Source organism: Actinosynnema sp. NPDC050801 (genome assembly GCF_040673975.1).
Lineage (GTDB): Bacteria > Actinomycetota > Actinomycetes > Mycobacteriales > Pseudonocardiaceae > Actinosynnema.
Genome location: NZ_JBFAQZ010000014.1, coordinates 102705 through 214433, shown reverse-complemented (window position 1 = coordinate 214433; position 111729 = coordinate 102705). Strand labels below are relative to the sequence as shown.

Annotated in this window: 110 protein-coding genes, 5 pseudogenes and 1 riboswitch (2 of these 116 running past the window's edge); of the genes and pseudogenes, 60 read left to right on the top strand and 55 right to left on the bottom strand. The window is 72.1% G+C overall.

All coding sequences use genetic code 11. The annotated features are described in order from the left end of the window. Positions 1–449, bottom strand: partial view of a SigB/SigF/SigG family RNA polymerase sigma factor gene (locus AB0K14_RS28275; protein WP_360449175.1) — the 5' portion only. The gene continues 343 nt to the left of window position 1, outside the view; 449 of the gene's 792 nt are visible here — the first part of the coding sequence; the start codon lies at positions 447–449; its stop codon lies off the left edge, out of view. Then, on the bottom strand, positions 446–877 hold the full coding sequence (locus tag AB0K14_RS28270) for an ATP-binding protein (RefSeq protein ID WP_360449179.1): 432 nt from the start codon (positions 875–877) through the stop codon (positions 446–448). The genes AB0K14_RS28275 and AB0K14_RS28270 overlap by 4 nt, the downstream gene beginning before the upstream one ends. A gap of 125 nt (positions 878–1002) precedes the next feature. Here AB0K14_RS28270 and AB0K14_RS28265 point away from each other — a divergent pair, with 125 nt between their 5' ends. Continuing rightward, the gene (locus tag AB0K14_RS28265) at positions 1003–1758 is read left to right on the top strand and encodes an ATP-binding protein (protein WP_360449180.1); all 756 of its coding nucleotides are present in this window, start codon (positions 1003–1005) and stop codon (positions 1756–1758) included. Positions 1759–1783: 25 nt separating this feature from the next. Here the strand turns inward: AB0K14_RS28265 and AB0K14_RS28260 are convergent, their stop codons facing one another. Next, positions 1784–2203, bottom strand: coding sequence for an STAS domain-containing protein (locus tag AB0K14_RS28260; protein ID WP_360449183.1), 420 nt, complete (start codon positions 2201–2203; stop codon positions 1784–1786). A 439-nt stretch (positions 2204–2642) separates the two neighbouring features. Between AB0K14_RS28260 and AB0K14_RS28255 the strand changes: the two genes are divergently transcribed. The 8 genes from AB0K14_RS28255 to gcvP all read left to right on the top strand — a co-directional run bounded on the left by AB0K14_RS28255 (position 2643) and on the right by gcvP (position 10474). Continuing rightward, the gene (locus AB0K14_RS28255) at positions 2643–2885 is read left to right on the top strand and encodes a hypothetical protein (RefSeq protein WP_360449186.1); all 243 of its coding nucleotides are present in this window, start codon (positions 2643–2645) and stop codon (positions 2883–2885) included. A 124-nt stretch (positions 2886–3009) separates the two neighbouring features. Further along, on the top strand, positions 3010–3597 hold the full coding sequence (locus tag AB0K14_RS28250) for a CDP-alcohol phosphatidyltransferase family protein (protein WP_360449188.1): 588 nt from the start codon (positions 3010–3012) through the stop codon (positions 3595–3597). 59 nt (positions 3598–3656) lie between these two features. Continuing rightward, the gene (gcvH, locus tag AB0K14_RS28245; protein WP_360449191.1) at positions 3657–4040 is read left to right on the top strand and encodes a glycine cleavage system protein GcvH; all 384 of its coding nucleotides are present in this window, start codon (positions 3657–3659) and stop codon (positions 4038–4040) included. Positions 4041–4153: 113 nt separating this feature from the next. Then, positions 4154–4615: a glycogen accumulation regulator GarA gene (gene garA, locus AB0K14_RS28240; protein WP_360449193.1), complete on the top strand. Its 462-nt coding sequence runs from the start codon at positions 4154–4156 to the stop codon at positions 4613–4615. A 14-nt stretch (positions 4616–4629) separates the two neighbouring features. After that, positions 4630–5313, top strand: coding sequence for a MerR family transcriptional regulator (locus AB0K14_RS28235; RefSeq protein ID WP_360449195.1), 684 nt, complete (start codon positions 4630–4632; stop codon positions 5311–5313). A gap of 144 nt (positions 5314–5457) precedes the next feature. Next, on the top strand, positions 5458–5931 hold the full coding sequence (locus AB0K14_RS28230; protein WP_053720858.1) for a bifunctional nuclease family protein: 474 nt from the start codon (positions 5458–5460) through the stop codon (positions 5929–5931). Positions 5932–6670: 739 nt separating this feature from the next. After that, positions 6671–7237: a MerR family transcriptional regulator gene (locus AB0K14_RS28225; protein ID WP_360449198.1), complete on the top strand. Its 567-nt coding sequence runs from the start codon at positions 6671–6673 to the stop codon at positions 7235–7237. Between the two features lie 104 nt (positions 7238–7341). Then, positions 7342–7432, top strand: a riboswitch (glycine riboswitch). 153 nt (positions 7433–7585) lie between these two features. Next, the gene (gene gcvP / locus AB0K14_RS28220; RefSeq protein ID WP_360449201.1) at positions 7586–10474 is read left to right on the top strand and encodes an aminomethyl-transferring glycine dehydrogenase; all 2889 of its coding nucleotides are present in this window, start codon (positions 7586–7588) and stop codon (positions 10472–10474) included. Between the two features lie 109 nt (positions 10475–10583). On the opposite strand, the gene AB0K14_RS28215 is transcribed toward gcvP, so the two are convergent. Then, positions 10584–11042, bottom strand: a complete 459-nt coding sequence (locus AB0K14_RS28215) for a DUF3224 domain-containing protein (protein WP_360449204.1) — start codon at positions 11040–11042, stop codon at positions 10584–10586. Positions 11043–11070: 28 nt separating this feature from the next. Between AB0K14_RS28215 and AB0K14_RS28210 the strand changes: the two genes are divergently transcribed. The 4 genes from AB0K14_RS28210 to AB0K14_RS28195 are packed head-to-tail and all read left to right on the top strand — an operon-like array spanning position 11071 to position 13676. Beyond that, positions 11071–12030, top strand: coding sequence for a YafY family protein (locus AB0K14_RS28210; RefSeq protein WP_360449206.1), 960 nt, complete (start codon positions 11071–11073; stop codon positions 12028–12030). A 49-nt stretch (positions 12031–12079) separates the two neighbouring features. Continuing rightward, on the top strand, positions 12080–12433 hold the full coding sequence (locus AB0K14_RS28205) for a winged helix-turn-helix domain-containing protein (RefSeq protein ID WP_360449209.1): 354 nt from the start codon (positions 12080–12082) through the stop codon (positions 12431–12433). Next, entirely contained in the window at positions 12430–12705 is a 276-nt protein-coding gene (locus tag AB0K14_RS28200; protein WP_360449211.1) for a hypothetical protein, read from the top strand. The genes AB0K14_RS28205 and AB0K14_RS28200 overlap by 4 nt, the downstream gene beginning before the upstream one ends. Before the next feature lie 2 nt (positions 12706–12707). Continuing rightward, entirely contained in the window at positions 12708–13676 is a 969-nt protein-coding gene (locus AB0K14_RS28195; RefSeq protein ID WP_360449213.1) for an NAD(P)-dependent alcohol dehydrogenase, read from the top strand. Here the strand turns inward: AB0K14_RS28195 and AB0K14_RS28190 are convergent. Together AB0K14_RS28190 and AB0K14_RS28185 are read right to left on the bottom strand one after the other, a co-directional pair. Continuing rightward, complete coding sequence (locus AB0K14_RS28190; protein WP_360449216.1) at positions 13673–15454, bottom strand: substrate-binding domain-containing protein; 1782 nt, start codon at positions 15452–15454, stop codon at positions 13673–13675. The two genes, AB0K14_RS28195 and AB0K14_RS28190, sit on opposite strands and share 4 nt — an antisense overlap. A gap of 96 nt (positions 15455–15550) precedes the next feature. Continuing rightward, entirely contained in the window at positions 15551–16435 is an 885-nt protein-coding gene (locus AB0K14_RS28185; protein ID WP_360449218.1) for a 3-methyladenine DNA glycosylase, read from the bottom strand. Positions 16436–16565: 130 nt separating this feature from the next. Between AB0K14_RS28185 and AB0K14_RS28180 the strand changes: the two genes are divergently transcribed. After that, positions 16566–17771, top strand: coding sequence for an MFS transporter (locus AB0K14_RS28180; RefSeq protein ID WP_360449221.1), 1206 nt, complete (start codon positions 16566–16568; stop codon positions 17769–17771). Positions 17772–17947: 176 nt separating this feature from the next. Here the strand turns inward: AB0K14_RS28180 and AB0K14_RS28175 are convergent, their stop codons facing one another. The 3 genes from AB0K14_RS28175 to AB0K14_RS28165 all read right to left on the bottom strand — a co-directional run bounded on the left by AB0K14_RS28175 (position 17948) and on the right by AB0K14_RS28165 (position 19791). Continuing rightward, complete coding sequence (locus tag AB0K14_RS28175; protein WP_360449224.1) at positions 17948–18232, bottom strand: hypothetical protein; 285 nt, start codon at positions 18230–18232, stop codon at positions 17948–17950. 61 nt (positions 18233–18293) lie between these two features. After that, positions 18294–19229: a CU044_5270 family protein gene (locus tag AB0K14_RS28170; RefSeq protein WP_360449227.1), complete on the bottom strand. Its 936-nt coding sequence runs from the start codon at positions 19227–19229 to the stop codon at positions 18294–18296. Then, entirely contained in the window at positions 19222–19791 is a 570-nt protein-coding gene (locus tag AB0K14_RS28165; protein ID WP_360449230.1) for an RNA polymerase sigma factor, read from the bottom strand. The genes AB0K14_RS28170 and AB0K14_RS28165 overlap by 8 nt, the downstream gene beginning before the upstream one ends. 155 nt (positions 19792–19946) lie before the next feature. On the opposite strand from AB0K14_RS28165, the gene AB0K14_RS28160 reads away from it, so the two are divergent. Beyond that, positions 19947–20723: an LmbU family transcriptional regulator gene (locus AB0K14_RS28160; RefSeq protein WP_360449233.1), complete on the top strand. Its 777-nt coding sequence runs from the start codon at positions 19947–19949 to the stop codon at positions 20721–20723. Positions 20724–20797: 74 nt separating this feature from the next. Here AB0K14_RS28160 and AB0K14_RS28155 read toward each other — a convergent pair whose 3' ends face one another. The 3 genes from AB0K14_RS28155 to AB0K14_RS28145 form a co-directional block, all read right to left on the bottom strand. Beyond that, positions 20798–21832, bottom strand: a complete 1035-nt coding sequence (locus AB0K14_RS28155; RefSeq protein WP_360449236.1) for a hemolysin family protein — start codon at positions 21830–21832, stop codon at positions 20798–20800. Further along, positions 21829–23241: a hemolysin family protein gene (locus AB0K14_RS28150; RefSeq protein WP_360449239.1), complete on the bottom strand. Its 1413-nt coding sequence runs from the start codon at positions 23239–23241 to the stop codon at positions 21829–21831. Before AB0K14_RS28150 ends, AB0K14_RS28155 begins: the two co-directional genes overlap by 4 nt. Positions 23242–23423: 182 nt before the next feature. Beyond that, complete coding sequence (locus AB0K14_RS28145) at positions 23424–24464, bottom strand: LacI family DNA-binding transcriptional regulator (protein WP_360449241.1); 1041 nt, start codon at positions 24462–24464, stop codon at positions 23424–23426. 120 nt (positions 24465–24584) lie between these two features. On the opposite strand from AB0K14_RS28145, the gene AB0K14_RS28140 reads away from it, so the two are divergent. The 3 genes from AB0K14_RS28140 to AB0K14_RS28130 are packed head-to-tail and all read left to right on the top strand — an operon-like array spanning position 24585 to position 27685. Then, on the top strand, positions 24585–25724 hold the full coding sequence (locus AB0K14_RS28140) for a Gfo/Idh/MocA family oxidoreductase (RefSeq protein WP_360449244.1): 1140 nt from the start codon (positions 24585–24587) through the stop codon (positions 25722–25724). Continuing rightward, positions 25721–26839, top strand: coding sequence for a dihydrodipicolinate synthase family protein (locus AB0K14_RS28135; protein ID WP_360449247.1), 1119 nt, complete (start codon positions 25721–25723; stop codon positions 26837–26839). The genes AB0K14_RS28140 and AB0K14_RS28135 overlap by 4 nt, the downstream gene beginning before the upstream one ends. 12 nt (positions 26840–26851) lie before the next feature. Beyond that, positions 26852–27685 carry a sugar phosphate isomerase/epimerase family protein gene (locus AB0K14_RS28130; protein ID WP_360449250.1) on the top strand — a complete coding sequence of 278 codons (834 nt, stop codon included), beginning with the start codon at positions 26852–26854 and terminating at the stop codon, positions 27683–27685. A gap of 34 nt (positions 27686–27719) precedes the next feature. Here the strand turns inward: AB0K14_RS28130 and AB0K14_RS28125 are convergent, their stop codons facing one another. Beyond that, positions 27720–29033: a Dyp-type peroxidase gene (locus AB0K14_RS28125; RefSeq protein ID WP_360449253.1), complete on the bottom strand. Its 1314-nt coding sequence runs from the start codon at positions 29031–29033 to the stop codon at positions 27720–27722. Between the two features lie 290 nt (positions 29034–29323). Then, entirely contained in the window at positions 29324–29590 is a 267-nt protein-coding gene (locus tag AB0K14_RS28120) for a hypothetical protein (RefSeq protein ID WP_360449255.1), read from the bottom strand. A gap of 179 nt (positions 29591–29769) precedes the next feature. Here AB0K14_RS28120 and AB0K14_RS28115 point away from each other — a divergent pair, with 179 nt between their 5' ends. Together AB0K14_RS28115 and AB0K14_RS28110 are read left to right on the top strand one after the other, a co-directional pair. Then, positions 29770–30624, top strand: a complete 855-nt coding sequence (locus tag AB0K14_RS28115; protein ID WP_360449258.1) for a helix-turn-helix transcriptional regulator — start codon at positions 29770–29772, stop codon at positions 30622–30624. A 24-nt stretch (positions 30625–30648) separates the two neighbouring features. Next, a complete protein-coding gene (locus AB0K14_RS28110; RefSeq protein WP_360449261.1) occupies positions 30649–30843 on the top strand; it encodes a DUF397 domain-containing protein in 195 nt (64 codons plus the stop codon). A 20-nt stretch (positions 30844–30863) separates the two neighbouring features. On the opposite strand, the gene AB0K14_RS28105 is transcribed toward AB0K14_RS28110, so the two are convergent. Continuing rightward, the gene (locus tag AB0K14_RS28105; protein WP_360449264.1) at positions 30864–31439 is read right to left on the bottom strand and encodes a DUF664 domain-containing protein; all 576 of its coding nucleotides are present in this window, start codon (positions 31437–31439) and stop codon (positions 30864–30866) included. A gap of 76 nt (positions 31440–31515) precedes the next feature. After that, a complete protein-coding gene (locus AB0K14_RS28100) occupies positions 31516–32556 on the bottom strand; it encodes a serine hydrolase (RefSeq protein WP_360449266.1) in 1041 nt (346 codons plus the stop codon). A 98-nt stretch (positions 32557–32654) separates the two neighbouring features. Between AB0K14_RS28100 and AB0K14_RS28095 the strand changes: the two are divergent. Next, positions 32655–33361 (top strand): annotated as a pseudogene (locus tag AB0K14_RS28095) (SDR family oxidoreductase). On the opposite strand, the gene AB0K14_RS28090 reads toward AB0K14_RS28095, so the two are convergent. Next, a complete protein-coding gene (locus AB0K14_RS28090; RefSeq protein ID WP_360449915.1) occupies positions 33315–34265 on the bottom strand; it encodes a YafY family protein in 951 nt (316 codons plus the stop codon). The pseudogene AB0K14_RS28095 and the gene AB0K14_RS28090 overlap by 47 nt on opposite strands. Positions 34266–34313: 48 nt before the next feature. Here AB0K14_RS28090 and AB0K14_RS28085 point away from each other — a divergent pair, with 48 nt between their 5' ends. Beyond that, positions 34314–34949: an alpha/beta fold hydrolase gene (locus tag AB0K14_RS28085; protein WP_360449269.1), complete on the top strand. Its 636-nt coding sequence runs from the start codon at positions 34314–34316 to the stop codon at positions 34947–34949. Between the two features lie 54 nt (positions 34950–35003). Beyond that, a complete protein-coding gene (locus tag AB0K14_RS28080; RefSeq protein WP_360449272.1) occupies positions 35004–35735 on the top strand; it encodes a maleylpyruvate isomerase family mycothiol-dependent enzyme in 732 nt (243 codons plus the stop codon). Here AB0K14_RS28080 and AB0K14_RS28075 read toward each other — a convergent pair. Together AB0K14_RS28075 and AB0K14_RS28070 are read right to left on the bottom strand one after the other, a co-directional pair. Next, a complete protein-coding gene (locus tag AB0K14_RS28075; RefSeq protein WP_360449274.1) occupies positions 35710–36264 on the bottom strand; it encodes a GNAT family protein in 555 nt (184 codons plus the stop codon). The two genes, AB0K14_RS28080 and AB0K14_RS28075, sit on opposite strands and share 26 nt — an antisense overlap. Before the next feature lie 113 nt (positions 36265–36377). After that, positions 36378–39269 (bottom strand): glycoside hydrolase family 9 protein, encoded by a 2892-nt coding sequence (locus tag AB0K14_RS28070; protein WP_360449276.1) that lies wholly within the window; start codon positions 39267–39269, stop codon positions 36378–36380. Between the two features lie 542 nt (positions 39270–39811). On the opposite strand from AB0K14_RS28070, the gene AB0K14_RS28065 reads away from it, so the two are divergent. Further along, positions 39812–40048, top strand: coding sequence for a hypothetical protein (locus AB0K14_RS28065; protein WP_360449279.1), 237 nt, complete (start codon positions 39812–39814; stop codon positions 40046–40048). Here the strand turns inward: AB0K14_RS28065 and AB0K14_RS28060 are convergent, their stop codons facing one another. The 3 genes from AB0K14_RS28060 to AB0K14_RS28050 form a co-directional block, all read right to left on the bottom strand. Further along, on the bottom strand, positions 40049–40558 hold the full coding sequence (locus tag AB0K14_RS28060; protein ID WP_360449282.1) for a carboxymuconolactone decarboxylase family protein: 510 nt from the start codon (positions 40556–40558) through the stop codon (positions 40049–40051). Positions 40559–40677: 119 nt separating this feature from the next. Further along, positions 40678–41304, bottom strand: a complete 627-nt coding sequence (locus AB0K14_RS28055; RefSeq protein ID WP_360449285.1) for a hypothetical protein — start codon at positions 41302–41304, stop codon at positions 40678–40680. A 117-nt stretch (positions 41305–41421) separates the two neighbouring features. After that, positions 41422–42207, bottom strand: coding sequence for an AraC family transcriptional regulator (locus AB0K14_RS28050; protein ID WP_360449287.1), 786 nt, complete (start codon positions 42205–42207; stop codon positions 41422–41424). A gap of 398 nt (positions 42208–42605) precedes the next feature. Here AB0K14_RS28050 and AB0K14_RS28045 point away from each other — a divergent pair, with 398 nt between their 5' ends. Then, positions 42606–42830: a hypothetical protein gene (locus tag AB0K14_RS28045; protein ID WP_360449289.1), complete on the top strand. Its 225-nt coding sequence runs from the start codon at positions 42606–42608 to the stop codon at positions 42828–42830. On the opposite strand, the gene AB0K14_RS28040 is transcribed toward AB0K14_RS28045, so the two are convergent. Continuing rightward, a complete protein-coding gene (locus tag AB0K14_RS28040; protein WP_360449292.1) occupies positions 42827–43012 on the bottom strand; it encodes a hypothetical protein in 186 nt (61 codons plus the stop codon). The two genes, AB0K14_RS28045 and AB0K14_RS28040, sit on opposite strands and share 4 nt — an antisense overlap. Between AB0K14_RS28040 and AB0K14_RS28035 the strand changes: the two are divergent. Beyond that, positions 43013–43297, top strand: a pseudogene (locus tag AB0K14_RS28035) (chitinase); the annotation flags it as partial. Positions 43298–43340: 43 nt separating this feature from the next. On the opposite strand, the gene AB0K14_RS28030 reads toward AB0K14_RS28035, so the two are convergent. Together AB0K14_RS28030 and AB0K14_RS28025 are read right to left on the bottom strand one after the other, a co-directional pair. After that, positions 43341–44141 (bottom strand): alpha/beta hydrolase, encoded by an 801-nt coding sequence (locus tag AB0K14_RS28030; RefSeq protein ID WP_360449295.1) that lies wholly within the window; start codon positions 44139–44141, stop codon positions 43341–43343. 11 nt (positions 44142–44152) lie between these two features. Further along, positions 44153–45169, bottom strand: coding sequence for an NlpC/P60 family protein (locus AB0K14_RS28025; RefSeq protein WP_360449298.1), 1017 nt, complete (start codon positions 45167–45169; stop codon positions 44153–44155). A 194-nt stretch (positions 45170–45363) separates the two neighbouring features. Between AB0K14_RS28025 and AB0K14_RS28020 the strand changes: the two genes are divergently transcribed. Together AB0K14_RS28020 and AB0K14_RS28015 are read left to right on the top strand one after the other, a co-directional pair. Further along, complete coding sequence (locus AB0K14_RS28020; RefSeq protein WP_360449300.1) at positions 45364–46104, top strand: lytic polysaccharide monooxygenase; 741 nt, start codon at positions 45364–45366, stop codon at positions 46102–46104. An 89-nt stretch (positions 46105–46193) separates the two neighbouring features. Beyond that, a complete protein-coding gene (locus AB0K14_RS28015; protein ID WP_360449303.1) occupies positions 46194–46763 on the top strand; it encodes a DUF305 domain-containing protein in 570 nt (189 codons plus the stop codon). On the opposite strand, the gene AB0K14_RS28010 is transcribed toward AB0K14_RS28015, so the two are convergent. Further along, positions 46760–47662, bottom strand: coding sequence for a pseudouridine synthase (locus AB0K14_RS28010; RefSeq protein WP_360449306.1), 903 nt, complete (start codon positions 47660–47662; stop codon positions 46760–46762). The genes AB0K14_RS28015 and AB0K14_RS28010 overlap by 4 nt on opposite strands. 96 nt (positions 47663–47758) lie before the next feature. On the opposite strand from AB0K14_RS28010, the gene AB0K14_RS28005 reads away from it, so the two are divergent. After that, positions 47759–48709: a hypothetical protein gene (locus AB0K14_RS28005; RefSeq protein ID WP_360449308.1), complete on the top strand. Its 951-nt coding sequence runs from the start codon at positions 47759–47761 to the stop codon at positions 48707–48709. Here AB0K14_RS28005 and AB0K14_RS28000 read toward each other — a convergent pair. Next, positions 48653–49252 carry a DUF4386 domain-containing protein gene (locus AB0K14_RS28000; protein WP_360449310.1) on the bottom strand — a complete coding sequence of 200 codons (600 nt, stop codon included), beginning with the start codon at positions 49250–49252 and terminating at the stop codon, positions 48653–48655. The genes AB0K14_RS28005 and AB0K14_RS28000 overlap by 57 nt on opposite strands. A gap of 91 nt (positions 49253–49343) precedes the next feature. On the opposite strand from AB0K14_RS28000, the gene AB0K14_RS27995 reads away from it, so the two are divergent. Next, positions 49344–50000, top strand: coding sequence for a TetR/AcrR family transcriptional regulator (locus AB0K14_RS27995; protein ID WP_360449313.1), 657 nt, complete (start codon positions 49344–49346; stop codon positions 49998–50000). Here the strand turns inward: AB0K14_RS27995 and AB0K14_RS27990 are convergent. Next, positions 49984–50607 (bottom strand): DUF4230 domain-containing protein, encoded by a 624-nt coding sequence (locus tag AB0K14_RS27990; RefSeq protein WP_360449316.1) that lies wholly within the window; start codon positions 50605–50607, stop codon positions 49984–49986. The two genes, AB0K14_RS27995 and AB0K14_RS27990, sit on opposite strands and share 17 nt — an antisense overlap. 201 nt (positions 50608–50808) lie before the next feature. Between AB0K14_RS27990 and AB0K14_RS27985 the strand changes: the two genes are divergently transcribed. From AB0K14_RS27985 to AB0K14_RS27950, 8 genes are all read left to right on the top strand, one after another. Next, entirely contained in the window at positions 50809–51042 is a 234-nt protein-coding gene (locus tag AB0K14_RS27985) for an acyl carrier protein (RefSeq protein WP_360449319.1), read from the top strand. Next, a complete protein-coding gene (locus tag AB0K14_RS27980) occupies positions 51039–52250 on the top strand; it encodes a beta-ketoacyl-[acyl-carrier-protein] synthase family protein (protein WP_360449321.1) in 1212 nt (403 codons plus the stop codon). The genes AB0K14_RS27985 and AB0K14_RS27980 overlap by 4 nt, the downstream gene beginning before the upstream one ends. A 13-nt stretch (positions 52251–52263) precedes the next feature. Further along, entirely contained in the window at positions 52264–53244 is a 981-nt protein-coding gene (locus AB0K14_RS27975) for a beta-ketoacyl-ACP synthase III (RefSeq protein WP_360449324.1), read from the top strand. Then, positions 53234–53572, top strand: a complete 339-nt coding sequence (locus AB0K14_RS27970; protein WP_360449326.1) for a hypothetical protein — start codon at positions 53234–53236, stop codon at positions 53570–53572. Before AB0K14_RS27975 ends, AB0K14_RS27970 begins: the two co-directional genes overlap by 11 nt. Beyond that, entirely contained in the window at positions 53566–54009 is a 444-nt protein-coding gene (locus AB0K14_RS27965) for a 3-hydroxyacyl-ACP dehydratase (RefSeq protein WP_360449329.1), read from the top strand. Before AB0K14_RS27970 ends, AB0K14_RS27965 begins: the two co-directional genes overlap by 7 nt. Beyond that, positions 54006–54701 (top strand): lipoyl(octanoyl) transferase LipB, encoded by a 696-nt coding sequence (gene lipB / locus AB0K14_RS27960; RefSeq protein ID WP_360449331.1) that lies wholly within the window; start codon positions 54006–54008, stop codon positions 54699–54701. Before AB0K14_RS27965 ends, lipB begins: the two co-directional genes overlap by 4 nt. A 101-nt stretch (positions 54702–54802) precedes the next feature. Next, positions 54803–55921: a polyprenyl synthetase family protein gene (locus AB0K14_RS27955; RefSeq protein ID WP_360449333.1), complete on the top strand. Its 1119-nt coding sequence runs from the start codon at positions 54803–54805 to the stop codon at positions 55919–55921. A 63-nt stretch (positions 55922–55984) separates the two neighbouring features. After that, positions 55985–56575 carry an HAD domain-containing protein gene (locus AB0K14_RS27950; protein ID WP_360449335.1) on the top strand — a complete coding sequence of 197 codons (591 nt, stop codon included), beginning with the start codon at positions 55985–55987 and terminating at the stop codon, positions 56573–56575. Here the strand turns inward: AB0K14_RS27950 and AB0K14_RS27945 are convergent. After that, positions 56483–57652: an alpha/beta hydrolase gene (locus AB0K14_RS27945; protein WP_360449337.1), complete on the bottom strand. Its 1170-nt coding sequence runs from the start codon at positions 57650–57652 to the stop codon at positions 56483–56485. The two genes, AB0K14_RS27950 and AB0K14_RS27945, sit on opposite strands and share 93 nt — an antisense overlap. A gap of 15 nt (positions 57653–57667) precedes the next feature. Further along, positions 57668–58450 carry a MerR family transcriptional regulator gene (locus AB0K14_RS27940; RefSeq protein WP_360449339.1) on the bottom strand — a complete coding sequence of 261 codons (783 nt, stop codon included), beginning with the start codon at positions 58448–58450 and terminating at the stop codon, positions 57668–57670. 149 nt (positions 58451–58599) lie between these two features. On the opposite strand from AB0K14_RS27940, the gene AB0K14_RS27935 reads away from it, so the two are divergent. Together AB0K14_RS27935 and AB0K14_RS27930 are read left to right on the top strand one after the other, a co-directional pair. Next, on the top strand, positions 58600–59334 hold the full coding sequence (locus tag AB0K14_RS27935; RefSeq protein ID WP_360449342.1) for a TIM barrel protein: 735 nt from the start codon (positions 58600–58602) through the stop codon (positions 59332–59334). Further along, positions 59331–60416 (top strand): Gfo/Idh/MocA family oxidoreductase, encoded by a 1086-nt coding sequence (locus AB0K14_RS27930; RefSeq protein ID WP_360449345.1) that lies wholly within the window; start codon positions 59331–59333, stop codon positions 60414–60416. The genes AB0K14_RS27935 and AB0K14_RS27930 overlap by 4 nt, the downstream gene beginning before the upstream one ends. Positions 60417–60422: 6 nt before the next feature. Here the strand turns inward: AB0K14_RS27930 and AB0K14_RS27925 are convergent, their stop codons facing one another. Further along, a complete protein-coding gene (locus AB0K14_RS27925; protein ID WP_360449348.1) occupies positions 60423–61013 on the bottom strand; it encodes a TetR/AcrR family transcriptional regulator in 591 nt (196 codons plus the stop codon). Between the two features lie 263 nt (positions 61014–61276). Between AB0K14_RS27925 and AB0K14_RS27920 the strand changes: the two genes are divergently transcribed. Next, positions 61277–62095, top strand: a complete 819-nt coding sequence (locus tag AB0K14_RS27920) for a sugar phosphate isomerase/epimerase (RefSeq protein ID WP_360449350.1) — start codon at positions 61277–61279, stop codon at positions 62093–62095. A 3-nt stretch (positions 62096–62098) separates the two neighbouring features. Here AB0K14_RS27920 and AB0K14_RS27915 read toward each other — a convergent pair whose 3' ends face one another. Together AB0K14_RS27915 and AB0K14_RS27910 are read right to left on the bottom strand one after the other, a co-directional pair. Beyond that, positions 62099–63373: an RNA polymerase sigma factor gene (locus AB0K14_RS27915; RefSeq protein WP_360449352.1), complete on the bottom strand. Its 1275-nt coding sequence runs from the start codon at positions 63371–63373 to the stop codon at positions 62099–62101. Beyond that, entirely contained in the window at positions 63370–63690 is a 321-nt protein-coding gene (locus AB0K14_RS27910) for a YciI family protein (RefSeq protein ID WP_360449355.1), read from the bottom strand. Before AB0K14_RS27910 ends, AB0K14_RS27915 begins: the two co-directional genes overlap by 4 nt. An 87-nt stretch (positions 63691–63777) precedes the next feature. Here AB0K14_RS27910 and AB0K14_RS27905 point away from each other — a divergent pair, with 87 nt between their 5' ends. After that, complete coding sequence (locus AB0K14_RS27905) at positions 63778–64302, top strand: hypothetical protein (RefSeq protein ID WP_360449358.1); 525 nt, start codon at positions 63778–63780, stop codon at positions 64300–64302. Between the two features lie 81 nt (positions 64303–64383). Here AB0K14_RS27905 and AB0K14_RS27900 read toward each other — a convergent pair whose 3' ends face one another. After that, positions 64384–65676, bottom strand: coding sequence for a helix-turn-helix domain-containing protein (locus AB0K14_RS27900; RefSeq protein ID WP_360449361.1), 1293 nt, complete (start codon positions 65674–65676; stop codon positions 64384–64386). Positions 65677–65967: 291 nt separating this feature from the next. On the opposite strand from AB0K14_RS27900, the pseudogene AB0K14_RS27895 reads away from it, so the two are divergent. Further along, positions 65968–66451: pseudogene (locus AB0K14_RS27895) on the top strand (lipase family protein); the annotation flags it as partial. Between the two features lie 190 nt (positions 66452–66641). On the opposite strand, the pseudogene AB0K14_RS27890 reads toward AB0K14_RS27895, so the two are convergent. After that, positions 66642–67565: pseudogene (locus AB0K14_RS27890) on the bottom strand (DUF6801 domain-containing protein); the annotation flags it as partial. A gap of 73 nt (positions 67566–67638) precedes the next feature. Next, positions 67639–67719, bottom strand: a pseudogene (locus AB0K14_RS27885) (hypothetical protein); the annotation flags it as partial. A gap of 652 nt (positions 67720–68371) precedes the next feature. On the opposite strand from AB0K14_RS27885, the gene AB0K14_RS27880 reads away from it, so the two are divergent. After that, a complete protein-coding gene (locus AB0K14_RS27880; RefSeq protein WP_360449365.1) occupies positions 68372–69115 on the top strand; it encodes an SDR family oxidoreductase in 744 nt (247 codons plus the stop codon). On the opposite strand, the gene AB0K14_RS27875 is transcribed toward AB0K14_RS27880, so the two are convergent. Continuing rightward, a complete protein-coding gene (locus AB0K14_RS27875; RefSeq protein WP_360449368.1) occupies positions 69112–69654 on the bottom strand; it encodes a hypothetical protein in 543 nt (180 codons plus the stop codon). The two genes, AB0K14_RS27880 and AB0K14_RS27875, sit on opposite strands and share 4 nt — an antisense overlap. A 180-nt stretch (positions 69655–69834) precedes the next feature. Beyond that, the gene (locus tag AB0K14_RS27870) at positions 69835–70518 is read right to left on the bottom strand and encodes an aspartate/glutamate racemase family protein (RefSeq protein ID WP_360449371.1); all 684 of its coding nucleotides are present in this window, start codon (positions 70516–70518) and stop codon (positions 69835–69837) included. Between the two features lie 121 nt (positions 70519–70639). On the opposite strand from AB0K14_RS27870, the gene AB0K14_RS27865 reads away from it, so the two are divergent. Continuing rightward, positions 70640–72259 carry an AMP-binding protein gene (locus tag AB0K14_RS27865; protein WP_360449374.1) on the top strand — a complete coding sequence of 540 codons (1620 nt, stop codon included), beginning with the start codon at positions 70640–70642 and terminating at the stop codon, positions 72257–72259. Between the two features lie 34 nt (positions 72260–72293). On the opposite strand, the gene AB0K14_RS27860 is transcribed toward AB0K14_RS27865, so the two are convergent. Beyond that, entirely contained in the window at positions 72294–74144 is a 1851-nt protein-coding gene (locus AB0K14_RS27860; RefSeq protein WP_360449918.1) for an ABC transporter ATP-binding protein, read from the bottom strand. Between the two features lie 273 nt (positions 74145–74417). Here AB0K14_RS27860 and AB0K14_RS27855 point away from each other — a divergent pair, with 273 nt between their 5' ends. The 3 genes from AB0K14_RS27855 (at position 74418) to AB0K14_RS27845 (ending at position 76776) form a co-directional block, all read left to right on the top strand. Beyond that, entirely contained in the window at positions 74418–75368 is a 951-nt protein-coding gene (locus tag AB0K14_RS27855; protein WP_360449376.1) for a TetR/AcrR family transcriptional regulator C-terminal domain-containing protein, read from the top strand. Positions 75369–75387: 19 nt separating this feature from the next. Next, a complete protein-coding gene (locus tag AB0K14_RS27850; protein ID WP_360449379.1) occupies positions 75388–76287 on the top strand; it encodes a PAC2 family protein in 900 nt (299 codons plus the stop codon). Positions 76288–76416: 129 nt separating this feature from the next. Then, entirely contained in the window at positions 76417–76776 is a 360-nt protein-coding gene (locus tag AB0K14_RS27845) for a chorismate mutase (RefSeq protein ID WP_360449381.1), read from the top strand. A 5-nt stretch (positions 76777–76781) separates the two neighbouring features. Here the strand turns inward: AB0K14_RS27845 and AB0K14_RS27840 are convergent, their stop codons facing one another. Both AB0K14_RS27840 and AB0K14_RS27835 read right to left on the bottom strand, forming a co-directional pair. Further along, positions 76782–77750, bottom strand: a complete 969-nt coding sequence (locus tag AB0K14_RS27840; protein WP_360449384.1) for an MsnO8 family LLM class oxidoreductase — start codon at positions 77748–77750, stop codon at positions 76782–76784. Positions 77751–78085: 335 nt separating this feature from the next. After that, the gene (locus tag AB0K14_RS27835) at positions 78086–79324 is read right to left on the bottom strand and encodes a family 16 glycosylhydrolase (protein ID WP_360449386.1); all 1239 of its coding nucleotides are present in this window, start codon (positions 79322–79324) and stop codon (positions 78086–78088) included. A gap of 137 nt (positions 79325–79461) precedes the next feature. Between AB0K14_RS27835 and paaZ the strand changes: the two genes are divergently transcribed. Next, positions 79462–81486: a phenylacetic acid degradation bifunctional protein PaaZ gene (gene paaZ, locus AB0K14_RS27830; protein WP_360449388.1), complete on the top strand. Its 2025-nt coding sequence runs from the start codon at positions 79462–79464 to the stop codon at positions 81484–81486. 120 nt (positions 81487–81606) lie between these two features. Continuing rightward, the gene (locus AB0K14_RS27825; protein WP_360449390.1) at positions 81607–82446 is read left to right on the top strand and encodes an aldo/keto reductase; all 840 of its coding nucleotides are present in this window, start codon (positions 81607–81609) and stop codon (positions 82444–82446) included. A 13-nt stretch (positions 82447–82459) separates the two neighbouring features. Here the strand turns inward: AB0K14_RS27825 and AB0K14_RS27820 are convergent, their stop codons facing one another. Beyond that, positions 82460–83119 carry an MOSC domain-containing protein gene (locus AB0K14_RS27820; RefSeq protein ID WP_360449393.1) on the bottom strand — a complete coding sequence of 220 codons (660 nt, stop codon included), beginning with the start codon at positions 83117–83119 and terminating at the stop codon, positions 82460–82462. Positions 83120–83214: 95 nt separating this feature from the next. Here AB0K14_RS27820 and AB0K14_RS27815 point away from each other — a divergent pair, with 95 nt between their 5' ends. After that, positions 83215–83940 (top strand): hypothetical protein, encoded by a 726-nt coding sequence (locus AB0K14_RS27815; RefSeq protein WP_360449395.1) that lies wholly within the window; start codon positions 83215–83217, stop codon positions 83938–83940. Positions 83941–83972: 32 nt separating this feature from the next. Here AB0K14_RS27815 and AB0K14_RS27810 read toward each other — a convergent pair whose 3' ends face one another. From AB0K14_RS27810 to AB0K14_RS27790, 5 genes are all read right to left on the bottom strand, one after another. After that, positions 83973–84734 (bottom strand): peptidylprolyl isomerase, encoded by a 762-nt coding sequence (locus tag AB0K14_RS27810; RefSeq protein WP_360449397.1) that lies wholly within the window; start codon positions 84732–84734, stop codon positions 83973–83975. Between the two features lie 33 nt (positions 84735–84767). Continuing rightward, on the bottom strand, positions 84768–87707 hold the full coding sequence (locus AB0K14_RS27805) for an AAA family ATPase (RefSeq protein WP_360449400.1): 2940 nt from the start codon (positions 87705–87707) through the stop codon (positions 84768–84770). Positions 87708–87791: 84 nt separating this feature from the next. Continuing rightward, positions 87792–88004, bottom strand: a complete 213-nt coding sequence (locus tag AB0K14_RS27800; protein ID WP_360449403.1) for a hypothetical protein — start codon at positions 88002–88004, stop codon at positions 87792–87794. Next, positions 88001–90853 (bottom strand): type 2 lanthipeptide synthetase LanM family protein, encoded by a 2853-nt coding sequence (locus AB0K14_RS27795; RefSeq protein ID WP_364339149.1) that lies wholly within the window; start codon positions 90851–90853, stop codon positions 88001–88003. Before AB0K14_RS27795 ends, AB0K14_RS27800 begins: the two co-directional genes overlap by 4 nt. A gap of 356 nt (positions 90854–91209) precedes the next feature. Next, entirely contained in the window at positions 91210–91755 is a 546-nt protein-coding gene (locus AB0K14_RS27790) for a hypothetical protein (RefSeq protein WP_360449409.1), read from the bottom strand. An 81-nt stretch (positions 91756–91836) separates the two neighbouring features. Between AB0K14_RS27790 and AB0K14_RS27785 the strand changes: the two genes are divergently transcribed. The 4 genes from AB0K14_RS27785 (at position 91837) to AB0K14_RS27770 (ending at position 95788) form a co-directional block, all read left to right on the top strand. Then, complete coding sequence (locus AB0K14_RS27785; RefSeq protein WP_360449412.1) at positions 91837–92379, top strand: enoyl-CoA hydratase/isomerase family protein; 543 nt, start codon at positions 91837–91839, stop codon at positions 92377–92379. Next, positions 92376–93377: a LacI family DNA-binding transcriptional regulator gene (locus tag AB0K14_RS27780; RefSeq protein ID WP_360449415.1), complete on the top strand. Its 1002-nt coding sequence runs from the start codon at positions 92376–92378 to the stop codon at positions 93375–93377. Before AB0K14_RS27785 ends, AB0K14_RS27780 begins: the two co-directional genes overlap by 4 nt. Before the next feature lie 186 nt (positions 93378–93563). Beyond that, entirely contained in the window at positions 93564–94919 is a 1356-nt protein-coding gene (locus AB0K14_RS27775) for a sugar ABC transporter substrate-binding protein (protein ID WP_360449417.1), read from the top strand. Continuing rightward, complete coding sequence (locus AB0K14_RS27770) at positions 94919–95788, top strand: sugar ABC transporter permease (RefSeq protein ID WP_360449420.1); 870 nt, start codon at positions 94919–94921, stop codon at positions 95786–95788. Before AB0K14_RS27775 ends, AB0K14_RS27770 begins: the two co-directional genes overlap by 1 nt. Before the next feature lie 34 nt (positions 95789–95822). On the opposite strand, the gene AB0K14_RS27765 is transcribed toward AB0K14_RS27770, so the two are convergent. Next, positions 95823–96116: a hypothetical protein gene (locus AB0K14_RS27765; protein WP_360449423.1), complete on the bottom strand. Its 294-nt coding sequence runs from the start codon at positions 96114–96116 to the stop codon at positions 95823–95825. A gap of 14 nt (positions 96117–96130) precedes the next feature. Between AB0K14_RS27765 and AB0K14_RS27760 the strand changes: the two genes are divergently transcribed. Together AB0K14_RS27760 and AB0K14_RS27755 are read left to right on the top strand one after the other, a co-directional pair. Next, positions 96131–96625 (top strand): carbohydrate ABC transporter permease, encoded by a 495-nt coding sequence (locus tag AB0K14_RS27760; RefSeq protein ID WP_360449425.1) that lies wholly within the window; start codon positions 96131–96133, stop codon positions 96623–96625. Positions 96626–96649: 24 nt separating this feature from the next. Then, complete coding sequence (locus AB0K14_RS27755; protein WP_360449427.1) at positions 96650–98170, top strand: alpha-amylase family glycosyl hydrolase; 1521 nt, start codon at positions 96650–96652, stop codon at positions 98168–98170. On the opposite strand, the gene AB0K14_RS27750 is transcribed toward AB0K14_RS27755, so the two are convergent. After that, positions 98154–98666 (bottom strand): MarR family winged helix-turn-helix transcriptional regulator, encoded by a 513-nt coding sequence (locus AB0K14_RS27750; RefSeq protein ID WP_360449430.1) that lies wholly within the window; start codon positions 98664–98666, stop codon positions 98154–98156. The two genes, AB0K14_RS27755 and AB0K14_RS27750, sit on opposite strands and share 17 nt — an antisense overlap. Before the next feature lie 108 nt (positions 98667–98774). On the opposite strand from AB0K14_RS27750, the gene AB0K14_RS27745 reads away from it, so the two are divergent. Next, the gene (locus tag AB0K14_RS27745) at positions 98775–99845 is read left to right on the top strand and encodes an alkene reductase (protein ID WP_360449432.1); all 1071 of its coding nucleotides are present in this window, start codon (positions 98775–98777) and stop codon (positions 99843–99845) included. A 216-nt stretch (positions 99846–100061) separates the two neighbouring features. Here AB0K14_RS27745 and AB0K14_RS27740 read toward each other — a convergent pair whose 3' ends face one another. The 6 genes from AB0K14_RS27740 to AB0K14_RS27715 all read right to left on the bottom strand — a co-directional run bounded on the left by AB0K14_RS27740 (position 100062) and on the right by AB0K14_RS27715 (position 108093). Then, a complete protein-coding gene (locus AB0K14_RS27740; protein WP_360449434.1) occupies positions 100062–100694 on the bottom strand; it encodes an LPXTG cell wall anchor domain-containing protein in 633 nt (210 codons plus the stop codon). 106 nt (positions 100695–100800) lie between these two features. Then, positions 100801–101475, bottom strand: a complete 675-nt coding sequence (locus tag AB0K14_RS27735; RefSeq protein WP_360449436.1) for an LPXTG cell wall anchor domain-containing protein — start codon at positions 101473–101475, stop codon at positions 100801–100803. A 155-nt stretch (positions 101476–101630) separates the two neighbouring features. Further along, complete coding sequence (locus AB0K14_RS27730; RefSeq protein WP_360449439.1) at positions 101631–102179, bottom strand: snapalysin family zinc-dependent metalloprotease; 549 nt, start codon at positions 102177–102179, stop codon at positions 101631–101633. Between the two features lie 71 nt (positions 102180–102250). Beyond that, positions 102251–105703 (bottom strand): TM0106 family RecB-like putative nuclease, encoded by a 3453-nt coding sequence (locus tag AB0K14_RS27725; RefSeq protein WP_360449441.1) that lies wholly within the window; start codon positions 105701–105703, stop codon positions 102251–102253. Between the two features lie 144 nt (positions 105704–105847). Continuing rightward, positions 105848–106984: an HEXXH motif-containing putative peptide modification protein gene (locus AB0K14_RS27720; RefSeq protein WP_360449445.1), complete on the bottom strand. Its 1137-nt coding sequence runs from the start codon at positions 106982–106984 to the stop codon at positions 105848–105850. Further along, a complete protein-coding gene (locus AB0K14_RS27715) occupies positions 106981–108093 on the bottom strand; it encodes an FxsB family cyclophane-forming radical SAM/SPASM peptide maturase (RefSeq protein WP_360449448.1) in 1113 nt (370 codons plus the stop codon). The genes AB0K14_RS27720 and AB0K14_RS27715 overlap by 4 nt, the downstream gene beginning before the upstream one ends. Before the next feature lie 250 nt (positions 108094–108343). Between AB0K14_RS27715 and fxsA the strand changes: the two genes are divergently transcribed. Together fxsA and fxsT are read left to right on the top strand one after the other, a co-directional pair. After that, positions 108344–108511 (top strand): FxSxx-COOH cyclophane-containing RiPP peptide, encoded by a 168-nt coding sequence (gene fxsA / locus AB0K14_RS27710; RefSeq protein ID WP_158851598.1) that lies wholly within the window; start codon positions 108344–108346, stop codon positions 108509–108511. 91 nt (positions 108512–108602) lie between these two features. Continuing rightward, positions 108603–111729, top strand: partial view of an FxSxx-COOH system tetratricopeptide repeat protein gene (gene fxsT / locus AB0K14_RS27705; RefSeq protein WP_360449451.1) — the 5' portion only. It continues 608 nt past the right edge of the window; the window shows 3127 of its 3735 coding nt (coding positions 1–3127); its start codon is at positions 108603–108605; the stop codon falls past the right edge of the window.

Here is a 111729-nt window from a genome sequence, read left to right as displayed (position 1 = left end):
TGCGCCAGCTCGCTCGGCGTCGGCGCCCGGCCCAGGTCCTGCGACAGCCGCGCCGAGCCCGCGTTGATCGCCAGGTGCAGCTCCTTGAGCCGCCGCGGCATCCGCACCGACCAGCTGGAGTCCCGGAAGTACTTCCGGACCTCGCCCATGATCGTGGGCACCGCGAACGACAGGAAGTCGCTGCCCCGCTCCGGGTCGAACCTGTCCACCGCGTTGATCAGGCCGACCGTGGCGACCTGCACCAGGTCGTCGTGCGGCTCACCGCGGTGGCCGAACCGCCTGGCGATGTGCTTGGCCACCGGCAGGTGCTCGGTCACCAGCTCGTCGCGCAGCCGCTCCCGCGCCGGGTCGTCCTTCGCGGTCGCGGCGAGCCGGACGAACAGCGGCGCCAGGTGGTCGTAGTCCCCCTGGCTGCCGGACCGCGTCGTGCCCCCGTCCGACCCCGTCACGCATCCACCGTCCCCAACGACCGCTTGACCAGGTCGATGTGCACCTCGAACGCGTCCGCCTGCGGCGCGACCCACGTCGTGACCGAGTCGACCAGCGCGCTCAGCACGCGCCACCCGAAGCTGTCCCGGTCAGGAGGCGCCGACCGTTGCGAACCCACCTGGGTGAAGACCTGCACGGATCCGTCCACCACGACGAACCGGGCGCTGAGCACAGCACCCGCCGCGGCCAGCGAGATGAGCGTCGAGCACGCCTCGTCCACCGCCAGCTTCAAGTCCTCGATGGAATCAAGGTCGAAGTCCTGCCTCATGGCGATGTCCGCCGCCACGGCACGGACGATCGACAGCTGGGTGGGGTCGGCCGCCATCCGCAACTCGACCCCGGCCAGGGCGTTCTCCGACTCACCGCTTCGCGGCTCAGTGTGCGACACGCTCACCTCGTCGTCCGTTCTGTCTCGTTGTGCTGCTGAAGCTATCGGTACCCGGATTGATCGTCGCTCACACGTGTAGGCGACGCGCGGGGTGGGAAGACTGACTGGTGCGACGGGGAGGCCTTTTGACCGATCAACTCGCGGACCACCACTGGGGAGTGGAGTTCCCGGCCCAGGCCGGGCAGCTCGCGGGGGTCCGTGCCCGGCTCGACGCCTGGCTGACTGCCGAGGGACTGTCCGAGGACGACCGCTACGACCTGCTGCTGGCGGTGAACGAGGCGGCCAGCAACGCCGTGGAGCACGCGTACGGGCCCGATGAGCACGGCGTCGTGCACATCGACGCCGCGACCAGACCCGACGGCGGCGTCCGCGTCGTGGTGACCGACCACGGCGGCTGGCGCGTGCCTCCGCCCACCCTCTCCGCCCGTGGCCGCGGATTGCTGCTGATGCGCGAGAACGTCGACGAGGTGCTGGTCGACCGCGGTGCGGGCGGCACGACGGTCACCCTGGTCCTCGCGCCGAGGCACGCGTCGCGCGGCACCTACTTCGCCCCCGCGCCGGCGGGCGACCCCGTGCTGGTCACCGCACGCGAGGGCTGGGTCGAGGTCGTCGTGCGCGGTGACGTCCCGGCGACCGCCGCGCCCGCCGTCCGCCGGCGCATCCTCACCGCGGCGCGCGGCGGGTCCGTGCCGGTGGTGGTGGACCTGCGCGCCCTGGGTGAGCGCAACGAAGGCATGGTCCGCAGCCTGAGCGCGGTCGCCGAGGCGGCCACCGCGGCGGGCAACCGGCTGGTCGTGCGCGTGCCCGAAGACGGCCACGCCCGCCGCGCACTCGTCGCGGCGGGCGTGGACCAAGTCGTGGACCTGGTGCCGCACGTCTAGACCCGTTCCGTCTCCCGGCCGGGCCTCAGCGGGCCTCGTCGGCCTCCAGCGCCTGCCGCACCGACTCGAACACGCTGAACACCTCGCCCAGGCCGGTCGCGGCCAACGGGCGGGTCACGGCGCGTTCGACCGCCACGACGCGGAACGCCGCGCCCCGGCGCTTGGCGTGCTGCGACGCCTCGACCAGCACCGCCAGACCGGCCGAGCCGAGGAAGGTCACCCCGGACAGGTCCAGCACCAACGTGCTGCCGGCGTCTAGGTGCCTGAGCCCCTCGGCCCGCAGCTGGGGTGCGGTGAGCATGTCGACCTCACCGCTCACCGCGACCACGACGACACCCTCGGCCGCGGTGCGGACGTCGAGCCCGAGCTGCCCGGCCCGCGGGCTGTCGACCGCGGCGGACTCGGCTCCGCTCGTCGCCACGACGTTCGGATCCTGAACCGTCACGAGGCACTCCTCTTCAGCTGGTACCGCTGGGTGGGAAGCCCGGACGCACTCGAAGTGCGCGCAGCAGTTAAAGCAGCGTGGCGGAACGTGCCCGCTAGCCGGACTTCCCGGCGCGGCTGTTGGCTCAACCGCTGCGCCACCCACCGTACGTAGCCCGTGGCGGCACCACAAGCGCGCAGGTGACACGTGATCAGCCCCAGTGTAGTGCGCCATTCGGTGTGCGGCGGATGACGGACGGTGAACGGTTTGGTCCCGCCGGTGCCGGCTACACCCCGGTAGAAGCGTTCTCCCGGTTTCCGCGCAACTCGGCGACCCAACCGCCCGTCGACCGCGATTGGGCACGCACGAGGAGGTGGCGTCCGCCACAGTCGCGCAGAATCGGGTGACAGGGATAACGCCACGAGAGCCGTGAGCGACAACCCTGGTGGAGGGATTTCAGATGAGCACCAGAACGGAAACCGAGTCCGAGCCCGCGAAGCACAGGGCAGCGCGTGCCGGCACCACCGGAGCGGCAGCGCTGCCCACAGCCCCGTGCAGCGTGGTCTGGAGCAAGGGCCACGCCTACGTGCTCGAAGGTTTCCGAGCCCGCTGGGTCGGCGTCGACGACCGGGGTCGTCCGCAAGCGCTCAGCGGTGACGAACTGCAACGCCGCGGCTGGAGCCGCACCCGCTCGAACAACTGACTCGAACAACTGACTCGAACAACCGGCTCGGACAACTGCCGAGCCACGCGCCACGGGCAGTTCCCGGCGAGGTCCGCGCGAGTCGGCCACCGGGGCACGCCGGGCGGCCCTCTACAGTGCGGACGTGCCGCACGATCCAGCCGACCGGCTGCTGACCATCCCGAACGCGCTGAGCGTGTTGCGGCTGCTCGGCGTGCCCCTGTTCCTGTACCTGCTGCTCGGCCCGCACGCGGACGGCTGGGCGCTGGTGGTGCTGGTCGCGGCGGGCCTGTCCGACTGGCTCGACGGCAAGATCGCCCGCTGGCTCGACCAGGCGAGCAAGCTCGGCGCGCTGCTCGACCCGGCCGCCGACCGGCTCTACATCCTCGCCACGCTGGTCGCGTTCGTGGTGCGGGGCATCGTGCCCTGGTGGGTGGCGGTGGTGCTGGTCGCCCGCGAACTCGTCGTCGGCGTCTGCCTGCCCGTGCTGCGGGCCCGCGGCTACGGCCCGTTCGAGGTCAACTACCTGGGCAAGGCCGCCACGTTCAACCTGCTCTACGCGTTCCCGATGCTCCTGCTCGCCCAGGGCACCTCCACCGCCGCCCAGGTCGCCCGGCCGGTGGCCTACGCGTTCATGGTCTGGGGCGGGGCCTTGTACCTGTGGTCGGGAGTGCTGTACGTCTACCAGTTCACCCTCGCGATGCGGCGAACGCCGGGTGTCGCGCCGGCCTGAACGCCGACGTGGGAAGATCCGGCAGCGAAGATCCACCGTCATTGAAGGAGCACACCGCGGTGATTCCCGAGGAGCTCAAGTACACCGAGGAACATGAGTGGGTGCTGCGCACAGGTGAGGACACCGTGCGCGTGGGCATCACCGACTACGCCCAGGAACAGCTCGGCGACGTCGTGTTCGTCCAGCTGCCCGAGCTCGGCGAGCAGGTCGCGGCCGGTCAGACGCTCGGCGAGGTGGAATCCACCAAGAGCGTCTCGGACATCTACGCGCCGCTCGCCGGTGAGGTCGTCGCGCGCAACGACTCGCTCGACCAGCAGCCCGACCTGGTGAACTCGGACCCGTACGGCGAGGGGTGGATGGTGGAGTTGCGGCTGGAGGACCCGACCGCGGTCGACGACCTGCTCGACGCCGCCGCGTACCAGGAGCTGGCGGCGCAGGAGTGACGTCGATCTTCCGGCGGCTCTTCGGTCGGTGGGGGAGCCGCTCCTCAGACCAGGGTTCGGGCACGATAGGTTCTAGTGGTCTCGAGAGTTCCAGCAGCAGGAGGAGAGCTCAGGTGAGCACGAACGACGGGCCAGGCGTTCCGCCCGAGCAGTCCCCGGAGCGGACCTCCGTTTTCCGGGCCGACTTCCTCGCCGAGGTCGAGGGCGCCGAGGCACCCGCCCAGGAGCCGGCCGTCGCGGGTGTCGACGCGCTGCCCTCCGGGTCGGCTCTGCTCGTGGTCAAGCGCGGCCCCAACGCGGGGTCGAGGTTCCTGCTGGACCGTGACACGACCAGCGCGGGGCGGCACCCCGACAGCGACATCTTCCTCGACGACGTGACGGTCTCCCGCCGCCATGCCGAGTTCCGCCGCGAGGGCGGTGAGTTCGTGGTCATCGACGTGGGCAGCCTCAACGGCACCTACGTCAACCGCGAGCCCGTCGACCAGGCGGTCCTGGCCAACGGCGACGAGGTGCAGATCGGCAAGTTCCGCCTCGTGTTCCTGACCGGTCCGGGCGCCGGGGGCCAGGGGGCCTGAGCGATGGGGCTCCGGTGACGGCGGCCGGGCGGCCACGCGGGGGGTTGAGCATCGGGGTGGTGCTGGCGCAGCTGCGACCCGACTTCCCCGACGTCACCATCTCCAAGATCCGGTTCCTGGAGTCGGAGGGGTTGGTCCGCCCGGCGCGCACGGCCTCGGGGTACCGGCAGTTCACGTCCGCCGACGTGGACCGCCTGCGGTACGTGCTGTCCGCACAGCGGGACAGGTACCTGCCGCTGAAGGTCATCAAGGAGCAGCTGGACGCGGCCGACCAGGGCGCGCCCAGGGCGTTGCGCGCGGTCGACCTCGCCCCGGCCGCCGGGAACCGGGTCACCCGCGAGGACCTGCTGGCGCGGGCGGGCATCGAGCCCGGTGTGCTGGCGGACCTGGAGCAGCACGGTCTGATCAGGGCCGGCTCGGGCGGGTTCTACGACCACGAGGCCGTGCAGATCGCGTCGACCGTGCGGGCCATGGTGGAGCACGGGTTGGAAGCGCGTCACCTGCGGCCGTTCCGCGCCGCCGCCGACCGCGAGGTCGGGCTCGTCGAGCAGGTCGTCGGCACGCGGCACCGGCAGCGCGACCGGGCCGGAGTGGACGAAGCCGTGCGCGAACTGGCGGCGCTCTCGGTAACCCTGCACACACTGCTGGTGAAGGTGGGCCTGCGTGACGTCGCAGGTCGTCCCGTTTCGCCGAGGTGAACGCGTGTCCGCATCGTGATCGGAAGCGGGTGGGCGGTTGCGCACTGAGCCCGCTTGGCGGGTAGCGTCGAAACTGTACGTGGGGGATCCTCGTTAGGTAGCGGGGACGCCAGAATTTCAGCGCGCTGAGGGAGGCGAGACCCGATGAGCGAAATGCGCGTCGTCGGCGTGCGGGTGGAACTGCCCGCCAACCAGCCGATCCTGCTGCTGCGCGAAACCGAGGGCGAACGGTACCTGCCGATCTGGATCGGATCGGTCGAGGCCACGGCGATCGCGTTGGAGCAGCAAGGTGTCCGTCCTGCCCGGCCGTTGACGCACGACCTGCTCAAGGACGTCATCGGGGCGCTCGGCCGACAACTGGAGCAGGTGCGGATCACCGACCTGCAAGAGGGCACGTACTTCGCGGAACTCGTGTTCGACGGTGACATCCGGGTGTCGGCGCGGCCGAGCGACTCGGTGGCGCTGGCGTTGCGGATCGGTGTGCCGATCCACGCCGAGGAGTCGGTGCTGGCGGAGGCCGGTCTCATCATCCCGGACGAGCAGGAGGACGAGGTCGAGAAGTTCCGCGAGTTCCTCGACTCCGTGTCGCCGGAGGACTTCCGCGGCGCGGACACGTAGCCCGAGCCGTCTCGTCGTTCCACCGCGTTCGCCGGTGCCCGCCCGAGTCAGCGGTCCGGCGACGTTCGTTACCCGGTGCGGTTGCGGGCCGTGTCCGCGTCCTGGCCGCCGGCTGTCGTCCGATCCTTGGCGCCGTCGGCTGCCGTCCGCGTCCTGGACCCGGCTGTCGTCCGCCTCCTGCGCCGCCGGTTGTCGTCCGCGTCCTGGCGCCGCCGGTTCCCGGCTCGTCCTGGTTCGTCCGTTCCGTCCGGCTGTTCGTTCGGCCCGTCCGCGCTTCCGCAGGGGTCCCCGCCCGGGGGATCCCTGTTCTTCATCTTGCCGGCACGCACCGACGATTTCGGCCGGCCGAGGGTGGACAAGCGGGTCGGGTGCTTGACAAGACCCGACACCCGCGAAGGGGCGCGACGTCGGCCGCGGGCCGTGAACGGCTTCCCGTAGGCGTGTGCGGTGCGTGACTGATCAACCACGCGTCCCACTTTCGGGTGTCGCGTGGTCGGGTTACACAACGTCAACGTTGCTGAACTAAACGATCACTAAACGTCACCCGAATGGCTTACAACGGGCGACTCTCTCAACCTCAACCTGACCTTGAGGTCAGACACGCCCAGCGCGTCGCGTTGACCTGCCCCCTAGGCGGTCTTACCGTCGAACTCAGGTGAATTGCCACGGTGTGATTCGGACACCGCGGCGGCTTCACGTTGGTCGCCGGTCGTCGTGACCGGACCGAGGGGAGGCAGGCGTGGTCGAGGAAGCGCCCATCCGGGCCGGATCCGGAGAACAGGGTGAACTGTTCCCGGACTCCTCGCTGCCGGACGAACTGGTCGGGTACCGCGGCCCCGCCGCGTGCCAGATCGCGGGCATCACCTACCGCCAGCTGGACTACTGGGCGCGCACCGGATTGGTCAACCCGACCATAAGGAGTGCCCACGGCTCAGGCAGCCAGCGGCTCTACTCGTTCAAGGACATCCTGGTCCTCAAGGTCGTCAAGAGACTCCTGGACACCGGCGTCTCGCTGCAGAACATCCGGGCCGCGGTCGACCACCTGCGCCGCCGCGGCGTGCAGGACCTGGCCCGGATCACGCTGTTCAGCGACGGCACCACGGTCTACGAGTGCACCTCGCCGGAGGAGGTCGTCGACCTGCTGCAGGGCGGCCAGGGGGTGTTCGGCATCGCGGTCAGCGGCGCGATGCGGGAGATCAGCGGCACGATCCACGACTTCCCCGCCGAACGCGCCGACGGCGGCGAGATCGTGGAACCGGCCGACGACGAGCTGTCCCGCCGCCGTCGCACCCGGGCCATCGGCTGATCCGGGCGCGACGGCCGGCGGACCTGCTGCGGCGCACTGAGATCCACGTCGCGCCGGTGGTACCCCGGGCACGTCCGCCGGGTACGATTTCGCGCGTAGTCGCTTTATCCCGTGCGGGAGAGTCCGAGCCCGTCTCGGCGCCGAAGGAGCAAATCCTCCCCGGAACCTCTCAGGCGCAAGGACCGTGCGGGTGAGACGCCTCTGGAAAGCGGGTCGGGCACACCGGCCGACCCCGCCGACGGTGCAAGCCCGACAGCCGGGTGAAGCTCTCAGGCGCCCGCCGACGGGCAGAAGACAGAGGGGGAGGGCAACGGCAGAAGTCTGTCCGGAGCCCTGGAGGCAGCCCCGATGACGCAGGACCGCATCCCCCTCGCCGCACTCGAGCACGGCACCCCGTTCGCCGACCGGCACGTGGGCCCGCGGCCCGCGGAGCTGGCCCGCATCCTCGACGTCATCGGTGTCGGCTCCCTGGAGGAACTGGCGCAGCACGCCGTCCCCGAGTCGATCCGCGAGCGCGACCTGGTGCTGGACCTGCCCGCGCCCGCCACCGAGACCGAGTCGCTGGCCGAGCTGCGCGCCCTGGCCGCGCGCAACCGCCCGATGACGCAGATGATCGGGCTCGGCTACTACGGCACCACCACGCCGCCGGTGATCCGCCGCAACGTGCTGGAGAGCCCCGCCTGGTACACCGCCTACACGCCGTACCAGCCGGAGATCTCCCAGGGCCGCCTCGAAGCCCTGCTCAACTTCCAGACCATGGTCGGCGACCTGACCGGCCTGCCGCTGGCCAACGCCTCGATGCTGGACGAGTCCACCGCCGCCGCGGAGGCCATGACGCTGGTCCGCCGCGCGGGCCGGTCCAAGTCGGGCAAGTTCGTGGTGGACGCGGACACGCTGCCGCAGACGCTGGCCGTCATCGAGACCCGCGCCGAGCCGCTGGGCATCGAGATCGTCACCGCCGACCTGTCGCAGGGCATCGAAGGGCTCGGCCTCGGCGGCGACTTCTTCGGCGTGCTGCTGTCCTACCCGGGCGCGTCCGGCGTGGTCCGCGACCACCAGGCCGTGATCGAGGAGATCCACAAGGCCGGCGCGATGGCCGTGGTCGCCGCCGACCTGCTGTCGCTGACGCTGCTGCGCCCGCCCGGCGAGATCGGCGCGGACGTCGTCGTGGGCACGACCCAGCGGTTCGGCGTGCCGATCGGGTTCGGTGGGCCGCACGCCGGTTACATGGCGGTGCGCCAGGGCCTGGAGCGGCAGCTGCCCGGACGGCTCGTCGGCGTGTCCGTCGACGCGGACGGCTCCCTGGCCTACCGCCTCGCGTTGCAGACGCGCGAGCAGCACATCCGCCGGGAGAAGGCGACCAGCAACATCTGCACCGCGCAGGTGCTCCTCGCGGTGATCGCCTCGATGTACGCGGTGTACCACGGTCCGGACGGGCTGAAGGCGATCGCGACCCGCGCCCACCGGATGGCGACCGTGCTGGCCGGGGGCCTGTTGGAGGGCGGCGTCGAGATCGTGCACGGCGAGTTCTTCGACACCGTGCGCGCGCGGGTCGAGGGCCGTGCCGCCGACGTCGTGTCCGCCGCGCGCGACCTCGGCGTGAACCTGTGGCAGGTCGACGCCGACGTGGTGTCGATCGCGTGCGACGAGACCACCACGCGCGACCACCTGGAACTGGTGTGGAAGGCGTTCGGCGTGACCGTCTCCGACGTGGACGGCCTGGACGCCGACACCGCCGACGGCATCCCCGCCGACCTGCGACGCACCAGCGACTACCTGACCCACCCGGTGTTCCACGCGCACCGCTCCGAGACCGCGTTGCTGCGCTACCTGCGGGCGTTGTCGGACAAGGACGTGGCGCTGGACCGCAGCATGATCCCGCTGGGCTCGTGCACGATGAAGCTCAACGCCACGGCCGAGATGGAGCCGATCACGTGGCCGGAGTTCGCCGACCTGCACCCGTTCGCGCCCGCGTCCGACGCCGAGGGGCTGCTGGCCATCGTCGGTGACCTGGAGCGGTGGATGGCCGAGATCACCGGGTACGACGCGGTGTCGTTGCAGCCCAACGCGGGCAGCCAGGGCGAGTTCGCGGGCCTGCTCGCGATCCGCGCCTACCACCGCGCCAACGGCGACGCGCACCGCGACGTGTGCCTGATCCCGTCCAGCGCGCACGGCACCAACGCCGCGTCCGCCGTGATGGCCGGGATGCGGGTGGTGGTCGTCAAGTGCGACGACCACGGCAACGTGGACGTCGAGCACCTGCGGTCGACGATCGACGCGCACCGCGACGCGCTGGCCGCGATCATGATCACCTACCCGTCCACGCACGGGGTGTACGAGGACACCGTGCGCGAGGTGTGCGGGTTGGTGCACGACGCGGGCGGCCAGGTGTACGTCGACGGCGCGAACCTCAACGCGTTGATCGGGCTCGCGCAGTACGGCAAGTTCGGGTCGGACGTGTCGCACCTGAACCTGCACAAGACGTTCTGCATCCCGCACGGCGGCGGTGGTCCCGGTGTCGGGCCGATCGGCGTGCGCTCGCACCTGGCGCCGTTCCTGCCCAACCACCCGTTGCAGCCGACGGCCGGCCCGGCGACCGGTGTCGGGCCGATCAGCGCCGCGCCGTGGGGTTCGGCGTCGATCCTGCCGATCTCGTGGGCGTACGTGCGGATGATGGGCGCGGACGGCCTGCGGCGGGCGACGTTGACGGCGGTGGCGGCGGCGAACTACGTGGCGCGGCGGTTGGACGAGCACTTCCCGGTGCTCTACACCGGCGAGGGCGGTTTCGTGGCCCACGAGTGCATCCTCGACCTGCGGCCGATCACCAAGGCGACCGGTGTGACGGTGGACGACGTGGCGAAGCGGTTGGCCGACTACGGGCTGCACGCGCCGACCATGTCGTTCCCGGTGGCGGGCACGCTCATGGTGGAGCCGACGGAGAGCGAGGACCTGGCGGAGATCGACCGGTTCATCGACGCGATGATCGCGATCCGGCACGAGATCGACCGCGTCGGTTCGGGCGAGTGGCCGGCGGACGACAACCCGCTGCGCAACGCGCCGCACACGGCGGCGTCGATCGCGACCGAGTGGAACCACCCGTACAGCCGTGAGGTGGCGGTGTTCCCGGTGGGCACGGCGGCGCCGAAGATCTGGCCTCCGGTGCGCCGCATCGACGGTGCCAAGGGCGACCGCAACCTGGTCTGCTCCTGCCCGCCGGTCTCCGCTTACGGCGGCTGATCGCACCGCGCCACACCGGGCGCCGGTCGCGCGTGTCGCGGCCGGCGCCCGGCGTCGTGGTGGGCGCGCGGTGTCGTGGTGGGTCGGCCCGGCATGGACCGCGGAGGGATCACCCTTCGTCATCCGGTCGTGGGGCGGTGCCGGGTCGAGGCAGCTCGTAGGTCAGCTCGAACCGGCCCGGTCCGCCCTGCGCCCACGTGATGCGGCCGGTGCCGGTCAGGCCCGAGAGGCCGCCCGTCGCCGAGACGACGGTGAACGTCCCGTCCGCGACACCGTCGCGGAAACCGCCGGTGTGGTGCAGCACGAAGCTGCCCTCGCGGCCGTCCAGGGTGCCGGTCACGACCTCGTAGCCCGTGGAGGCGCAGGAGTCGTCGTCCGGGTAGGACATGACGAAACGCATGTCGCCCAACGCCTCCAGGTCGCCGGTGTAGGAGACGGTCATGCCGCCCACCGTCTGCTTCGGACCGGTGACCTCGTCGTAGCGCCGGCCGTCCCACGTGTGCTCGTCCCAGCTCTTCATCTCGGCGTTGGCCTGTGCGGTGGTCATGGCCAGGAGCTTGCCGTGCATACCTGACAGCTCCTGTCAGGATGGCGCCATGCGTGCCAGCCGGTTGTTGTCCCTGCTCCTCCTGCTCCAGTCGCGCGGCCGGATGACGGCGCAGGAGTTGGCCGACGAGCTGGAGGTCTCCGTCCGCACCGTCTACCGCGACGTCGAGGCGCTCGGCGCGTCGGGCGTCCCGGTGTACGCCGACCGCGGCCCGGCGGGCGGCTACCGGCTGGTCGACGGGTACCGCACCCGGCTCACCGGGTTGACCACCGAGGAGGCCGACTCGCTGTTCCTGGCCGGGATGCCGGGTCCGGCGGCCGAGCTGGGGCTGGGCGCGGTGGTGGCGGCGGCCCAGCTCAAGGTGCTCGCCGCCCTCCCGCCGGAGCTGCGGTCGCGGGCCGCGCGGGTGCGGGAGAGGTTCCACCTGGACGCGCCGGGCTGGTTCCGCGGCAACGAGGGGACGCCGCACGTGGCCGCGATCGCGGAGGCCGTGTGGCAGCAACGACGGCTGCGCGTCCGGTACGTGCGGTGGGCGCAGGTCGAGGTGGAGCGGACGGTCGAGCCGCTCGGGCTCGTGCTCAAGGCGGGCACCTGGTACCTCGTCGCCCGCACGGACGGCCTGCGCACCTACCGGGTCTCCCGGGTGGTGGAGCTGACCGCGCTGGACGAGTCGTTCGACCGGCCCGACGGGTTCGACCTGGCCGAGTACTGGGCGGGCTGGTCGGAGCGGTTCGAGCGGCGCATGTACCCGATGCGGGTGACGGTCCGGATGACGCCGAACGGGCTGCGCGGTGCGCAGGTCCTGCTCGGCCTCGTCGCCGCCCGCGAGCTCCGGGACGTCGAGCCCGAGGGCGAGTGGACGACGGTCCGGATCCCGGTCGAGTCGCTGGAGCACGCGGTGGTCGACCTGCTCCGCCTCGGTCCCGAGGTCGACGTGCTGGAGCCACCGGAGCTGCGCGAGCGGGTCATCGCCCGGATCACCGCCATGGCCGCCCTCTACCAGCGCTGACGTGCTACGGTTACACGTGTAAGAAAGTTCTTACACGTGAAGGAGTGCCATGACAGGCACCTCGCCGACCGGTGACGAGCTGGTCGAGGTGCTGGCCGCGCTGTCCAACCCGCTGCGGCTGCGCATCGTCGCGACGCTGGCGGGCGGTCGCGACTACGTGAGCCACCTCGCCCGCGTCATCGGGGTGAGCAGGCCGCTGCTGCACATGCACCTGCAACGGCTGGAGGCGGCCGGGCTGGTCGTCGGCAGCCTGGAGCTGTCGGAGGACGGCAAGGCCATGAAGTACTTCGAGGTCGCGGACTTCGACCTGCGGTTGACCCCGGCGCTGCTCGCCGCGGCCGCCGCCACCCTGACCACAACGGACTCGTCACGCGGTCCGGCCCGAGAGGAGCGTTCGCGATGAACCTCGACCAGATGACCTGGCCGTCCGCGGTGTTCGCGGTCGGCGTGCTGTTCCTGACCCTCGTGTTCGTGATGTTCCTGATCAACGGCTACCTAGAGACCCGCAAGTCCAAGCTCGACGCGGAGCGGGCCGAGGGGTTGCGCCAACTCGTGCGCCGCTACGAGCAGCTGGCCGAGAACACCCTGGACGTGCAGCAGCGCACCGCCGCGGACCTGGCCGACCTGCGCACCCGCACCGCGTCCGTCGAACACATCCTCAGAACGGTGGAGTGACCATGAAGGCGATCGTGCAGGACAGGTACGGCGACCCGGGCGTCCTGGAGTTCCGGGAGATCGACCGCCCGGAGCCGGGGGAGCGGCAGGTGCTGGTGCGGGTGCACGCGGCGGGGGTGAACATCGCCGACTGGTTCATCTCGACCGGCACGCCGTACGTGGTCCGGCTGGCGGGCTTCGGGCTGCGCACGCCGAAGCGCACCACCCCCGGCACGGACGTGGCCGGTGTCGTGGAGGCCGTCGGCGGCGCGGTCACCCGGTTCAAGCCCGGTGACGAGGTGTTCGGCGAGGGCCGGGCCACGTTCGCCGAGTACGCGTGCGCCGATGAGGACCAGTTGGCCGCCAAGCCGGCCGGCATGACGTTCGAGGAGGCCGCGGGCCTGCCGCTGGCCGGGATCACCGCCGTGCAGATGCTGCGCGACGCCGCACGGCTCAGCGCCGGGCAGCGGCTGCTGATCAACGGCTCGTCCGGCGGGATCGGCACGTACGCGGTGCAGATCGCGAAGGCGACCGGCGCCGAGGTGACCGCGGTGTGCGGCCCGACCAACGTCGACCTGGTGCGGGAACTGGGCGCGGACCACGTCGTGGACTACTCCCGCGAGGACTTCACCCGCACCACCGAGCGGTACGACGCGATCCTCGACCACGTCATGAACCACCCGTTCGCCGCGCTGCTGCGCCTGCTCACGCCCACCGGTGTGCTCATGCCGAACAGCGGCAACGGCGGCAGGTGGCTGGGCGGCGGCAGGCACCGGCTCAAGGCCGAGGTGATCCGGCCGTTCACCCGCCGCCGGATGGCGCCGCTGCTCGCCCGGACCACGCGCGCCGACCTGGAGGAGCTGGCCCGCCTGGCGGAGTCCGGGCAGCTCCGGACCGTGGTCGGCCACACGTACCCGCTGAGCGACGCGGCGCGCGCGGTCGAGCACGTGGCGGCCGGCCACGCGCGCGGCAAGGTCGTGGTGACGGTCTAGTCGGCCGACAGCAGCTGGCCGAGGGCGGCGTCCACGCCGCGACCGTCCTCGACCACCGACAGCGTGCCGCCGGTGGAGCGGGCCAGCTCGGACAGCGGCGCGCGTTCCGGGTCGGGGCCGATCGCGATGACGCTGATCGCGATGTCCTTGCCGGCCTGCTTGACCGACGCCAGCCGCGAGGTGAGCTCCTGGAACGTGAGCCCGCCGTCGTTCACGCCGTCGGTGAGCACCACGATCCGGTTGCGCTTGCCGTCCTGGTAGTCCGCCAGCATCCGCTCGTACAGCGCGAGCACGCTGGTGTAGAGCTGGGTCGCGCTCTGCGGCTCCAGCTCGGCCACGCCGTCCAGCAGCGCCTGCCGCTGCGCGGCGACCGGGCCGGTGGCCACGAGCTGCCGGTACGGCTTGTCGCCGTCGAGCTGGCGGGAGAACTCCCACAGCCCGAGCGACCCCGACACCGACCGGTTGACCTGCCCGGCCAGCGCCTGCCGCACCCAGTCCATCCGGCTGCGGCCGTCGCCGCCGGGTTCCTCCATCGACTTCGACGTGTCCACCAGCACGGTGACGACCTGGCCGTCGTCGGCGGTCGCCCAGGCGGCGGAGATCTGCTGGGTGGTGTTGGCGTCGGCGGGCGTGAGCGTGTCGGTCACGGCGGGCCAGCGCAGGCCGGGCGACGGCTTGGGCCGCTCGCTGGTGGCGTCGACCCGCAGGCCCGCGCCAGCCAGGATCCTCTGCTGGTCGGGCTCACGCAGGAACTCCCGGAACGCCTGCGACGCGCGCACCTGAGCCTCGCCGACCCAGTCGCCCGCCAGCGGCACGAACGGGAAGTCCGCGATCGGCGTCGGCCCGCCCGCCGCCACCCCGTACAGGGGCTGCGCGAGCGGCGCGCCGCTGTCCTTGCCGGTGTTGTGCCGGTACAGGTCCACCTCGAACACCGGCACCGCGCTGAACCCGGCCGCGTTCACCGCGCTGTCGTCGGCGAGCACGTTCAGCGCCTCCCACGTGCTCGCGGGGGTCTGCTCCGGCTTGGACGACGCCAGCCTGCTCATCGTGCTCTTCACCGGTTCCAGCGCGAGCATCTCGGTGGTGACCGGGCCCTTGCCCTCGGGGCTCGCGCCGGCCAGGGCCGACTGCACGGCCATCGCGGTGGCCGCGTTCGTCGCCGGGTCGGGCATGGCGACCTTGAACCCGCCCCACTCGGGGTGCCCGAACCGGCTCCAGCCGTCCGCCGCGCCCGTCAGGTCGGGCAGGTCGGTCCAGCGGAACCCGGCACCGGACTGCACCGCCTGCGCCGCATCCTGGTGCAGGGCGAGCAGCACGGGGCTGGCCGCGATCGACTCGGGCGCCGCGCCGAGCAGGGTCGCGTTCTGCGCGCCGAGCCGGTTGGCCCACAGCATCGAGTCGGTGATCCACGCGTGCGGCCGTTCACCGATGTCGGCGGTGTTCCAGCCCTGGGTGAGGCCCTGGAGCACGACCTCGGAGTCGATGGACCCGACCTCGACCCGGATGCAGTGGTCGTAGACGACGGGCCGCTGCCTGCTCCACGCCTCGGCGACCTGCTTGACCGCCTCGGCGACGCTGGGCGTCGCGGCGACCCGGAGCAGCGCCTCGCCCTCGTTGCAGTCACCCGCCTGGGCCGCGGCACGGCGTTCCACGATGCCACCGACCCAGCTCCAGCCAAGCCACCCGAGCACCAGCAGGACGACCAGGCCGACGATGGCCACGGGCCACGTCGCGATGCCGCGCCGCACCTTCGTCCGCAGCGCGCGGTGTCGAGACATCGTCTTCCTCTCAGCGTCCACCGGATACGGCTGGCGAATCCCGACCGGCGTCACGCTAACAGGTGATGACTTGGCGGGAAGTGAAGTGACGGAGGGTTATCGGGCTGTGACGAGAGCCGCGGCCAGCGCCTCCGTGAGCCCGATCAGCCGGGCTCTCAGCGGCGCTGCGGCCTCGGCGAACGCGGCCTGCTGCCGCGCGTACTCCGCGCGTCCCTCGGCCGTCTCGATCCGCACCGGCCCGTAGCCGAGCCCGGTGAGGTCGTACGGGCTGGCCCGCATGTCCAGCTCGCGGATGCGCAGCGCCAGCTCGAAGCAGTCCGCCACCAGCTCCGACGGCGTGGCCGGGTCGAGCTTGTAGGCCCACTTGAACAGGTCCATGTTCGCGTGCAGGCAGCCGGGCTGCTCCAGCTCGACCTGGGTCTCCCTGGTCGGCTGCACCGCGTTGCGCGGCCGTGCCTCGGGGGTGAAGAAGCGGAACGCGTCGAAGTGCCCGCACTGCACCCGCTGCGACTCGACCACCCGGTCGGTGCCCTCGCTGCCCAGCCGCAACGGCCACGCGTCGTGCCGCACCTGCTCCGGCCGCTGCCGGTAGACCATCGCCCACTCGTGCAACCCGAAGCAGCCGAGCCGGGGCGCGCGGCCCGCCGTCGCGGCGAGCAACCGGCCGGCGAACCCGATCGTGTTGGCCCGTTCCCGGGCGAACGCCCCGACGTCCAGCGCCACACCGTCGGTGGTGCGCCGGTAGACCGGCCACTTGAGGTAGACGCGCGCCGCGTCGCCTTCGAGGACCACGCCGGGACCGGGGTGCCAGCGCTCCAGCCGCGACGGGCGGTGCGAGTAGTAGGAGAACAGGAAGTCCAGCACCGGGTGCTTGCGGCCGGCGGCCTTGCGCTCGTGGTGCGGACCGGTCCAGCGGCGCACGCGGTCCGCGTGCGCGTCCCGGCGCGCGGTCCACTCCGCTTCGGACAGGACGACCCCCACGTCACCAGGGTACTTCGCCCCTCACGTCGGTCGGCCCACGGTCGGTCCGCGGCGACGCTCCGGGCCGCCGCGGGTTCACCCCACGCTAAAACGTTCGTCGCTTCGGGACTTGGTTGGCAGGGTGTGGACCATGTCCAGGGGGTGGGTGCGGCTTCAGGCCGTCGCGGTGTCCGGTTCGGTGGCCGAAGGTCTGATGTTGGCGGTGCTGCCGTGGATCGCGGCCACGATCACCTCCGACCCGCGGCAGCTGTCGCTGGTCAACGTGGTGGGCCAGTCGCCGTGGCTGCTGTTCTCGCTGTTCGCGGGCGTGCTGATCGACCGGGTGCGGCGCAGCACGGTGCTCGCGTCGGCGTACGCGGTGCAGGGGTGCGCGACGCTGGCGCTCGCCGTGGCCGGGGTGACGGACGCGTTGAGCCTGCCGCTGCTGGTGGTCGTGGCGTTCGTGGTGACCTCGGCGCAGGTGCTCGGTGACGGCGCGACCGGCGCGCTGGTGCCCGAGGTCGTCGAGCCGGACCGGTTGGCGACGGCGAACGCGCGGCTGATCGTGATCGACCGGGGTGTGGTCCAGTTCGTCGTGCCGCCGGTCGCCGGTTTCCTGGTCGCGTTCGGCCTCGGCACGCCCGCGTGGGTCGCCTGCGCGGCCGCTCTGGTGGCGTTGGTGCTGGTGTGGGGCTTGCGGTCGGCTGCGGCGACGCCGTCGACCAAGCACCCGATGCGCGACATCGCCGAAGGGCTGCGGTACCTGGTCGGGTCGCGGTTGCTGCTGTCGATCACGGTGGCGGTGGCGCTCGGGTCGTTCGCGGCGAGCGCGACGATGGCGATGTTCGTGCTGTACGCCAAGGAGGTGCTGGGGCTCGGCGCGGTCGGCTACGGCGTGATGCTGGCGTCCGCGGCCGCCGGGTGGGTGGTGTCGTCGTTCGGGGTCAGCCGGGTGGTCGGCCGGCTCGGGTACGCGTGGTCGATGCGGCTCGGCCAGGTCGGGATGGTGATCACCATCGCGCTGATCGCCGTGCTGCCGCCCTGGGCGTGGGCGATCGGGGTCGTGCTGTTCGTCCAGGCCGCGATCGTGATGGTGTGGAACGTCTGCTCGCAGTCCAGCCGCCAGCGCTTCACCCCGCCCGCGCTGCTGGGCCGGGTCCTCACCAGCCACCGGGCGCTGGCATGGGGCCTGACCCCGTTGGGTGCGCTGGCCGGCGGTTTCGTGGCCGCCGGGTTCGGCCTGCGCGCGGTGTGGCTGGGGGCGGCGGCGATCCAGGTCGGCGCCCTGGCCGCGGCGTGGATCGGGCTGTCACCGCGGGCGTTCCGCGAGGCGGAACTGGTCGCGGCGAGCCGCTGACGCCGCCGGGCCACCGGGTCTGCCGCTGACGCCGCCGGGTCTGCCGCTGACGCCGTACGGTCGTCGGGTCTGCCGCTGACACCGTTGGGTCGTCGAGCCCGCCGGGTGTCGGTGCGTGCCGGCAACGCCGACCTGGCGGCTACCGGCCGTGGCCGGTGATGACCTGGTCCCGAGGGTCAGAGCGGTGGGATGAGGCCCGGGAACTTGCGGGCGCCGGTGCAGTGCGGGCACTCGCGGCCGTTGTCGACGGTGCGCGGGGCGCCGCCGATCACCGCGGACGTGGGGTTGGCGATGAACCCCGCCCCTCCGCACAGGTGGCAGATGGTGCGGGGCTCCGAGGTCACGCCGAACAGGTCGTCCTCGTCCTCGTCCTCGTCCTCGGCGTCATCGTCGTCGAACCCGTCCTCGTCCTCTTCCGGGTCGAAGTCGTCCTCTTCGTCGTCATCCTCACGCGGATCCACGTGACCAACCGTAGTCGGGTGGGACCGACCGCGCCCCGGCGGACCGGTCCCACCCGGGCCCTCAGGGCCGTTGCCCGGCCAGGTCCACCACGGCCTGTGCGGTGATGGCGTGGAAGTTCGTGCCGAGCAGCTCGTAGGTCTGCGCGTCGAACACGATGACCACCGGCTCGGCGTCCGGCGACGACCCCTCCGGCACCGGCCAGGTGATGCCCAGGCCCGGCCTGCCCGCCGCGTCACGCGCGTCCGGCACCACGGACAGACCCGGCACCCGTGCCGCCGCCTCGTACAGGGCCGCCCTGGTCAGCGGCGGCAGCATCGACTCGTTGATCAGGCTCAACACGTCCTTGCCGCGCGCGTTGACGCTGCCCGGTGCGCCGCTGGCGTTGGCGTCCAGGTAGGCCAGCATCCCGTCCACATCGGTCGGCAGGTCGGACCGGTAGGCGCGGCTCGGTTCGCACGGTTCGGTGCCGAGGACCTGGCCGGGCACCTTGAACACGTCCCGCTGCCCGTTCTCGCACCCCGGCAGGGGGACCTCCTCGCCTTGATCGTGCAGCACGCCGTCCCGGGTGCCGTCGACCGACAGCCAGATCTCCCGCGTGGCACCGCCGGTGCCACTACTGCGGGTGTAGACGAACTGGTCCGGGCGGGGTGCCGCGGCGGGGTCGGCCCGGGCCGCCCTGGCGGCGAAGTTCAGCAGCTGCACGGCGTCGGTCACCGGTTCGGCCGAGGCCGAGGTGGCGGAGGTGGAGGTGGCCGCCGCCTGGCCCCCGGGGTCCGGCTGACCGGCCGGTAGCAGGGTGATCGTGGCGGCCACGGCCGCCGCCAACCCGATCGCGGACGCGCCGACCAGCGTGAACCGGGACCGCTTCTTGCGCAGCCGCACCGGCCCCCGTTCGGCGACACCGGCGAGGAACGCCGCCCGCGCGGGCGCCAGCGACGCCTCGTCCGGCAACGGCGTCTCGTCGCCCAGCTCGCGCACCAACCGCAACTCATCCATTGTTCAGCAACTCCTCGACCTCGGTGGGGTTCTGCCCGCCCAGCGCCTGCCTGACCTTGCGACGGGCCCGGTGCAACCGGGACCGCACCGTGCCGACGGGGATCGCCAACGCCGTCGCGACCTCCTCGTAGCTCAGCTGTTCCCACGCCACGAGCAGCAGCACGTCCCGGTCCTCGGCGGACAGCCCGGCCAGCGCGCCGGCCAGCAGCGACCGCATGGCGTGCGCGGTCACCTCGGCGGCGACGCGGTCCGCGTGGTCCTGCTCGGCGTGCTCGGCCGGACCGTGCCGGTAGCGGCGCGCCTCCTGCCTGCGGTGCTGCCCGACGAGGTTGGTCGCGATGCCGTACAGCCACGGTCGGGCGTCCGGTCGGGCCGGGTCGTAGCGCCGCCGCTTGTCGAACGCGGTGAGGAACGTCTCGGCCACGAGGTCGTCCGCGACCTGGGGGCCGAGCCTGCGCGCGAGGTACCGCTGGATGTGCGGCGCGTGCCGGTCGAAGATCGCCGCGAAGGCGTCCGGCTCGTGCCGCGACCGTTCGATGATCTCGGCGTCGGTGGGTGTCATGGTGGCCTTTCCGGCTGTTCCCGGGTGAAGGGCGGTCACCTGTTGTCCGCCGATGGGCCGGATCGGGTTCACGGTGTGAGCGGAAGTTGACCGGTGTGTGAGGCCCCTTGGGTGCAATGAGACTCAAAGCGGATCAGGGGGAGCAAGTGGACAAGGTGAACGCAGTGCCGCGCCGTCGTCCCGTCGGCGCGGTCGAAGGCCGGATCCTCACCACGCCGGTGGGGCTGGCGTTCCCGCGGGACGTCACGTTCGAGTCCTGGGAGCAGGCGGGGCAGCGGATCTCCCGCATCGCCAGCTCGTCGGCGTGGTACCTGGGCGACTGGCTCGTCTTCGGCCAGGACAAGTACACCGATCGGTACCGCCGGGCGGTCGAGGCCGTGGGTCTCGACTACCAGACCCTGCGCAACTACGCGTGGATCGTGCGCAAGTTCGAGCCGTCGCGCCGCCGCCAGGGACTGCCGTTCCAGCACCACGCCGAGGTCGCCGCGCTGCCGCCGGCCGAGCAGGACGCGTGGCTCGACCGCGCCGAGCGCGAGGGCTGGTCGCGCACGGCGCTGCGGCGGGCGTTGCGGGAGAGCCGGGACCCCGGCTCGAAGTCGCAGCGCGCGGTGATCCCGCGGGTCAGCGCGGGCAGCGACGCGGTGGACCGGTGGCGGCGGGCCGCGACGGCCGCCAACGCCGACTTCGAGGCGTGGATCGTGACGGCCCTCGACCGGGCCGCCGACCAGGACCTGGAGCTGGTCAGCGTGCCGCCGCTGGAGGAGTTGCCCGCGGCACGGGAGCCGGACCGGGAGCTGGATCGGGACCGGGAGCTGGACCGGGACCGGGAGCTGGACCGGGACCGGGAGCTGGACCGGGACCGGGAGCTGGATCGGGACCGGGAGCTGGATCGGGAACTGATCAGCCTGCCCGCGGTGCGGCCCGCGTCATGACGGGCTGAGCAAGGCGCCGAGGGCGGCCGGACGTGAGGCGGGACCGGGATCCACCGGTCCCGCCTCATCGGCGTTCAGAGCTCGCGCCGCACGTGCGTGCCGTCGCGGACGGTGCCGACGTACTCCTCGACCAGGTCCTCCAACGCCACCAGGCCCCGCACGACGCCCTCGACCGACACGGCCTGGGCCAGGTGGCTCTGCGAGCGCCGCAGCGCCGCCACCGCGTCGTCCAGGCTCGCGTCCACCGGCACCCGCGGCAGGCCGCGCACCCGGCTCGGCGGCACCCGCGTCGACGGGTCGGCGTCCGCCAGGTCCAGCACGTCCTTGACGTGCAGGTAGCCGATCAGCCGGTCGTCCTCGCGCACCGGGAACCGGGAGAAGCCGGTGGCCGACACGGCGGCCTCGACCTCCTCCATGGTCGGCCCCGCGGGTACCGACGTGATGCGGTCCAGCGGCACCAGGACGTCGGCCACGGTGCGTTCCGCCGACGACAGGGTCTGCGCCAGCCGCCGGTGCTCGGAGTCCTCCAGCAGGCCCTCCTGCCGCGACTGCCCGATCAGCAGGGCCAGCTCGTCCCGGGTGTAGGCGGACTCCATCTCGTCCCTCGGCGTCACGCCCACCAGCTTGAGCACCGCCGTCGACACCACGGTGAACCCGCGCAGCAGCGGCGCCACCAACCGGCAGAACCACAGGTGCGCCGGCACCAGCAGCAGCGCGGTGCGCTCGGGACCGGCGATGGCCAGGTTCTTCGGCACCATCTCGCCCAGCACGGTGTGCAGCGCCACCACGATGATCAGCGCCAACGCGAACGCCACACCGTGCCGCACCGCGTCCGGGACGCCGACGCCGTGGAACGGCGCCTCCAGCACGGCCGCCACCGCGGGCTCGCCCAGCGCGCCCAGGCCCAGCGAGCACAGCGTGATGCCGAGCTGCGCGCCGGCGATCAGCAGCGGCAGCTCGCGGCCCGCCTTGATCACCGTGCGGGCCCGGCTGCTGCCCTGCTCGGCCAACGCCTCCAGCCGGTCGCGGCGGGCGGTGATGATGGCGAACTCGGCGCCGACGAAGAAGGCGTTGCCCGCCAACAGCAACAGGATCACCAGCACGCTCATCGCGACAACCCCGATCGGTCGGGCACGGACGGATCGGGCACGGACGGATCGGGCACGGACGGATCGGTCGCCGTCGGGTCGGTCGCCGTCGGTTCGGTGGCCGGGTCGACCCGGGCCACGCGCAGCTCGGCCACCCGGTGCCGATCCATCTGCACCACGGTGATCCGCCAGTCGTCCACCCGGATCTCGTCACCGGCGTCCGGGATGCGGCCCAACCGCGCCAGCACCAGGCCCGCCACGGTCTCGTAGTCGCCCTCGGGCATCCGGAACCCGGTCGCCTCGACGACCTCGTCGTCGCGCAGCAGGCCCGACACCAGCCACGCGTCGCCGCCCAACCGCCGCACCGGCGAGGTCTCCCGCCGGTCGTGCTCGTCGCGCACGTCGCCGACGATCTCCTCGACCAGGTCCTCCAGCGTGACCAGGCCCGCCGTGCCGCCGTACTCGTCCACGACCAGCGCCGTCTGCAGACCGGAGGCGCGCAGCCGGTCCAGCAGCGCGTCGCCCTCCAACGTCGCGGGCACCGTCTGCACCGGCCTGGTCAGCGCCGACACCGGCGTCGTCGCCCGCTGCGACCGGGGCACCCCGAACGCCTGCTTGACGTGCACCATCCCGCGCACCTCGTCCAGGTCGCCGTGGTAGACCGGGAACCGGGAGAAACCCGTCTCCCGCGCCTTCGCCACCAGGTCCAGCACGGTCGCGTCCGAGGGCAGCGACTCGACCCGCACGCGCGGCGTCATCAGCTCGTCCGCCGTGCGGTCGCCGAACCGCAGGGACCGGTCCAGCAGGGTCGCCGTGCCCGGGTCGAGGGTGCCCTGCTCGGCGCTGGAGCGGATCAACGCGCCCAGCTCCTGCGGCGAGCGGGCCGACGCCAGCTCCTCCGCGGGCTCCACGCCGAGCCGGCGCACCAGCCAGTTCGCGGTGCCGTTCAGGGCGGTGATCAGCCAGCGGAACACCGCGGAGAACCTGGCCTGCACACCCGCGACGGCACGTGCGGTCTCCAGCGGCCTGGCGATGGCCAGGTTCTTCGGCACCAGCTCGCCGAACACCATCGACAACGCCGTGGCCAGCGCCAACGCGAACGTCAACGCGATCGGGCCGGCCGCCGTGGCGGGCACGCCGACGCCGGTCAGCACGGGGGAGACCAGCCGGGCGATGGTGGGTTCGGCGATGTAGCCGGTGATCAGGGTGGTGATGGTGATCGCCAGTTGGGAACCGGAGAGCTGGAACGACAGGGACCGGTGGGCCTTCTCCACCGTCCGCGCCTTGGCGTCACCCACCTGGGCGACGTGCGCCTCGACGGTGCTGCGTTCCAGGGCGGTCAGGGAGAACTCGGCGGCGACCGCGATGAACGTGCCGATGGTGAGGAGCACCACGGCGGCGATGCCGAGCACGCTGAGCAGGACGGTCATCGGACCCGCCCGCCGTGGGAGCGGTGGGGCCGGGACCGGCAGGGCTGGGACTGGTGGGGCTGGCAGCCGGGTATCGGACCCGGCTCGGTACTGCAGCCCGGGGACTGCGCGTCGCGCACGGTAAGGGATCACTCCTCGTGAGGGGTGGTCGAACGGTGTCCAGAATAGAGCGTAACCGCCGGTCAGCGCAGGCCGACACCGCCGGGCGCGGACGTGCTCGCCCGCAGCACGACCTCGCCGGCCACCCGGACCGTCCGCGGTCCGGCCACCACGTCGTCCAGCACCAGCCGGGCCGCCCGCTCGCCCATCTCCTCCAGCGGCAGCCGCACCGTGCTCAGCGCCGGCACCAGGTCGCGCAGGGTGGGGATGTCGTCGAACCCGGCCACCGACACGTCCTGCGGCACCCGCAGCCCGTGGTCCCGCAACGCCGCCATCGCGCCGAGCGCCATCACGTCGTTCACGGCGAACACGCAGGTCGCGCCGGTGTGGGCGGCGATCAGGTCGGCCACCGCCGCGTGCCCGCCGTCGCGGGTGAAGCCGCTGGCGATCACGTTCGCGTCGGGCAGGTCGAGGCCCTCGTCGGCCAGGCCGGCCTTGAACCCGGCCAGCCGGTCGCGCGCCACGAGCAGGTCCGGCGGACCGGCCAGGACGGCGAACCGGCGGTGCCCGAGCCCGGCGAGCCGGCGGGCCAGCGCCCGGGCGCCGGACCGGTTCGCGGGCACCACGGTGTCCGTGCCGAGCTTGGCCTGGGAGACGCACGCCACCCGGCCGCCCTGCGCGGTGAACGCGGTGATCTCCTCGGCCAGCTGCCGCGACGCCGACCGGTCGGTGGTGCGGCTGCCCGCGATCACCACGGCCCGGGCCCGGTGCGCGCGCAGCGTGTTGACCAGCTCCACCTCGCGGCGCGCGTCGCGGCCGGTGGTCCCGAGCACGACGACCAGGCCCGCGTCCTCGGCGATCCTGGTCACGCCGGCGGCGATGCTGGAGAAGTACGGGTCGGCGATGTCGTGCACCACCAGGCCGACCAGCACGCTGGAGTTGCGCGCCAGCGCCTGCGCCGAGGCGTTGGGCAGGTAGCCGAGGCGGCGCGCGGTGCCGAGCACCCGTTCGCGCAGCTCCTCGCTCACCTGCCGGGTGCTGCCGTTGAGCACGCGCGACGCGGTGGCGAGCGACACGCCCGCGTGCTTCGCCACTTCCGCCAGCGTGACCTGCCGCGACGCCAACGCCGCCTCCTTCACGGTTCTGATCGGCCGAGACTAGCCCGCGGAGAGGTTGACGTCCGCGAGGAGCCGACCGTAGCGTGTTGGAAAGCGCTTTCCATATACTGTGAGCGGGGTGTACGCATGGCGGTGCGCACGATCGGCGTCGCGTTGAACGGGGTCACGGGGCGGATGGGGTACCGACAACACCTCGTCCGGTCGATCCTGGCCATCCGCGAGCGCGGCGGGGTCCGGGTCGGCGACGACGTGCTGGTCCCCGAGCCGCTGCTGGTCGGCCGGAACGCCGCCAAGCTGAAGGAGATCGCCGAGCGGCACGACCTGCCGCGCTGGACCACCGACCTCGACGCTGCGCTCGGCGACCCGGACGTGTCGGTCTACTTCGACGCGCAGGTGACGTCGGCGCACGTGTCGGCGTTGACCGCGGCGATCGACGCGGGCAAGCACGTCTACAGCGAGAAGCCGGTCGCGGCCACGCCGGAGGAGGTGCTGGGGCTGGCCCGGCACGCCGACGCGGCGGGCGTGCGGCACGGCGTGGTGGCCGACAAGCTGTACCTGCCGGGCATCCGGAAGCTGAAGCGGCTGCTGGACGGCGGGTTCTTCGGCCGCGTGCTGTCGGTGCGCGGCGAGTTCGGCTACTGGGTGTTCGAGGGCGACTGGCAGAGCGCGCAGCGGCCGTCGTGGAACTACCGCGCCGAGGACGGCGGCGGGATCGTCGTGGACATGTTCTGCCACTGGAGCTACCTGCTGGAAGGGCTGCTCGGCCCGGTGGAGGCGGTGACCGCGCGTGCCGTCACGCACATCCCGACGAGGTGGGACGAGCAGGGCGAGCCCTACGCGGCGACGGCGGACGACGCGGCGTACGCGATCTTCGAGATGACCGGTGGCGTGGTGGCGCAGGTGAACTCGTCGTGGACGACGCGGGTGAACCGCGACGAGCTGGTCGAGTTCCACGTGGACGGCACGCTGGGCAGCGCGGTGGCCGGGCTGCGCAACTGCAAGGTGCAGTCGCGGGAGATCACGCCCAAGCCGGTGTGGGACCCCGACGTGCCGCAGTCGATCGACTTCCGGTCGCTGTGGCAGGAGGTGCCGGACAACGAGGTGTTCGACAACGGGTTCCTGGTGCAGTGGGAGGAGTTCCTCAAGCACGTCGCCGTCGGGGCGCCGTACGCGCACGACTTCCACTCCGGCGTGCGCACGGTGCGGCTGGCCGCGCTGGGCCTGGAGTCCTCCCGCACCGGCCGGCGGATCGAGGTGCCCGCGTGACCTCCGTGCTGCTGCCCGGCCGGGACGGCACGTTCCGGCGGCACCGGCTGGGCGCGCCGAAGGCGTGGGAGGCGGGGCCGTTCGAGTCGCGGGTCGCGTTCGCGGCGGCGCACGTCGTGGCGGACCCGTTCGGCGGCAACGTCCCCGGCGCGCCCGCGGTGCTGGACTGGGACGCCACGCTGGCCTACCGGGTGCGGTTGTGGGAGCACGGTTTCGGCGTGGCCGAGGCGATGGACACCGCGCAGCGCGGCATGGGCCTGGACTGGGACACGGCGCTGGAGCTGATCCGGCGCAGCGCGTCGATCGCCTCCGGGCGGCTGGCGGCGGGCGTCGGCACGGACCACGACACGGCGGACCCGTTGACCGCGTACCGGGAGCAGCTGGCGGCCGTGGTGGAGGCGGGCGCGCAGCCGATCCTGATGTGCAGCCGGAAGCTGGCCGCCGCGGCGCGCGGACCCGAGGACTACCAGGAGGTGTACGGGGCGCTGCTGGAGGAGGTCGACCAGCCGGTGGTCCTGCACTGGTTGGGCACCGCGTTCGACCCGGCGTTGGCGGGCTACTGGGGTTCCGCGGACGTGACCGAGGCGACCGGGCACTTCCTGGACCTGATCAAGTCCTACCCGGACAAGGTGGACGGGGTGAAGGTGTCGCTGCTGGACGCCTCGCACGAGGTGGGGTTGCGGCGGGCGCTGCCCGAGGGCGTGCGGTGCTACACCGGCGACGACTTCAACTACCCGGAGCTGATCGCGGGCGACTCCGCCGGGCACAGCGACGCGCTGCTGGGGATCTTCGACGCCATCGCGCCTGCCGCGTCCACCGCGTTGCGGGCGTTGGACGCGGGCGACCGGGCCCGGTACGACGAGGTGCTGGAGCCGACGGTGGCGTTGTCGCGACACCTGTTCGGCGCGCCCACGTACTACTACAAGACCGGTGTGGTGTTCCTGGCCTGGCTGGGCGGCTTCCAGGACGCGTTCGGCATGGTCGGCGGGTTGCAGTCGGCCCGGGACGTGGTGCACCTCGGCGAGGCGTTGCGGTTGGCGGACCTGGCCGGGCTGCTGCCCGACCCGGACCTCGCGGCGGCGCGGTGGGGACGACTGCTGGACGTGCTGACGTGAGGACGTGCTGACGTGAGGCTATCGCTGAACCAGGCCACGGTGAAGCGGGCGTCCGTGCCCGAGGTGGTCGACGTGTGCGTGCGCAACGGGATCGGCGCGGTCGGGCTGTGGCGCGACCCGGTGGCCGAGCACGGGCTGGAGCGGACGGCGGCGCTGGTGGCGTCGGCCGGGTTGACGGTGTCGTCGCTGTGCCGGGGCGGCTTCTTCACCGGCTTCGACCAGCGGCTGGACGACAACCGGCGGGCGATCGACGAGACCGCGGCGCTGGGTGCGCAGTGCCTGGTGCTGGTGCCGGGCGGGGTGCCGGACCGGGACCTCGTGGCGGCACGGGGGCGCGTCGCGTCGGCGTTGGAGGTGCTGGCGCCGTACGCGGAGGCGGCGGGGGTGAGGTTGGCGTTGGAGCCGATGCACCCGGTGTTCTGCGCCGACCGGGGTGTGGTGTCGACGTTGGCGCAGGCGTTGGAGCTGGCCGCGCCGTACCCGTCGTCGGTGGTCGGGGTGGTCGTGGACGCCCTGCACGTGTGGTGGGACCCGGCGTTGGCGGCCGACGTGCGGCGGGCCGGTCCGCGCATCCACTCCTACCAGGTGTGCGACTGGGTGACGCCGTTGCCCGCCGACGTGCTGCTGGGGCGCGGGCTGCCCGGTGACGGGCACATCGACCTGGTCGGGTTGACCGCGCTCGTCGCCGACGCCGGGTACGCCGGGTTCGTGGAGGTCGAGGTGTTCAACGAGGAGGTGTGGGCGCGGCCGTTCGACGCCGTCGCGGCGGAGTTGGTGCGCCGGCACGCGACGGGGTGGGAGCCGGTCGTGGACGGCGGCCACGACCGACTCCCGATCACCCCTTGACGGGGCAGTTCTGGGCTAACAGGGCAGTTCTGGGCTAGCGGGGCAGTTCGCGGCCGGCGGCGAGCAGCCGCAGCGTGCTCACCGACGGCACCAGCGCGTACAGCGCCCCGGTGGTCCGCACGAACCGGCCACCCAGGACCGCGTCGACGCCCGTGGGCGCGCCGCGCTCGCCCGGTGCGAAGTCCGGGTTGCGCGCCCACGTCTGCTGGATCCGCTCGAACTGCTCCTCCAGCGACGTGCAGTGGGCCACGAACACCAGGCCGCGCTCGTCGTCGTCGGCGGACCCGGTGTGGGCGGGGCCGAACGGGATGCCCCGGCGCAGGATGCGGTGCTGCCGGGGCGTCCGGTGGGTGAACGACCGCGGGTTGGCCTTGCGGATGTGCGCCGGGCACGGCGTGGTCGCGCCCGCCGGGTCGTCGGAGTAGTCGAAGTCGTTGCCCCGGGCGGCGGCCAGCGGGCGGCCGTCGGGGTGCCTGCCGATCAGCGCCGGACCCCGCCCGCGGGCCTCGACGGCTTCCTGCCAGCCGTCGACGTCCTGGGTGAGGCGGCGGACGACCTGGATCGAGCCGTCGGTCAGCCACGCGGCGGCCGGCGGCCGGTCGGACTCGGTCGGGTGGCCGAAGACGAACTCGCCCGCCTTCACCAGCAGCGATCCCGGCCGGCCGGCGCGGTGGCCGGGGCGGTCGGGGTCCTCGTGGTGGAAGCCGCGCACGCCGGGCTGCGAGATGCCGTCCTTGTAGCCGAAGTGCTCGCGCCCGCGCCGTTCACCGGGCAGCGTGGCGGCGTGCTGCTCGTGGACGGTGGTGACGCCGAGCAGGGTGTCGAGCACGTCCAGGTTGCGGGCGGTCTCCGCAAGGCGGTCCGGGTCGTCGGACGCGACCGTGACCACGGCGTGCACGTGCCGGCCCGCGCGTCCGAACAGCCAGTGGACGGGCGACGAGTCACCCGTGTCGCCGTTGGCCCGCGCCGCTTGTTCGGCGGTGTGCGGGAAGTGGGCTTCGAGGTCCTGTGCCGTGGCGTCCGGGTTGATGCTCAGCCCGACCAGGCCCTCCGGCGTGAGGGACACGTTCGCCCAGGTGGTCCTGAGGCCCTCCGGGTCGCCGCCGAACAGCGTGCGGCCGAGCGAGAAGACCTCGTTGAAGTCCTCGACGTCGGCGGTGGTCGCGAGGTGGCCGAGCATGGCGGCCAACCACGTGCGGCCGAGCCCGTCGTCGGTGAAGCGGACGAACCGGAACAGCTGGTGGTCCTTGTTGAAAGCGGCCAGCACGTTGCCCTGGATCTCGTGGGACCCGCGCAGCGGCGGACGCACCTCCGGCCGTTGCGCGCGCAGGTGCAGCAGGTCTGCCATCGAATCACCCCCTGCTTTAAGGAGGGTCACGGTGTGCGTCGGATACGTCGCACTGAGTTGGGATCATCGAGTTGGAATCATCGAGTTGGAATCACCCGGCCGTGTGTGCGGGTGCACCCCACGGGTGGTGCCGGCCGCGAGAGGATCCGACCATGTCGAACGCCGACCGGAAGAACCCCCCGGACCCGCGGAACCCGCCGCCGGACGAGAGCCCGACGCAGACCTTGCCCACGGTGCCGTCGAAGTAGTCGCCTGACGGGTCGGGTGGCGTGGACGCGCCACCCGGCCTGCTACCCGAGCCACACCAGGTGGGCTCGTCGCGTGCCCGCCGACCGCGAGCTGATCTCGAACAGGGCGCGTGCGTTCTCCGGGTTCTGGGAGCTGAGGTGGAAGCCGCCTTCCACGGCGCTGACCTCGGCCCGGTCCTCGAAGGCCACGCCGTAACCCGCCACGCGAACGCTTTCCCGCTGCCCGTACTCCTCCACGATCGCGAACAGCCTCGGCGCTTCCTCGTGCGCCACCTCGTGCACCAGCGCGGTGAACTCCTGCTCGGTCATGTCGCTCCTCTCGCCCCACCGGTCAAGGCGGTGGTGGTTACGCTGCGTCGCCGATACCGTGACTGCCCGCAAGGCTCCACATATCGAGGGTGGATTGCAAAAAACGCAAAGAGGTGCCTTGCATTCGCCGTGCAGCATTGCCGCAGCATGGCCGTGCAGCATTGAGGAGGACGGACATCGTGGCCGCGAAGAAGAGCACGCCGACCATCCGACTGCGCAGGTTGGCCGGTCAGCTCAGACGACTTCGCGACGGGACCGATCTGCGTCGGGAGGACGTGGAGGAGCGGACCGGACTGCACGCCACCACGCTCTACCGCATCGAGACGGCGCGGTCACGGCCCCAGTACCGGACCTTCGACATGCTGCTCAAGTTGTACGGGGTTCCGACGGACGAGCAGATGCGCTTGAAGGCGCTCTACAAGCAGTCGGCGGGGGAGGGGTGGATCCAGCCCTGGCACGAGAATCTCCGGGAGGGCTACACCGCTTACATCAGCTTCGAAGCCGACGCGTACGGGCTCCGCCACTACTCAGGGCAATTCATCCCCGGATTGCTCCAGACCGAGGACTACGCCCGTGCGGTGATCCGCGGCGGTTCCTACGACGCGACCGACGAGCAGGTCGAAGACCGGGTCCGCACCAGGATCGAGCGCCAGGCCGTTCTGACGAAGGAGAAACCGCTCAAGCTCTGGGCGATCATCGACGAGTCCGCACTGCACCGCGAGGTCGGTGGACCGACCGCCATGCGGGGGCAGCTCGGGCACCTGCTGCGAGCCGCCAAGATGCCCCAGGTGACGATCCAGGTCATCCCGTTCGGGGCAGGTGCCCATCCAGGGATGCCGGGGGAGTTCGTCGTCATGGAATTCGAGGACGCGCTGGACACCGACCTGATCTACGTCGACAGCCAGGCGGGTGAGATATTTTTGGAGTCGGACGCCGACATCGAACGCTTCCGGGCGGGCTTCGAGCACCTGGTCGCGGTGGCCAAGAGTCCTGATGACTCGGTGGCGCTGATCGCCGAGATTGCCACCGGCTAGGAACGAAGGAGGGTTCGGGCAGCTATGCAGCACGGAGATCTGTCGAGCGCGGCCTGGCGCAAGAGCAGCTTCAGCTCGGAGGGAGCATCCTGCGTCGAGGTAGCCCCAGTGGGTGAGGGCATCGCCATGCGGGACTCCAAGAACCCGGCTGGGCCGACGCTGTCGTTCACCATCGGGCAGTGGCGGAGCTTTCTTGCTGGACTCGAAGACGGTTCCTGACGGAACGTCCGAGGTCAGGGCTAGGACGGGTCGGCTGCTCTGGCGGCTCGTTCGATCATCGCCCGGCGCTCCTCCCAGTACGCCGCGTCCTGCGGCTGGGCCATGCCGTCGGCGTCCGTGCCCACCGCGCCGTCGATCTGCTCGCGCAGGATGTCGGCGTGCCCGGCGTGCCGGCTCGTCTCGGTGAGCACGTGCACCAGGACGTTGAACAGCGCCACGTCCGGTCGTGGCCACCACGGCACGTGGCCGGGTGAGTCGGCGTCGAGGGCGGTGATCGTCGCGTCGGCGTGCGCCCAGGCGCGTCGGTAGCGGTCCACGATGGCGGTGCGGGTCTCGTGCTCGGTGGCCCACATGTCGGCGCGGCGCTCGGCCTGGTCGTCCCAGCGGGGCAGCGGTTCGGGGAACGGTCGGCCGAAGACCTCGCCGAAGTACCTGGCCTCGGAGGTGGACAGGTGCTTGACCAGACCGAGCAGGTTGGTCCCGGTCGGGGTCAGTGGACGCCGCACGTCGTACTCGGACAGGCCGTCGAGCTTCGCCAGGAGCGCTTCGCGGATCCAGCGCAGGTCGTCGTGCAGGTACGTCTTCACGTCGATCACGGGTCATCCCCCGGTTCCGTGTGGTCGACCGACGCCCCGGCGCCCGCCCGGTACGAGGGCGGGCGCCGGGACGTGATCAGCCGCCGTTGCTCGGCTTGTACTGCTGTGCGCGGTAGGTGCGCGGGGTGTTCGCGGTGATGCGGAGCACCGAGTCGTACAGCGTGCGGCCGAGGGAGGCGCGGGCGCGCAGAGCCGGGTGGGTGGCGCTGTAGTTGTCCGCGTTCGCCGCCTGGTCGCCGCTGAACTGGCCGGACGCGAACAGCGCGTACGTGATCACCGGCTTGCCCGCCGCGTCGAAGACGATGCCCGCCTCGTTGCGGCCGTCGTTGAACCAGCCCGCCTTGGTCGCCACGTTCAGCCGCTCGGCCGACGACAGGTTGAGCCGGATCCCGTCGGTGAACGACGTCAACGACCGCAGCACCTTCAGCAGGTGCGCGGTGGACGCGGGCGACAGCAGTTGACCCGCGACCAGCTTCTGGAGCAGCGTGAACGTCTCCCGGGGCGTGGTGGTGCCCAGGAAGAACCGGTTCGGGTTGGCCACGGGCACGACCTGCGTGTGCACGAAGCCCTTCGAGCGCAGGATCTCGTTGAGCTCCAACGCGGGCACGACCAGGCCGGACAACCGCACCGCCGTGTTGTCCGACACCGTCAGCAACGCCGCCAGCGCGTGCCCCACGGTGACCGAACTCGGGTACGCGCCGTCGAGCCCGAAGATCCCGTCGGTGTCCTGGATGACGATCGCCTGCGTCACCTCGACCCGCTGGTCGAGCGTGATCAGACCGCGGTCGACCTTGTCCAGCACGGCCACCGCGACCGCGATCTTGTTCACGCTGTACGCCTCGACCACGCGGTCGGCCTCGGCCTCCACGGCGGGCTTCACGGTGCCGTCCGGGTCGGCCACGCCGATGTAGGACGACCACGTGCCGCCCGCCCGGGAGGTCAGCGCCGAGTACTTCCACGCGATCTTGCGCCGGGCCTGGTCGGCCGTCGTCGGGATCAACGCGTCCCACTCCGCCTCGGTGGTCTGCGCCTGAGCCGTCCCGGCCGTCGACCCGAGCACGGCGCTCGCCGCCGCGACCGAGCCCAGCCCCAGCGCGAACCTGCGGTTGATGTTCATGTGCCCCCAATCAGTGGATACGCCCTTACGACGCCACAGCGAGCTCTGGCGTTGCTCCGATCCAGTGAATTCGATCTAACCAGCGGTAATCTGCGGCCATGCGACGAGGGGTATTCCTGATCACGGGGGCGAGCCGCGGCATCGGCGCGGCGACCGCGCGACTGGCCGCGGAGGCCGGGTACCGGCTGGTCCTGGCGGCGCGGGACGCGTCGTCCCTCGCCGATCTCGCCGCGGGGTTGGGCGGTCCGGACCGGGTGTGGGTGGCGTCGTGCGACGTGCGGGCGTACGAGCAGGTCGCGGCGCTCGTGGGCCGGGTCGAGGAGGAGTGGGGGAGCCTCGACGTGGTGTTCGCCAACGCGGGCGCGAGCGTGGTCACCTCGTTCACGACGACCGACGGCGCGCCGCCCGCCGAGTGGAGCGACATGGTGCTGACCAACGTGTGCGGCCCCGCGTTCACGGCACGGGCGGCGATGCCCGCGTTGATGCGCCACGCCGGGCACCTGGTGCTGACCGGGTCGGCCGCCGGGCGCGGCGTCGGCCGGGGAACCTCTACTCGGCCACCAAGTGGGCGGTGACGGGGCTCGCGCAGGCCATCCGGGCCGAGTGCGTCGGCACGGGCGTCCGCGTCACGCTGGTGCAGCCCGGCCTGACCGACACCGGCGGCATCCCGCCGTCGCGCAGTGCCGACCCGAAGCTCGCGCCCGAGGACGTGGCCCGCGCGGTGATGTACGCGGTGGGCCAGCCGCCCACGGTGGACGTCAACGAGATCCTGGTGCGGCCGGTGGGTCAGGACGCCTACCGGTGATCCCCGACGCGACGTCCAGCAGCGCGGCGAGCACGTCGGGCGGGGCGTCCAGCGTGTAGTCCGCGCCGAGCAGCAGCAGGTCCGCGGCCACGTGCTCGATGGCGTTCGCGCCCAACCGCACCCGGCACGTCCGGTCGTCGATCGGTTCCACCCGGCCCGGCAGCGCCACCACCAGCCGTGACCGGACGACGGGCGCGGGCGCGGCGACGACCGCGGTGCACGTGTAGCGGTAGGGGGCGGTGGTCAGGGACCGCGCGACGTACTCGGCCGGGTCGGCGGGCAGGTCGCGCGGCGTGAAGCGGCGGCCGGTGGCGCGCGGTGACTCCAGCCGGTCCACCCGGAACGTCCGCCAGTCCTCCCGCGCCGGGTCGTAGGCCAGCAGGTACCAGCGCCGGTAGGCGGTGACCAGGCTGCGCGGCTCCACCCGCCGCTCCTGCCCGCGGTGCGTGAAGGCCACCACCTCGTGGTCCCGGCACGCCGCCGCCAGCACGCCCAACGCGGCCGGGTCGGACACCGGTCCGTCCACCGACATCACCGCGATGGCGTCCCGCACCGCCGCGATCCGCTGCCGCAGCCGGGACGGCAGCACCTGCTCCAGCTTCGCCAACGCCCTGGTGGACGACTCCTCGATGCCGTGCACGCCCGCCGCCGTGCGCAGACCGACGGCCACCGCCACCGCCTCGTCGTCGTCCAGCAGCAGCGGTGGCAGGTTGCGGCCCGACGCGAGCCGGTAGCCACCGGCGGTGCCGGTCGTGCCGTCCACCGGGTAGCCCAGCTCGCGCAGCCGGTCGATGTCACGGCGCACCGTCCGGTCCGTCACGCCCAACCGCTCGGCCAGCTCCGGTCCGGTCCAGTCACGCCTGCCCTGCATGAGGGACAGCAGGCGGAGCATCCTCCCCGGCATCGTCATCACGGACATCTTATGTCCTAAAGGCTTCCTACCGTGGATGTCATGACGACCTACGTGCTCATCCCCGGCGCCTGCCACGGCGGCTGGTACTTCGACCCGATCTCCGAACCGCTGCGCGCCGAGGGCCACGAGGTGCACGCGGTCACGTTGAGCACCGGGCGGGTCAACCTGGTGGACCACGTGGCCGAGGTGCTGGGCCTGTTCGAACGGCTGGACCTGCGCGACGTCGTGCTCGTCGGGCACAGCTACGGCGGCATGGTGATCACCACCGCGGCCGACCGCCTGCCCGACCGGATCAGGTCGCTGGTGTACGTGGACGCGTTCGTGCCGCGCGACGGGGAGTCGGCGTACGACATCGCGCACGGGAACTGGCGCAAGTGGTACGTCGAAGGCGCGATGGGCGACGGGTTCTCCATGGCGCCGCTGCCGATCTTCGACGAGCGCGCCACCTCCCACCCGTTGGCCACGCTGCTCCAGCGGGCCTCGATCACCGGCGCGGTGGACCGGGTGCCCGACCGCCGGTACCTGTTCATGGCCGACTTCCCGGACAGCCCGCTGGCCACGACGTACGAACGGCTGCGCGACGAGCCCGGTTGGCGGGTCGAGGCGTGGCCGGTGGGGCACAACGTGGTGCTGCACGCGAAGGAGCGGTTCCTCGACGCGTTGCGGTCCTGCTGATTGTCCGCAAGTCGGGAGTAGCACCCGGTGAGAGGTGGCCCCTAGCGTGGACGGATGAAGGTCCACGACATGCTCGTCGAAGAGCGGCGGCGGATGGCGGATCTCCTCGACGGGCTGGACGAGGGCCAACTGGCCACGCCCAGCCTGTCCCAGGGGTGGACGGTGCACGACGTCGGTGCGCATCTGACCACGTACCTCAAGTTCGGTCAGGCCAAGATCTACTGGGGCATCGCCACCAAGGCGGCCAACTTCGACCGGCTCAACCGGGAGATGACCGCGCGTGCGGCCCGCAAGTCGACCGCGGAGCTCACCGCCATGTTGCGGCGGTGGGCCACCTCGAAGACCACCATCCCGAGGTCGGGCTACGACCCGATCCTGACCGACATCCTGTTGCACGACTACGACGTGCGCGTGCCGCTGGGCATCGAGCGAGACATGCCCGAGGACCGGCTGTGGGTGGCGTTCCAGCACCTGGCGGCCAAGCCGTCGCCGGGTTACGCGGTGGGCTCCCGACTGGCGGGCCTGCGGCTGGAGGCCGTGGACACGGGCTGGGCGTCGGGCAACGGCGCGGTGGTGCGCGGCAACGCCGAGTCGCTGGTGCTGGCCATGAGCGGCCGGGCGGTCGGGCTCGACGCGCTGGAGGGCGAGGGCCTGCCGCTGCTGCGGGAACGCGTCGCCGCACCGCCGCCGCGCGGCGCGCTGGAGCGGCTGATGACGGTGGTCAAGGTCGTGGTCGACCCGATACCGGCCGACCGCCGCTCTAGGAACGCCCTCGGCGGTTCGTGAACCACTCGTCGGCGAGGATCCCGAGCACCACCATGTCGTGGTGCCGCCCGGCCGAGAACTCGTGGTCGCGCAGCCTTCCCTCGACCTGGAACCCGAGCTTGCGGTGCAGGGCGAGGGAAGGCTCGTTGAACGCGTACACGCCTGCCTCGCACTTGTGGTAGCGGCGTTCGCCGAACATGAAGTCCAGCAGCAGCCCCACCGCCTCGGCCGCGTACCCGCGCCGCTGGTGCTCGTGCCCGATGCCGACCCCGTAGCCGAACCGGCCGGTCAGCCGGTCCGCGGCGTGCGTGGACAGGCTGCCCACCAGCACGCCGTCGGCCTCGATGGCGAGCATCACGACGTCGCCGTCCGGTTCGGCGGTCGCCTGCTTCGCGGTCCACTCGCGGTGGCCGGCGGCCGACCTCGGCGGGAAGATCCGGTCCACCGCGCGCATGTCCTCGGAGTGCTCGCCGAATCGCATGAACGCCTGCCAGTCCTCCGGTTCGATGCCGCGCAACCGGACCTTGGACCCCACCCAGACCGATGTCATGGCAGGCATCGAAGCAGATCCGGGTGGAACCCGGAAAAGCCACCGGTGGCGGGCCCCGTGGGGAGCCCGCCACCGGTGGAGTGGGTCAGCCCGTAAGCCGCCCGATCATGAGGTCACCCCACCGTGCAGGGGTTCCCGTTCACCCGGAAGTCGGTCGGTTGCGTCTTCGTGCCCGAACCCCACGAGTTGAACCCGATGCCGACCGAGCCGTTCGGCGGCACGGTGCCGTTCCACGACGCGTTCGTCGCCGTCACCGCCTGACCGGCCTGGGTCCACGTGGCCGACCAGCCCTGCGAGATCTTCTGCGAGCCCGGCATGGTGAACTCCAGCTTCCAGCCGTTCCACGTCTGGTTGCTCGTGTTCGTCACGGTGATGTTCACCGACATGCCGTCGGGCCAGGTCGAGGCCCGCCACACCACCTTGCAGTAGTTGTCCACCACGACCGGCTTGGTCCGCACGGTCGTCTGCGGCGACATCGCCGACCGCAGGTTCGCGGTGTTCTTCGCCACCACGGCGTAGGTGTAACTGGTGTCCGGCCGCAGCCCGGTCAGCGTCGCCGACGGGGAGGTGACCGTGGCGACCACGCGCAGCGCGTCACCCTCGACGTAGATGACGTCGTACTCCTTGATGGCGCTCTCCGGGTCGGTGGACGCCGTCCACGAGAGCTTCACACCGGTCGTGGTGATGTCGGACGCCAGCGGGGCGCCCGGCGTCGACGGCGGAGTGGTGTCGACCGGCGGTGCGGTCGTGACCTTCTCGGCCGCCCAGTTGGCGATCCACGCGAACGCGGAGTTCCAGTTGACCGTGACCTCGTTGAGCGAGTACGCCTCGATGTGGTCCACGAAGCACTTCTGCGACACGCAGCCTTCGAGCAGCCGCGCCGCGATCGGGTCCTGCAACGAGCTGTTCGGACCACCCGAGAGCGCGCCCGCGGGCGCGTTCGGCAGGGTCGGCTCCAGCTGGTTCGCCCAGTGCCGGTGGTGGACGTTCTTCACCGCCTGGTCGCCGTGCCCGGTGACGTAGGAGTACGACAGCGGGTTGCGGCCCAACAGGTAGTGCAGGCCCTGGAACACGCCCTGCCGGTACTTCGCCGCGCCGGTGAAGTCGTGCGCCAGCGCGAGCACCGAGATGTTGTTCGCGATCAGGCCGTTGGAACCCCACTCGTAGCCCGTGGTCGCGCGGTACGGCGCGGGGTAGGCCTGGCCCGCCATCTGCGACAGGTGCTGGTCCGCGACGGCGGTGAACGCCGACTTGATCGCCGAGATGTCCGCGGCGGGCAGGCCGTTGGGCACGAGCGCCAGCGTGATGTCGCCCAGCGGGCCCGTGGAGCCCCAGTCGAAGCCGCGGGCGGTCAGGCTCGCGCCCTTGAAGTGCGTCGACGAGGTCAGGTCGGTCCGGTAGGCGGCCTCACCGGTGGTGGTGAACATCTCCGCCGCGGCCCAGTAGAACTCGTCGGTCAGCGTCGGGTCGCTGTACGAGCCGCCGCCGGTGCCGTCGTTCGGGTCGGCGATCTTGTTCGGGTTCGCCTTCGCCGCCGCGTACGCCTTGGTGGCCGCCGCGAGCGCCTTCGCCGAGAACGCCGGGTCGATCGTCTTCCAGATGCGGGCCGCCTGCGCGGCCACCGCGGCCGTGTTCAGCGTCGCGGCCGTGCTGGTCGCGGACAGCCGCCGGGCCTGCGGGTCCTCGTGCGGGAGCAGGGGCAGCCCGGTCCAGTTCTGGTCGTGGATCTTGTGGTGCACCATGCCGTCGGGCGCCTGCATCTTCAGCAGGAACTCGACCTCCCAGCGCGCCTCGTCCAGGATGTCCGGCACGCCGTTGGCCTTCTCCGGGATGGCCAGCTTGCCGTCACCCAGCGCGGCGGCGTCGCCGATCAGCTTCGCCCGCTCGTAGGTGTTGAGCACCTGCCACGCCGAGATGCCGCCGTTGACGACGTACTTGCCGTGGTCGCCCGCGTCGTACCAGCCGCCGCGCACGTCCAGCGTGTAACCGCAGGGGACGGTCGCGAGGCAGGGGACGTTGTTGTCACCCTGGTTCGGGGCGACGTTGAGGTGGCCGGCCGGGCGCGCGTACTGCTCGCCCACGTACTGCGCCTCGATCTCGATGCCACTGCGGTTGTGGTAGAAGTACGCCAGCGAGTCGTACCGCAGCTGCTTGATTTCGTCGGTGGCGATGTCGAACGGGAAGCTCGTCTCCGCGCCGACCGTCAGCGTGTACCCGGTGCCCGCGGTGTCGAACGACGAGAAGTCGATCAGGTGCGTGGAGTCGCCCGAATCGGGGTCCACGGAGCCCTTGGGCACGGTCTGACCGGTGGCCACGGTGGTGCCCGCGGAGTTCTTCAACGTCCACGTCTGCGCGACCGTCGAGTCGGAGGTCAGCGTCGCCTGCTTGGGCAGGCCGGGGACGTAGGCCACCTGGTCCACGTTGATCTTCTTGGCCGGCGGGCCCGTGTCGCCGCCTGGCGGCTTCACGCCGCCGATGAGGGAGACGTTGTCCACGCAGACCGTCGTGTCGGCCGCCTGGGCGCCCAGGTGGAACGTCACCTGCCCGGGCCCCGCGTCCGGGAAGTCGAGTTCCGACGTGAACGTGAAGGTGAAGCGCTGCTTCGTCGTGGTCAGCGCGACGTCGTGCTTGGCGATCTGCCGGTACGGGCTGACGCCCTCACCGGCCACCGCCGCCGCCGGCCGGGCGACCGAGGCGTAGGCGTCGAAGGCCATCGTGTAGGACTGGCCCGCCTCGAAGGGCACGCCGTTCTGCCCGATGAGGGCGTCCCACGGGTTGACCGTGCCGCCGGTGACGGTGGCGCACAACTCGCCGTTCGTGACCCGGTTGGACACGCCCGCGCTGGCCCACCACGGGTCGGCCGAGCCGCTGCTGAAGGTGCCGTTGACCAGACGTTGGTAGTCGGCTGCGTGGGCCGTTCCGGACGCAAGCGCGCCGCTCACCGCCACGACTGCGAGTGCCGCGGTGGCCTGGCGGCGCCACCGGGGAGAAGGAAGCGATCTCATGGACTTGGGTCTCCTCCGTCTGCTCTGACGGTTGACGACGCTTCTGGGAGCGCTCCCTGGGAGCGCTCCCAGGGACTCTAGGGTGACTCCGCGCACATTCACAAGGGTGACTTTGACCTGAGGTTATGCACGGGTGACGGTCTGTGAGCGCTAACAAGGGTTGACAAGGTGATGAGAGGGTGTTGGCGGGGTGCTGAGAGGGCGCCGGCGGGGCGCTGAGAGGGCGTTGAGAGAGAGCGTTGAGAGGGAGGGCTTGAAAGGATTTAAAGAGTCCTCGCCGGACGGGCAGATCAGCAGGATGACGGGGCCTCGCGGTCCGGTGCGGCTGTGTTGGTGGTCGGGTTTCGTGTCATCCCGCCGACCTCCACAAGGGCAACCACACGTGTCAAGGGGGCCGTGCCAGCGCAAGGTGCGGTAGGGATGGGAGTGCCCCCTTGACACGCGCGGTTGGGCGTTGCCAGGTCGGCGGGATGACACGAAACCCTTCTGTGGAAGGGCGGGGCAGTGGACGGGAGGCTGCTGCGAGGTGTCGGTCGTCGCGGGTGTCCACCTGGATGCGGCGCGTGCGGAGGAGGGGCACGATCGCGGTGCCGGAGCTGGTGTGCGGCGAGGTCGATCCGCTGTTCAGGTCGTGGCGCGGGGAGGTGCTGGCGCCTTTTTTGTTGTTGGTGGTGTTCGGGATGTGGTGCTCGTGCTTGTGGAGGGGCAAGCCGTCGCGGGACGGGGCGTTGGCCCGCAAGCGGCTGGTCGGTGGCCCTGCCGGTGGTGGTGCGTTGTGATCAGCTGATGCCGATGATCGAGGGGTAGCCGTTGGGCACGATCCGGTCGGCCATCCGCTCGTAGGCCTCGGGCTCGTCCGGTGCCCACGTGGCCAGTCCGTCGACGTAGCGGTTGGCGGCGCAGAACACGGCTGCGATGAGCACGGTGTCGTGCACCTCGACGTCGCTGGCGCCGTTCTCCTTGGCCTTCGCGATCAGCTCGGAGGTCACCGAGCGCCCGCTGTCGGTGACCGCGGTGGCGATGTCGATCAACGCCATCAGCTTGGGCGTGTGGGTGTAGTCCTCGGGCAGTTGCGCGGCGGCGAAGGCGGCGTGCGAGCCCGCGCAGAACTTGCACTTGTTCAACTCGGAGACGTGGGTGGCGATCAGTTCGCGCTCACCGCGGGACAGGTCGCTCGGGCCGCGCAGCAGCACCTCGACGAGCTCGGTCAGCGGTCGGCCCGTCTCGGGGCGGTAGTTCATCAGCCCGGCGATCCCGGGCAGGGTGTTGTCCAACTCGATGTGCGGCATAGTGATCAGTGTCCCGACCGGAGAACCGCTGGTCGAGAGGCGATCGGGCGAATACACAACACAGTTATGCGACGTGTTCGCCCGGATCGCCGACTCGACTCGCCCGTACGGCGTAGGGGTCAGGCGCAGGCCTGCGGGTCGACCTGGTAGGCCGGGTCGTTCCGCTCGGCGAGCACCGGGGTGGTGGAGGTCGCCGTGGCGACTCCTTCGTGGACGGCGTAGGTGACGCGTGTGCCCTCGTAGACCATCGGATCGCTCGGCCACACCAGCCGACCCGTGACGGTCACCAGGTGGCGCGTGCCGTCGACGACCTCGCACCCGTACCGGCTGACGGCGTTCACACCACCGCCCTCGGCGAGCGTGAGCGGTCCGCCGTCGGGGGTGGTGACGGCACGCAGGCGCATCCCGCGCACGCCCCACACGGTGAAGAGGTCGGTGTTGGCGCCGGCGGACTCGGTCACCACGACCTCGTCACGGCCGTCGTCGTCCAGGTCGACCACGCGCAGCGGCAGCACGCCGGTCCTGCTGTACAGCGGCATGCGGGCGGTGATCCGGTAGTGGCGGATGGCGGCGACGAGTTCCTGCCGGTCCGGGTCGCCCTCGACCACGCGGACCGTGACCCGGTCGGCCCGGCCGTCGCCGTCGAGGTCCGCCGCGACGGACCCGTCACCCGTCGCGGGCGGCGCTCCCCACAGCGCCGGGACCGCGGCGACGAGCGCGAACGCGGGCGCAAATGCCTTCAACACGATGGATCCCCCTGATTCCGGGCACCACGAAGACACCTCGTGGCACCGGTTCCCCCCGACGCGATCGCGTCAACAACCAGGAGACGGGCGGTCGGGACCGGCGTTCCTCACTGTGTCTCAGGTCACAGCGCGGGCGTAGGCGGCCGGGGTGATGCCGTAGCAGCGGCGGAACCAGCGGGTCAGGTGGGCCTGGTCGGCGAAGCCCGTCAGCGCGGCCGTCTCGGCCGCCGGGTGTCCGGAGGCGAGCAGTCGCCTGGCCGCGCGCAACCGGCGTTGGCGCTGGTAGTCGCTGGGGGACAGGCCGTACTCGGCGCGGAAGGCCCGGTAGAGCGCGAAGCGGCTCAGGCCGGTCGCGCCGGTCAGCTCCTCGGTGGTGATGTCGTCGGCGTAGTGCGCCTCGATCAGGTCGCGGGCGGCGGTCGGGTCGGCCGGGGTCCTGGTGGTGGTGGGCAGGGGCGTGACGTGGGCGGCCATCGCGCGCACGGTGTGCATCAAGTGCTCGTCGCGGGCGAGGCTGGTGCCGTCCTGCAACGCGGTGTGCAGGTGGCGCAGGGCGTCGGCCAGGCGCGGCGAGTGCACCACCGGGTCGCGGAACAGCGGCAGGCGCGGCAGCAGTTCGGCGACCAACGACGGTCCGATGTGGACGATCCGGTAGGTGAAGCCGTCCTCGGTCGCGGTGCGGCCGTCGTGCACCTCGTCGGGGTTGAACGCGAGCACCATGCCCGCCGCGCTGGTGTGCGTGCCGCCCCGGCACCGGAACGCCTGCGCCCCCTGCTCGGTCACGCCGAACGAGTACGCGTCATGGCTGTGCCGGTGGTACCGGTGGGAGGTGAAGTGCGCGTGCATCGCCTCGACCGGTCGATCGGCCGCGCGCCAGTACCGCGTCCACTGCACGCCCTCCATTGAAACACCGCGCACGGGCGTTCAGGACCCGCCGCGCGGAATCGACGGTATGACGGCAGAACGTGAGACCTGCTCCGCCTTCACCCTTGACTGCAACATGATCGACACGAGCATCACTGTCCCGGCGATTTGCGCCGTACTGATATCGTCGAAGACGGATCGACGAAGCCCGAGGGAACCCCTGAGGTCACCCTCCGAGGGGACGCTTTCCCGGCCACTAAGGTCGTGACCAGACGAGAACCGGGCGGCCAGTGGTCGTACCGACTCGACCGGTCTCTTCGGCAGTCCAAAAGGGCTGACACTGCCCCCGGTGCAGTGCCGGTCCTCGTTTCTCCGAGGAGCTCCGGAGGAGGCAGCTCACAAGGCTGTCCGCTGGCATCCTGTCCACTGTGAGCGGCATGACCGCCGAAGCGCTGATCGGGACCGGGACCGATGAGCTGTCCTTCGGAGCGCTCATGTTCGCGTTTCTGTCCGATCCCGTGATCGTCGCTGCTGTCGTGCTGCTGGTGACCACGCTCGCCGTGCTGGGCGTCGCCATCTACATCGTGCGGAAGACCGGCGACACCAAGGGCCTGCTCCACCTCGCTGAGTTGGTGCGTGCGCTGCGTCAGCGCAAGCCCTAAGACGACGGCGTGGCGGGCGTCGTCTTCGGAGGGTGCCCGCCCACCGGCCGCACGCCCAGTTCGGCAAGCGCGCGCAGGGTCTCGATCGTGGCCTTGTCGGTCACCTCGGCCTCGCCGTCCACGAACCTGACGCCCAGGTCGTGGACGACGAGCTGCCGGTAGTGGGTGCTGACGAACTTCACGCGCTGGGCCTGCCGCTGCTGACCAACCCGTGGCTGGTGCAGGACGACGCCTCGGTGGCTTGGAAGACCGCCCTCTGGTACTGGAACACCCAGTCCGGCCCGGGCACGATGACCCCGCACAACGCGATGGTCAACGGGCACGGGTTCGGTGAGACGATCCGCAGCATCAACGGGTCGCTGGAGTGCGGCGGGCGCAACCCGGCGCAGGTCCAGAGCCGAGTGGACGCCTACCAGCGGTTCGTCGGCGTCCTCGGCGTGCCGGCGGGCAACAACCTGTACTGCTGACGGTGGCGGGGGACGGGCGCCTGCGGCTCCCGTCCCCTCCCCGTCACCGGGTCAGGTGCGCGAGCACGGCCCACCCGAACGACCCCGGCGACTCGACCCACGGCACGTGGCCCGCGCCGGGCAGCACCACCCGTGCCACGTCCGGCAGGGCCTCGGCCAGCGAGTCGACCGCCCAGCGGGGTCGGATGTCCGCCGCGCCGTCCACGATCAGCGTCGGCACGGCCAGGCCGCGGCAGCGTGCGATTAGTTCCGCCTCGTCACGCGCGTGCGACTCGGCGTTCAGCGCGGCGTTGGCCTCCTCGTTCACGCCGAACCACGGCGTGGCCAGGTCCTCGGCGTGCCGCCGGGCCGTCGAGGGGTCGGCGAAGTCCGCGGTCCACAGCCGGACCGCCGCGTCCCGTCCCACACCCGGCGGGGGCTGGTCGCCCAGCCGTTCGGCGCGGTTGCGCCGGTACTCCTCGCGCCAGTCCCGGCCCAGCCCGGTGCCGGAGACGTAGACCAGCGACGAGACCCGGTCGGGGTGGTCCAACGCGTAGTGCAGCGCCACCTCCGCACCCCAGGAATGACCGAGCAGCGCCATCCTGGACAGTCCGAAGTGGACTCGCACGGCGTCCAGGTCGGCCAACGTGCGGGCCATCGTGTACGGACCACCGTGATCGGACCGGCCGCCGCCGCGCTGGTCCCAGCGGATCACCCGCGCCCGGTCCGCCAGCAGCGCGGCGAGCCCGTCGAACATGTCCCACAGCCCGGGGCCGCCGTGGCACAGCACCAGCGGCACGCCGCGCCCCGACTCGGCCGCCCACAACACGCGGCCGTCGTCCGCGATGACCTTGTGCTCCTCCATGCGGACCAGTGTCAGCCAACCAGGCGTCGGATCACACTGATCGGGCCAATCGAGTCGATGTCGGCGATCTTCACGGGCACGCCCTCGGTCGACGCGTGCACCGCCCGCACGTTGTCCACGGCCATCGCCACGTGCGACTGGCCGGCGTAGTAGATGATCAGGTCACCGGCCTGGACCTGCGCCCTCGTCACCGCTCGACCGGCGGTGGCCTGCACGTAGGTGGTGCGTCCGATGGTCACGCCCGCCTCCCGGTAGGCGGCCTGCGTGAGGCTGGAGCAGTCCCACGTGTCGGGCCCGTTGGAGCCGAACACGTACCGCTCGCCGCGCTGGGCGAGGGCGAAGTTCAGCGCCGCGCCGGCGGCTCCGGACGGCACGGCGACGTTCGACGTGTCGCCGGGCGCCGCGAGCACCGCCTTGTCGGCCGCGCTGAGCGAGCGGTACTGCGCCCGCGCGTCCGCGACCTGCCGGTCCACCGCCGTCCTGCGGTCGGTGAGGTCGGTGACCAGCCGGTCGGCCTCGCCCGCCGCGGAGGCGGCGCGTCGCTGCGCGTCCTGCGCGCTGGCCGTGGCGCGCTCGGCGGTGTCGACGGCGACCGTCATCCGGCCCAACGCCTCGTCGTTGTCCGCCGCGAGCACGCCCAACGCGCTCATCCGGTTCAGGAAGTCCTGCTGGGTGTCGCTGACCAGCAGCGCGGACAACTGGGTGAACCGGGCGCCCTCGAACGACGCCTCGGTGAGCAGGTCGACCTGGCCGCGCAACGCCTCCTGGTCGGCCCTGGCCCGGTCGCCGAGCCGGGTGGCCTCGGCGAGGTCGGCGTTGGCCCGGTCCAGCTCGCCCTGCTTGGCCTCCAGGTCGTCCTGGGCCTTGAGGTGCTCCTCGTGCAGCCGTTCGGCCTCGCGCGACAGCTCTTCGTACCTCGCCAACGCGTCCGGGGCGTTCGGCTGGGCGACGGCGGGCGTCGGCACGGTCAGCAGCGCGACGACGGCCGCGGCCAGTGCGGTGGCACGCCTACCGGGATGTCCGTTCACGGTGAGGGTTACGGGTGGCTGGACCAGTCGGTTCAGATCCTTGACCCGGATGACGTTCACGATTATGGTCTAGACCACATCGCGGTGCGTGACGCACTGCTCCTCGTTCGTCACGCACCGCGTGATCCGGCCGCCGCGGAAATGGACCCTGCCTTGGAGACCCCTCCCGGGTTTCCTCCGAAGGAGCTGGACACATGAGCCTGAAACGCAAGCTCGCGGCGGTTCTCGCCGGCGTGGGCATCGCCCCGTTCATCGTCGTGGTGTCAGCGGGAACGGCGAGCGCGCACGGCTACATCTCGTCGCCGCCCAGCAGGCAAGCGATGTGCGCGCAGGGCCGAGTCTCGAACTGCGGCCCCATCGTCTACGAGCCGCAGAGTGTGGAAGGGCCGAAGGGCCAGTCCAACTGCCACGCCGGGTTGAGCCAGTTCGCCCAGCTCAACGACGACAGCCGGCCGTGGCCCACCACCTCGGTGGGCAACAGCGTGACGTTCAACTGGACGCTCACGGCCCGGCACTCCACCTCCACGTGGCAGTACTTCGTCGGCGGCTCGAAGATCGCCGAGTTCAACGACGGCGGCCGCCAGCCCGCGGCCACCGTGACGCACAACGTCGGCCTGGGCGGTCGCACCGGTCGGATCAAGCTGCTGGCCGTCTGGAACATCGCCGACACGCCCATGGCGTTCTACTCGTGCGTCGACCTCCAGGTGGGTTCGGGTGGCGGCACGCCGACCACCACGACCACGCCGACGACCACCACGCGGCCCACGACGACCACGACCGCACCCCCGGTGGGCGGCACGTGGGCGCCCAACACCGCGTACTCGGTCGGTTCGCAGGTGAGCTACGGCGGCGTCAACTACCGCTGCATCCAGGCCCACACGTCCCTCGTGGGCTGGGAACCGCCGAACACCGCGTCGCTGTGGCAGCGGCTCTGAACCCCTGACGTGGAGCCGATGTGACCGCGGCCCGTCCGCGCCGACCCTGTGACGGCGCGGGCGGGCCGCCTCGGCGAAGGAGGACGACCTTGCGACGACTGGCGGCCCTCGTGGCCGGACTGCTCGTGCTCGCCGGATGCGGCACCCCACCCGCCGCGACGACCCCGCCGCCGGCGTCGACCGTGGTGGAGAGCAACGAGTTCAACGAGACCGACGTGATGTTCCTCCAGATGTCCGTGCCGCACCACCGGACGGGCCTGGAGATCGTGCGCCTGGCCGAGGACCGGGCCGTGCGCGCGGAGGTGAAGACGTTGGCCGCGGCCATCGAGGTCACCCAGCTGTCCGAAGTGGACTCGATGACCAAGTGGTTGGCGGACTGGGGGAAGCCGGAGTCGGCGGGCGACAACCCGCAGCTGCACGCCGGTCACGGCGGTGACCACTCGACCAGCCCGGAGGCCGTCGCGGAACTGGCCGCGACCGGGTCCGGCGAGTTCGAGAAGGCGTTCCTGAACCTGCTCATCGCCCACCAGCACAACGCGGTGGCGATGGCGAAGCTGGAGAAGGAGAGCGGGGTCAACCCGCAGGCGAAGGACCTGGCGGCGCGGATCTTCGACTCGCGCACCGCGCAGATCGCGCAGATGCTCGGCTACCTCGACTAGAGGTCGAGTCGGAGGTCGCTGGTGAAGCGGCGGTGCTCGCCCGTCACCGGGTCGGTGAACGCGAGCACCTTCGCCAGCAGCTGCAGCGGGTCGGTGAAGTCGTCCAACGGCTTCTCCCGCAGGACCGGGTAGAAGTCGTCGTGGCGGATCGGCACGCCGAGCGAGGCCATGTGCAGGCGGAGCTGGTGCGTGCGGCCGGTGGCGGGCACGAGCCGGTACCGGCCCCACCCGTCGCGGTGCTCGACCAAGTCGACCAGCGTCTCGGCGTTCGGCGGACCGGGCACCTCCTGGGCCGTGATGACGCCCTTGACCTTGACGATCCGGCTGCTCACGCGGGTCGGCAGGGTCAGCGCGGGGTCGTGCGGCGCGATCGCCTCGTACTCCTTGTGCACCGCGCGGTCGGCGAACAGCGTCTGGTACTTGCCGCGCAGGGTCGGTTCGACCACGAACATGACCAGCCCGGCGGTCACCCGGTCCAGCCGGTGGGCCGGGCTCAGGTGCGGCAGTCCGAGGTCGCGGCGCAGCCGGACGAGCGCGGTCTCCACCACGTGCTTGCCGCGCGGGATGGTGGCCAGGAAGTGCGGCTTGTCGACCACGACGATGGCGTCGTCGCGGTGCACGACCCGGATCTCGAACGGCACCGCCACCTCGTCGGGCAGGTCGCGGTGGAACCACACCGAGCCGCCGGGCGTGAACGCGGCGTCCGGCGCGATCGGTCCGGCGAGGTCGTAGACGCGGCCCTCGGCGAGCATCAGGTCGATCCGCTCGGGCGCGACCCGGGGCAACCTCTCGACCAGGTGATCGCGAACGGTCGTCCACGGCCCTTCGTCGGGTAGCCGAAGACGTGCCGGGTCGAGGCCGTGGCGCTGGTCGAGCGGCGGCCGGAGCTTGCGCCTCATCGTCGGGCAGCATACGCCCGACCCGCCCCGGCGCCCCGGTGTTCTCTGGCACTCTGATCGTCTACGCGACCGCGAGGTCCGGATCGGGAGGGCGCCATGACTGGAGACCCGAACGACCGGACCCCGCGCTCGGGGACCGACGAGGAGCGGTTGGCCGCCTGGCGGGCGGTCTCGCCGCGCACCGCGCTGATGAAACAGCTCAGCGTCCTCGAAGGCGGGGTGTTCGGGGTGGCGGCCTACCAGGCCGCGCTGCGGCTCCTGCCGGCGCAGGACCTGCACCCGGGGATGAAGGTCCCGCCGTGGGCGCGCTGGAACCCCGCCACCGGCGCCTGGGCGGTGGACCACGTGGCGGCGATGCGGCTCTGGTCTCCGGCCGACGGGGTCCGCCTGCCGCCGCCGGAGATGGTGGACGCGTTCCTGACGGGCTACGTCGAGCGCACCGGGGACGAGGGCGCGCGCCGACTGGTCGAGCAGCTCTACGCCGAGGCGGAGCAGCGGCTGGTCGAGCGCGGTGGCGCGCCGGAGACGGTCGTCGCGAGCACCCTGACCGAGGCCGCCGCCGTCGCCGAGCGGCACGGGTACGGCGAGCACGTCGAGACGGTCGTGATCAACCCCTGGTCCCGGGGGTTCGGCACGGCGGTGGCGTTCGCGGTGCCGCCCGCGGTCTTCGGGATCTGGGTGCTGGTCGCCGTCGACGGCGACGTGCTCGCCCTCGTCGGCGGCATCCTCCTCACCGCGCTGGCGGCCGGGCTCCTGGCCCTGGCCGTGGTGGCCCTGCGCCAGCGGGAACCGACGCCCCAACGGCTGTTCCTGTTCACCGGCGGCGTCGTCCTCGGGGTGGGTGGCGTGCTGGAGCCCTACGCGTGGCCGGACCTGGAGGTGGTCGTGAAGACGGTCGTCTCCACCGTGGGCTCGGGCCAGAACGAGGTCCGGCAGAGGGTGATCATGATCGGTCCCGTGGAGCAGACCGCGCAGTACCCCATCCCCTTGTCACACCACCGAACCGTGGTGACCCTGGCGAGGGCCGGCGGCGCGTCGTTCCGCTAGCGGGCCGTCGGTGAAGCCCTTGGCGATCAGCAGGACGCCGAAGGCGATCTCGAACAGGCCGCCCGGGACGGAGAGCGCCACGCCGACGCCGTGGCCGAGGACTTCGAGGGCCGCGCCCAGCAGGAAGACGGCGTAGCCGACCACGCCCCACACCGCGAGGGCGCGGGGGACCAGGCGTGCGCGGAACAGGACCCGGCAGAACAGCACGCCCGTGGCTCCCACGGCCATCATCGCCACCTGGTAGCTGTAGTGGTTGCCCGCCGCGACCGGTTCCGGCAGCAGCAGGAACACGACGCCGACGGCCAGCAGCGCCGCCTCCACCGCCCGGCCGACCAGGTACGCGTGCGCGGTGAGCTCGCTGTGCGGCCGCAGCACCGGGAACGCCAGCACGCCGATGCCGACCACGACGGCGGAGTTCACCAGCATGAGCAGGGCTCCCACCGCGTCGGACCCCGAGGAGACCAGGGCGCTGCCGGTGCCGTACGCGACGAACGCCAGGAGGAACAGCGCTCCCAAGGACCGTCCGATGGCTCTCGATGACATGGGTCTTCCCTTCGAACCGCGACGGGCCAGCCTTACTAAGTAAGGCGGACGGTACCGTACTAAGTACGAAGCTGTCACCGCCGGAGGTCGGATGTCGAAGTCAGGCGCACCACTGAGCCGGGAACGCGTGCTGCGCGCCGCCGTCACCATCGCCGACGCGGGCGGGATCGGGGGGTTGACCATGCGGTCGCTCGCCGACGCGCTCGGGGTCAAGCCGATGTCGGTCTACCACCACGTCGCGAACAAGGACGAGATCCTCGACGGCATCGTCGACCTGGTCTTCAGCCGGATCGCACTGCCGACGCCCGGCGGCGACTGGCGGCACGAGATGGTCAAGCGGGCGAACTCCGCCCGTGACGTGCTCAAGCGCCACCCGTGGGCGATCGGGCTGCTGGAGTCGCGGACCGCGCCCGGCCCGGCGACGTTGCGGCACCACGACGCGACCATCGGCACGTTGCGCCGCGCCGGCTTCTCCGTCGCCCTGACCGCCCACGCCTACGCCCTGCTGGACAGCTACGTGTACGGGTTCGCGCTCCAAGAGGCCGCGCTTCCGTTCAACGGCCCCGATTCCGCCACCGAGGTGACCGAGGACATCCTGTCGCACCTGTCGCCGGCCGACTACCCGTACCTGGTGGAGATGGCCACCGAGCACGTCCTACGACCCGGCAACGACTTCGCCGACGAGTTCGGGTTCGGGCTCGACGTGATCCTCGACGCCGTGGCCGGGTGGATCAGCCCAGGTCCGTGAACTCGACCTGGTACCCCAGCGCGCCGAACATGCCGGTCAGCATCTTGCGCGTGTTGTCGTCGGCCCGCTGCGCCAGCCCGGACTCCCGCGCCGCGTCCGCGATCTTCTGCTCCGCCGCGACGTAGAACGGCTGCTGGTCCTGCGTCTCGACCAACGACGCCAGCCGGTCGAACAACCCGCGTTCCTGCGCGAACACGTAGCACCGCTCCTGGTCCAGGTTCGGCTTGTCCAGCACCGCCCCCGGCAACGACAGCCGCACCTTGCGCGCCTCCCCCGAGGCGTTCGTCGGCGACACCTGCAACGCGTCCTCGGCCATCCCGCCGAAGTCGACGTAGGCGTTCACCGTCCCGGCCGCCACGAACAACGTCCGCTGCCCGGCCAACGCCGACGGCACGTACCGGACGTCGCGCTCGATGTCGAGCACCACCTGGAACTCGCCCGCCGAGGCGTGGTACTGGCTCAAGTCCCGCAACGACTGCAACAACGCCGGCTGGCTGCGGTCGATCGTGTCGGTGCCCGCGAAGAACCGCGGCACCACCACCACCGCCGCGACCAGCACCCCGACCGCCACCAGCACCGCCGCCGCCACACCGATGCGCCACTTCATGCCGGCGGGATACCCAGTGGCACCACCCGGGAACCGCTTGCGGTCGCCGAAGATCCCGTTGGTCCTCACGGCCTCGCGCACGATCCCGTATCGGCCGACGACTCCTGCCGCCCGGTGCCGTAGTGAGGGCCGCACCTGGTTGGCCGCCGGCCCCACCGATGGGGTTCGATGGCGGGAGGACCGGGTGAGCGAGGAGAGACCGTGTACGAGACGCTGAAGAAGATCCTCGTGGACACGTTGAAGGTCGCGCCGGAGCAGGTCACCCCGGAGGCCACGAAGGACGACCTGGACCTGGACTCGCTCGCCTTCGTGGAGCTGTCGATGGTGCTGGGCAAGGAGCACGACCTGCACATCAGCGACGACGAGCTGTTCGACATGGAGACGGTCGGCGACATCGTGGCGCTGATGGAGGAGCGGGCCGGGACCGACCGGTGACCGGCCTCGACGTCGCGGTCACCGGGCTGGGCCTGGTCACACCGGGCGGCGTGGGCGTGGAGGCCGGGTGGGCGGCGGTGCTCGCGGGCCGTTCGACCGCCGCGCACGACCCGGTGCTCGCCGGCCACGAGGTGACGATCTCCTGCCGCGTCCCCGACTTCGACGCCGACGTGCTGCTCGGTGCGCGCCGGGCGGTCCGGCTCGACCGGTTCACCCGGTTGGCCCTGGTCGCGGCACGTGAGGCGGTCGCCGAGGAGGACCTCACCGCGTGTGACCCGGCGCGGGTCGGTGTGGTGATCGGCACCTCCGCGGGCGGCGGCGAGACGGTCGAGCGGCAGCACGGCGTGCTGCTGGCCGACGGTCCGACCGGGGTGTCGCCGCTGCTGCTGCCGATGCACCTGCCGAACATGGTCGCCGGGCAGGTCGCGATGGAGTTCGGCTTCCGCGGGCCGAACCTGGTGGTGTCGACCGCCTGCGCGTCCGGGGCCACCGCGATCGGCGTGGCCTGCGACCTGCTCGCCGCACGGCGTTGCGACGTGGTGGTGGCGGGCGGCGTCGAAGCGCTGCTCACCCCGTTGACCATGGCGGGTTTCGCCCGCATGGGCGCGTTGTCGCGGCGGGACGACCCGGCGACGGCGTCGCGGCCGTTCGACGCCGACCGGGACGGGTTCGTCGCGGGCGAGGGCGCGGCGGTGCTGGTGCTGCGGCGGGCGGAGGACGCGCGGGCCGACGGGCGGCGGGTCCGGGCGCGGGTCGTCGGGTACGGCGCGAGCGCCGACGCCCACCACATCACCAACCCCGATCCCGAGGGACGCGGCGTGCGCGAGGCGGTGCGCGCGGCGTTGGCGGACGCGGGCGCGGTGCCCGCGGACGTCGACCACGTCAACGCGCACGGCACCTCGACGCAGCTCAACGACCTGGCGGAGGGGCGGGTGCTGGCGGACCTGCTGCCGTCGCGGCCGCTGGTCACCTCGACCAAGGGCGTGACCGGGCACATGATGGGCGCGGCCGGCGCGGCGGAGGCGGTGTTCACGGTGCTCGCGGTCGAGCGGGGTGTGGTGCCGCCGACCGCGAACCTGGGGACGCTGGACCCGCGGCTGGACCTCGACGTGGCCACCGCCGCCGTGCCGCGCGAGGTCGACCTGGCGTTGAGCAACTCCTTCGGGTTCGGCGGGCAGAACGCGGTGCTCGCCATCGCCAAGGCGTGAGCGGGGGAGGGCGATGACCTACCGCGGTGCGGTGATCCTCGGGGTGGGCGCGAGCCTGCCGGGACGGGTCGTCACCAACGACGACCTGGCCACCCGCCTGGACACCTCCGACGAGTGGATCCGGTCGCGCACCGGCATCGGCGCCCGGAGGTGGGTCGACCCCGGCACGACCACCTCCGACCTGGCCGCGGACGCGGGCGCGCGGGCACTGCGTTCCGCCGGGCGCGCGGCGGTGGACGCGGTGATCGTGGCCACGACCACACCGGACCGGTCGTGCCCGGCGGTCGCGCCCGACGTGGCCGCCCGGCTCGGCATGATCGGCGTGCCCGCGCACGACGTGGCCGCCGTGTGCACCGGTTTCCTGTACGGCCTGGCCAACGCCGTGGGCCTGATCGCGAGCGGCGCGGCGCGGACCGTGCTGCTGATCGCCGCCGAGACGTTCTCCACCATCCTCGACCCGGCCGACCGCGGCACGGCGGTGATCTTCGGCGACGGCGCCGGGGCGGTGGTCCTGGGGGAGGGAGAGGGCGGCATCGGTCCGTGCGTCCTCGGCAGCGACGGCACCGGCGCCGACCTCATCCAGGTCCCGGCCGGCGAGGACCACTTCCGGATGAGCGGCAAGGAGGTGTTCCGGCAGGCGGTCGAACGGATGTCGGAGGTCGCGCTGGAGGCGCTCGCGCGCACCGGCCTCGGCCCCGACGACGTGGACCACCTCGCGCCGCACCAGGCGAACCGGCGCATCTGCGACGCGGTCGCGCGCGACCTCGGGATCGACGGGTCGAGGGTGCTGTCGAACCTGGAAGCGGTCGGCAACACGGCCGCCGCGTCGATCCCCGTGCTGCTGGCCGACGCCGCCGCGCAAGGTCGGCTGAAGGCCGGCGACCGGGTGCTGACCGTGGCCTTCGGCGGCGGTCTGACCTGGGGAGCGGCCACACTGGTGTGGCCGGACGTGACGGCCGACTTCGGCACGGTGGGGGTGCGAGGTGACGCGTGACGCACGAGTCGAGGTGCTGGAGCGGTCCGACACCACCGTCGTGGCCCGGGTGGTGGTCGCCGCCGACGACCCCGTGTTCACGGGCCACTTCCCGGGCCTGCCGATCCTGCCGGGCGTGTCGGTGGTGGAGCTCGCGCACCGCGTCGCGGCGCGGGGAACGGCGCGACTGGCCGCGATCGAGTCGGCCCGCTTCCTGCGCCCCGCGTTCCCCGGCGCCGAGCTGACCGTCCGGTTGACCCTGGAGGGCGGGCGGTGTGCCGCGGTGGTGAGCGACGCCGACGGCGTGGTGGCCCGGGTCCAGCTCCGGTACGAGGACGCGCCGTGCTGACCGACGTCCTGCGCCGCCTGCCGCACCGCTACCCGATGTTGTTGGTGGACCGGGTGGTCGACGTGGTGCCGGGGGAGTCGTTGACCGCGCTCAAGGCGGTCAGCGCCAACGAGCCCTGGTGCGCGGAACCCGGTGACCTCCCGTCGACGTTGCTGGTGGAGTCGTGGTGCCAGGCCGCCGTGCTGCTCGCGTCGTGGGAGGAGCCCGACCGCGACCGCGTGGTGCTGCTGGGCGCGATCACGGACGTGGAGTTCCTCCGGCCCGTCGCGCCGGGCTGCGTGGTGCGGCACTCGGTGCGGGTCCTGGACGTCCGGGGGGACGTGGTGGCGTTCACCGGGCGGTCGGAGGCGGACGGGCAGGTGGTGATGACGGTCGGCCGGGTCGTGACCACCGCACGTGCCGCCGCCGACCTGCGGGCCGGGGGTCCGGCCTCGTGACCGGCGGTGCGCTGCGCTTCGTGCACGCCGGGTTCGGCCCGGACGCCGTGTCGTACGAGCAGGGGTACGCCGAACAACGGCGGCTGCACGCGTTGCGCGTCGCGGACGAGATCCAGGACGTGTGCGTGCTCCAGGAACACCTCCCGGTCTACACCGCGGGCAAGCGCACCAAGCCCGCCGCGTTCCCGGCCGACGACGTCCCCGTGCTGGCCGTGGACCGCGGCGGCGAGATCACCTGGCACGGTCCCGGTCAGCTCGTCGGCTACCCGGTGGTGCGGCTGCCGGTGCCGCTGGACGTGGTCGCCCACGTCCGCAAGCTGGAGGACGCGCTGATCGGGACGTGCGCCGAGTTCGGCGTCGAGGCCGCCCGGTTGGCCGGGCGCAGCGGCGTGTGGGTGCTCGGCGACCGCCCGTCCGCGCCGGACGTGCCGCCGTCGGCCGCCCGCGAGCACGGGCAGCACCGCAAGATCGCCGCGATCGGCATCCGCGTCGAGCGGTGCACGAGCCTGCACGGGTTCGGCCTCAACTGCGACGCGGACCTGAGCGCGTTCGACCGGATCGTGCCGTGCGGCATCGAGGACGCGGGCGTGACCTCCCTGTCCGCCGAACTCGGCCGCCGCGTCGGGGTGGCCGAGGTGGTGCCGGTGGTCGAACGCCACCTGACGGTGGTGTTCGCGACCGATCACCGGTGACCGCCGCGGGCCACACGATCGGGCAAGCGAGTGCCACCCGGTCGTGCACCGCCGAGGGCGCCCCACCGGTGTTAGCTTCGGATCGCCGGGAGGTGACCACCATGACCACCATCGACGCCGTGCGCGACGACCTCGCCGAGGTCCGCGCCGAGGTGGACGCGACGCTCGACCGGTTCCTGACCGGCAAGGCGCGCACCGCGCCGGACCCGTGCCTGCCCCCGCTGGTGGACGTGCTGCGCGGGTTCATGGCCGGTGGCAAGCGGTTGCGGCCCTTGTTCTGCCACTGCGGCTTCCTCGCCGCGGGCGGCTCGCCCGACGACCCCGCCGTGGGGTGGACCGGTGCCGCGCTGGAGATGTTCCACACCTTCGCGCTGGTGCACGACGACATCATGGACCGCTCCGCGTCGCGCCGCGGCCGGCCCACCGTGCACCGGGTGCTCGCCGAGCGGTTCGCCGGCGGCGCCCACGACCTCGACCACCACGACCTCGACCACCACGGCGACGGCGGCGGTGCGGCCGAGCGGTTCGGCGTGAACCTGGCCATCCTGGTGGGCGACCTGTGCTTCGCGTGGACCGACGAGATGCTGGACCGGGCGGAGGTGGTGGACCGGGCGCGGTGGCGCGAGGTGCGGTCGCTGCTGCACACCATGCGCACCGAGCTGATCGCCGGGCAGTACCTGGACCTGGGCGTCGACCCGCGGTCCAAGGCGGACCCGGTGCGGTCGGCGTGGCGGGTGATCCGGCTCAAGACCGCCCGGTACACGGTGGAGCTGCCGTTGCGCATCGGCGCGGCGCTGGGCGGGGCCGACGCGGCGCTGATGCGGGCGTGCGGCGCCTACGGCCGGCCGGTCGGCGAGGCGTTCCAGCTGCGCGACGACCTGCTCGGCATGTTCGGCGACCCGGAGGTGACCGGCGCGCCGGCCCTGGACGACCTGCGCGGCGGCAGGCCGACCGTGCTGATGGCGCTGGCGTGGCAGCACGCGACCCCGGAGCAGCGCGAGCTGATCTCGTCCGTGCACGGTGATCCGCACCTGGACGAGGACGTGGCCGCGCGCCTGCGGGAGGTGGTGATCGAGACCGGGGCCGCCGAACGGATGGAGCGGCTGATCGCCATCCGCGTGGACCGGGCGTTGAGCGCGTTGCGGGCGTCGTCGATGGACCCGGCCGCCAAGGCGCCGTTGGCGGAGCTGGCCGCTCACGCGACCCGTCGCGCCGCGTGAGCGACATGTCCACACCGGACTTCGGCGGCCGCGCGGGACCACCGTCGGGGTAACGTCGACCGGGTGAGGCCGTTGCTGCTGGTGGACGTCGACGGGCCGCTGCACCCGTTCGCCGCCCGCACCCCGCCGCACGGTTACGCGGAGCACCGGTGGCGGCTGTCCCGGTGGGGGCGGTCGGTGCAGCGGGCCTGGCTGAACCCCGAGCACGGACCGGCGCTGCTCGCCCTGGCCCGGCGGACCGGCGCCGAACTGGCCTGGGCCACCACGTGGGAGCACCGCGCCAACACGACGGTCGGACCCGCGCTCGGCCTGCCACCGCTGCCGGTGGTCGGGGTGCGCGCCTACGAGGGCAAGGCGGACTGGAAGTTCGGCGCGGTCGGCCGGTTCGCCAGAGGTAGGCCGTTGGCCTGGCTGGACGACGACTTCGACCTGTTCCCGACCGCGCGCCGGGCGTTCCTCGACCGCCGGCGCGACCTCACCGCGCTGATCGCGGTCGACCCGGCCACCGGCATCACGGCCGACCACCTGGCCGCCGTGGAGGCGGCGCTGGGTCCCGACCGTTCAGCGCAGGTGGCGGTCGAAGAACCCGACCACGTGCCGGCGCACGGTCCGCACCGACGCGGTCTGGTCGAGGGCACCGACCATGGCGGCTAGTCCGGCGTCGTCCATCAGCCCCGCCGCGTGCAGCTGCGGCGCCATGGCGGCGAAGTCCGTCAGCGCCCAGTGGTTGGCGTCGGCGATCACGTGGTGGCGGACGCAGCCGTGCGCGAGCGCCGCCGACCACGCGCGCCGGTAGCGGTCGTTCTGGAAGCCCTCCGTGCCCAGCAGCAACAACGGCCGGTCGACGCCGTAGCGGGCCACGGGGAGCAGTTCGCCGTCCTGGCCCGGCTGCTCCGGGTGGTAGTCTAGGAAGCCCTCAAGGTTGATCGCGGCGTCGATGCGGTCCCGGTCCTCGTACATCGCCTCGGCCGCGATCGTGCCGCCCAGGCCGTGGCCGTAGACGCCGATCCGGCGCAGGTCCAGGGCGCGGGCGAGGTTCCTCGGCAGCGGGCGGCCCCCGGCGTCGGGGTTGCCGCCCGCCGCCAGGAGCTCCAGCCGGTCGAGCACGAGGTCGGTGTCCGCGAGCCTGGTGGCGATCACGGCCCGGTACAGCCGCGGATCCGTGTGGGGGAGGCCGGGCAACCCGATCGGCCGCGGCCCGGCGGGCAGGTCGACGGTGAAGGTCTCGCCGGGGTGGTCGATGGTCACCACGACGTACCCGCGGCTCGCCAGCTCCTCGACGGTGGTGGTGCCGAAGGCGCGCGGGTCGACCAGGCCGGGGCTGTAGAGCACGACCGGTCGTCGCACGGGGACTGCCGGCGCGTCCACGTGCGAGTGGGTGAGGGTGGCGCCCCAGTCCACCCCGGCCTGCGGCAGGTTCGGGTACACCCACGGCACGACCGCCGGCAGCGCCGCCGCCGCACCCGGTGTCAGCTGCGGTGCGACCGGGTGGTCGCGGACGTCCGACGCGGGGTAGTGCACCGAGACCACCACCTCGCGCGGCCGGCTCACGGGAGCTGGCCACGGGTCCTCGCGGGCGCCGTCCACCAGGTGCAGCGTGGTGACGCCGACGCGGTGCGGGCCGGTCGGCGCGGGCAGGCGCGGGGTGAGGTCGGGTTCGGCCTCGGCCACGCCGGTCAGGCAGGTGGTGAGGACCAGGGCCGCCAGGGCCGCACTCGTCCGGTGGGTCATCTTTCCCCCTGTTGTCTATTCGGCTGACAAGGCGCCGTACATGCGGGCCACGTAGTCCCACAGGCCGTCGCCGAGGTCGTCCACCGGCTGGCCCGGCAGCACGTCGCGCAGCACGCCCCGGCCGTGCTCGCGGAAGAACGCGCCCATCGAGCGCAGGATCTCCCGGTCGCCGGCGGCGAACGTCTCGCCGACGTGGACCAGGCGTCGTGCGGTCCGGCGGACCTCCGGACCGTCCACCGGGTCGCCCGCGCGGTAGTGCTCGACCACCTGCGCGAGCACCTCGGGCCACTCCTCGTCCAGCCGTTCCCGGGCTTGCGGGCCGATGTCGAACGCGTGCTGGTCGAGGAAGTCGCGCTGTTCCCGGGTGAGGTGCCGGTCGAAGATCGTGGTGCTGCCCAGCAACGCCAGGAGCCGGTCGGAATCCGGTCGGGTCGGCCCGTTCAGCTGGACGAGCAGACCCCTCGTCTGGCGGCGCAGCGCGTTGAGCCGCCACACCTGCTCGTCCAGCTGTTCCAGGTGCCCGGCGAGCACCCGGGCGAGCGGTCCGGGGTCGGACGTGTCGGCCAGCACGCCGCCGATCTCGTCCAGCGACATGCCGAGCCGCCGCAGCAGCCGGATCTGGTAGAGCCGGTGCAGGTCGGCCTCGGTGTAGCGGCGGTGGCCGGACGGCGTGCGCTCGCTCGGCCGCAACAGGCCGAGCTCGTCGTAGTGGTGCAGTGTCCGCACCGTCATCCCGGCGACCTTGGCGAGCGCCCCGACGCCCCACCGCGGCTGGTCCAATCCCCCCTCAGCGCCCATGGCACGGACCCTAGAACCTCACGCGACGTCAGGTTCAAGTCTGTTCCCGGGACGGGCGACCGCCTAGGCTCTGGTGTGAATTTCTACCACCTGGTAGAGATTTGTGGGAGCGCTTCCATACACGCCGACGCCGACGTCAGGAGCCCGTGATGAGCGGAACGTCCGTCCAGCTCTACTCCGTCCGCGACGCGTTCGCGGCCGACCCGACCGACACCCTGCGGCGGCTGGCCGCCATCGGCTTCACCCACGTCGAGCCCTACGGGGTCGTGGAGAACGCGGAGGTGCTGCGCACCGCGTTGCCGGAGCACGGCCTCACCGCGCCGACCGCGCACGCGCAGCTCATCGGAGCCGACCAGCACGCCGTCTTCGCCGCCGCGGCCGACTGCGGCATCGAGGTCGTCATCGACCCCCACGTGGGTGCGGAGAAGTGGCAAGACCCCGCGGACATCGCCGCCACCGCGGACGCGCTCAACGCCGCCGCCGCGGTCGCCGCCGGGCACGGCGTCCGCGTCGGCTACCACAACCACTGGTGGGAGCTGGCGTCCCGGGTCGACGGCCGCAGCGCGTTCGAGGTGCTGGCCGACCGGCTCGACCCCGAGGTCGTCCTGGAGGTCGACACCTACTGGGCGACGGTCGGCGGCGAGGACGCGCCCTCGTTGCTGCGCCGCCTCGGCTCGCGGGTGCACGCGATCCACGTCAAGGACGGCGGTCTGGCGCAGGACGGCTCGGGCCAGGTGCCGGCCGGTCAGGGGCGCGTGCCGGTGGCGGAGGTGCTGGCCGCCGCGCCGGACGCGTTGCGCGTGGTCGAGTTCGACGCCTACGACGGCGACGTGTTCGCCGGTCTGGCCGCGAGCCACGCGTTCCTCGGCGAGGTCCGGGCGTGAGCGCGCCGATCGGGGTCGGTGTCGTCGGCACGGGCGTCATCAGCGAGGAGTACCTGCGCAACCTCACCGCGTTCCCGGACGTGCGGGTGCTGGCCGTCGCGGACCTCGACGCGGCGCGTGCGGCCGAACGAGCGGCGCGGCACGGCGTGCCGCGATCGTCCACTGTGGACGAACTGTTGGCCGACCCGGACATCGGGATCGTGGTCAACCTGACCGTGCCGGCAGCGCACGTCGAGGTGAGCGCGGCCGCGATCGAGGCGGGCAAGCACGTGTGGGTGGAGAAGCCGCTCGCGCTGGACCGGCGCGGTGCCCGGGACCTGCTCGACCGCGCCGCGCAACGAGGTCTGCGGGTCGCGTGCGCCCCCGACACCGTGCTGGGCGCCGGCTGGCAGACCGCGCGGCGGGCCGTCGACGCCGGCCGGATCGGCGAGCCGCGCTCCGCGCTGGCGCTGTTCCAGGCGCCGGGCCCGGAGAGCTGGCACCCGGCGCCGGAGTTCCTGTTCCAGGCGGGCGGCGGGCCGTTGCTGGACATCGGGCCGTACTACCTGACCGGGCTGGTGCACCTGCTCGGCCCGATCCGCCGGGTCACCGCCACCGGCGGCCGGTCGCGGGACACGCGGGTGATCGGGTCCGGGCCGCGTGCGGGCGTCGAGTTCGAGGTGACCGTGCCGACGACGGTGAACGCGTTGGTGGAGTTCGAACGCGGTGGGTCCGCGCAGGCGGTGTTCAGCTTCGACTCGGCGTTGTCGCGGACGGGTGTCGTGGAGGTCGCCGGAACGCTCGGCACGGTCGTGCCGCCCGACCCCAACCGGTTCGACGGCGAGACCGCGCTGCACCTGTTCGACGGCGTGCAAACGCTTGCGCCGCAGGGCCATCCCGCGTCGCGCGGCACGGGCGTGCTGGAGCTGGCGCGGGCGATCCGGGCCGGTGAGCCGGAACGCGCGTCCGGCGAACTCGCCTACCACGTACTCGACGCGATGCTGGCCGTGCAGGAGTCCATCGAGGTGGGGCGTCCGGTGGACGTCGGCAGCACGGTCGAGCCGCCGCCCCCGCTGCCGGTGGACTGGGACCCGTACGCGTGACGACGCTCAGTCGAGCGGGACGGTGAGCAGGGTGCGCAGGTAGAACCGCAGGGAGCCGACCAGGTCGACCTCGCCCGGCGTGGTCAGCCACTGGACCTGCAAGCCGTCCATCAACGCGATGAACGTCAGCGCCGCGGCCGTCGGGTCGATGTCCGGGCGCAACTCGCCGCGGTCCGCGAGGGCCCGGAACGAGCCGACCACGCCCTCGCGCGCCTCGCGGTAGTGGCGGACGAAGTAGTCGTGCGCCGGGTGGTCCGCCGCGACGGCCTCGGCGGCCAGCCGTGAGTAGAGGTCGACGATGCCGGGGTGGCGGACGTTGTGCTCGGCCAGGGCCAGGAAGTGGCGCAGGACGTCGAGGCCGGGGGTGGCTTGCAGCCGCTCGCGCTCGGCGTCCTCCGCGTCACGGCGCTCCAGCACGGCGGCGAGCAGCGCTTCCTTGGTCGGGAAGTAGTAGAGCAGTCCGGCGTGCGTGATGCCGGCGCGCTTGGCGATCTCGCGCAGCGACGACCCGTGGTACCCGGCCTCGCCGTAGACCGCGACCGCCGCCGTGATGATGTCCTCGCGGCGGATCCGGCCCTTCAGGTAACCGCCGGTCACCGGCCCGCCGTCGTCTCGCGCACGCGGACATCATGCCGCACCGCGCCCGTTCGGCCGCGTGGCTACCCGGTGACCGCGCGCACGACTTCTGTCGTAAACCGGCAGAAGTATTGCCATCTTCGGTCAGCCCTGAACAGAATTGCGCTGCCGCAGTCGGCGACCTCCTCGACGACACCGGGCAGCAGGCGTTCCGGCGGTGCCGAGGAACTGTCCGGAATCACCCAGGCCCGATCACCGAGGCCGGATGACCGAGGAGCCCACCCATGCCGTCCCGCCGCACGTTCCTGAGCAGCGCCCTCGCCACCGGCGCGGCCGTCACCCTGCCCGCCACCGCGTCCGCCTCCGGACGCCCGTGCCGCCGGGTGCCGAGGGAGTCGATCAGCATCCAGCTCTACACCTTGCGCGGCATCATGGGCGACGACCCGGAGCCCGTGCTGTCGGCGTTGGCCGACATCGGCTACCGCAAGGTCGAGCTGGCCGGCACGTACGGCCGCAGCGCCGCCGAGTTCGCCACCGTGCTGCGGCGGTGCGGGCTGCGGGCGACGTCGAGCCACACCGGCATCGACGGCGACCTCGACCAGGTGATCGCGGACGCGCGCACGCTCGGCAACAAGTACGTGGTGGTGCCGTGGGTGGACTACCCGACGCTGGCCGAGTGGCGGGCGTTCGCCACGCGGTTGGAGGCGGCGGGGGACCAGCTGCGGCGGGCCGGGCTGAGCCTGGGCTACCACAACCACGCGCACGAGTTCGCGCTCGTGGAGGGCAAGCGGCCGTTCGACGTGATCACGGCCGGGACGACGCGGCGCAACGTGCACCTGGAGCTGGACCTGTACTGGGCGGTGACCGGCGGCGTCGACCCGGTGGCCGTGTACTGGGCGAACTTCCCCCGGGTCCGGCAGTTCCACGTCAAGGACCGCGCGGCGGACGGGTCGTTCGCCGACCCCGGCACGGGCACGATCGACTTCGCGGCCGTCTTCCGGGCCGCGAACGTGTCCGAGTACATCGTGGAGAACGACCAACCGCGTGACGCCCTCGCGACGGCGCGGATCGGCTACGACTACCTGAAGAACCTCCGGTTCTGAGCTTCACACCCGGTCGAGGCCACTGATCCGGCGGGCGAGGTGGCGGCGTTCGACGTCGGTCGGGGCCGAGGCGAGGGCCTGCTCGTACGCGGCCCGCGCCTCGGTGGTCCTGCCCAGGCGGCGCAGCAGGTCCGCCCGGGTGGCCGGGAGCAGGTGGCCGGTCAGCCCGCCCGCCAGCTCGTCGACCAGGACCAGACCCGCCGCGGGGCCGTCCGCCATCGCCACCGCGACCGCCCGGTTGAGCCGCACCACCGGTGACGGCACCAGCTTGACCAGCTCGCCGTAGAGCAGCGCGATCTGCGGCCAGTCCGTGTCCGCCGCCCGCGCGGCCGTGGCGTGGCACGCGGCGATCGCGGCCTGCACCTGGTAGGGCCCCGGCCGACCCCGCCGCAACGCCGCGTCGAGCAGCGCCACCCCCTCCTCCACCTGCCCGCCGTCCCAGCACGACCGGTCCTGCTCGTCCAGCGGCACCAGGTCGCCCGCGACGTCGAACCGCGCCTCCCGCCGCGAGTCCTGCAACAGCGTCAACGCGAGCAGGCCCACCGCCTCCGGCTCGTCGGGCATCAGGTCGACCAGCGTGCGGGCGAGCCGGATCGCCTCCGCGCACAGCTCGCGGCGCACCAGGTCGGCACCACCGCCGGCCGCGTACCCCTCGTTGAACAGCAGGTACAGCACGGCCAGCACGCCACCGGTGCGTTCGGGCAGCAGGTGGGCGGGCGGCACCCGGTAGGGGATGCGGGCGTTGCGGATCTTCTGCCGCGCCCGCACCAGCCGCTTGGCCATCGTCGCCTCCGGCACCAGGAACGCCCGCGCGATCTCGGCCGTGGTCAGGCCGGTGACGGTGTGCAGGGTCAGCGCCACCCTGGCCTCCAAGGTCAGCGCCGGGTGGCAGCACGTGAAGATCAGCCGCAGCAGGTCGTCCCCGAAGCCCTCCTCCCCGGCGCCGTCGTGACCGGAGCCGTCGTAACCCGAGCCGCCGACCCGGAAGCCGTCGATCTCCGCGGGCTCGTCGGACACCGCCGCCACCTCCCGCAGCTTCACCGCCTCCACACCCGACCGCCGCAACCGGTCCAGCGCCCGGTTGCGCGCGGTCGTGGTGAGCCACGCGCCGGGGCGGCGCGGCACACCTTCGCGGGGCCAGCACTCCAGCGCCCGCGCGAAGGCGTCTTGAACGCACTCCTCGGCGAGGTCCCAGTCGCCGGTGAGGCGGATCAACGTGGCCACGATCCGCCCCCGCTCGGCCCGGAACAGCTCCGCGACCTCGGCGTCGACCGTCATCCGGGGTAGAAGGGCCGGACCTCGACCGAGCCGTACCGCGCGCACGGGTGCCGCGACGCGATCCGGATCGCCTCGTCCAGGTCGGCGCAGTCGACCACGTCGTAGCCGACGATCTGCTCCTTGGTCTCGGCGAACGGCCCGTCGCTGAGCAGCACCTCGTCACCGCGGGTGCGCACGGTCGTGGCGTCCTGGACCGACCTCAGCTGCGACCCGTCCAGCCGCTTGCCCTCGACCTCGGCCAGCCACTGCTCGATCGTCGGGTCGCCCTCGGTGGGCTCGATGGCGTCGTCGACGCAGATCAGCAGCATGTACTTCATGGGTGACTCCTGTCCTCCGGTGCATTCCACCACTACGACGAACGGAACCGCCCCTGGAGGACACCCGCGCGGAATAACCTTCGCGCCATGACGAGAGACCCAGCCGTGATCGAGGAGGACGTCGCGCGACTCGACGCCGTCCTGGAGCCCATCGCCAAGGCCCCGGTGCAGATCGAGCACCTCACCGACCTCACGGAGTTCTTCGCGCGGACGCAGGCCGCACCGGACCCGGTGGACCAGGCCGGCGTGCGCGCCGAGGCCGAGGCCCTCCTCACCGAGATCCTCGCCCGGTACGCGCAGGACGAGGTCGCGCGGCCGGCGCTGCGCGCGTTGTTCGAGCGGTACGGCTCGTTCACCTGGGCGGTGCACCTGCCGTCCGCCGCGACGCCCGACGGGTTGCGCACCGAGTTGGTGCACCTCTCGGTCCGCGACCAGGCCATGGACACCCGGGACGAGATCCTCCAGCTCCAGGCCGTCTGCGACGAGGCGCGCTCGGCGGGCGTGGACGTGAACCCGATCCTGCGCGAGGTCGCCGCGATGTCCAGCGACGTCGACCGGTACGGCATGGGGTCGACGCGCGCGCTCCTCCTGCGGGCAGCCGGGCCGCAATAGCACCTCCGCGTAATTGCCCGCACTCCTTTTGCGGTCGGGTGACAAGCGTTCGAAGCCCGCTTGACCTGGGCGTTCGCCCGGTCAGGCCCGCTTGACCGAGGGCTGTGCGGGTGGGGGTGGGACGCGCCGCGGCCGGCCCGGCTCGGGCTGGGCGTCGCGGGCCCGGCCGAGCAACCGGCGGGCGCGCAACGCGATCTCCAGCGTCAGCCGCTCGTCCGGGTCGGCGAGCCGGTCGCCGAGCAGCTCCTCCAGCTGGTGCATCCGGTACCGCACGGTCTGCGGGTGCACGTCGAGCCGGTTGGCGATCTCGCCGATGCCGCCGCGCGTCTGCAACCACGCCAGCAACGTCGTCTCCAGCCGTTCCCGCTGCTTCACGGTCAACCCGGCGAACGCCGCCAGCGCACGCCTGCTGAGCTCACCCACCAGGAACTCGTCGGACAGCAGCGCCAACGTGGCCAGGTGGTCGTCGCACCACGTCACCGGGACGGCGGGCAGCAGACCGCGCCGCACGAACCCCAGCGCACGCCGCGCGCACGCCAACGACTGCCGCGCCTCGGCCAACGGCACCGTCGGCCCCACCGCGGCCCGCCGCCCGCGCAGCTCCAGCTCCAGCCGGGCCGGCGGGTTGGCCACGACCAGGCACGGCGCGGAGCTCTCCAGGTCGACCAGCACGTCACGGGCCAGCGTCACCGACGGCAACTGGTGCTGGTCCTCGCGGTACTCCAGCGCCACCACCGCGACCCGTTCCGGCAACGGCCAGTCCGTGGTCCCGGCCAGGTCGGCGAGCGACCTCGGCGACGGCGGCTGCTCGGCCAGCACCAGCTTGAGCAGCTGGCGCCGCCTGCGTTCCAACGCGCCGCTGGCGTTGGCCCGCGCCTCCGAGTAGCCCTCGATCGCGACCCGGCACAGCTCGTCCACCCACGCGAAGATCGCGTCGGCGACCACGAACAGGGTGTCGGTGGGCACGTTCATCTCGCGGCCGTGCTCGCTCAGGTGCCGCCACACGACCCGTGCGCCGACCCGCACCGCGGTCTGCAGGGAGTCCATCGTGCGGCCTTCGAGGTATTCCATCCGCCCGCTGTAGCGCAGCACGGCCTGCCAGTCGGCCTGCGCCGCGTCCGGGTTGCCGATGTTGTCGAAGCACTTGACGATCGCCATCTCGACCGCGCCGACCAGCACCTCGCGGAACTTGCCCTCCAGCGGTTGCGCGTAGGCCGGCACGGTCCGGCGGATCTCCCGCACCACGTCCCGCACCAGGACGCCGGACAGCGGTGCCATCTTCTCGGCCAGGTCGCCCGGGATGGTGGACCACAGCTGCCGCGCCGCGCTGTACGTCCGCTGCGGAACCAACCCGCCGTTCAGTGGGATCGTCATGCTGCCTCCGCCTGCGCGAAGTACCGCCCTGGGACTTCGCCCGGCTGACCATAAAATCATCCGCGACGGTGTGTCAAACATTATTCGTGCCATCCTGATGCGTTCACACTTTCGAGTGATGATGCTTGTTGTACGAGCTTTACAACTTCGGTTTCGGAAACACGCACCCAGGTGACAAGTCGGCCGATCGTCCTGGACCGGCCGGTCCGGATCAATGCACTGTGCATTGTCCGTCACATTTATCGGGAGGTCGGTTTGCGAAAGCTGTTCTCCTTATCGGCGGTCGGGGTCGTGCTGGCCACCGTCGTCACGGGTCTTGCGCCCTCGGCGGCGGCGGACGAGTCGTTCTACGTGCCGCCGAGCCCGCTGCCCGCGCGCGCCCGGCGACGTCATCCGCTTCCGCGCGTCACAGGCGGGAGCCCTGGGACCCTCCGTGCACGCGTGGCAGGTGATGTACCGGTCGACCGACGCGTTGGGGCAGCCCAACGCGGTGACCGGCACGGTGCTCGTGCCCTGGTCCGTCGACCCGGCCACCGCGCCGGTGGTGGCGTTCGCCGTGGGCACGCACGGTCCCGCGTTCAGGTGCACGCCGTCGGAGATGGTGCGCATCGGAGCGCTCTACGAGCAGCCCGCGGTCAACGACCTGCTGCGCGCGGGCTACGCCGTGGCCATCACCGACTACGAGGGCTACCGGCCCGACCCGAAGACCACCTACGTCACCGGCCGGTCCGAGGGCCACGCGGTGATCGACGTGGTCCGCGCCGCGCAACGGCTCGCGGGCAACGCGGCGGCGCAGGCGTTCACCGCGGACCGGATCGCGGGCCGGCCGGCGCCGTCCGACTGCTGACGTCCGCGAACGAGAAGACCGCCGCGGTCGGACGCGGCGGTCTCCAGTGCTCAGCCCGTGTGTTGCGGGCGTTCCCCTCTCGCGGGTCTGCGCCGGGGTCTCTGGGCCTGTGCCTGGGCTACGCGGACTTCGCGGTGAGCGTCAGGTCGATCGTGTTGTCGGGACCTGCGGCGAACCCGCTGACGAAGTCGTTGAGCGGACCGCAGCCCGCCAGCGGCGGGATCGTGTACGTGCCGGCCAGCTTGCCGCCCTTGAGCGGGTCGAAGCCCGCCGCCGAGGTCAGGGCGATCTCCGCGGGCGTGGTCGTCCTGCAGTTCGGGTCGTTGCTGATCGGGATGCCGAACGCGGTGACCGACGGCAGCTTGATGGTGACCTTCGAGCTCGACCTCACCGCGCCCGCGGCGAGCGTGCCGGTCGTCCTGCCCTCCGGCACGAACTCCATCTTGGACTCGACCGGCACGATGCCGAACAGGGTGAACTTGCCCGAGGTCGGCGGCAGCACCAGGTCGCCGGTGAACCTGCCGGTGGCCGGCTCCAGGTCGGCGTTCAGGCTGCCCGGGCCGAGCGCCACCGAACCGCCCAGCTTCTTGATCATCGACGTGCCGTTGAGCGCGTACGCGTACTTGATGCCGCCCGGAGGCTGCGTGGTCGTCGTGGTCGTGGGCACGGTCGTGGTGGTCGTGGTGGTCGTAGTGGTGGTGGTGGTGGTTGTGGTCGGGGTCGTCGTCGTGGTCGGGCCGCCGCCGCCCGTCACGTCGAACCGGATGAGCTCGGGGTTCTGGCCCGGGTCGAGGGTGCAGTTGGACGTGAAGGTGCCCAGACCGGTGTCGGTGCCGTCGGCCTTCTTCGGCGTCAGCGTCGTGGCGTAGTTGCCGACCGTCACGGTCGTCGTGCCCGCCTTCGGGATCACCGCGGTGGGCACCGGGCCGCTCGCGACCACGTCGAACGCGCCCTCGGCGGGCACGGGGGTCTTCGGCACGGTCAGTCCGGGGATCTTGATGTCGAGCTTGCTGCCGGCGTTGTCCAGCGTCACGCCCGCCTCGGCGGAGCCCTCCCACCGTCACGGCCCCGACCAGGGTCAGGCCCTGGGTCGCGGTCGGCGGCACGGTGACCGTCGCGGAGAAGTCCGTGGTCCTCAACTCGCCGCCGACCGTGGCCGGCGCGTCGATCGTGGCCCGGATCCGCGTCGACAGCACCTGGTTGCCGATCAGCGGGAACGGGCAGGTGAACGTCAGCGTCTTGTCGACCTGCACGGGCGCCGCCGAGCCGCTGCCGACGCCTGCCAGCAGACCGGCCGCGACGAGCCCGGTCGTCACGCCCGCGCCCACTATTGTCTTCAACCTCACGGGTGTTCCTTCCTCGAAATCTGCCGAAAATATGCCGACCCGGCGGAAGTTAACGAGGTGTTCGGAGAGCGGGCAAGGGTTCTCCGAAAAACATTCGAAATCCGTTAAACGCCGAGTCGGACATTGAGCCGGCGCTGGTCGCGACACTCACGATGTGACAAGAACGCAGTGCGCGCCACTCGTGTACAAGCGAATTTTCCAGGCGACCTCGACCTTCTTCGGAGCACCCTCATGACTTCGGCGCGGCGCGGTGCGGAACGCGCGAAATCACGTCGTGCGGCGGTGGGCGGAACGGGAGGCGTGATCGGCACGCGGGACTGGCCATCGGCGTCACCACCGGCCTCGGACGCCGCGGCCCGATCGTCCTCCGGTTGTCGTTCGGGACGTTACGGGTGGGGCTATAACCAGGGCATAAGCAGCCGGGCACGTCGGGGTATCAAGTGGACGGTCGCCGGATCCCGCTGCCGCACAACGGGTTCGTCGCGTTGCTACGCTGACCGGCGTGCGCAGAACGATCCTCATCACCGGTGCCAGCGCGGGCCTGGGCGCGGAGATGGCCCGCCAGTTCGCCGCCATGGGCCGTGACCTGGCCCTGTGCGCACGGCGCACGGACCGGCTGGACGTCCTGCGCGACGAGCTCACCGCCGCCAACCCCGGCATCAAGGTCTCGACCCGCCGGCTCGACGTGACCGACCACGACGCGGTGTTCGAGGTGTTCCGGTCGTTCGCCGAGGAGTTCGGCACGCTGGACCGGGTGGTGGTCAACGCCGGGATCGGCAAGGGCCGACCCGTCGGCACGGGTGGCTTCCACGCCAACCGGCGCACCGCCGAGACCAACTTCGTCGCCGCCCTCGCCCAGTGCGAGGCCGCGATGGAGATCTTCTACCGCCAACGGCACGGCCACCTGGTGCTGATCTCGTCGGTGAGCGCGGTGCGCGGCATGCCGAGGTCCATGACCGCGTACGCGGCGTCGAAAGCGGCGGTGTCGGCGCTGGCCGAGGGCATCCGGGCGGACACCCTGGGCACGCCGATCGAGGTCAGCGCGATCCTGCCCGGCTACATCAGGTCGGAGATGAACCCCGAGCAACGCGCGCCGCTGCTGGTGGGCACGGCGGTGGGCGTGCGGGCGATGGTGCGCGCCGTCGAACGCGAGGTGACGAGCGCGTGCGTGCCCGCGTGGCCGTGGCGGCTCCTCGCGCCGATCATCCGCCACGCGCCCCTGCGGCTGATCAAGCGCGCGCTCTAGTCCTCCTCCTTGGCCTCACCGCGACGGCGCATGAACGTGAAGCCGGGGATGCCCAGGATCGCCTGCCGGACGTCGTTGGTGACCTCCAGCAACTGGTGGATGTCCGGTCCCACGCGGTCCAGCGTGGCCAGGATCGGCAGCACGTCGTCGATCAAGTGCTTGGTCAGCACCGGCAGCTGGTCGACCAGCCGCACGGCGGCGTCCACCTCGTGCGGCGACAGGTCGTCCACGAACCGCTGGGCCAACGGCTGCGCCTTGCGCGCGATCGGCGCGTAGTCGTCCAGCAGCTCCCGTGACATGCGGGCGGTGCGGCCCACGTCGGTCGTCACGCCCTCGGCCACCGCGGTGACCGCCTTGGCCCGCCCGACCAGCGCCTCCGTCTCGCCCAGCACGCGCTCGGTGCGGGTGACCATCTCGTCCGCGCGGCGCACGACGGCTTCGGCCGCGCCCAGCAGGTCGAGCACCCGGCCGGGCACGGACACGGCGGTCTCGACGGTGGTCCTCGCCAGACCGAACAGGGCGCGCGGGGTCAGCTCCATGCCGTCCACTCTGCCGCATGCGGCCGTCCTGAGCCTCAGGGACATCCCTGACGGACCGGTCCTCGGCCGAACCGGCGGACGTCGCCTCGCCGTCCGGTGCATCCGGTGCGTCCGGTCGATGCCGGTGCCACCGACTCCCGGGCGGCGGTCCGGCACGGCAACGGATCCCGGTGACGGCGTTCAGGCCAACGCGAGGTCGACGCCCGCCTCCACGTGCAGCCGGGTGGAGTCGACCAGCGGCACGGTGCTGTCGGACCGGTCGACCAGCAACGTGATCTCGGTGCAGCCCAGGATCACCGCCTCCGCGCCCTGTTCGACCAGGCGTGCCATCACCTCCCGGTACGCGGCGCGGGACGCGGGCTCCACCCGGTTCCTGGTCAACTCCTGGTAGATCACGTCGTGCACGAGCGTGCGGTCCGGCTCGTCGGGGACGATCAGCTCGATGCCGTGCCCGCGCATCCGGTCGCGGTAGAAGTCCTGCTCCATGGTGAACCGGGTGCCGAGCAGGCCGACCCTGCGGTAGTCGGTCAGCTTCGCCGCGGTGGCGTCCACGATGTGCACGAACGGCACCGTGATGGCGGCGGTGATGGCGTCGGCCACCTTGTGCATGGTGTTGGTGCACAAGAGCACCAGGTCGGCTCCCGCGCCTTCGAGCTTGCTCGCGGCCTCCGCCAGCAGCTCGCCCGACCGCTCCCACTGCCCGGTCCGCTGCAACTGCTCGACCTCGGCGAAGTCGACGGTCAGCAGCAGGCTGGGCGCGCAGTGGTGGCCGCCGAGCCGCCGCCGCGTCTCCTCGTTGAGCAGTCGGTAGTACTCGGCCGACGACTCCCAGCTCATCCCGCCGATCAACCCGATGGTTCGCATGGCGACGATTGTGGACGACCGCCGTGCCCGGGCAACCGGATTACGTTCCGGCTGGTCAACGTGCGCCGGGCCAGGGCGCGGACCGGGTTCGGGAACCGGCGGGCCGGGGTACCCCGCCTCGATGGCGCACCTCAGCTACTCCTCGGGCATCTCGGACGTGCCGCTGCTGGGCGACACCATCGGTGCGGACTTCGACCGCGCGGTGGCCGCGCACGGCGACCGCGACGCGCTGGTCGACCGCGCCACCGGCCGCCGCTGGACCTACCGGGAGCTGGCCGCCGAGGTCGACTCGGTCGCGGCCGGGCTGATGGCCTCCGGGGTCGCGGTCGGGGACCGCGTCGGCATCTGGTCGCCGAACCGCGCCGAGTGGGTCGTCGTCCAGTATGCGACCGCGCGCATCGGCGCGATCCTGGTCAACATCAACCCGTCCTACCGGGTGCACGAGCTGGAGTACGTGCTCAACCAGTCGGGCGTGCACACGCTCGTCGCCGCCGCGTCGTTCAAGACCTCCGACTACGCCGGGATGATCGCCGAGGTCCGTCCTCGCTGCCCCGGGTTGCGCCGGGTCGTGCTGCTGGACGGTCCCGAGTGGACGGAGCTGCACGCGGACGTGCCGCCCCGGTGGCCGGAGCTGTCGGCGGACGACCCGATCAACATCCAGTACACGTCGGGGACCACCGGGTTCCCCAAGGGTGCGACGCTGTCGCACCACAACATCCTCAACAACGGCTTCTTCGTCGGCGAGCTGTTGGGGTACGCGCCGGACGACCGGATCTGCGTGCCGGTCCCGTTCTACCACTGCTTCGGCATGGTGATGGGCAACCTCGCGGCCACCTCGCACGGCGCGTGCATCGTGATCCCGGCACCGGCGTTCGAGCCCGCCGCCACGTTGCGGGCGGTCGCGGAGGAGCGCTGCACGTCGCTGTACGGCGTGCCGACGATGTTCATCGCCGAGCTCGCCGACCCCGACTTCGACTCCTACGACCTGTCGTCGCTGCGCACCGGGATCATGGCCGGCTCGCCGTGCCCGGTGGAGGTGATGAAGCAGGTCGTGGAGCGGATGGGGATGCGCGAGGTGTCCATCTGCTACGGCATGACCGAGACCTCGCCGGTGTCCACGCAGACCCGCCGCGACGACCCGCTGGAACGGCGGGTGTCCACCGTCGGCCGGGTCGGGCCGCACCTGGAGGTCAAGGTCGTCGACCCGGACACCGGCCGCACCGTGCCGCGTGGCACGCCCGGCGAGCTGTGCACCCGCGGCTACTCGGTGATGCTCGGCTACTGGGGGCAGCCCGACAAGACCGCCGAGGCGATCGACGCGGCCCGGTGGATGCACACCGGCGACCTCGCGGTGATGGACGACGAGGCGTACCTCACCATCACCGGCCGGATCAAGGACATGGTGATCCGCGGTGGCGAGAACCTGTACCCGCGCGAGATCGAGGAGTTCCTCCACACCCACCCCGACGTGCTCGACGCCCAGGTCGTCGGCGTGCCCGACGTCAAGTACGGCGAGGAGCTGATGGCGTGGGTGCGGATGCGCCCCGGCGCGGAACCGCTGACCGCCGAGTCGCTGCGGTCGTTCTGCGCCGGGAGGCTGGCGCACCAGAAGATCCCCCGGTACGTGCACGTGGTGGACGAGTTCCCGATGACCGTCACCGGCAAGGTCCGCAAGGTCGAGATGCGCAAGCAGGCCGTGGAGATCCTCGGCCTCGCCGACGCCGACGCGGAACACGCGTAGGCGCCCCGCGCGTCCTCGTCGTGGACTGCTCCCACTACGACATCTGTGCCTCCTCCGCGAACTGGGTCCGGTACAGCTCCTCGTAACGCCCGCCAGCGGCGAGCAGTTCGGCGTGCGTGCCGCGTTCCACCACCCGACCGCCCTCCACCACGAGGATCAGGTCGGCCGCCCGGATGGTCGACAGCCGGTGCGCGATGACCACCGCCGTCCGCCCGTGCAGCGCCTCGCCCAACGCGGCCTGCACCGCGGCCTCCGAGGTGGAGTCCAGGTGCGCGGTGGCCTCGTCCAGGATCACCACGCGCGGCTTCGCCAGCAGCAGCCGGGCGATCGTCAACCGCTGCCGCTCACCACCGGACAGCCGGTAGCCGCGCTCGCCGACCACGGTGTCCAGCCCGTCCGGCAGCGACTCCACCAGGTCGGCCAGCCGTGCCCGGCGCAGCACGTCCCACAGGTCCTCCTCCGTCGCCGACGGCTGCGCGAGCAGCAGGTTCGACCGGATCGACTCGTGGAACAGGTGACCGTCCTGGGTGACCATGCCCAGCACGTCGCGGATCGAGTCGGCCGTCAGGTCGCGTACGTCCACCCCCGCCAGCCGCACCGCACCCGAGTCCGCGTCGTACAGGCGGGGCAGCAGGGACGCGATCGTGGACTTCCCGGCGCCCGACGAGCCGACCAGCGCCACCACCTGGCCCGGTTCGGCCCGGAACGAGACGTCGTGCAGCACCTCCACCCCGCCGCGGTTGTCGAGCACCGCGACCTCTTCCAACGACGCCAGGGACACCTTGTCCGCGGCCGGGTAGGCGAACCGGACGTGGTCGAACTCCACCGACACCGGCCCGTCCGGCGCCGACCGCGCGTCGGGCTTCTCGGCGATCAACGGCTTCAGGTCGAGCACCTCGAAGACCCGCTCGAAGCTCACCAACGCGCTCATCACCTCGACGCGCGCGCTGGCCAGCGCCGTGAGCGGCGCGTACAACCTGGTCAGCAGCAACGCCAGCGCCACCACCGAACCCGGGTCCAGCTCGCCGCGCAGCGCGTAGAACCCGCCCAACCCGTACACCACGGCCAACGCCAGCGCCGACACCAGCGTCAGCGCGGTGAGGAACACGGTCTGCACCATGGCCGTGCGCACACCGATGTCCCGCACCCGCCGCGCCCGGTTCGCGAACTCCGCCGACTCGTGCGCGGGCCGGCCGAACAGCTTCACCAGCGTCGCGCCCGGCGCCGAGAACCGCTCGGTCATCTGGGTGCCCATGGCCGCGTTGTGGTTGGCCGCCTCACGTTCCAGCCGTGCCAGCCGCGTGCCCATCCGCCGTGCGGGCACCACGAACACCGGCAGCAGCACCAGCGCGAGCAGCGTGATCTGCCAGGACAGGCTGATCATCACCGCCAGCGTCAGCGCCAGCGTGACCAGGTTGCCGACCACGCTGGACAGGGTGTCGCTGAACGCCCGCTGCGCGCCGATCACGTCGTTGTTGAGCCGGCTCACCAGCGCCCCGGTCCGGGTGCGGGTGAAGAACGCGATCGGCATCCGCTGCACGTGGTCGAACACCGTGGTCCGCAGGTCGAGGATCAGGTCTTCGCCGATGCCGGCCGACAACCACCGCGTCACCAGGCCCAACCCCGCCTCGACGATCGCGATGCCCGCGATCACGGCCGCCAGTACGAGCACCACCTGGTAGGTCGAGCCGTTGACGATCGCGTCCACGATCCGGCCCGCGAGGACCGGCGTCACCACCGCCAGCACCGCCATGACGACGCTCAACCCGAGGTACCGGGCCAGCCGCGCCCGGTGGGGGCGGGCGAACAGCCAGATCCGGCGGAACGTGGCGACGGAGAACGGCCGCTTGTCGTCCTGCGCGTTCGTCACGTGGTACAGCGACATCCAGGCGGTGGTTTCCATGTCCATGCCGCGAACGTAAGACCTGCAGTGAGCTGGAGGTCAAGCTCCGAGGGCGGGAGTCCTCGCTGTGTACGCGTGCGACTTCGGCATCGGACTGCGGACGCCCACCGCTCCCGCCGTGTGCGTCCGGCGGTACTCGGCGCCTGATCTGTACGGTGTTCACATGTACAACGTACATCGTTGTCTGATCTCGGCAATCACTCGATGGTGCACTAGTGCGCTAGGCTTCGGTGCACTACCTTCGAGGAGGCGGGCATGACTGACGCGATCTACCAGCGGATAGCGCGCGAGATCCGCGATCGGATCGAGTCGGGCCAACTGCGCCCCGGTGATCGGGTGCCGTCGACGCGCGAGATCACCGTGGAGTGGAACGTCGCGATGGCCACGGCGACCAAGGTCTTGGTCACCTTGCGCACCGAGGGCTTGGTGCGTCCCGTGGCCGGCGTGGGCACGGTCGTGTCGCCGGAGGGTGGGGAAGCTGCGCGGCCGCGCGCGCAGGAGACCGACCTCACCGGCGAGCGGCTGGTCCTCGCCGCCGTCCGCATCGCGGACGCGGACGGGCTCGACGGGGTGTCGATGCGGCGGGTGGCGTCACAGCTGGACGTGGCGACCATGTCGCTGTACCGGCACGTCGAGAACAAGGACGAACTGGTCCTTCGGATGATCGACCACGTGTTGCGGGAGGAGGAGTTGCCCGACCCCGCGCCCGAGACCTGGCGGGAGCGGCTGGAGGTGTGCGCGAGGGTGCAGTGGGAGTTGTTCCGGAAGCACGCGTGGCTGGCGCCGGCCATGTCGATGACGAGGCCGCAACTGCTGCCCAGCGCGGTCGCGCACACCGAGTGGATGTTGAGTGCGCTCGACGGGAAGGGGTTGAGCCTGGAGGAGATGATGCACGCCGCGGTGACGGTGTTCGGCTTCGTGCGAGGTGTGGCGGTGAACATCGAGCCCGTCGAGCCCGTCGAGGGCGGAGCCGGACAGCGGCGGGACACCGGGATCACCGGTGGCGAGTGGGTGAGTTGGCAGGCGCCGGCCCTGCTGGACATCGCCGCCACCGGGAGGTTCCCGAGGTTCAGCCGGGCCGTGGGCGCTGAGCTGGACATGGAGTTGGACACGCTCTTCGAATTCGGCCTCGCCCGGATGCTCGACGGGATCGGGGAATGGATCAGTGGTCGCTCGACGTTGGAGGAGGGGAGGACTGTCATGTGAGCACTTGGGGAGGCACGCGGTGGCGCTGGACCCGGAGGATCTGTACGAGGTCGACTCCGACGTCCCGGACCTGACCGGAGCGGTGCTGTTGCACCACTTCGACGGCTTCATGGACGCCGGTGCGGCGGGCGGGGCGCTCGTCGCCCACCTGCTCGAAGTGCACGAGCATCGGGTGATCGCCCGGTTCGACGTCGACGATCTGATCGACTACCGCGCCCGGCGGCCGACGATGACCTACGCGACCGACCGGTGGGAGTCCTACGACACCCCGGAGTTGGTGGTCTACCTGCTGCACGACGCGGTGGGCACGCCGTTCCTGCTGATGACCGGCCCGGAGCCGGATCGCCGGTGGGAAGCGGTGGTGGCAGCGGTCAAGTCGCTCATCGAGCGGTGGAGCCTGCGGCTGGCCGTCAGCTTCCACGGCATCCCGATGGGCGTTCCGCACACCCGGAAGTTGTCGGTGATCTCGCACGCGACCAGGCCGGAACTGGTCGTGGACGGCTCGCCGTTCAGCCGGGTGCAGGTGCCGGGCAACCTGTCGGCGCTGCTGGAGTTCCGGCTCGGGCAGGCGGGTCTGGACGCGATGGGCTTCGCCGCGTACGTCCCGCACTACCTCGCGCAGGGCACCTACCCGGCCGCGGCGTTGGGCCTGCTCCAAGCGCTGACGAAGTCGACTGGGCTGGTCATCCAGGCCGCCGCCCTGAACGAGGCGGCTCGGCGGACGGACGCCGAGATCACCCGCCAGGTGGCGGAGTCGGCGGAGGTCGGGCAGGTGGTCGAGGCGCTGGAGCGGCAGTACGACGCGTTCACCGAGGCGTCGGAGAACCTGCTGGTGGCCGAGGACGAGCCGTTGCCCAGCGCGGACGAGCTCGGCGCGGAGTTCGAGCGCTTCCTCGCCGAACAGCAACGCGACCACTGACCCGGGCACGTCGAACAGCGGCGCGACCACCGACTCGGGCGCGTGGCCGGCGGTGGTCACCGGTGGTGATCGTTGCCGGTGCCTGCTCGTGGTGGCCGTCCGCGGTGTGGGTCGTGGATGATGGCGGGCGTGTCTGAACCCGCATCGTCCGCACCACCCACGTCACTGGCCGAGGTCCGTGCGCGCATCGACCTGATCGACTCGGACCTGGTGCGCCTGCTGGCCCAACGGCAGGGGCTGGTGCGTGCCGCCGCGTCGTTCAAGGCTGACGACCAGGCGGTTCGGGCGCCGGATCGGGTCGCCCAGGTGGTCGCTTCGGTGCGGGAGCGGGCGTTGGACGCCGGGTTGGAGCCCGCGGTCGCGGAGGCGGTGTGGCGGGCGATGATCGGCGCGTTCATCGAGGTCGAGCTGGCTCAGCACGCCCGAGGTCCGGCACCCCAGGGTCCGGCACCGGCGAGGCCGGGGCTGGTTGAGCGAGGTCAGGGGTAGAGCGGTCAGGGGTAGAGCTCGGCCAGTCGGCGGTACGAGTCGAGCATCGCGGCGTGGTCGTGGGTGCTGGTGGTGACCAGGACCTCGTCGGCGGCGGTGTGGTCGATCAGGGTGTCCAGGGCCTTGGCCACCTCCGACGGTGTGCCGAAGATCTGTCCCTGCAACGACTGCTCGAACAGCGTCCTCTCGCGGTCCGTCATGGGCAGGGCGAGGATGTCGCTCGGCGCGCTCAGCGGCGGGAACTCGCCCCGCGTGCGCGAGTAGGCCATCGACCACGCCTCCGGCACGAGGAGTCGCCAGGCGTCCTCGGTGGTGTCCGCGACGGCGACCGTCGACGACACCACCACGTACGGGTCCGCCGCCCAGGTCGAGGGGCGGAACTCGGCGCGGTAGGTGGTGATGGCGTCGATCATGGCGTCCTCGCCTCGGAACGCGCCGATGACGAGTGGGACGCCGTGTGCCGCCGCCACGCGGGCTCCGGCGCCGGTGGCCAGGACGAACGGGGACACGCGCAGGCCGTCGGCCGGGTAGCCGCGCACCGCCTGGTCGCCGGTGAAGTAGCCCAGCAGCTCGGTGAGCCGGGGGCCGAACTCGGCGGCGTCCTCCTTGTCGTGCCCCAACGCCTTGCGGACCGCCTCGATGAAGCCGACCGAACGGCCCAGGCCCATGTCGATCCGGCCCGGGAACAGCGACTCCAGCACGCCGAACTGCTCGGCCACCACGAGCGGCTGGTGGTTGGGCAGCATCACGCCGCCGGTGCCGACCCTGATCCGGGACGTCGCGGCGGCGACGGCGGCGGCCAGCACGGTGGGCGCGGAGCCCGCCACGCCGGGCACGCCGTGGTGCTCGGACACCCAGAAGCGGTGGTAGCCGAGCTGCTCCGCTTGGCGGGCGAACGCGACCGTGTCGCGCAGCGCCTCGGAATGGCTGTGCCCGGCCCGCACTCGCGACCGGTCCAGCACGGAAAGCCTCACGACGAGGTCAACGGCCAAGGGCGGCGCGACATTCCGGCTGAGGGGTGTGCGCCGGGCCGGAATCACCCCGATCGGGGCTACCACCGTCGGAGTCGTGGTCGGGGTGACCGCCGGCGGAGTCGTCGTTGGGGTTACCGCCGGCGGGTTATGTCGGCATTGCCGCCGTCCGGATCGCCGTCGGGGTCACCGCCGTCGAAGGAGGCGGGCGCGAGCACCCGCGTCGCGCCCGCCTCGACCTGCGGCCGTCACGATCGCCGGGGAGAGTCGGCGGTCGTGGTCGGCCTCGGTCGCCTCCGGCCGTTCAGGGTCCGCATACCCCGTTCACACCGCGCTGCTCACGCGACGGTCCACTTCTGGTTCGCGGTCCCGAAGCAGGTCCACAGCTGCAGCCTCGTGCCGTTGGCGGAGCTGCTGTTCTGGGCGTCCAGGCACTTGTTGGCCTGGATGTTCACGATGTCGTTGGCACCGCTCACCGCCCACCGCTGCGCGCCGGTCCCGTTGCAGTCCCACAGCTGCACCAACGTGCCGTCCGCGGTGCCGCCCGACGCCGCGTCCAGGCACTTGCCCAGCGCGCGGATCGTGCCGTCACCGGGGCGCGACCACTGCTGGGCGGCCGTGCCGTTGCAGTCCCACAGCTGCACGGGCGTGCCGTTGGCCGAGTTCGCCCCGGCCACGTCCACGCACTTGCCGCCGATGCCGGTGATCCGGCCACCACCCGCGGGCGGGTTGCCGTCGACCGTCGACACGCGCACGTAGTCGATCACGAACTGCTGCGGGAACGTGGTGCTCGCGTCCGGGTAGCCCGGCCACTCACCACCGACCGCCAGGTTGAGGATGATGAAGAACGGCTTGTTGAACACCCACTGGTTGCCGCCGACGTCGGCGGGCGTGCGGCGCTGGTAGACGTTGCCGTCCACGGACCACGCGATACCGCTCGGCGACCACTCGACGGCGAAGGTGTGGAAGCCGTCGGCGAAGTTCGGCCCGTTGTACGCCATGCCGATGCCGCCCGCGCCGGAGTACCCGGGACCGTGGATGGTGCCGTACACGGTGTCCTGGTCGTGGCCCAGGAACTCCATGATGTCGATCTCGCCGCTGCCCGGCCACGGGTTGCCGGAGTTGATGTCCTGGCCGAGCATCCAGAACGCGGGCCAGATGCCCTTGCCGCGCGGCATCTTCATCCGCGCCTCGACCTTGCCGTAGGTCGTGGTGAACTTGCCCGCGGTGTTGATCCGGGTCGAGGTGTACTGGCAGCGGCCGTACCAGCAGTTGTAGTTGCCGGGGTTCTCGCGGCGCGCGGTGATGACGAGGTTGCCCGCGCCGTCCATGGCCGCGTTGCTCGCCGACGTCGTGTAGTACTGGTGCTCGCGGTTGTTGCCGTTGTTGTCGCCGACCTCGGTGTTCCACTTGGAACCGTCGACCCGCGTGCCCGCCGGGCCGTTGAACTCCTCGGCGAACGTCACCGCCATCGTGCCCGCGTCGGCGGCGTCCGGCGCCGGAGAGGCCTGGGCGGCAGGCACGACCAGCCCGCTGAAGGCGAGCACGATCGCGCCCACCACGGTTCGTGTCTTCATCGACACTCCCTTCACTGGAGGCGGCGGCCAGGCAGAAGTTACTGCATGGGTTGAATCAAGTCACGATGAAAGTGCGGAGGCTTTACTGTCGGGTCATGCCGGGACACCCACCGGCCCGACGAGGAGGTCGACACCCGATGGCCATGCTGCGCAGCTACGTGTCCGGTCGCTGGCACGTTCCGTCCGCCGAAGGCGTGCCGCTGCACGACGCGGTGACCGGCGAGGAGATCACCCGCATCTCGTCGCACGGCATCGACATGGCGGCGGCGCTGGACCACGGCAGGCGCGTCGGCGGGCCCGCGCTGCGGGAGCTGACGTTCCACCAGCGCGCGGCCCTGCTCAAGGCCCTCGCCTCGAACCTGCGGGAACACCGCGACGAGCTGTACGCCCTGTCCGCCCGATCGGGCGCCACCAGGACCGACTCGCTGATCGACGTCGACGGCGGCATCGGCGTGCTGTTCGGCTACGCGAGCAAGGCCAAGCGCGAGCTGCCCAACGCCAAGGTGCACGTGGACGGCAACGTCGAGCCGCTGAGCAAGGGCGGCACGTTCGTCGGCCAGCACATCGCCACCCCCTTGCGCGGTGTCGCGGTGCAGATCAACGCCTTCAACTTCCCCATGTGGGGCCCGCTGGAGAAGTTCGCCCCCGCGTTCATCGCTGGCGTGCCGTCGCTGATCAAGCCCGCCTCCCAGACGGCCTACATCACCGAGAAGCTGGTCGAGCTGATGCTCGCCTCGGACCTGCTGCCCGAGGGCTCGTTGCAGCTGGTCACCGGCAGCGCGGGCGACCTGCTCGACCACCTGACCGGACAGGACCTGGTCGGCTTCACCGGCTCCGCGTCCACCGCCCAGGTGCTGCGCACCCACCCGGCCGTGGTACGCAACAGCGTGCGGTTCAACGCCGAGGCCGACTCGCTGAACTGCTCGATCCTCGGCCCGGACGCGGTCGAGGGCACCCCCGAGTTCGACCTGTTCGTCAAGCAGCTCGTCAGCGAGATGACGGTCAAGGCCGGCCAGAAGTGCACCGCGATCCGGCGCGCCCTGGTCCCCGCCCCCCTGCTGTCCGCCGTCGCCGACGCCGCGAGCGCGCGCCTGGCCAAGGTCGTCATCGGCAACCCCGCGAACGAGGGCGTGCGGATGGGCGCGTTGGCCGGGTTGGAGCAGCGCGAGGAGGTCCGGCGGTCGCTGAAGGCGCTGCTGGAGGTCGGCGACGTCGTGTACGGCTCGCTCGACCGGGTCGACGTGGTGGACGCCGACGCCGAGCGCGGCGCGTTCCTGTCACCGGTGCTGCTCAAGGCCGACCCAGACCACGCCCAGCCGCACGAGGTGGAGGCGTTCGGGCCGGTGTCGACGCTGATGGCCTACCGCGACGCCGACCACGCGGTCGAGCTGGCGGCACGGGGCGCGGGCAGCCTCGTCGGCTCGGTCGTCACGCACGACGAGGACTTCGCGCGGGACGTGGTGCTGGGCGTGGCGCCGTGGCACGGCCGCGTCCTGGTGCTGGACCGCGACGACGCCAAGGAGTCCACCGGCCACGGCTCACCCCTGCCGATGCTGGTGCACGGCGGGCCGGGCCGCGCGGGCGGTGGCGAGGAGATGGGCGGCATCCGCGGCGTGCTGCACCACATGCAGCGCACGGCCGTGCAGGCGAGCCCGAGGATCCTGAGCGCGGTCACCGGGCGGTGGGTGGCGGGCGCGCCGCGCACCGAGTCGGACGTGCACCCGTTCCGCAAGTCGCTGCGGGAGCTGAGGATCGGCGACACGGTCGTGGCCGGTCCGCGGGCCGTGACGCTGGCCGACATCGAGCACTTCGCCGAGTTCACCGGCGACACGTTCTACGCGCACATGGACGAAGAGGCCGCTGCGGCGAACCCGTTCTTCGGCGGCCGGGTCGCGCATGGCTACCTGGTGGTGTCGTTCGCGGCGGGCCTGTTCGTCTCGCCCGAGCCGGGGCCGGTGCTGGCCAACTACGGGCTGGAGAACCTGCGGTTCCTCACGCCCACGTTCCCCGGCGACGAGCTGACCGTGACGTTGACCGCGAAGCAGATCACGCCGCGTGAGGACCAGGACTACGGCGAGGTCCGCTGGGACGCCGACCTGGTGAACCAGAAGGGCGAGTCGGTGGCCAAGTACGACGTGCTCACGCTGGTCGCCAAGCAGTAGCGGGTTCCACCAGGTGGACGCGCGTCGGTCGGTTCGCCCGACCGGGAACAACCGACGCGCTCCGCCGGGTTGGCGCGAGAGGAGAACCGAGCGTCACCCGAGTTCCAAGGAGCACCAGAGGTGTCTGAGACCTTCTCGCTGGGCGGGGACCTGACCGTCAACCGCCTCGGCTACGGCGCGATGCGGCTGACCGGTGAGGGCATCTGGGGATACCCCGCCGACCGCGACAACGCCATCGCCGTGCTGCGCCGCGTGGTCGAGCTGGGCGTCAACTTCATCGACACCGCGGATGCCTACGGCCCGCACGTCAACGAGGAGTTGATCCGGCAGGCGCTGCACCCGTACGCCGACGACCTGGTCATCGCGACCAAGGGAGGCCTGCTGCGCACCGGCCCGAACGAGTGGCCGGTCCTGGGCAAGCCCGCCTACCTGCGCCAGGCCGTCGAGACCAGCCTCGTCCGGCTGGGCGTCGAGCGCATCGACCTCTACCAGCTGCACCGCATCGACCCGGACTACCCGCTGGAGGACCAGGTCGGCGAGCTGCGCAAGCTGCAGGAGGAGGGCAAGATCCGGCACATCGGGCTGTCCGAGGTGGACGTCGCCCAGCTGGAGGCCGCCCAGGCGGTCGCCCCGATCGCGAGCGTGCAGAACCTGTACAACCTGGCCAACCGCGGGCACGAGGCCGTGCTGGAGCGCACCGCGGAGCAGGGCATCGCGTTCATCCCGTGGTTCCCGGTGGCGACCGGCGAGCTGGCCCGACCGGGCGGGGTGCTCGACGCGGCGGCCAAGGAGCACGGCGCCACGCCCGCGCAGCTGGCGCTGGCGTGGCTGCTGCGCCGGTCGCCGGTCGTGCTGCCGATCCCCGGCACGTCCTCCGTCGCGCACCTGGAGGAGAACGTGGCGGCGGCCCGGATCGAGCTGACCGACGAGGAGTTCGAGAAGCTGTCCGCGCTGGCCTGAGCGCCGCCGACCGCTACGCCGGGTCGAACGTCCGCCGCTCGACCCGGCGTCGCAGGTCCTCGGGCAGGTCGTCACCGACCGCCAGCAGGTCCGGCAGCAACGCGGGCTCCAGGGTCAGGGCGCGGAACGCGAGGGCCATCGTGACGTCGTGGTCGGGCCGGTGCTCGACCGTGATCTCGTCACCGGTGGTGATCGTGCCGGGCTCCAAGACCCGGAAGTACGCCCCGGGGAGCCCTCGCCGGGTGAACGTCTTCACCCACCCGCGTTCCTCCATTACGCCGGCGAACGTCCGGCACGGCACGCGCGGGTTGGTCGCCTGGAGCAGCAGGCCACCGATCCGCCACCGCTCGCCGATGCGCGTGCCGGACACGTCCAGGCCCACGGTGGTCAGGTTCTCGCCGAACAGGCCGGGCGGCAGGTCGCGGCCGAGCTCCACCGACCACTCGTCCAGCTCCTCCCGCGCGTAGGCGTAGACGGCCTGGTCCGTGCCGCCGTGGTGGCGCAGGTCGGAGATGTGGTCGCCGACGACGCCGCTGCCGCCCGTGCCGCGCGGGCCCGGTGCGCGGACGTCCACGGGGCCGTGCACCGGGCGCTTGCCGATGCCGGTGTGGCCGACGTCGGCCTGGTCGAACTCGGCGCGGGAGCCGACGTTGATGGAGAGCACGTGGGGCATGCCCCCGACGGTAGCCGAGGCACTTTCGGGGTTCGTACTCCTTATCGGTCGCGGGTGCGGGAGGATGGCCTGGTTCACCGTCCGTGGGGGGAGTCATGCGCAGGTCCGTCGTCGCGTTGGTGCTGGCCGCGGTGGCACTGGCGGGCTGCGCCGAGCGGACGGCCCTGCCGACGCCGACCCTGGGCCCGGTGGTGGACGACAGCGCCACGCTGATCACCTCGCTGGCCGCCCGCGCCGACGAGCAGCGGTCGGTCCGGTTCGAGGCCGAGACCACCATGTCGGGGTTGCAGGTGACGCTCGCCGGCGGCCTGCTGCGCGCCCGCGAGGGCCGGTTGCTGTCGCTGCGGCAGGGCTCGTCCACCGACGTCGTCGTGCTGGCCGACGCCGGCTACTCGCGCACCGACGGCGGCGCGTGGACCAGGCTCGCCCTGACCCAGCGCGCGCCCGTGCGGGCGGACACCACGGTGGCGGGCCTGGCCGACGAGGTGGACCCGGCGTCGGTGGTGGAGTCCCTCGCCGGCAGCCTGCTCGTGGCCAAGGGCGACGAGGAGGTCGACGGCGTGTCGACGCACCGCTACACCGTGCTCGTCGACCTGAGGCAGCAGGCCGAGCGGACCGCCGACAGCTCACGACGCGCCCAACTGCTGGCGGCCTACGAGTCGGGGTTCACCGCCTCCGCCACCGTGTGGGTGGGTCCGGGCGACCTGCCGGTGCGGGTGGAGCAGGTGCTGAAGACGTTGGAGGACAACGTCTTCCAGCGCACCCTGCACCGCTTCACCGACTGGAACGCCGACATCCGCGTGACCGCGCCCGTCTCCTGAGGCCCGTCTCCTGAGGCCCGGCCCGCCGAGGTTCAGCAGGTGCGCTTGGCGCGCTGGATGTCCGTGGTCAGGGCCGGTCGGCCGTCGACCTCGCTGTCGGGGTTCGGCGCGATGCCGCCTGCGGCGACCCGGTCCAGGGTGGCGAGCCCGGCGGCGGTGACGCGGCCGAACACGGTGTAGTTGGGCCGCAGCACGGAATCCGACGTGACCAGGAAGAACTGGCTGCCGTTGGTGTCGGGGCCCGCGTTGGCCATGGCCAGGGTGCCGCGCGGGTAGATGCGGCGCAGGCCCGTGGGATCGTTGGGGGCCGGCGCGAGGTCGGTCGGCAGCTCGTCCTTGTACTTGTAACCGGGGCCGCCCTCACCGGTGCCGGACGGGTCGCCGCACTGGAGCACCTTCAACGTCGGGTACGCCGTGAGCCGGTGGCACGTCGTGTCGTCGTAGAACTTCCTGCGCACCAGGTGCAGGAAGCTCTGCACCGTGCACGGCGCCTTCGCGCGGTCCAGCACCAGCGGCACGGGGCCCTGGTTGGTCTTCAACAGCACCTCGGGGTGACCGCGGTCCGGCGTGTGCCGGGGGTCCGGCGGCAGCGGCACGGGGCGTGCGGCGGGCTCGTCCGGCGTCACGGTGTACGCGCACGGACCGCGGGTCGTGCCCGTCGCGTCCGTCCCCACCGCCTCCGTCGTCTCGGTGCCCGTCGTCTCGGTGCCCGTCGCTTCGGGAGCGGACGGCGACGCCTGCGCCACCCCGCCGCCGAGGACCATCGTCAGCGCCACTGCCACCAGGATTCTCACCGCACCAGGTCTAACGGACCCGCGACCGCCTTGCTAGGGCCGGTCGGCGGGTCCGAGCGACGCCGCGAACGCGCTGAGCGACTCCCGGTCCGGCTGGGCCGTCTTCGTGATCAGGCTGGCCACGTGCTTCTCCACCGTGCGCGGCGAGATGTGCAGCCGGGTGGCGATCGCCTTGTTCCCCAACCGTCCCGCCATCAGCCGGAACACCTCGAACTCGCGCACGGTCACGCCCAGCGCCCGCAGCTCGCGCGGCACCTGGTCGGACCCGGTCCGCCGCTGCGGCACCGACGCGCCGACCTGCCGCAGCAGCCCGCGGCACGCGCTGGCCACCGCGGGCTGACCGGCCTGGTGGAAGTACTCCTCGGCGCTGCGCAACCAGCCCACCGGCTCGCCCCACCCGTCGGCCACGGCCGCCTCGGCCACCAGCCGCAGCCCGAGGTGGCGGGCCAGCGGGTGGATCGCCGACGCCTCGCGGGCCGCGCGCACGGCCTGCGCCGCCTCCGCCTCCCGACCCAGCCTGCCCAGCAGCACGGCCAGCGCGAACTGCGCGAACCCCCGGTTCCAGCGCATCCGGGCCGCCGCCGACCGCGTCACCGCGAGGTAGCCGTCGAGGTCCAACGCCCCGGACAGCGCGTCCAGCAGCAACCGCAGCCCGTGCCGGCCGGACAGGTGGTACACCGTGGGCGTCTCCGACTCGTACGCGATCGCCCTCGCCAGGTCGTGCCCGGCCGCCGCGCGGTCCTCCTCCAGCAGCGCGCAGAACGCCCGGGCCAACCCGAAGCACAGCGGTCGTTCCTGCGAGCCGACCCCGCCCACCTGGTCGAACGCCTCGATCGCGGCGTCCATCTCGGCCCGCCTGCCCTGGTGCGCGGCCGCCGTCGCCTGCGCCATCAACCCGTACAGGGTCAGGTGCTTGAGCTGCAGCCGCCGGGTGTCCGCGACGGTGTGCACCAGCCGCTCCGCCGCCACCCCGTACTGGCCGCGCAGCACGGCGTCCAGCCCGAGGATCGCGTCCACGTTGTAGGCCACGCTGATCGCACCGATCAGCAACGCCTCCTCACGCGCCTCGGCCAGCTCCACCGACTTCCCCTCGGCCAGCCAGTCCAGCCCTGCCTGCCGGATCACCGCGTACACCCGCTGGATCGGCAGCCCGTGCTCCTCGGCCAGCGCCCGCGCCCGGCTGAAGCACTCGGCCGCCTCGTCCAGGTCGCGGTCCCGCGCCAGCACGCCCAGCAGCTGCCACGTCTCGCAGCCCACCTCGGGCAGCGGCACCCGCTTGGCCGCGTCGGCCGCGCGCCGGGCCAGGAACTCGGCCGAGGAGATCCGGTCCGGCGCGTCCAGGTTCAACGTCAGGAACGCCGCCACCGCGTCGAGCCGCGCGGTGTGCTCGTCGGACGCGTCCGCGCCGAGGAGTGCCCGTGCCGTCTCCACGTGCGCCATGCCGTCGGTCCACCGGCCCGCGGTGTTGGCCACCTGCGCCAGCTTGGTGTGCAGCTCGGCCCGCCGAACCCGGCTCAACCCCGCGGCGCTCAGCTCGGTCACCGCGTCGACCAGCGCGAACGCCCGCTCGAACTGGCCCGCCTCGGCCAGCGCGGGCAGCAGCGAGTCCAGCACGTCGGCGCGGACCGACACGTCGACCTCGCTGGCCAGCAGCCGGTGCGCGTGGTCGAGCAGCCGCACCGCGGACCCGGCCGCGCCACCGGCCAGCGCCCGCCGCCCCGCCTCGGCCAGCAGCGCGCCCGCCTCGGCGGTCTGCCCGGCGTCCAGGCGCAGCGACGCCACCAGCGCGCACCACTCGCCCGACAGGCCGGGGTGCAGCTGCTGCACGGCGTCGGCGGTCCTCCGCGCCAGCTCCGCCCGGTGCGGCGGCGGCATCTGCGCCAGCAGGGCCTCGGCGGTGAGCGGGTGCCGGAACGCGTACCAGTCGGGCACCGGCTCGTCCGGCGTCACGAGCTGCGCGGCGACGCCCGCGTGCAGGTGCGACAGCAGGCCCCGGTCGTCCATGCCGGTCACCCGCCGCAGCACCGACAGCGGGAACCGGTGGCCCAGCACGGCGGCCACCGACAGCACCTCGCGGCCCTGCGGCCCGAGCCGGTCGGTGCGGTGCGCGATCGACCGCACCACGGCCGACGGCACGTCGATGCGCAGTTCGCCGAGCACCTGCCAGCCGCCCGGCCCGCGCACCAGCAGACCGCCGTTGACCAGGCCGTGCACCATCTCCTCGACCACGAACGGGTTGCCCGCGCTGTCGGCCCACAGCCGTTGCACGACCTCGGCGGGCACCTCGTGGTCCTCCGCCTCCAGGCACAGCCCCACCATCCGGCGCACCTGCCGCTCGTCCAACCGGCGCAGCTCCAGCAGCACGCCCGCCTGCCGTTGAGCGGCCAGGCGGACCACGTCCAGGGTCGGGCCGGGGTCGGCACGGGTGGTCACCAGCAGCGCGGCGGGCGCCTGGTCGAGGTTGTCCACCACGTAGTCGACCACCGCCAGCGTCTCGGCGTCCGCGTCGTGCAGGTCCTCCAGCACCACCAGGCACGGCTGGGACCGGCCGACCACGGCCAGCAGCCGCAGCACCGCCTCGGCCAGCACCAGCACCGACTGCGCCGGCCGCTGGTCCTCGGGGGACCCCGTCTCCGGGCTCCACTCGGGCACCAACCGGCCGAGCGCGGGCTGGTAGGGACCGAGTTCGCGCAGGTCGATGCCGTCACTTACGCGCAGCAGCGACATCAGGGCCTCGGCCAGCGGCCGGAACGGCACGATCGGCCCGATGGTGCTGCCGCGACCGCGCAGCACCCGCATGCCGCGGTCGAACGCGGCGCCGGCGGCGAAGCGCGCCAACCGGGTCTTCCCGATGCCCGGCTCGCCGACGAGGAACACGGCACGGCCGCGGTGGCGGCCTGCGTCGGCCAGCATTCGGTCGAGCACGCGGAGTTCTTCGTCGCGGCCGACCACGACCGGCGCGCGGGTGTGCATGCGCCGACCTTAGTCAAGCCGATCGGCCGCATGCCAAACTGCCCACACCCCCAGTGCGGGCAGTTCGGCGGTGGGCGCGGCTCGTTACAAGGGCAGCCCTGGTGCGCTCACGGTGGTCATCGTGCTCTCGCTGACGGCAACCGCGGCGTACGCGCCGACGGCCATGGTCAGCCCCGCCAGCGCGCGGGCGCGGGCGCCCGCCTTCGCCTTGCGGGACAGCGCCATCTCACCGGCGGGGTGGTCGCCGTCCTGGTCTTCGCGCCAGGTGGTGACCTCGTCGTGGTTGGCGTCGATCATCGGGTGTTCTCCTCGTGGGGGTGGATGTCGTGCGTTGATCCGAGCAGGAGCACGGAGGGAACCTGCTCGGGGAAACCGAGGCGGAGCAAGCCGTAGCCGATGCCGGACAGCCCGGTCAGCAGACCGGCCGACGGCACGCCACCGGGCGTGCCGCAGCGCGCCCCGTACTGGTCCAGCGTGCCGAGGACCAGCCCGGCGCGCCGGTTGCGCATGGCCGCCGCCATGCCGTGCCCGCGTTCCGCGAGCACGGTCAGCGCCTCGACCACGCCCAGCTCACCGTGGCACAGGCTCAGGTCGCGCAGCGGTTCGTGCACCGCCAGGGCGTTCAGGCACCGGTCGAGGTGCAGCGTGTGCGCGTCGACCGGTTGGCCCGGGTGGGCGCAGTGCGCGAGCACGGCGCCGGACAACCCGGAGCACCAGCTGTGGTCGGCCTCCGTCACGTCGAGCAGGCGTTGCCGCAGTGCGTGGTCGGCACGCAGGTGCGCGCGGCCCGCCACACCGTAGCGGTCGTCGCCCACGGCTCGCGCGTGCCGCAGCAACGCCCAGCCGACACCCGCGCGGCCGCGGGCGAAGCCGTCGCCGCCGGGAGTGGCCGTGAGCAGCCGGTCGGCGTGGGCGCGGGCCAGCGCCGAGGCGGCGGGCAAGCCGCTCTCCGCCCGCACCGACCGCATCGCGGCCAGGCCGCCCGCCCGGCCCTCGACCACGTTGGCCGGCTCGTCGCCCGCGGCCGACACGGCGGTCGCGACGTCCAGCGCGGCACCCAGCCAGTCGGTGATCTCGCTGTCGCCCAGCAGGTTCGCCAGCCGGGCCAGCGCGTAGCAGATGCCGCCGAGCCCGTGGAACGCGCCGCTGCCCACGGCCGCCGCCATCTCGGCGTCCCGCGCGAACGCGGCCAGCAGACCGGGGATCGGCGCGAGCGCGTCCCGGGCGAACCCGGTGTACCGGGCGGCGCCGGTGAGCTCGCCCAACTGCGCCAGGAACAACGCCACGCCGGTGTAGCCGTTGGACAGCCCGGCGCCCATCGGGGCCACCGCCCAGTGCCGGTCGTCCACCAGTTCCAGACCGACCCAGTTGACCCGGCCGTCGGCCGTCGTGGCGTGCGCCAGCACCTCGTCGGCGATGCCGCACGCGGCCACCAGCAGCCGCTGCGGATCGGGGACGCCCGCCTCGACCGGCGCGGACACGCCCCGGCCGGTGCGGTGGTCCACGGGCCGTGGCCTGCTCGCCAGCCCGGCGCTGATCAGCCACTGCTGGTCGTGCTTGTCCACCTCGTCCAGCGCGGCGACCTTGGCCGTGACCGCGTCCAGCGCGGACGCGGGCAGCAGGTCGGGCAGCCGCTGCCCGGTGGAGGTCCACACGTCGCGACTGCCCGGCCGGCTGGTGAACAGCGGCACGTCGCCCGCCCACACGTCGCGCAGCTCGTGCGGCACCAGTGCGTGCAGCACCTCGTCGGCCACCACGCCGTCCCACAGCAGGTCCAGCACGTCCTGGCGGGCCGACGCGCAGCCCAGCGCGTCCGGGTGCGTCGACTCGTCCAGCAACGTCGCGTACAGCTGGGTCATCCGCGGCACGAACCGCACCGGCAGGTCCGCGAAGGCGTGCAGCAGGCCGTCCGGGCCGAGCAGCTCGGCCCGGTGGTCGTACAGCGCGTCGTAGCCGATCCGGAACCCGGCCAGCAGCGCGCCCTGGTAGTCGGCGGGCTCGGCCTCGCGACCGTCCACCACGGGACGGTTGTGCGCCGGCGGCAGCGGCGCGGGCCTGCGCACCAGCCGCATCCGGTCGGTGCCGGGGTGCAGCCACGCCACGCCGTCGGACGGCGGCCGCTCGCCGTGGTCGCCGCCCATGCCGCCGACGTCCAGCGCGCCGTGCTCGCCCAGCAGCACGCGCGGCAGCACGGCGGTGCGGTGCACGGACCGGGCCAGCGCGCGGACCGCCGGGTCCGCCGGGACGTCGACCGTGGGGTGGAACAACGTCTCCACGTCGACCAGCACCGGCTGGTCGGCCGCCGCGATCAGGTTCTCGTAGTGCATGTCGGTGCCGTCCACCGCGTACAGCAGCGCGATCAGCGCGCCGAGCCGCTGGTAGAACCGGCCGACCTCGGTGACGTCGGCGCAGGGGCGGTGCGCCACGAACTCCAGCCACCCGTGCTCCGGTCGGGCCAGCGCACGCGGCAACCGCAGGCCGAGGCCGGTGTGCCCGTCGAACCACGTGACCAGGTCCGCGAACGCCTGGTGCAGGGCCACCGGCCGGGGCTTGTAGACGACCCGGCGCCCGTCGGCGAAGGTCAGCACGGCCACCGAGCGGCCCCGCGCGTGCGGGTCGCCCCGACCGGTCTCCACCCGCGCGAGCGGGCCGGGGTCGCGGCCGTCGAGCAGGGTCCGCACGATCTCCGGCCGGTCCAGCGCGAACCGGTCGAGCAGCTCGCGGTGCGCGTCCACCGCGTGCAGGCAGGTCTGGCCGAGCAGCCGGGCCAGCACCGGGTACCTGGCGAACAGCGCGGGCAGGTCGACGTGCCGGACGAAGTCGGCGAACCGCTCCCGCGGCGTGTCCCCGGCGAGCCGCCCGCCGACCCGTTCGAGGTTCAGCTCCAGCACGAGGGTGCGTGCGGCGATCCGGGCCAGCCGCCTGCCCAGCGCGCGGGTGAAGTCCGCGTCCAGCCGGGGGTCGAGGGCCGCGGCCGCGTGCACCAGGGGTCTCAGCGCGAACGCGAACGCCTCGGTCGGGTCGTCGGCGTCCCAGCTGTCGCCGGGGAAGTCTGCACGGGCCGCGGTCGTGGTGGCGCGTTCCACGAACGCGGCCCATGAGGGCCGTCCACGGGGGACGACCAGCTCTCGGGCGTTCCCGTGCACACCGCTGTGCCACCACGTTGCCGGGGGCCGGTCTACGGCGGAGGGGAACACGCGCACAACGTGTCACGGCGTCCGGTGGCGCACATGGGGGCACCGCCCCCAGATTTGCGGTCGGGCGGGAGCGCGGGCCGCACATGTGCGGAGATCATCGGACCGCAGGTCACCGGCGCACGGCCGGGCGGTGAACGGGTGTCGACGGCGTGGTGCCCGGCCCTGCGCAGGCGGGACCGGGCATACAACCCCCTCGACCGGTCCGGGAGGTCGGGTTCCGGACGTCGACGTAGCCCATGTCGCCGGAGTACACGTCGCGCGGGGGCTGGTTGCAGACGACGGCCGGCGGCCACCGCCCGCGGTGATCAGGCGCAGTTCTCCGCTTGGGCGGCGGCGGCGCGGAAGTCGTCCGGCAGGGAGACCACGGCCATCTTCTCCACGGCCTCGTTCATCACCGTGACGGCCTCGGTCATGTCCTGGATCACGGCGGAGAAGATGTCGACGGTCATCTCCGGCGCGGCGTCGACGGTCGACTTGGCCTTGACGAACTTGTCCCTCGCCCTGGTCAGCGGCTCGGTGATGACCTCGACCGCGGTGTCGGCGGCGGGCGAGGGCGCGGGGGTCAGGCCGTCGAGGTCGTGCAGCACGACGTTGAGCACGTCGACCACGCGGCCGAGGGAGTCGCTGACGGACTTCTTCGCCGCGGCCGGGTCGGTCTGGGTCTCGTCGAGCTTCACCCCGCCCGAGGCGACCATGTACTTCGCCACGCCGCAGAAGTTGTCCACCCAGCGCACGACCTCGGGATCCGCCGCCGCGACGGACGACGTCGGGCCGGGCGTCGGCTGCCCCGCCACCGGCACCGCGCACCCGGTCAGGCCGACCAACGCCAACGCCACCCACCGCCGCTTCACAGGGGATTTGTACCCCGCCGTCACTCGATAGTGGGGCGGAACATGACAAACGGGGTGACCCTCGGCCACGATTACCGCCTCATGACGGTCTCACTCGACAGCGCCGACGGGATCGCGGTCATCCGGATCGACGAGCCGTCGGACACCGTCCTGCCCGCGGTGCGGGCGCGGCTGCCCGCGGTGGCCGGCGCACGCGCCGTCGTGCTCCTGGTCGGACCGCACCTGTGCGCCGTCGACATCAAACGGCTGGTCCGGGCGTCGCCGGCGCAGCGCGAGGCGTTCGCGGCGGCGGTGCGCGGTGTGCGCGACGAGGTGGCGAACCTGCCCGTGCCGGTGGTCGCGGCGATCGACGGCAGCCCGTTCGGCGAGGCGGCGGAGTTGGCGATGGCGTGCGACCGCCGGGTGTTGGCCGCGAACGGCGGGCTCGGATGGGTGACCGACGGCCGGGGGACCGGCGGTCGGGTGCTGGTGGCACGCCGGGTGACAGCTGACGAGGCGTTGCGCACCGGGCTCGTGGACCGGGTCGTGCCGCCGGCCGCAGTGGTGCCGACCGCCGTCCAGCTCGCAAACGAGTGCAAATCAACGCAAGCGGAACGTAAGTCCTGCCGTATAGTTGCTCCATGACGCAACGGCGGTTGGCCGAAGTGGCCGCGAAGGTCGGGGTGAGCGAGGCGACGGTCAGCCGGGTGCTGAACGGCAAGCCCGGGGTGTCCGACGCGACGCGGTCGGCCGTGCTCACCGCGCTGGACGTGCTCGGGTACGAACGGCCGACGCAGCTGCGCGGCGAACGTGCCCGGCTGGTCGGGCTGGTGCTGCCGGAGCTGCAGAACCCGATCTTCCCGGCGTTCGCCGACGTGGTCGGCAACGCCCTGGCCCAGCGCGGTTTCACCCCGGTGCTGTGCACCCGCACGGCCGGCGGCGTGACCGAGGCGGACTACCTGGAGCTGCTGTTCGAGCAGCACGTGTCCGGGGTCGTGTTCGCCGGCGGGCAGTACGCCCAGGCGGACGCCTCGCACGACCACTACCGGCAGATGACGCGGCGCAAGCTGCCCGCGGTCCTGGTCAACGCCGCCATCGACGACCTCGGCTTCCCCCGCGTGTCGTGCGACGACGCGGTGGCCGTGGAGCAGGCGTTCGGCCACCTGGTGGCGTTGGGGCACGTGCGGATCGGCGCGGTGCTCGGGCCGTCGGACCACATGCCCTCGCGGCGCAAGCTCACCGCGCTGACCTCGTGCGCGGCGGCCGCCGGCGTGGAGCTGTTCGAGGAGCACGCGATGTTCTCGCTGGAAGGCGGGCAGGCCGCAGCCACCCGTTTGCTGCACCGGGGCGTCACGGCGGTCGTCTGCGCGTCGGACCCGTTGGCGTTGGGCGCGGTGCGCGCCGTGCGGCGGCACGGCCTCAAGGTGCCGCACGACGTCTCGGTCGTCGGCTACGACGACTCGCCGCTCATGACGTGCACCGAGCCGCCGTTGACCACGGTCCGCCAGCCGATCGAGGCCATGGGTCGCGCCGCGGTCGAGCTGCTGGCGAACCAGATCGCGGGCACCCCCGTCCCGGACGAGGAACTGCTCTTCGAGCCGGAGCTGGTCGTCCGCTCCTCCACCGCGCCCGCTCCGCGCTAGTCCGCGCTCCTCCGCTGCCGTCCACCGTTCGGTGGGCGGCAGCTTTCGTCTGCCCGGATTCGGGTCGTGCCCGGCGAGCTTACGAACTGATGTCGACAAGTTGCGAACTTTAGTAGACATCTTGCGCACCCGTGGTGGGGCGACTTACCGTGTGCGCCACACCACAGCCGAGGAGGGTCCGCCCCCATGAACTCATTCAGCCTCCGCAGAGCGGCGGGGTTGCTGCTGGCAGGCAGCCTGAGCCTGACCGCCGTCGCGTGCTCGCAGGCCGACGACGGCCCCGCCGCCGGCGGCAAGGTCACCATCTCGGTCAACGGCCAGCCGCCGCAGACCCAGCCGTTCGACCGCAAGGTCTTCGACGAGGACGTGGCCGAGTTCGAGGCCGCCAACCCCGACATCGACATCGAGCCGCACGAGGGGTTCATGGACCCCAAGACGGTCTCCGCGAAGCTCGCCGGCGGCCAGCTGGAGGACGTGTTCTACGCCTACTTCACCGACCCGGCGAACCTCATCGCCCGCCGGCAGGCCGCGGACATCACCGAGCACGTCAACGACATGCCGCACTACGACGCCATCCGGCCGGAGCTGCGTGACGTCTTCAGCAAGGACGGCAAGGTCTACGGCGTGCCCACGGCCAACTACTCGATGGGCCTGCTCTACAACCGCGCGCTGTTCACCCGGGCGGGCCTGAACCCCGACCAGCCGCCGAAGACGTGGGCCGAGGTCCGCGAGGCGGCCAAGAAGATCGCCGCGCTGGGCGACGGCAAGGTCGGCTTCGCCGAGTACAGCAAGAACAACCAGGGCGGCTGGCACTTCACCGCGTGGATGTACTCCGTCGGCGGCAGGATCGCCCGCCAGGACGGCGACAAGTGGGTCGCGGACTTCAACAACGACCAGGGTCGCGAAGTCCTCCAGCACCTCAAGGACATGCGCTGGACCGACAACACCATGGGCGAGAAGCAGCTCCTGGTCATCGAGGACGTCCAGCAGATGATGGGCGCGGGCCAGCTCGGCATGTACCTGGCCGCGCCGGACAACGTGCCGACCCTGGTCAACCAGTTCAAGGGCGACTACGCCGACTACGGCCTCACCGGCATCCCGGACGGCGAGGGCACGCTCATCGGCGGCGAGGGCTACATGATCAACCCGAAGGCCACGCCGGAGAAGATCAAGGCGGGCCTGAGGTGGATCCAGTGGAAGTACCTCAACCCGGACCGGTTCGAGAAGAACCTCAAGCGGTACAAGGACCAGGGCCAGCCGATCGGCCTGCCCGTGCCCCCGGTCGCCGACGTCTGGACCGGTGACATCGCGGCCAGGCAGGCCGAGCTGAAGGAAGACCTGGCCACGGTGCCGGTCGCCAACTTCCAGTCCTACGTGGACGCCGAGCCGAAGGGGCACATCGAGCCGCCGAACGCCCAGCAGGTGTACGCGATCCTCGACAACGTCATGCAGGCCGTGCTCACCGACCGCGACGCGGACGTCAGTCGGCTCCTGGCCGACGCGGAAGCCAAGGTGAACCCCGTCCTGGCCCAGGTCAAGTGATGCGCCGCCGCGTCGCGGAGAACCTGACCGCGTACGGGTTCCTGTCCGCCGCGCTGATCTGCTTCGCGGTGTTCTCCTGGTACCCCATCGCGCGTGGGGCCGTGCTGGGCTTCCAGCAGGTCGACTTCGTCACCGACCCCACGTGGGTCGGCTGGGAGAACTTCGAACGCCTCTTCGCCGACCCCCTGTTCGCCACGGCGTGGCGCAACACCCTGCTGTTCACCGCGTTGGCACTGGTGTTCGGCTTCGCGGTCCCGTTCTTGCTCGCGGTCGTGCTCAACGAGTTGAGGCACTTCAAGGCGTACTTCCGGCTCATCGTCTACCTGCCCGTGATGCTGCCGCCGGTGGTGGCGGCGCTGATCTGGAAGTGGATGTACGACCCCGGTCCGGGCCTGCTCAACACCGCGTTGCGCGGGCTCGGGCTGGAGGGCGCGGCGTGGTTGGACAGCGCCGACACCTCGATGCTGTCGCTGGTGATCGTGTCGACCTGGGCCAACCTGGGCACCGCCACGCTGATCTACCTGGCCGCGTTGCAGGGCATCTCCGGGGACCTGTACGAGGCGGCCGAGCTGGACGGCGCGGGCGTGCTGCGCAGGCTGTGGCACGTGACCGTCCCGCAGACCCGGTTCGTGCTGCTGGTGCTGCTGCTGTTGCAGGTCGTGGCGACCATGCAGGTGTTCACCGAGCCGTACGTGATGACCGGCGGCGGTCCGGAGGACTCCACGGTCACCGTGCTGCTCCTGCTGTACCGGTACGCCTTCTACTACAACGACTTCGGCACCGCGAGTGCCCTGAGCCTGTTGCTGCTGCTGGTGCTCGGCGCGTTCACCGCGCTGTACCTGCGGGTGACGCGGAAGGCGGACGCGTGAGGACGTTGATCGCGCCGGGACGGGCCGGTGTCGGCTACAAGGTCGCGCTCGTCATCACCACGGTCCTGCTCACCGCGGTCTTCGTGGTGCCCCTGGTGTGGGTGGTGCTCTCGGCCATGAAACCGGCGGCGGAGCTGGCGCGCGTGCCGCCGACGATCCTGCCGCGGACGTGGACGCCGGGCACGTACGCCGAGGCGTGGGACCTGATGGACCTCGGTCGGTACTTCCTCAACACGATCGTCGTGGCGGTGGGGGTGTGGGCGGTGCAGCTCGCGGTGGACGTGCCCGCGGCGTACGCGCTGTCGCGGCTCAGACCCGTGCTGGGCAAGGGGATCCCTCGGCATGATGCTGCTGACCCTGATGATGCCCGCCGCGGTGCTGCTGCTGCCCACCTACCTGACCATCTCCGACCTCGGGTTGCTCAACAACCCGGTGGCGCTGTGGCTGCTCGGCGCGGCGAACGCGTTCACCGTGTTCCTGCTCAAGCGGTTCTTCGACCAGCTGCCGGTCGAGGTGCTGGAGGCGGCGCGGATCGACGGCGCCGGTCAGCTCACCATGCTGTGGCGGATCGTGCTGCCGCTGTCCCGGCCGATCCTGGCGGTGGTGTCCATCTTCGCGGTCGTGGCCGCGTGGAAGGACTTCATCTGGCCGCTGCTGGTGTTCTCCGACCCGGCGCGGCAGACGCTCAGCGTCGCGTTGCAGCGCTTCGCCCCCGACACACCGGTCAACCTGCTGCTGGCCGGTCTGGTGCTGTCCAGCGTGCCCGTGATCGGCCTGTTCCTGGTGTTCCAGCGGCACGTCCTGGCGGGGCTCACCGCCGGCAGCGTGAAGGGCTGACGCCACAACCGAGGGAGGATCCACATGAACTGGTGGCGCGGTGCGGCCATCTACCAGGTGTACCCGCGCAGCTTCGCCGACGGCAACGGCGACGGGATCGGGGACCTGGCGGGACTCCGCCAGAAGCTCCCCTACCTCGCCGAGTTGGGTGTGGACGCGATCTGGCTCAGCCCCTGGTACCCGTCGCCGTTGGCCGACGGCGGCTACGACGTCGCCGACTACCGCGACATCGAGCCGGTGTTCGGCACGCTCGTCGAGGCGGAGAAGCTGATCGGCGAGGCGCACGCGGTCGGCCTGCGGGTGATCATCGACATCGTGCCCAACCACTGCTCCGACCAGCACCCGTGGTTCCAGGAGGCGTTGGCCGGCCAGGGGCGCGACCGGTTCTGGTTCCACGAGGGCGACGAGCCGCCCAACGACTGGCGGTCGCGGTTCGGCGGACCGGCGTGGAGCCAGGCCCCGGACGGCTCGTGGTACCTGCACCTGTACAGCCCGGAGCAGCCGGACCTGAACTGGACCAACCCGCGGGTGCGGGCCGAGTTCGAGTCGATCCTGCGGTTCTGGCTGGACCGGGGCGTGGACGGGTTCCGCATCGACGTCGCCGACGGCCTGGTCAAGGACTTCTCCAGGCCCGACGCCGAGCTGCCCTACTCCGACCAGGACGGCGTGCACGACATCTACCGGTCCTGGCGGAAGGTGCTGGACGAGTACCCGGACGAGCGGGTGTTCGTCGGCGAGATGTGGTTGCCCGACCCGGAGCGGTTCGCCCGCTACCTGCGCGCGGACGAGCTGCACTCGGCGTTCAACTTCGACTTCCTGTGCTGCCCGTGGGAGCCCGGCGAGCTGCGGCGGGTCATCGACGGCACGCTCGCCGCGCACGCCCCGGTCGGCGCGCCGCCCACGTGGGTGCTGTCCAACCACGACGTGACGCGGCACGTGTCGCGGATGGGGCGGGAGGACACGTCGTTCGACTTCGGCCGGCGGCAGCACCTCACGCCGACGGACCTGGAGCTGGGCGCGAAGCGGGCGCGTGCGGCGATCATGCTGACCACCGCGCTGCCCGGCTGCGTGTACGTCTACCAGGGGGAGGAGCTGGGGCTGGAGGAGGTCGACGACCTGCCCGACGAGCTGCGCGAGGACCCGGTGTGGGTGCGCTCCGGCCACACCGACCGGGGCCGGGACGGGTGCCGGGTGCCGATCCCCTGGGGTGACGACGGGCCGTCGTGGTTGCCGCGGCCGGAGCACTGGCGTTCCCTGTCGGTGGCCGCGCAGACCGGCGACCCCGACTCGATGCTCGCGCACTACCGCACCGTGCTGCAGCTGCGGCGGTCGGAGCGGTCGCTGGGCGACGGCCCGATGGAGTGGCTGGACCTGGGGCCGGACGTGGTCGCGTTCCGCCGCGGTGACGACTTCGCCTGCGTGCTCAACCTGTCCGCGCGGCCCGTCGCCCTGCCCGCGCACGACGCCGTGCTGCTGACCAGCGGGCCCCTGGTCGACGGCGCCGTGCCGCCGGACACCGCGGCCTGGATCAGGCAGACCCGGTAGCGCCGTCGGGCGGTGCGTACCGGTTCGTCCGGACCGCCAGGTTGCACTCCAGCAGGCCGAGCACCTTCAGGGTCTCGGCCTGCTGGTCTTCGTCCATGTCCCCGAGCGTGGCCTCCTCCAGCTCACGCCACATGCGCTCGACCTGGTGGCGCAGCGCCTGGCTGGCGGCGGTCGGCTCGACCAGCACGGCACGGCCGTCGGTCGGGTCGGGGGAGCGGCGCACGAAGCCCGCGCGTTCCAGGCGCTGCACGGTCCTGGTCATGGTCGGCGAGTCCGTGCCGAGCACGCCGCACAGGTCGGCCAGCCGCTGGGGGCCGCAGTCCCAGAGGTGCATCATCACGAGTTCCTGGCCCGGGTGCAGACCTGCCTGCCTGAGCAGCTGTGCGGCCAGCAGGCGGTGCAGCCGGGCGATGCGGAAGATCGTGTGGCTGACCCGACCGTGCTCGGCGGTCTGGGGAACCGGCAGTGACGTGGGGTTTTGTCGGGGTGCAGCCATGGCTCCATTCTAGCCGCCCGGCGTCGTGAGCGCTGTCACATCGGCAGGTCGGAATGAAACCGGACCAGATAGCTGTTCGAACAGGTAAACAGCCATCTGGAGGATGCGATGACCACCGCCTTCGAGCCGTTGGACCTGGCCGGCACCAAGCTGCCCAACCGGGTCGTGATGTCGCCGATGACCCGCAGCCGCGCGTACGGCACCGTGCCGACGCCCGCCATGGCCGAGTACTACGCCCAGCGGGCCGGCGCCGGGCTGATCATCACCGAGGGCACCCAGCCGTCCGCCGTCGGCCAGGGCTACCCGCACACGCCGGGCCTGCACAGCGACGAGCAGGTCGAGGCCTGGCGCGGCGTCACGGACGCGGTGCACGCGGCGGGCGGGCGGATCTTCGCGCAGCTCATGCACACCGGCCGGGTCGGGCACCCCACCCTGCTGCCCGACGGGTTGCACCCGGTGGGCGCGTCCGCGGTGCGCGCGCAGGGCAAGGTCTTCACCGGTGAGGGGATGGAGGAGTTCGTCACGCCGGTGGAGCTGAGCCCGGCGGACATCGAGGCCACCATCGCCGACTTCGCCGCCGCCGCGCGCAACGCGGTCGACGCCGGGTTCGACGGGATCGAGCTGCACGGCGCCAACGGCTACCTGCTGCACCAGTTCCTGGCCGACAACACCAACCTGCGCACCGACGAGTGGGGCGGCTCGGTGGACAACCGCATCCGGTTCGTGGTCGAGGTCGTGCGGGCGACGTCCGAGGCGATCGGCGCGCACCGCGTCGGCCTGCGGATCTCCCCGGCCAACCCGTACAACGACATCGCCGAGGAGTCCCACCACGAGCTCTACCCGACCCTGGTGGACGCGATCAACCCGGTCGGCCTGGCGTACCTGCACATCGGCGAGGTCGGCCCGCGGTCGTTGACGCTGCGGCTGCGCGAGCGCTTCTCCGGCCCGCTGATCCTGAACCCGTTCACGCCTGACGGCGTCACCGGCCCCGAGCACCTGGAGCTGCTGGACGACGGCACCGCCGACGCGTTGAGCTTCGGCTCGATGTTCCTGGCGAACCCGGACCTGCCCACCCGGCTGGCGACCGGCGGCCCGTTCAACACCCCGGACCGCGCCACGTTCTACGGCGGCACCGAGAAGGGCTACACCGACTACCCGGCCCTGACCGACGCCAACTGACCCGAACGTTGAACTCGGGGTACCTGAACGTACGACTCGCGCGTTCTGAACGTAGGACTCGCGCGTTCTGAACGTAGGACACGCGCGCGAGTCCTACGTTCAGGTCAGGCGTGTCCTACGTTCGGAACACCCGAGTTGAACATTCAGAACCGGTGGTGCTGTAGCGCGGATCGGCCCCGGTCGCGTGGTCGCGACCGGGGCCGATGCGGTTCGGTGCTAGTTCTTGGCCGCGCGCCGGCGCAGCACGATCAGCAGGGCCGCGCCACCGCCGAGCAGGACGACGCCGATCACCAGCGGGACCGCGATGCTCGCGCCCGTGTTGGCCAGCGGGCTCGTGTCACCGACCGGCACGACCGCGACGGTGGTCGTGGTGGTGGACGGCGCCGGGGCGTCGGTCGTCTCCGACGGGAGTTCGGTCGTGACGCTGGTGGTCGGCGCGGTGGTCGTGGTGGTGGTCGTCGTCGTAGTGGTGGTCGTGGTCGGCGGCACGACGCACGCCTCGACGGTCTTGGTCTCCTTGAAGGAGTACTTCTTGTCGTCGTGGGCGGTCACCTCGACTACGAACACGTGCTCGACGTCGCCGCCGGTCGAGTAGGAGCCCTCGAACGACTGGCCGAAGTCCTTGTTCTCCAGCTCGTCCTCGCCGTCAAGGGTGACCTTGACGTGGTTGGACTTCTGGTCGGTGCTCTGGGCGTACCGGGTGAGCTTCACGCTGAGGGTGGTCTTGCCGTCCTCGCACTTCGCGACGAGCTCGGGGGTGTGCGCGGAGGCGGGAACAGCGGCGAAGACGGTCGCGGCGACGGCGGCGACTGCGGCGCCGACCAGGGCACCGACTCTGGCGAACTGCATGTGGAGGCTCCTGAGGGAAGGGCTGAGGAGAACGCGCGCCACCCTATCCGGGGGTTTGTAACAACACGATCCGGGGTTCGGTAACTACTTTCCGTAGATCCGTTACCTAGCGCCGGAGCCTTCGGCGCAGCACCACGAGCACCACGACACCGCCGCTGAGCAGCAGCACGCCGAGCACCAAGGGGACGGTCACGTCCGCGCCCGTGTCCGGCAGGTCGCTGTCGTTCGCGGCGGGCACCACGACCGCCTTGGGCCGCGTGGTGGGCCAGTCGAACGTCAACGGTGTGGTGGTGGTCGTGGTCGTGGTCGTCGTGGTGGTGGTGGTTTCCACCGGAGTCGTCGTGACGGTCGTGGTGGTGGTGACGGGGACCGGAGTCGTCGTCCTGGGGACGGTGGTGGTGGTAGTAGTCGTCGGTGTCACGCACGCCGGGACGGTCAACTTCCTCCGGAACGACCAGCCGCGCTCCCAACGCGGGTCGTCCCACGCCCACACGGTGACGGTGAAGACGTGCGCCGCGGTCCCAGGCTTGCTGTAGGACTTGTGGAACGATCCGCCGAACCTCTGGTTGTCGAGAACCTGCCCGTTGTCCTCGACGGTGACCGAATTGGGTCGGCGGCCGTCGTAGCGGGTCAGCCCGACGGTGAGCACGGCGTTGCCGTCCAGGCAGCCCGCCTTGAGCGACGGGGTGTGGGCGGAGGCGGGGACGGCGGCCAGCAGGCCCACCGCCGCGACGACCGCCGCGACGCAGAGGGGTGCCCGGACGGACCGTGCGAACTGCATGGTTGCTCCTGTGAACGGCGGTGGCGCGGCGGGGAACGCATCCCCCTATACGGACACCACGGGCCAAGTGTTCACACCGGAGCTTGGTCAATTCGGGTGACACCGGGCGGTGTGGTGGCCGGGAGTGCGACCGGGCACCACACCGCCCGCCGTCGTCAGCCCCTCGCGTAGACGTCGGTCGTCATCGGCGCCGAGGTGCCGAAGCCGCCCGCGAAGAGCTGGTTCACCCGGTTCGCCTCCTGGGCGTTCGGGTACGGGTTGCGGCACGACGTGCCCGCGCTGCCGCCCGACATCAGGTACGAGCAGATGCCGTTGTAGGTGTCGGGCAGGCCGAGGCCGTGCCCGATCTCGTGCGCCACGATCCGCAGCGACGAGTGACCCGCCGCGACGTCACGCGAGTCGATGTAGATGGTGGCGCACCCGAGCCCGCAGGGATAGGCCCGGGAACCGCCGCCGGTGGTCGCGTAGATCCGGATGGTGGCGCTGCCGCCGCGGACCATCCGCAGGTTCGGCACCCTGGAATTCCAGATCTGCGCGGCCTGGTCGGCTTCCGCCGAGTAGCCGGAGGCGCTGTAGTAGACGGTCCTGGCCAGGGCCGACGGCGGCGCGGGAGCTGCCGACGCCGGACCGACCAGGACGGTCCCCACCAGTGCGAGGGTCGTGAACAACGCCCCGAGGACGAGGCGCGGCACATTTCCGGTCACACGATCTCCTTCGGTGCAGGGTAGGAAGGTTCTCGTGTGCTACGACATTAAGAGCGGATGAACGTCCGGAGTCATAGGGTTTGGGCATAGACGCCGTCGATGTCCCACCGATCGGCGTCCGCCATCAGGCCGATCATCCCCGAGACCAGGCGCAGCTGGTCGACGTCGCGGATGTCGGCCTCCACCAACCGCGGCGAGCACACCACGACCGCCACGGCCTGCGCCCGCGACAGCGCCACGTTCAACCGGTTGCGGGACAACAGGAAGTCCAGCCCGCGCGGCAGGTCCACCGCCGCCGAGGACGTCATCGTGGTGATCACCACGGGTGCCTCCTGGCCCTGGAACCGGTCCACGGTGCCGACCCGCACGTGCTCGTAGCCGTGCTTCTCCAGCTCACGCCGCACCAGGCGCACCTGGAGGTTGTACGGCGCCACCACCAGGACGTCGGAGTCGTCCAACGCCCGAGCGTCCGGCCCGTCCGTCCACATGCGACCCATCAGCGACCGCACCACGCCCACCACCGCCGTCGCCTCCTCGATCGACGACGTGGTGTTGTGCGAGTGGGGCACCGAGTGCAGGTACACACCCGACGGCACACCGGCGATCCCGCGCTCGGCGGCACTGGGGTGCGCGTGCAGCAGCCCGGCGTACGACAGGTTCGACACCGGCGCGCACACCGCCGGATGCATGCGCCGCGTCTGGTCGAGGAAGTAGCCCAGCTCCGCCGGGATCACGTCGGCGTCGCCGATCAGGTGCCCCAGCGCCGAGGCCTCCGCACCGGCGGGGTGCGTGCCCTGCACCACCTGCGGCAGCTGCTGCGGGTCGCCGAGCAGCACCAGGTTGCGCGCGCACGTCGACACGGCCAGCGCGTCGGCCAGCGCGAACTGCCCGGCTTCGTCCACGATCAGCACGTCGAACGGCTGCTCGCGCAACGCCGCGTTGGCGAACGTCCACGCCGTGCCGCCGACCAGGTGCCCGCCGCCCTGGTCGTTGCGCCAGCGCACCAGGGCCGGGTTGTCGCGCGGCTGCTCCCACGCGCAGTCCTTCGCGGGCGTGCCCTTCGCGCGCTTGGCCGTCGGGATCGGCACGCCCAGCTCGCGCCCGGCCGCCAACGCCGCGCTCAGCACGTTCTCCACGGCCTTGTGGCTGGTCGACGTCACGCCGACGCTGCGCCCGCCGCGGATCAGGTGCGCGATCAGCCGTCCCGCCAGGTAGGTCTTGCCCGCGCCCGGCGGACCCTGCACGGCCAGCGTGGAGCCGTCCAGGGCGTCCACCGCCGCGATCACGTCCGCGATCAGGTCGTCGCCGCGGGGCAGCGCACCGGTCTTCAGGCGCGGCGGCGTGCGGCGGACGAGGTCGATCCCGGGGTGCGGCGGCAGCTCCGGCAACCCGTCCACCACGTCGCGCGCCAGGTCGTAGACCGCCTCGTCCTTGGGCGTGGGCCGGACCGGGCTGCCGGGCAGCACCGCGATGGGCTGCTCGCCGTGCACCTCGTCGGTGGCGACGCTCTCCAGCACCACCATGTCCTCGGCCGACTCGGCGAGCACCACCGCGTCCCGGGTCACGTTCGCGGGGGTGCCGGGGTAGAGCAGCCGGACCTGGTCGCCCGCCGCGAACGGGTGCGGACGGTCCGGGTCGCACCACACGCGCACCTCGCGCTTGGCCTTGCGGACCCGCCCGGACGGCATCGCCCAGTCCTGCGCCCGCACCGACACCGGCACCGCGCACGCGCTGTCGGACTCCAGCTCGCTCAGCGGAGCCGCCATCTGCCGGAAGAAGTCCCACCACGCCGGGTTCGTCTCCCGCCGGTGGTAGCCGACGGCGGCGGCCAGCAACGCCCGCGCCCGTTCGTCGTCGGTCGCCTCCGCCGGGTTGTCGGGCAGCCCTTCCAGCAGCGGGTCGACCACGGCGGCGAGGCGCTCGGCGCGTTCGGCCCGGCGTTGCGCGGCGATCTCGTCCTCGATCTCCTCGGTGAACGAGGGCTCCGGCACGTGCGGCTCGATGCCCGCCTCGGCGCGCACCTCCAGCAGGAACCGGTAGAGCCCCAGCGTGGAGGCGCAGTCGTAGGTGTTGTAGTCGGCGATGCCGGTGAGGACCTCCTCGGCGCGCGCCGGGTCGACGTCGCGCAACGCCAGGAACTCCTCGTACGCCTCGATGCTGGAGACGGCGTTGGTGACCTCGCCCGCCCGCGCCTGCGGCATGTACAGCGGTTCCAGGTACTTGATCGAGTAGGACCGCTGGGACACGCGCAGCGCCTTGCGCACGACCGCGTAGAGGTCGACCAGCGCGCCGGACCGCAGCAGGTGGTCGACGGCGTCCTCACGGGTGCCGTGCAGGGCGGCGAGCTTCTTGAGCGCGTTCACCTCGTACGGCGCGTAGTGGTAGACGTGCGCTTCCGGGTGTTGCTCCAGGGTCTTCGTGGCGAAGTCGACGAACCGCTCGAACGCCGCCTTCTCCTGCGGCCGGGTGTGCGCCCAGAACGGTGTGAACCCCTCGTCGGCGTCGACCACGCCGAACAGGTACTCCAGGCCCTCGCCGCCCAGTGCGAACGGGTCGCCCTCCATGTCGAAGAACAGGTCGCCCCGGCTCGGCACGGGCAGCGCGGCCAGGGCTTCCGGCGCGACGACCTCGTACGCGACCTTGCCGATCGGGTCGTCCTCGGTGCGCGAGTCGTCCTGGATGACCTGGAGCGCGGCCTGGGCGCGCAGGCCGGTGAACGTGGCGGCGGACATCGTGGCGGGGCGGTCGGCGCGGGTGGCGTTGGCCAGGGCGTCGATCGTGCCCAGGCCGGCGGCGACGAGCTTGCGTCGCTGGTCGGTGCGGATGCCGGCGACCAGGGACAGGTCGCGGTCGGCGTCCCGGCCGGTGGCGCAGTGCCTGCCGAACCGGCACGTGGCGCAGGCGGGGCGTTCGTCGTCCCACAGGCGTTCGGGCAGGGTGGCGGGTGCGGCGAGGCGGGCGGTGAGGCGGGCCTGGAGGTCGCGGACCAGCGGGAGGAAGTCGGCGACCTGGAACGTCTTGGTGGTGCCGTCGCCCAGCAGCAGGTGCATGGCGGGGCCGGCGTGGTGCTTGAGCGCGTTGGCGTAGGCGGTGAGCTGGACGACGGCGGCCGGGGTGGCGTGCCGGGCGAGCTTGGCGTCGTGCGGCTCGTAGCCGCGGTCGGTGGCGATCAGGAAGTCGGCGCGGCCGTGGAAGCCGTCGGCGTAGAAGACGGCCTGGTAGATGACCGGTGTCCGGGCGGCGATGGCCTCGTTCGTCTGCTCGGCGGCTCGGGTGAGCGCTTCGTGCGTCGGCGCGGGCTGCGGGATCTCGACCACGTGGTGCTCGGCGCGCAGCCGTGCCAGGACGGCCTGCTCGTGCGCCACGCCGTGCCGGGTGGCCAGGACGTTCGTCCGCTCGTCCGGCACGGGTGCGCCGGGCAGCCCGGCCGCCAGGGCCAGCGCCAACCGGGTGCGGTGTTCGCACTCCAACAGGTCCACCAGGTCCGCCGGGGAGTGCACCTGGTGGCCGTCGGCGTTGAGCATGGCGGGCAGTATCGCGGCCGGACGGGCCAACCCGGCGGACCACACCCGGCGAGTCGCCCTACTGCGACCCCCACCACCCCGACCGCAGGTCGCGCGTGTCCTACGTTCGGAACGGGCGTGTCCTACGTTCGCGTACCCCGAGTTCTACGTTCGGGTGTGGCCGTGGGCGGCTTGCCAGCGGGCGTGGTGGGCGGCGGCCTCGGCTTCGGCGACGGCTAGGGCGGACGGTGGCAGGGGTTCGGCGCACCAGGCGCGCAGGACGGCGGCCATCTCGGTGACGAACGCGGTGCCGGTCGGGGTCAGCCTGCCACTGGTCAGGAGCGTCTCGGCGGTGATCAGGGCGGCCGAGCGCCACCGCGCGTACTCGACCCGCGCGGCGGCACCGGGCCGGGAGCGCCAGAACCGGGCCACTCCCAGGTGCGCGTACGTGCCGTGCAGCAGGCCCGCCGCCGGCCGGGGATCTTCCCGCCACGGCGCGTAGAACAACGCGTCCCGCCCCGGCTCGACCAGCGCGAACAGGTCCATCAACGCCACCAGCTTGCTGTGCTGCGCCTCGTGCACGAGCGTCACGGCCAACGTCTCCGCGTCCGGCATCGGCGACAGGAACACGCACCCGAACGCGTCGGCCAACGTCGCGCTGCTCGTACCCGTCGGCGACGACGGCATCGGCGTCAGCACCGACACGACCTCGGCGAACTCCGCGGCCAGGGCCGGGTGGTCGCGCCGCAGCAACTCCCACGCCGAACCGACCGCGTCGCGCCACCACGGCAGGTCCACCGAAGCGGCCACCGGCAGCCCGTCCGGCACCCCGCCGCCCGCCCACAGGTCCACCTGCAGCGCGGCACCGCCCAGGTCGATCTCCGGCAACGGCTCGTACGCCCACCCGGGCCCCACCACCACGCCCAACGACGGCAGCGAGAACACCTCCACCGGCGGGAACTCCAACTCCACCGCCACCCCGGCCCGCACCGCCGCCGCGGCCGCCGTGAACGCCAACTCCGCCGGACGAGCCGCGGCACCCGCCAACGCCGTCCGCGTCGCCCAAGCACCGACCGACGGGTGGTCCAGCACCCGGTCCACCGCACCCGGCGCCACCCGCGCCACCTCGCGCAACAGCGAGAACGCGGGCCGCGCCGCCGGATCCGCCGCGATGGACCGGATCAGCAGCAACGTCCGGCTGCGCCGCGCCCGCCGCAACGTGCGCACCACCGACGGCCCACCCCCGCCGCGTGCGAGAGCGGCGAAGTCCGCGGCGGAGACCCGGAACGGCGCGACCGTCACGCCAGCGCCGCCAGGTCCGCGGCCACCCGCGACCGCACGTGCCCGATCAGCCGCGCCAGGTCCGCGCAGTACACCGAGGGCCGGTCGAACCCGGCCCCCTCCAGGAACCGGTGCGCCCGCAGCCCGCCGCCGCACGCCGTCACCACCGGGCACCGCCGGCACTCGTCGGACAATCCCGCCAATCCCGAACGACCGGCGCGCACGTCCGGCAGGTCCAACGCCGCGTCGAACGGGTCGCGCGCCACGTGCAGCCCGGTCGACGACGCCTCGGGCGACGACGACGCCAGGATGTCCGACACCTCGATCGTGCCGTCGGTCTCCACCACGACCTGCGCCGACGGGGTCAACCCGATGCCCTCCACCCCGGAACGCCCGCCCAGCAGCACCGCCAACAACTCCTCGAACAGCCGAACGCCGGTCAGCGGCCGGCCGTACCAGACGTCGAACACGGCGATCAGCCACTCCGCGTACGGCGTCGAGCCGGAACCCGCGACCCGTCCCGGCGGCGGCGCCGACCAGTTGCCGTGCGGCAGCAGGAAATCCACCGCGGGTGGCGAGAATTCCAGCAACGACTCGTAGACGCGCACCGGGTCGTCCCGCACATCGACGACGCACAGCAAACCGCCGTACACCTCCGGGAACGAACGCAACGACGTCAACGCCGCGCGCACCGCCGCCCAACTCCCGGTGCCGTCCGGCCGCACGCGGTGCCGGTCATGCGCTTCGGGCGTGCCGTCCACGCTCACCCCGACCCGAACGCCGAGCGCCGAGAACAGGTCCAGGAATTCGCGGTCCAGCAGCGTCCCGTTCGTCTGCACGGTGAACCGCACCCGCGCGGGCACCACCGAGCGGAACGTCCCGACCAGCGATTCGATCGCGGCACGTCCGGCGAGCAGCGGCTCACCACCGTGCAACACCACTTCCACCTCGGACAACCCGTGCCCGCGCACGTGTTCGGCCACCCGTTCGGCGGTGTGCGCGACGACCCGGGGCGACATCGCCCTCGGCCGGGAACGCCACCGCTGGTCGGCCAGTTCGTAGACGTAGCAGTAGTCGCACGCCAGGTTGCACCTGCCGTGCACCTTCAGGACGAACTGGCGGAACGGCAAACCATTCCCCGAGTCCACAGTCGGCAACCCCCCCGCGTTTTCCGGCCACGCCACCGGCAATCGAGACCCGCCGGCAATCAAGGCCCACCTGCAATCAAACACGGCCCGCCGCCCGCTGCCTCCGCCAATCGGAGGATTCCCGACGGTGACCGTTGTCGTTCACTACGATGGAAGTGCGCCGCCGGTGTTGCCGGCAATCAGGCGAGGAGCGGGGAAACCCGCAGCATTGCGGTGAGGAGGTACGTCGCACATGGCTTCCGAACCCGTCCTGGAGTCCGAACTGCTGGACGTCACGGGCGTGGACCTGGCCCGATTGGCGGATCTGCCGGACACCGCGCTGCGCGCCGCGCTGCACCGGATCCTCGCGGAGAACGCCGAACTGCCCAACCGGTTCGCCGCGTTCGAGAGTTCCCTGTGACTGCTGCCGATCGGGTGAAACGCGGCTGAGTCGCGGACGCGCGGCCCGCGTTCCCGGTATTCCCCAGTCCCCCGCCGCCTTGGAGCAGCAGATGACCACCCCGCGCACCACCTCCGGCCACACCGGGGTCACCGCCTTCCTGTCCGCGACCGGGGGAACCGGCCGGACCAGCGCGGTGGCGAACCTGGCGTGGGCGTTGGCCGCGGCCGGGCAACGGGTCATGGTCGTGGACTGGGGCTCGGAGGTGCCGCGGGTGCGCGAGTACCTGGAGCCGTTCCTGGTGGCCCGGCGGGGACTGCCGGACGCGTTGGGCCGCGGCCTGCTCGCCGCGTACCGGGCGGAGCCGTTGCGCGAGGAGGACCCGGCTCCCGCGGTCGAGCGGTTCGCGCCGCCCGCGGGCGATGTCGCCGAGCCGGGCCACGTCGACGTGGTGTCGCCGATGTCGACCGACGCGGCGGGCCGCCCTCAGCCGGAGAGCAGGCACGGCGACGCGGGCGTGATCGCCGAACTGCGCGCGCGGTTGACCGAGTCCGAGTACGACCAGGTGCTGATCGACGCGCCCACGGGCGCGGGGGACGAGTCGCTGACGCTGATCGCGACGCTGTGCGAGCTGGCCGTGGTGTGCTTCCGCCCGCGCCCCCGGGCCATCGCCGACGCGGCGGACCTGGCCGCACGGCTGCGCAAGCGCGCACCGATACGGATCGACGTGGTGCCGGTGGCGACGCTGTTCGACGACGCCGACGAGCTGTCACGGGCGCAGCGCATCCGGTCCGCGATCCACGCCGCGTTCGCCGAACTGCTGGCGGGCCAGGCGAAACGGGTACCGGACGGGGGCACGATCGAGATCCCGTACCGGCCCTTCGACGCGTTCGACCCGCTGCTGGCGATCCTGGTCGAGGAGCCGACGAGCGGCGGTGCGCTGGAAGCCCAGTACGGCAGGCTCGCCGCGGCGGTGACCGACGGCGCGGTCACCGAGGTCGTCCCGGTGTCGCCGGTGCTGCGCTCCCGCTACCGGCGGGTGTTCGGGCTGACGTCGACGACCGAGCCGGACCGCGTGGTCGTCGTGCACGCCCCGCGTGACCGGCCCTGGGCCGACTGGGTGCGCGGCCAGCTGGAACGCGCGGGCGCGCAGGTCCGCCGCCTGCCCGACGCGGGGGAGTGGTTCGAGGCCGACGTGCCACCGGGTGTGGTGGTGCTGTCCTCGCCGCACCTGGGCCCGGTGGAGCTGCCCGCCATGCCGCTGACGGTGCTGCGGTTGCAGCTGTCGGAGGACGAACCCGCCGTGGGCGCGCTGGCCGTGCACGACCACACCCCGGACACGTTGAGCGCCCGGCTGCTCAGCCACTTCGGCCTGATCGACCGGCCCGGCACGGTGCACGAGCCCGGCATGAGGGTGCCCGGCAGCGACCCGAACGTGTTCGACCTGCCACCGCGCCACGCCGGTTTCGTCGGCCGTGACGAGGAGTTGGAGGCGTTGCGCGACCGGTTCGCCGAGGCGGGCGACGGGCGGGTGGTGGTGACGGTCAACGGCGTGCCCGGCGTCGGCAAGAGCGAGCTGGCGCTGGAGTACGCCTACCGGTTCTCGTCGGACTACGCCGCGGTGTGGTGGTTGTCCGCGCACGACCGGCAGTCCGCGCTGAGCGGCCTGGCCGAGCTGGCGGTCCGGCTGCGCCAACCCGGCTCGACCGACTACGGCACGCTGTCCGCGCTGGAACGCCTGTCCGACGACCCGGCGTACGCGCGGTTCCTGCTCGTCTACGACAACGCCGACGACCCCGACCTGATCGCGGACCTGCTGCCGACGGGCGCCACCGGGCACGTGCTGATCACCTCCGGGCCGGTGGCCGCGCAGGCCGTCGAACTGGTGCCGATGCGCGCCGACGACAGCGTGCGCCTGCTGCTGGACCGCGTGCCGGGGTTGACCGCGCAGGACGCCCGGCGGGTCGCGGACGCCGTCGACCACCTGCCGTTGGCGCTGGACCTGGTGTCGTCCTGGCTGGCCGGTACGGCGCGGGCCGAGGTGGGCGCGGGCTCGCGTGACGCCGACGCCGCGACGTGGGCCACCCGCATCCTGTTCGAACGCCTCGGGCGGTCCGAACTGGACGGTGTGGCGCGGGTCGTCGACGTCGCCGTGGACGCGTTGCGCGCCAACGCCACCGGCCGGTTGGCGGTGCTGGTCGCCCAGCTGTGCGCGTTCCTGTCACCGGAGGGCGCGGACCTGGCGCTGGTGCGCTCGCCCGCGTTCCTCGCCAGGGTGATCGCGTCGGGCGACGTGGACGCCGAGCCGCTGGAGCTCGACGCCGCCGAGATCGACCGCGTGCTCTGGTACGGCGCGCGGTACGGGCTGTTCCGGGTCGACTGGGGCGACCAGTACTCGTTACGACCGCATCGCGTCGTGCAGCGCGCGCTGCGCGGCCGGATGACCCCGGCGGAACGGGAGGAGCGGCGGGCCGACGTGCTCGGCGCGCTGGCCGCGTTGGCGCCGACCGAGGTGGAGGACACCTCGCCGACCAGGCACGCCCGGTTCGCCGAGCTGCAGAAGCACGTCATCCCGTCCGGCGCGTTGGGCAGCGACGACCCGAAGGTGCGCCGCTGGCTGGTCAACCAGGTGCGGTTCCTGTTCACCGACGGCGGCGCGGGCGTGCGGCGGGCCGCGCTGGGGCCGGCGCGCGACCTGCTGGAGGCGTGGAGCGAGAGGTTCGGCACCGCCGACCCGCTGCGCAACCGGCTGGCCACCGAACTGGCCAACGTGCACCGCGTGCTCGGCGAACCGGCCGAGGCGCTGAGGCTGGACGACCTGGCGCTGGCCCAGCAGCGGCGCGCCCTGGACCTGACCCACCCGCGTCCGCTGATCACCGCCCGCGGCCGCGGTGGCGACCTGCGCGGGCTCGGCCTGTTCGCCGAGGCGCTGGCCGAGGACCAGGCCACCTGGGAGGGCCTGCGCTCGGTGCTCGGCGAGGACCACCCGGACACCCGCCGTGCCGCGAACAACCTGGCGTCCTCCATGTTCCTGTCCGGTGACGCGGCCGGTGCGCTCGCACTGGAGGAGGACAACTACCGCAGGCGCCGCCGATTGTTCGGCACGGGCGACATGCGGACGTGGGCCACGCTCGCGCAGATCGGCCTGTACCAGCGGGAACTGGGCCGCTACCCGGAGGCGCTGGACTCGCTGCTGTTCGCGTCGCAGCAGTTGCAGGCGCTGCGGCACGACCTGAACC

Bases quoted from the DNA above. Each gene is read 5' to 3' on its own strand.
- AB0K14_RS28110 (WP_360449261.1), top strand. From the start codon at position 30,649: ATGCAGCACGGAGATCTGTCGAGCGCGGCCTGGCGCAAGAGCAGCTTC.
- AB0K14_RS28180 (WP_360449221.1), top strand. From the start codon at position 16,566: ATGTCCAGGGGGTGGGTGCGGCTTCAGGCCGTCGCGGTGTCCGGTTCG.
- AB0K14_RS27760 (WP_360449425.1), top strand. From the start codon at position 96,131: ATGATGCTGCTGACCCTGATGATGCCCGCCGCGGTGCTGCTGCTGCCC.
- AB0K14_RS27920 (WP_360449350.1), top strand. From the start codon at position 61,277: ATGCCGTCCCGCCGCACGTTCCTGAGCAGCGCCCTCGCCACCGGCGCG.
- AB0K14_RS27770 (WP_360449420.1), top strand. From the start codon at position 94,919: ATGCGCCGCCGCGTCGCGGAGAACCTGACCGCGTACGGGTTCCTGTCC.
- AB0K14_RS27945 (WP_360449337.1), bottom strand. From the start codon at position 57,652: ATGACCCACCGGACGAGTGCGGCCCTGGCGGCCCTGGTCCTCACCACC.
- AB0K14_RS27725 (WP_360449441.1), bottom strand. From the start codon at position 105,703: ATGCTCAACGCCGACGGCCACCAGGTGCACTCCCCGGCGGACCTGGTG.
- AB0K14_RS28060 (WP_360449282.1), bottom strand. From the start codon at position 40,558: ATGCCGCACATCGAGTTGGACAACACCCTGCCCGGGATCGCCGGGCTG.
- AB0K14_RS28190 (WP_360449216.1), bottom strand. From the start codon at position 15,454: ATGTCTCGACACCGCGCGCTGCGGACGAAGGTGCGGCGCGGCATCGCG.
- AB0K14_RS27870 (WP_360449371.1), bottom strand. From the start codon at position 70,518: ATGCGAACCATCGGGTTGATCGGCGGGATGAGCTGGGAGTCGTCGGCC.
- AB0K14_RS28195 (WP_360449213.1), top strand. From the start codon at position 12,708: ATGAAGGCGATCGTGCAGGACAGGTACGGCGACCCGGGCGTCCTGGAG.
- AB0K14_RS27755 (WP_360449427.1), top strand. From the start codon at position 96,650: ATGAACTGGTGGCGCGGTGCGGCCATCTACCAGGTGTACCCGCGCAGC.
- AB0K14_RS28140 (WP_360449244.1), top strand. From the start codon at position 24,585: ATGGCGGTGCGCACGATCGGCGTCGCGTTGAACGGGGTCACGGGGCGG.
- AB0K14_RS28050 (WP_360449287.1), bottom strand. From the start codon at position 42,207: ATGGAGGGCGTGCAGTGGACGCGGTACTGGCGCGCGGCCGATCGACCG.
- AB0K14_RS27740 (WP_360449434.1), bottom strand. From the start codon at position 100,694: ATGCAGTTCGCCAGAGTCGGTGCCCTGGTCGGCGCCGCAGTCGCCGCC.
- fxsA (WP_158851598.1), top strand. From the start codon at position 108,344: ATGGCTTCCGAACCCGTCCTGGAGTCCGAACTGCTGGACGTCACGGGC.
- AB0K14_RS28100 (WP_360449266.1), bottom strand. From the start codon at position 32,556: ATGAACATCAACCGCAGGTTCGCGCTGGGGCTGGGCTCGGTCGCGGCG.
- AB0K14_RS28080 (WP_360449272.1), top strand. From the start codon at position 35,004: ATGAAGGTCCACGACATGCTCGTCGAAGAGCGGCGGCGGATGGCGGAT.
- AB0K14_RS28150 (WP_360449239.1), bottom strand. From the start codon at position 23,241: ATGACCGTCCTGCTCAGCGTGCTCGGCATCGCCGCCGTGGTGCTCCTC.
- AB0K14_RS28230 (WP_053720858.1), top strand. From the start codon at position 5,458: ATGAGCGAAATGCGCGTCGTCGGCGTGCGGGTGGAACTGCCCGCCAAC.
- AB0K14_RS28090 (WP_360449915.1), bottom strand. From the start codon at position 34,265: ATGCCGGGGAGGATGCTCCGCCTGCTGTCCCTCATGCAGGGCAGGCGT.
- AB0K14_RS27955 (WP_360449333.1), top strand. From the start codon at position 54,803: ATGACCACCATCGACGCCGTGCGCGACGACCTCGCCGAGGTCCGCGCC.
- AB0K14_RS27815 (WP_360449395.1), top strand. From the start codon at position 83,215: ATGCGCAGGTCCGTCGTCGCGTTGGTGCTGGCCGCGGTGGCACTGGCG.
- AB0K14_RS27940 (WP_360449339.1), bottom strand. From the start codon at position 58,450: ATGGGCGCTGAGGGGGGATTGGACCAGCCGCGGTGGGGCGTCGGGGCG.
- AB0K14_RS27735 (WP_360449436.1), bottom strand. From the start codon at position 101,475: ATGCAGTTCGCACGGTCCGTCCGGGCACCCCTCTGCGTCGCGGCGGTC.
- AB0K14_RS27750 (WP_360449430.1), bottom strand. From the start codon at position 98,666: ATGGCTGCACCCCGACAAAACCCCACGTCACTGCCGGTTCCCCAGACC.
- paaZ (WP_360449388.1), top strand. From the start codon at position 79,462: ATGGCCATGCTGCGCAGCTACGTGTCCGGTCGCTGGCACGTTCCGTCC.
- AB0K14_RS27855 (WP_360449376.1), top strand. From the start codon at position 74,418: ATGACTGACGCGATCTACCAGCGGATAGCGCGCGAGATCCGCGATCGG.
- AB0K14_RS28165 (WP_360449230.1), bottom strand. From the start codon at position 19,791: ATGACACCCACCGACGCCGAGATCATCGAACGGTCGCGGCACGAGCCG.
- AB0K14_RS28155 (WP_360449236.1), bottom strand. From the start codon at position 21,832: ATGAGCGTGCTGGTGATCCTGTTGCTGTTGGCGGGCAACGCCTTCTTC.
- AB0K14_RS27785 (WP_360449412.1), top strand. From the start codon at position 91,837: ATGACGGTCTCACTCGACAGCGCCGACGGGATCGCGGTCATCCGGATC.
- AB0K14_RS27915 (WP_360449352.1), bottom strand. From the start codon at position 63,373: ATGACGGTCGACGCCGAGGTCGCGGAGCTGTTCCGGGCCGAGCGGGGG.
- AB0K14_RS27800 (WP_360449403.1), bottom strand. From the start codon at position 88,004: ATGATCGACGCCAACCACGACGAGGTCACCACCTGGCGCGAAGACCAG.
- AB0K14_RS28125 (WP_360449253.1), bottom strand. From the start codon at position 29,033: ATGGCAGACCTGCTGCACCTGCGCGCGCAACGGCCGGAGGTGCGTCCG.
- AB0K14_RS28045 (WP_360449289.1), top strand. From the start codon at position 42,606: ATGACCGCCGAAGCGCTGATCGGGACCGGGACCGATGAGCTGTCCTTC.
- AB0K14_RS27865 (WP_360449374.1), top strand. From the start codon at position 70,640: ATGGCGCACCTCAGCTACTCCTCGGGCATCTCGGACGTGCCGCTGCTG.
- AB0K14_RS28200 (WP_360449211.1), top strand. From the start codon at position 12,430: ATGAACCTCGACCAGATGACCTGGCCGTCCGCGGTGTTCGCGGTCGGC.
- AB0K14_RS27835 (WP_360449386.1), bottom strand. From the start codon at position 79,324: ATGAAGACACGAACCGTGGTGGGCGCGATCGTGCTCGCCTTCAGCGGG.
- AB0K14_RS28010 (WP_360449306.1), bottom strand. From the start codon at position 47,662: ATGAGGCGCAAGCTCCGGCCGCCGCTCGACCAGCGCCACGGCCTCGAC.
- AB0K14_RS28170 (WP_360449227.1), bottom strand. From the start codon at position 19,229: ATGGATGAGTTGCGGTTGGTGCGCGAGCTGGGCGACGAGACGCCGTTG.
- AB0K14_RS27905 (WP_360449358.1), top strand. From the start codon at position 63,778: ATGACGAGAGACCCAGCCGTGATCGAGGAGGACGTCGCGCGACTCGAC.
- AB0K14_RS28085 (WP_360449269.1), top strand. From the start codon at position 34,314: ATGACGACCTACGTGCTCATCCCCGGCGCCTGCCACGGCGGCTGGTAC.
- AB0K14_RS28070 (WP_360449276.1), bottom strand. From the start codon at position 39,269: ATGAGATCGCTTCCTTCTCCCCGGTGGCGCCGCCAGGCCACCGCGGCA.
- AB0K14_RS28120 (WP_360449255.1), bottom strand. From the start codon at position 29,590: ATGACCGAGCAGGAGTTCACCGCGCTGGTGCACGAGGTGGCGCACGAG.
- AB0K14_RS27780 (WP_360449415.1), top strand. From the start codon at position 92,376: ATGACGCAACGGCGGTTGGCCGAAGTGGCCGCGAAGGTCGGGGTGAGC.
- AB0K14_RS27775 (WP_360449417.1), top strand. From the start codon at position 93,564: ATGAACTCATTCAGCCTCCGCAGAGCGGCGGGGTTGCTGCTGGCAGGC.
- AB0K14_RS27900 (WP_360449361.1), bottom strand. From the start codon at position 65,676: ATGACGATCCCACTGAACGGCGGGTTGGTTCCGCAGCGGACGTACAGC.
- AB0K14_RS28215 (WP_360449204.1), bottom strand. From the start codon at position 11,042: ATGCACGGCAAGCTCCTGGCCATGACCACCGCACAGGCCAACGCCGAG.
- AB0K14_RS27975 (WP_360449324.1), top strand. From the start codon at position 52,264: ATGACCTACCGCGGTGCGGTGATCCTCGGGGTGGGCGCGAGCCTGCCG.
- AB0K14_RS27820 (WP_360449393.1), bottom strand. From the start codon at position 83,119: ATGCCCCACGTGCTCTCCATCAACGTCGGCTCCCGCGCCGAGTTCGAC.
- AB0K14_RS27990 (WP_360449316.1), bottom strand. From the start codon at position 50,607: ATGAAGTGGCGCATCGGTGTGGCGGCGGCGGTGCTGGTGGCGGTCGGG.
- AB0K14_RS27745 (WP_360449432.1), top strand. From the start codon at position 98,775: ATGACCACCGCCTTCGAGCCGTTGGACCTGGCCGGCACCAAGCTGCCC.
- AB0K14_RS28005 (WP_360449308.1), top strand. From the start codon at position 47,759: ATGACTGGAGACCCGAACGACCGGACCCCGCGCTCGGGGACCGACGAG.
- AB0K14_RS28205 (WP_360449209.1), top strand. From the start codon at position 12,080: ATGACAGGCACCTCGCCGACCGGTGACGAGCTGGTCGAGGTGCTGGCC.
- AB0K14_RS28255 (WP_360449186.1), top strand. From the start codon at position 2,643: ATGAGCACCAGAACGGAAACCGAGTCCGAGCCCGCGAAGCACAGGGCA.
- AB0K14_RS27805 (WP_360449400.1), bottom strand. From the start codon at position 87,707: ATGCACACCCGCGCGCCGGTCGTGGTCGGCCGCGACGAAGAACTCCGC.
- AB0K14_RS28030 (WP_360449295.1), bottom strand. From the start codon at position 44,141: ATGGAGGAGCACAAGGTCATCGCGGACGACGGCCGCGTGTTGTGGGCG.
- AB0K14_RS27910 (WP_360449355.1), bottom strand. From the start codon at position 63,690: ATGAAGTACATGCTGCTGATCTGCGTCGACGACGCCATCGAGCCCACC.
- AB0K14_RS27935 (WP_360449342.1), top strand. From the start codon at position 58,600: ATGAGCGGAACGTCCGTCCAGCTCTACTCCGTCCGCGACGCGTTCGCG.
- AB0K14_RS27995 (WP_360449313.1), top strand. From the start codon at position 49,344: ATGTCGAAGTCAGGCGCACCACTGAGCCGGGAACGCGTGCTGCGCGCC.
- AB0K14_RS28075 (WP_360449274.1), bottom strand. From the start codon at position 36,264: ATGACATCGGTCTGGGTGGGGTCCAAGGTCCGGTTGCGCGGCATCGAA.
- AB0K14_RS28020 (WP_360449300.1), top strand. From the start codon at position 45,364: ATGAGCCTGAAACGCAAGCTCGCGGCGGTTCTCGCCGGCGTGGGCATC.
- AB0K14_RS28000 (WP_360449310.1), bottom strand. From the start codon at position 49,252: ATGTCATCGAGAGCCATCGGACGGTCCTTGGGAGCGCTGTTCCTCCTG.
- AB0K14_RS27860 (WP_360449918.1), bottom strand. From the start codon at position 74,144: ATGTCGCTGTACCACGTGACGAACGCGCAGGACGACAAGCGGCCGTTC.
- AB0K14_RS28210 (WP_360449206.1), top strand. From the start codon at position 11,071: ATGCGTGCCAGCCGGTTGTTGTCCCTGCTCCTCCTGCTCCAGTCGCGC.
- gcvP (WP_360449201.1), top strand. From the start codon at position 7,586: ATGACGCAGGACCGCATCCCCCTCGCCGCACTCGAGCACGGCACCCCG.
- AB0K14_RS27875 (WP_360449368.1), bottom strand. From the start codon at position 69,654: ATGGAGCTGACCCCGCGCGCCCTGTTCGGTCTGGCGAGGACCACCGTC.